This is a genomic window from Pseudoalteromonas sp. OANN1, from assembly GCF_024124685.1.
In the GTDB taxonomy this organism is placed as follows: domain Bacteria; phylum Pseudomonadota; class Gammaproteobacteria; order Enterobacterales; family Alteromonadaceae; genus Pseudoalteromonas; species Pseudoalteromonas piscicida.
Map to the genome: position 1 here is coordinate 1 of NZ_JAMXSE010000013.1, position 115,343 is coordinate 115,343.

General features: G+C 44.9%; 75 protein-coding genes and 1 rRNA gene (1 of these 76 running past the window's edge). 40 read left to right on the forward strand and 36 right to left on the reverse strand.

Features of this window, described 5'->3' with window-relative positions:
• Positions 1 to 103: ribosomal RNA gene (gene rrf, locus NH462_RS12110) — 5S ribosomal RNA — on the forward strand; the annotation flags it as partial.
• 200 nt (positions 104 to 303) lie between these two features.
• On the opposite strand, the gene NH462_RS12115 is transcribed toward rrf, so the two are convergent.
• Positions 304 to 1,116, reverse strand: a complete 813-nt coding sequence (locus tag NH462_RS12115; RefSeq protein ID WP_253105811.1) for a helix-turn-helix transcriptional regulator — start codon at positions 1,114 to 1,116, stop codon at positions 304 to 306.
• Between the two features lie 80 nt (positions 1,117 to 1,196).
• On the opposite strand from NH462_RS12115, the gene NH462_RS12120 reads away from it, so the two are divergent.
• Complete coding sequence (locus tag NH462_RS12120) at positions 1,197 to 2,369, forward strand: MFS transporter (RefSeq protein ID WP_253105812.1); 1,173 nt, start codon at positions 1,197 to 1,199, stop codon at positions 2,367 to 2,369.
• A 34-nt stretch (positions 2,370 to 2,403) separates the two neighbouring features.
• Here the strand turns inward: NH462_RS12120 and NH462_RS12125 are convergent, their stop codons facing one another.
• Entirely contained in the window at positions 2,404 to 3,057 is a 654-nt protein-coding gene (locus NH462_RS12125) for an XRE family transcriptional regulator (RefSeq protein WP_253105813.1), read from the reverse strand.
• A 281-nt stretch (positions 3,058 to 3,338) separates the two neighbouring features.
• On the opposite strand from NH462_RS12125, the gene NH462_RS12130 reads away from it, so the two are divergent.
• Positions 3,339 to 4,751, forward strand: coding sequence for a glycosyl hydrolase family 18 protein (locus NH462_RS12130; RefSeq protein ID WP_010374357.1), 1,413 nt, complete (start codon positions 3,339 to 3,341; stop codon positions 4,749 to 4,751).
• A 125-nt stretch (positions 4,752 to 4,876) separates the two neighbouring features.
• Here NH462_RS12130 and NH462_RS12135 read toward each other — a convergent pair whose 3' ends face one another.
• Together NH462_RS12135 and NH462_RS12140 are read right to left on the reverse strand one after the other, a co-directional pair.
• On the reverse strand, positions 4,877 to 5,077 hold the full coding sequence (locus NH462_RS12135; protein WP_010374359.1) for a hypothetical protein: 201 nt from the start codon (positions 5,075 to 5,077) through the stop codon (positions 4,877 to 4,879).
• Between the two features lie 115 nt (positions 5,078 to 5,192).
• Positions 5,193 to 7,226 carry a glycoside hydrolase family 97 protein gene (locus tag NH462_RS12140; protein WP_253105870.1) on the reverse strand — a complete coding sequence of 678 codons (2,034 nt, stop codon included), beginning with the start codon at positions 7,224 to 7,226 and terminating at the stop codon, positions 5,193 to 5,195.
• 201 nt (positions 7,227 to 7,427) lie between these two features.
• Between NH462_RS12140 and NH462_RS12145 the strand changes: the two genes are divergently transcribed.
• Both NH462_RS12145 and NH462_RS12150 read left to right on the forward strand, forming a co-directional pair.
• On the forward strand, positions 7,428 to 8,075 hold the full coding sequence (locus NH462_RS12145) for a methylamine utilization protein (protein ID WP_253105814.1): 648 nt from the start codon (positions 7,428 to 7,430) through the stop codon (positions 8,073 to 8,075).
• On the forward strand, positions 8,056 to 9,297 hold the full coding sequence (locus NH462_RS12150) for a hypothetical protein (RefSeq protein ID WP_253105815.1): 1,242 nt from the start codon (positions 8,056 to 8,058) through the stop codon (positions 9,295 to 9,297). Before NH462_RS12145 ends, NH462_RS12150 begins: the two co-directional genes overlap by 20 nt.
• Before the next feature lie 50 nt (positions 9,298 to 9,347).
• Here NH462_RS12150 and sthA read toward each other — a convergent pair whose 3' ends face one another.
• Both sthA and NH462_RS12160 read right to left on the reverse strand, forming a co-directional pair.
• Positions 9,348 to 10,784, reverse strand: a complete 1,437-nt coding sequence (sthA, locus tag NH462_RS12155) for a Si-specific NAD(P)(+) transhydrogenase (protein ID WP_017219300.1) — start codon at positions 10,782 to 10,784, stop codon at positions 9,348 to 9,350.
• Between the two features lie 35 nt (positions 10,785 to 10,819).
• Complete coding sequence (locus NH462_RS12160; RefSeq protein WP_010374369.1) at positions 10,820 to 11,947, reverse strand: fatty acid desaturase; 1,128 nt, start codon at positions 11,945 to 11,947, stop codon at positions 10,820 to 10,822.
• Positions 11,948 to 12,072: 125 nt separating this feature from the next.
• On the opposite strand from NH462_RS12160, the gene fabR reads away from it, so the two are divergent.
• From fabR to NH462_RS12190, 6 genes are all read left to right on the forward strand, one after another.
• A complete protein-coding gene (fabR, locus tag NH462_RS12165; protein ID WP_010374371.1) occupies positions 12,073 to 12,696 on the forward strand; it encodes an HTH-type transcriptional repressor FabR in 624 nt (207 codons plus the stop codon).
• Between the two features lie 376 nt (positions 12,697 to 13,072).
• Complete coding sequence (leuA, locus tag NH462_RS12170) at positions 13,073 to 14,620, forward strand: 2-isopropylmalate synthase (RefSeq protein WP_253105816.1); 1,548 nt, start codon at positions 13,073 to 13,075, stop codon at positions 14,618 to 14,620.
• Entirely contained in the window at positions 14,617 to 15,693 is a 1,077-nt protein-coding gene (gene leuB, locus NH462_RS12175) for a 3-isopropylmalate dehydrogenase (RefSeq protein WP_253105817.1), read from the forward strand. Before leuA ends, leuB begins: the two co-directional genes overlap by 4 nt.
• A 15-nt stretch (positions 15,694 to 15,708) precedes the next feature.
• Complete coding sequence (leuC, locus tag NH462_RS12180; protein WP_253105818.1) at positions 15,709 to 17,112, forward strand: 3-isopropylmalate dehydratase large subunit; 1,404 nt, start codon at positions 15,709 to 15,711, stop codon at positions 17,110 to 17,112.
• On the forward strand, positions 17,109 to 17,708 hold the full coding sequence (gene leuD / locus NH462_RS12185) for a 3-isopropylmalate dehydratase small subunit (protein ID WP_010374379.1): 600 nt from the start codon (positions 17,109 to 17,111) through the stop codon (positions 17,706 to 17,708). The genes leuC and leuD overlap by 4 nt, the downstream gene beginning before the upstream one ends.
• A gap of 87 nt (positions 17,709 to 17,795) precedes the next feature.
• Entirely contained in the window at positions 17,796 to 18,389 is a 594-nt protein-coding gene (locus NH462_RS12190; RefSeq protein WP_017219305.1) for a hypothetical protein, read from the forward strand.
• A gap of 211 nt (positions 18,390 to 18,600) precedes the next feature.
• Here NH462_RS12190 and NH462_RS12195 read toward each other — a convergent pair whose 3' ends face one another.
• Positions 18,601 to 18,975, reverse strand: a complete 375-nt coding sequence (locus NH462_RS12195) for a hypothetical protein (RefSeq protein WP_253105819.1) — start codon at positions 18,973 to 18,975, stop codon at positions 18,601 to 18,603.
• 54 nt (positions 18,976 to 19,029) lie between these two features.
• Between NH462_RS12195 and NH462_RS12200 the strand changes: the two genes are divergently transcribed.
• Positions 19,030 to 19,470 (forward strand): TerB family tellurite resistance protein, encoded by a 441-nt coding sequence (locus tag NH462_RS12200; protein ID WP_010374385.1) that lies wholly within the window; start codon positions 19,030 to 19,032, stop codon positions 19,468 to 19,470.
• Positions 19,471 to 19,764: 294 nt separating this feature from the next.
• Here the strand turns inward: NH462_RS12200 and NH462_RS12205 are convergent, their stop codons facing one another.
• Positions 19,765 to 20,277 carry a sigma-70 family RNA polymerase sigma factor gene (locus NH462_RS12205; RefSeq protein WP_253105820.1) on the reverse strand — a complete coding sequence of 171 codons (513 nt, stop codon included), beginning with the start codon at positions 20,275 to 20,277 and terminating at the stop codon, positions 19,765 to 19,767.
• Positions 20,278 to 20,561: 284 nt separating this feature from the next.
• Between NH462_RS12205 and NH462_RS12210 the strand changes: the two genes are divergently transcribed.
• From NH462_RS12210 to NH462_RS12225, 4 genes are all read left to right on the forward strand, one after another.
• Entirely contained in the window at positions 20,562 to 20,765 is a 204-nt protein-coding gene (locus NH462_RS12210) for an MbtH family NRPS accessory protein (RefSeq protein ID WP_253105821.1), read from the forward strand.
• Positions 20,766 to 20,913: 148 nt separating this feature from the next.
• On the forward strand, positions 20,914 to 26,139 hold the full coding sequence (locus tag NH462_RS12215) for a non-ribosomal peptide synthetase (RefSeq protein WP_253105822.1): 5,226 nt from the start codon (positions 20,914 to 20,916) through the stop codon (positions 26,137 to 26,139).
• Positions 26,140 to 26,142: 3 nt separating this feature from the next.
• Positions 26,143 to 30,534 carry a type I polyketide synthase gene (locus NH462_RS12220; RefSeq protein ID WP_253105823.1) on the forward strand — a complete coding sequence of 1,464 codons (4,392 nt, stop codon included), beginning with the start codon at positions 26,143 to 26,145 and terminating at the stop codon, positions 30,532 to 30,534.
• 124 nt (positions 30,535 to 30,658) lie between these two features.
• Positions 30,659 to 33,079 carry a penicillin acylase family protein gene (locus tag NH462_RS12225; protein ID WP_253105824.1) on the forward strand — a complete coding sequence of 807 codons (2,421 nt, stop codon included), beginning with the start codon at positions 30,659 to 30,661 and terminating at the stop codon, positions 33,077 to 33,079.
• A 65-nt stretch (positions 33,080 to 33,144) separates the two neighbouring features.
• On the opposite strand, the gene NH462_RS12230 is transcribed toward NH462_RS12225, so the two are convergent.
• Complete coding sequence (locus NH462_RS12230) at positions 33,145 to 35,310, reverse strand: TonB-dependent siderophore receptor (RefSeq protein WP_010374397.1); 2,166 nt, start codon at positions 35,308 to 35,310, stop codon at positions 33,145 to 33,147.
• A 194-nt stretch (positions 35,311 to 35,504) separates the two neighbouring features.
• Between NH462_RS12230 and NH462_RS12235 the strand changes: the two genes are divergently transcribed.
• From NH462_RS12235 to NH462_RS12265, 7 genes are all read left to right on the forward strand, one after another.
• Positions 35,505 to 40,121 (forward strand): non-ribosomal peptide synthetase, encoded by a 4,617-nt coding sequence (locus tag NH462_RS12235; protein ID WP_253105825.1) that lies wholly within the window; start codon positions 35,505 to 35,507, stop codon positions 40,119 to 40,121.
• 143 nt (positions 40,122 to 40,264) lie between these two features.
• The gene (locus NH462_RS12240; RefSeq protein ID WP_253105826.1) at positions 40,265 to 49,345 is read left to right on the forward strand and encodes a non-ribosomal peptide synthetase; all 9,081 of its coding nucleotides are present in this window, start codon (positions 40,265 to 40,267) and stop codon (positions 49,343 to 49,345) included.
• A 225-nt stretch (positions 49,346 to 49,570) separates the two neighbouring features.
• Positions 49,571 to 50,632, forward strand: a complete 1,062-nt coding sequence (locus tag NH462_RS12245) for a TauD/TfdA family dioxygenase (RefSeq protein ID WP_253105827.1) — start codon at positions 49,571 to 49,573, stop codon at positions 50,630 to 50,632.
• A 15-nt stretch (positions 50,633 to 50,647) separates the two neighbouring features.
• Positions 50,648 to 53,758 carry a non-ribosomal peptide synthetase gene (locus NH462_RS12250; RefSeq protein WP_253105828.1) on the forward strand — a complete coding sequence of 1,037 codons (3,111 nt, stop codon included), beginning with the start codon at positions 50,648 to 50,650 and terminating at the stop codon, positions 53,756 to 53,758.
• 88 nt (positions 53,759 to 53,846) lie between these two features.
• Positions 53,847 to 57,803, forward strand: coding sequence for an amino acid adenylation domain-containing protein (locus NH462_RS12255; protein WP_253105829.1), 3,957 nt, complete (start codon positions 53,847 to 53,849; stop codon positions 57,801 to 57,803).
• Positions 57,804 to 57,905: 102 nt separating this feature from the next.
• Positions 57,906 to 59,966, forward strand: coding sequence for a TonB-dependent receptor (locus NH462_RS12260; protein WP_253105830.1), 2,061 nt, complete (start codon positions 57,906 to 57,908; stop codon positions 59,964 to 59,966).
• 53 nt (positions 59,967 to 60,019) lie between these two features.
• Positions 60,020 to 61,363 (forward strand): PepSY-associated TM helix domain-containing protein, encoded by a 1,344-nt coding sequence (locus NH462_RS12265; RefSeq protein WP_253105831.1) that lies wholly within the window; start codon positions 60,020 to 60,022, stop codon positions 61,361 to 61,363.
• Here NH462_RS12265 and dhbA read toward each other — a convergent pair.
• The 6 genes from dhbA to fhuF form a co-directional block, all read right to left on the reverse strand.
• The gene (gene dhbA / locus NH462_RS12270) at positions 61,338 to 62,102 is read right to left on the reverse strand and encodes a 2,3-dihydro-2,3-dihydroxybenzoate dehydrogenase (protein ID WP_253105832.1); all 765 of its coding nucleotides are present in this window, start codon (positions 62,100 to 62,102) and stop codon (positions 61,338 to 61,340) included. The genes NH462_RS12265 and dhbA overlap by 26 nt on opposite strands.
• Positions 62,089 to 63,396 (reverse strand): condensation domain-containing protein, encoded by a 1,308-nt coding sequence (locus tag NH462_RS12275; protein ID WP_253105833.1) that lies wholly within the window; start codon positions 63,394 to 63,396, stop codon positions 62,089 to 62,091. The genes dhbA and NH462_RS12275 overlap by 14 nt, the downstream gene beginning before the upstream one ends.
• Positions 63,396 to 64,262 carry an isochorismatase family protein gene (locus tag NH462_RS12280; RefSeq protein WP_010374421.1) on the reverse strand — a complete coding sequence of 289 codons (867 nt, stop codon included), beginning with the start codon at positions 64,260 to 64,262 and terminating at the stop codon, positions 63,396 to 63,398. Before NH462_RS12280 ends, NH462_RS12275 begins: the two co-directional genes overlap by 1 nt.
• Positions 64,263 to 64,271: 9 nt before the next feature.
• A complete protein-coding gene (locus NH462_RS12285) occupies positions 64,272 to 65,888 on the reverse strand; it encodes a (2,3-dihydroxybenzoyl)adenylate synthase (RefSeq protein ID WP_253105834.1) in 1,617 nt (538 codons plus the stop codon).
• Entirely contained in the window at positions 65,875 to 67,089 is a 1,215-nt protein-coding gene (locus NH462_RS12290; protein WP_253105835.1) for an isochorismate synthase, read from the reverse strand. The genes NH462_RS12285 and NH462_RS12290 overlap by 14 nt, the downstream gene beginning before the upstream one ends.
• An 85-nt stretch (positions 67,090 to 67,174) precedes the next feature.
• Positions 67,175 to 67,924 carry a siderophore-iron reductase FhuF gene (fhuF, locus tag NH462_RS12295; protein ID WP_253105836.1) on the reverse strand — a complete coding sequence of 250 codons (750 nt, stop codon included), beginning with the start codon at positions 67,922 to 67,924 and terminating at the stop codon, positions 67,175 to 67,177.
• Positions 67,925 to 68,023: 99 nt separating this feature from the next.
• Between fhuF and NH462_RS12300 the strand changes: the two genes are divergently transcribed.
• The 9 genes from NH462_RS12300 to NH462_RS12340 all read left to right on the forward strand — a co-directional run bounded on the left by NH462_RS12300 (position 68,024) and on the right by NH462_RS12340 (position 80,477).
• Complete coding sequence (locus NH462_RS12300; RefSeq protein ID WP_253105837.1) at positions 68,024 to 69,658, forward strand: cyclic peptide export ABC transporter; 1,635 nt, start codon at positions 68,024 to 68,026, stop codon at positions 69,656 to 69,658.
• Positions 69,659 to 69,870: 212 nt separating this feature from the next.
• Positions 69,871 to 70,551, forward strand: coding sequence for a DNA-3-methyladenine glycosylase I (locus NH462_RS12305; RefSeq protein WP_026345583.1), 681 nt, complete (start codon positions 69,871 to 69,873; stop codon positions 70,549 to 70,551).
• An 18-nt stretch (positions 70,552 to 70,569) separates the two neighbouring features.
• Complete coding sequence (locus NH462_RS12310) at positions 70,570 to 71,991, forward strand: protein adenylyltransferase SelO family protein (RefSeq protein WP_253105838.1); 1,422 nt, start codon at positions 70,570 to 70,572, stop codon at positions 71,989 to 71,991.
• The gene (locus NH462_RS12315; RefSeq protein ID WP_017219322.1) at positions 71,992 to 73,770 is read left to right on the forward strand and encodes an ABC transporter ATP-binding protein; all 1,779 of its coding nucleotides are present in this window, start codon (positions 71,992 to 71,994) and stop codon (positions 73,768 to 73,770) included. It abuts the gene before it with no gap.
• A gap of 151 nt (positions 73,771 to 73,921) precedes the next feature.
• On the forward strand, positions 73,922 to 74,971 hold the full coding sequence (locus NH462_RS12320) for an OmpA family protein (RefSeq protein WP_017219323.1): 1,050 nt from the start codon (positions 73,922 to 73,924) through the stop codon (positions 74,969 to 74,971).
• A 310-nt stretch (positions 74,972 to 75,281) separates the two neighbouring features.
• Positions 75,282 to 77,879 (forward strand): bifunctional aconitate hydratase 2/2-methylisocitrate dehydratase, encoded by a 2,598-nt coding sequence (acnB, locus tag NH462_RS12325; RefSeq protein WP_045965778.1) that lies wholly within the window; start codon positions 75,282 to 75,284, stop codon positions 77,877 to 77,879.
• 245 nt (positions 77,880 to 78,124) lie between these two features.
• Positions 78,125 to 78,757 (forward strand): 2OG-Fe dioxygenase family protein, encoded by a 633-nt coding sequence (locus tag NH462_RS12330; protein ID WP_010374441.1) that lies wholly within the window; start codon positions 78,125 to 78,127, stop codon positions 78,755 to 78,757.
• A gap of 9 nt (positions 78,758 to 78,766) precedes the next feature.
• Positions 78,767 to 80,002 (forward strand): cysteine desulfurase-like protein, encoded by a 1,236-nt coding sequence (locus NH462_RS12335; protein WP_017219326.1) that lies wholly within the window; start codon positions 78,767 to 78,769, stop codon positions 80,000 to 80,002.
• 130 nt (positions 80,003 to 80,132) lie between these two features.
• Complete coding sequence (locus NH462_RS12340; protein ID WP_253105839.1) at positions 80,133 to 80,477, forward strand: hypothetical protein; 345 nt, start codon at positions 80,133 to 80,135, stop codon at positions 80,475 to 80,477.
• On the opposite strand, the gene NH462_RS12345 is transcribed toward NH462_RS12340, so the two are convergent.
• The 12 genes from NH462_RS12345 to NH462_RS12400 all read right to left on the reverse strand — a co-directional run bounded on the left by NH462_RS12345 (position 80,455) and on the right by NH462_RS12400 (position 97,004).
• The gene (locus NH462_RS12345; RefSeq protein ID WP_045989409.1) at positions 80,455 to 80,916 is read right to left on the reverse strand and encodes a cyclic nucleotide-binding domain-containing protein; all 462 of its coding nucleotides are present in this window, start codon (positions 80,914 to 80,916) and stop codon (positions 80,455 to 80,457) included. The two genes, NH462_RS12340 and NH462_RS12345, sit on opposite strands and share 23 nt — an antisense overlap.
• 160 nt (positions 80,917 to 81,076) lie before the next feature.
• The gene (locus NH462_RS12350) at positions 81,077 to 81,253 is read right to left on the reverse strand and encodes a hypothetical protein (protein WP_157757218.1); all 177 of its coding nucleotides are present in this window, start codon (positions 81,251 to 81,253) and stop codon (positions 81,077 to 81,079) included.
• A gap of 152 nt (positions 81,254 to 81,405) precedes the next feature.
• Positions 81,406 to 82,803 (reverse strand): nitrogen regulation protein NR(I), encoded by a 1,398-nt coding sequence (gene ntrC / locus NH462_RS12355; RefSeq protein ID WP_088529552.1) that lies wholly within the window; start codon positions 82,801 to 82,803, stop codon positions 81,406 to 81,408.
• Positions 82,800 to 83,882, reverse strand: a complete 1,083-nt coding sequence (glnL, locus tag NH462_RS12360) for a nitrogen regulation protein NR(II) (protein WP_010374448.1) — start codon at positions 83,880 to 83,882, stop codon at positions 82,800 to 82,802. Before glnL ends, ntrC begins: the two co-directional genes overlap by 4 nt.
• A 538-nt stretch (positions 83,883 to 84,420) precedes the next feature.
• Entirely contained in the window at positions 84,421 to 84,927 is a 507-nt protein-coding gene (locus NH462_RS12365) for a DUF4124 domain-containing protein (RefSeq protein ID WP_253105840.1), read from the reverse strand.
• A gap of 266 nt (positions 84,928 to 85,193) precedes the next feature.
• Positions 85,194 to 86,600: a glutamate--ammonia ligase gene (glnA, locus tag NH462_RS12370; RefSeq protein WP_010374454.1), complete on the reverse strand. Its 1,407-nt coding sequence runs from the start codon at positions 86,598 to 86,600 to the stop codon at positions 85,194 to 85,196.
• Positions 86,601 to 87,244: 644 nt separating this feature from the next.
• Entirely contained in the window at positions 87,245 to 89,701 is a 2,457-nt protein-coding gene (locus tag NH462_RS12375; protein ID WP_253105841.1) for an ABC transporter permease, read from the reverse strand.
• 26 nt (positions 89,702 to 89,727) lie between these two features.
• Positions 89,728 to 90,450, reverse strand: a complete 723-nt coding sequence (locus NH462_RS12380) for an ABC transporter ATP-binding protein (RefSeq protein WP_253105842.1) — start codon at positions 90,448 to 90,450, stop codon at positions 89,728 to 89,730.
• A 23-nt stretch (positions 90,451 to 90,473) separates the two neighbouring features.
• On the reverse strand, positions 90,474 to 91,724 hold the full coding sequence (locus tag NH462_RS12385) for an HlyD family efflux transporter periplasmic adaptor subunit (protein ID WP_253105843.1): 1,251 nt from the start codon (positions 91,722 to 91,724) through the stop codon (positions 90,474 to 90,476).
• Positions 91,725 to 91,873: 149 nt separating this feature from the next.
• Positions 91,874 to 93,148, reverse strand: coding sequence for a HAMP domain-containing sensor histidine kinase (locus tag NH462_RS12390; protein ID WP_253105844.1), 1,275 nt, complete (start codon positions 93,146 to 93,148; stop codon positions 91,874 to 91,876).
• 7 nt (positions 93,149 to 93,155) lie between these two features.
• Positions 93,156 to 94,517, reverse strand: coding sequence for a sigma-54 dependent transcriptional regulator (locus tag NH462_RS12395; protein WP_253105845.1), 1,362 nt, complete (start codon positions 94,515 to 94,517; stop codon positions 93,156 to 93,158).
• A 42-nt stretch (positions 94,518 to 94,559) separates the two neighbouring features.
• Complete coding sequence (locus NH462_RS12400) at positions 94,560 to 97,004, reverse strand: ABC transporter permease (protein WP_253105846.1); 2,445 nt, start codon at positions 97,002 to 97,004, stop codon at positions 94,560 to 94,562.
• A gap of 381 nt (positions 97,005 to 97,385) precedes the next feature.
• Here NH462_RS12400 and typA point away from each other — a divergent pair, with 381 nt between their 5' ends.
• Entirely contained in the window at positions 97,386 to 99,206 is a 1,821-nt protein-coding gene (gene typA / locus NH462_RS12405) for a translational GTPase TypA (RefSeq protein WP_010374470.1), read from the forward strand.
• A gap of 106 nt (positions 99,207 to 99,312) precedes the next feature.
• Here typA and NH462_RS12410 read toward each other — a convergent pair whose 3' ends face one another.
• From NH462_RS12410 to NH462_RS12430, 5 genes are all read right to left on the reverse strand, one after another.
• Positions 99,313 to 100,161, reverse strand: a complete 849-nt coding sequence (locus tag NH462_RS12410; RefSeq protein ID WP_253105847.1) for a CZB domain-containing protein — start codon at positions 100,159 to 100,161, stop codon at positions 99,313 to 99,315.
• 44 nt (positions 100,162 to 100,205) lie between these two features.
• A complete protein-coding gene (locus tag NH462_RS12415) occupies positions 100,206 to 101,300 on the reverse strand; it encodes an ABC transporter substrate-binding protein (RefSeq protein ID WP_253105848.1) in 1,095 nt (364 codons plus the stop codon).
• A complete protein-coding gene (locus NH462_RS12420) occupies positions 101,281 to 103,350 on the reverse strand; it encodes a GNAT family N-acetyltransferase (RefSeq protein WP_253105849.1) in 2,070 nt (689 codons plus the stop codon). Before NH462_RS12420 ends, NH462_RS12415 begins: the two co-directional genes overlap by 20 nt.
• Positions 103,328 to 105,493: a DNA helicase II gene (gene uvrD / locus NH462_RS12425; RefSeq protein ID WP_253105850.1), complete on the reverse strand. Its 2,166-nt coding sequence runs from the start codon at positions 105,491 to 105,493 to the stop codon at positions 103,328 to 103,330. Before uvrD ends, NH462_RS12420 begins: the two co-directional genes overlap by 23 nt.
• A 139-nt stretch (positions 105,494 to 105,632) precedes the next feature.
• Positions 105,633 to 106,583, reverse strand: coding sequence for a chemotaxis protein CheV (locus NH462_RS12430; RefSeq protein ID WP_253105851.1), 951 nt, complete (start codon positions 106,581 to 106,583; stop codon positions 105,633 to 105,635).
• Positions 106,584 to 106,705: 122 nt separating this feature from the next.
• On the opposite strand from NH462_RS12430, the gene NH462_RS12435 reads away from it, so the two are divergent.
• Positions 106,706 to 107,785, forward strand: a complete 1,080-nt coding sequence (locus tag NH462_RS12435) for a potassium channel family protein (RefSeq protein ID WP_253105852.1) — start codon at positions 106,706 to 106,708, stop codon at positions 107,783 to 107,785.
• The gene (locus tag NH462_RS12440; RefSeq protein WP_010374482.1) at positions 107,785 to 107,967 is read left to right on the forward strand and encodes a hypothetical protein; all 183 of its coding nucleotides are present in this window, start codon (positions 107,785 to 107,787) and stop codon (positions 107,965 to 107,967) included. Before NH462_RS12435 ends, NH462_RS12440 begins: the two co-directional genes overlap by 1 nt.
• Here NH462_RS12440 and NH462_RS12445 read toward each other — a convergent pair.
• A complete protein-coding gene (locus NH462_RS12445; protein ID WP_253105853.1) occupies positions 107,964 to 108,425 on the reverse strand; it encodes an EVE domain-containing protein in 462 nt (153 codons plus the stop codon). The two genes, NH462_RS12440 and NH462_RS12445, sit on opposite strands and share 4 nt — an antisense overlap.
• A gap of 153 nt (positions 108,426 to 108,578) precedes the next feature.
• Between NH462_RS12445 and tesB the strand changes: the two genes are divergently transcribed.
• The 4 genes from tesB to NH462_RS12465 all read left to right on the forward strand — a co-directional run bounded on the left by tesB (position 108,579) and on the right by NH462_RS12465 (position 111,483).
• On the forward strand, positions 108,579 to 109,436 hold the full coding sequence (gene tesB / locus NH462_RS12450) for an acyl-CoA thioesterase II (protein WP_017219342.1): 858 nt from the start codon (positions 108,579 to 108,581) through the stop codon (positions 109,434 to 109,436).
• Between the two features lie 334 nt (positions 109,437 to 109,770).
• Complete coding sequence (locus NH462_RS12455; protein WP_253105854.1) at positions 109,771 to 110,439, forward strand: CsgG/HfaB family protein; 669 nt, start codon at positions 109,771 to 109,773, stop codon at positions 110,437 to 110,439.
• A gap of 41 nt (positions 110,440 to 110,480) precedes the next feature.
• Entirely contained in the window at positions 110,481 to 110,825 is a 345-nt protein-coding gene (locus NH462_RS12460; protein ID WP_253105855.1) for a DUF4810 domain-containing protein, read from the forward strand.
• A gap of 1 nt (position 110,826) precedes the next feature.
• Positions 110,827 to 111,483, forward strand: a complete 657-nt coding sequence (locus NH462_RS12465; RefSeq protein ID WP_253105856.1) for a DUF799 domain-containing protein — start codon at positions 110,827 to 110,829, stop codon at positions 111,481 to 111,483.
• Positions 111,484 to 111,487: 4 nt separating this feature from the next.
• On the opposite strand, the gene NH462_RS12470 is transcribed toward NH462_RS12465, so the two are convergent.
• Both NH462_RS12470 and NH462_RS12475 read right to left on the reverse strand, forming a co-directional pair.
• Complete coding sequence (locus tag NH462_RS12470) at positions 111,488 to 113,332, reverse strand: DUF4105 domain-containing protein (protein WP_253105857.1); 1,845 nt, start codon at positions 113,330 to 113,332, stop codon at positions 111,488 to 111,490.
• A gap of 9 nt (positions 113,333 to 113,341) precedes the next feature.
• Complete coding sequence (locus NH462_RS12475) at positions 113,342 to 113,812, reverse strand: DUF3015 family protein (RefSeq protein ID WP_069023445.1); 471 nt, start codon at positions 113,810 to 113,812, stop codon at positions 113,342 to 113,344.
• A 180-nt stretch (positions 113,813 to 113,992) separates the two neighbouring features.
• Between NH462_RS12475 and NH462_RS12480 the strand changes: the two genes are divergently transcribed.
• Positions 113,993 to 114,793, forward strand: a complete 801-nt coding sequence (locus tag NH462_RS12480) for a VOC family protein (RefSeq protein WP_253105858.1) — start codon at positions 113,993 to 113,995, stop codon at positions 114,791 to 114,793.
• On the opposite strand, the gene NH462_RS12485 is transcribed toward NH462_RS12480, so the two are convergent.
• Positions 114,790 to 115,343 carry the 3' portion of a transporter substrate-binding domain-containing protein gene (locus tag NH462_RS12485; protein ID WP_253105859.1) on the reverse strand. The gene runs 175 nt beyond the window's last position, so 554 of the gene's 729 nt are visible here — the last part of the coding sequence; the start codon falls outside the window, past its right edge — the gene reads right to left on this strand; the stop codon is at positions 114,790 to 114,792. The two genes, NH462_RS12480 and NH462_RS12485, sit on opposite strands and share 4 nt — an antisense overlap.

A 115,343-nucleotide genomic window follows, 5' to 3' on the forward strand; every position in this document is an offset into this window, starting at 1 on the left:
TAGCGTTTTGGACCCACCTGACCCCATGCCGAACTCAGAAGTGAAACAAAACAGCGTCGATGATAGTGTGGATTACCCATGTGAAAGTAGAACATCGCCAGGGCCAAATAAGAGAAACCCGTTGCAGTAATGCGACGGGTTTTTTGCTGTTTGGGGTATAGAAAACCTCGCAAGCCAATCAACACATCGCGAGGTAAACTCGCTCCTACTACCATATACACTGCATCGTAGGGGGTGCTTTACCCACCGGTTTATGCATTCATAATATTTAGTGGGAAAGCATTTATTGATCCCAAATTACCATTACTTTTTAATGTACTGTCCCGGCGGTTTGCCAAAGACTTTTTTAAACGCATTGCTAAATGCAGCGGTAGATTCAAAACCCAAATATTCAGCTGCTTGTTGCTGAGAATATCCATCTTTCAAAAGCTCAATCGCTTTGATAGCTCTTAGTTTTTGGCGCCAATCACTGAACCCCATCATAAAGCATTTATGAAATAGACGGTTGAGTGTACGGGTTGATGCGCCAACCTGTTCACTCCAGGCCTCCAAGCTTATTTTGCATCCTGGGTTATTGTGCAATTCTGTCACAATGGGCAAAATTCTCGCGTCTTGGGCACTTGGAATAAAAAAATGGCAACTTGTAGCCGACGTTAGCCTATCAATAAAGACCGTAATAAATCGCTCTGTTTTTTCATCTAGGTGATAATCTTCCTGCCAAGTACAGATCTCCAGTATAAATTGCTTCAGTAGTTCATCTACCGCAATTAGCTTCGCTTTATTCCCTAGTAACTCGGTGTATTTATTGTCGATATAGACACTACGAAAATCCCCACCGTAGCGGCAATACGTCTCATGCGGAAGGCCCGGAGGTAGCCACAAAGCTTGGTCTGGCGGGATCACGAAAGTGCCTTCAGGAGTCACAATTGTGATGACTCCATTGCTTGTATATGCAAGCTGCCCCCACTCATGTTGGTGTCTTTGAACATGCTCCCACTCTGCTTTTTTTACCGCTCTTGGCAGAATTGGTCGGCCAAGGTTTGGCTTTAAGAAACGCTTATATTTGGGCTGAATACGCCAAGGAGAAGTTGTCTGTTTTGATAAAGAACTTGGCATAATTATGTATATCAGAAATTAACGTGTGGCCATATTATAGCCATAACTTTTTAATAGTTGTGCTTTATGTGGAGATAATCATGAAGAATGCCTCTCAAGGATGGCAAAGTCCTTTTAATTTCTTAGTGCTCGCTACCGTAGTTATGGCCGTTACGTTCGCAGGTTGGATGGCCATGCTCAATAACTTTGCGATTGAAGCCGCAAACTTCAATGGCGCTAATATGGGAATGTTGCAATCCCTGCGTGAGATCCCCGGGTTTTTAGCGTTTACAGCGGTATTTGTTTTATTGGTGTTAAAGGAGCAGACCTTCGCACTGATCAGTTTATGTTTGTTATCGCTTGGCGTCGCCATTACGGGCTTGTTGCCTACTATTTATGGTTTGTATGTAACTACAGTGTTAATGTCGATAGGTTTTCACTATTTCGAGACGCTGAATCAATCTCTCAGTTTACAATGGTTCAATAAAGATGAGGCACCGGCCAAACTAGGTATCTTGCTCTCTATTAAATCCATCGCTTCTCTGATCACCTATGCGGTAATATGGCTAGGTTTTAGCTACTTTTCTGCGGACTATCAGTGGATGTATCTGCTCATTGGAGGGGTTGGCTTTATCATTGCGCTCTTTATGTTTATCGGCTTTCCAACCTTTGAAATGCATACTACGCAGCATAAAAAGCTCATTTTGAGAAAAGAGTACGGCCTATATTACGCCTTAATTTTCTTCTCGGGTGCGAGACGACAAATATTTATGGTGTTTGCGGGTTTCTTAATGGTGGAAAAGTTTGGTTTTGATGTTGCACAGATCACCGCGCTTTATATGTTGAATCATTTGATAAATATCTTTATCGCCCCCAAGATTGGTCAAATGATTGGGCATATTGGTGAGCGTAAAACACTGACAATCGAATATGTGGGACTCATTTTTGTATTTATTGGTTATGCATTGGTAGAGTCAGCAAGCTTTGCAGCAGCGCTTTATGTCATCGACCATCTGTTTTTTGCGATGGCCATTGCACTTAAAACCTATTTTCAAAAAATTGCTAGGCCAGAAGATATCGCAGCAACAGCTGGGGTTAGCTTTACCATTAACCATATTGCAGCAGTAGTGATCCCTGCAAGCTTTGGCTTAGTATGGTTATACGATCAATCCTTAGTATTTTACTTTGGTGCTGCACTTGCGGTGTGCTCATTGGTGTTGAGCCAGTTTGTGAATACAGCAAATGTGCAGGACAAGCTGGCTAAACCCGTGTGATGCTCCAGCATCACACGAATAGTGACATTGCAGTTTAGATACTGCGACCACACCAAACAACACGCCCTGCAATGCCGTGACTGTCGGCATTATCAGCAGTGATCTCCCAGCTCGGGTAATCAGGGTTATCACTGATCACTTTGAGCTGAGAGTGCTTTTGTTGCACTCGCTTAGCCATTAAACCCTCATCCGTTTGAATGATATAAACCGCATCTTTACTGGGTTGATTCTGTGAAAGGTCAACGAGTACCATATCGCCGTCTAGCAAGGTGGGCTGCATACTATCACCACGGATAGAGACAAAGGCGAGCTTCTCAGAATACACGCCAAGATGGGAGTTTAGCCAACGACGGTTGAGTGCAAACTGCTCGGTGACTTCTTCATGACCAATTACACTACCCATACCTGCACTGGCCTCAATATCAAGTTTAGGTATGAGGGTAAGTTCATCTTTAAACTGACCTTGTGGTTTATCTAAGGGTTGTTCACCGGTAAGTAACCAGTTCAGATCAACGGCAAATAGGCTATAAAGGTGCTCAATATATATCATTGAAGGGCGACTTAAGCCGCGACAAATACGGTAAATATGGGAAGGGGATTTACCTGTTAGCTGGGCAAATTGGCGCTTATTTCCGCCTGCAAATTGCTCGACTAAGGTTACAAATCGTCTTGAAAATGCCGTACTCATCTCTTAATTATTCTCTTTATAGCGCCTAAACCCGCAAGCATACTGAGCTAAGCCTTATCTGTACAGTCTCGCTGCACTAGTTGGACATTTTATAAACGAGCATTATCACCGATGGATAAATGGCGTAAGGAGAAGAAGTATTTTCTATTTTCATTAGACTAAGGTCGTAGTGAGTTGCGTTGTACGAAATTTGTTCATGCTGGTAGGCTAGAGTTGCAAGTTAACATTTATTTAAACTCGGCACGACTTGCTTTAGCCGATATACAACATGGAAAAAGGTAATGAAATATACAAATTTATTAATTGCACTTCCGCTCTTGGGCGCGATGGAAGTTGCACTGGCGGTAGACTGTAGCAACTTAACGCAATGGCAATCACAGCAGGTATATACAGGTGGCGACGCAGTCACTTATCAGTCAGCTAAATACACCGCGAAATGGTGGACACAAAACCAAAACCCAGCGCAAAATTCCAATACTTATGATGTCTGGCAAGCCAATGGCAGTTGTGATCCTGTAACGCCATTGCCTCAAGTTTCGGTCACTTCCCCAAGTAGTAACGCACGAGTGTTAGTGGGCTCATCAGTTAGCCTAGCGGCGGTAGTAAGCCATCCGCAAAACACCGCAATCGACAGTGTTGAATTCTATCTCGATGGCACGCTTGTCGCCTCTGACAACAGTGCACCTTATGAGGTGATGTGGCAAGCGCAGGGACTAGGTAATCGCGCATTAACTGTTTATGCAACTGATGTGTCTGGGGCACGAGGTGAATCGAGTGCGGTGAACTTCAGTGTCGTGTCTGACGAGGTTCCTCCTGGCGATCCTAATTTTAAAATTGTCGGCTATTTCCCAAGTTGGCAGGGAGCCGTGAGTGATATTCAGTTTGATAAACTCACCCATATCAATTACTCATTTTTACTACCCAATGCAGATGGCACACTGAGACCGCTTGAAAATTTAAGCAAAATGACAGCGCTAGTAAATTCGGCGCATGCCAACAATGTAAAAGTGGGGATTGCCATTGGCGGCTGGAACGGAGGCGACGATAGTGCATTTGAGACATTCGCCAGTTCACAGCAAGGCAGAGCCCGTTTCGTGCAAGAGGTCATTGCGTTTGTAGAGCAGCATAATCTAGATGGCGTTGATATGGATTGGGAATACCCAGATCCCGGAGCTTCGGCAAATAACTATGCATTACTGATGAAGGAACTGAGCGTTGAGTTACGCGCCAGAGGTAAATTCTTGACGGCAGCTGTGGTGGCGCTTGGCTATACCGGTGGTGGCGTGTTGGAATCTGTATTCCAAGATATCGACTTTTTAAATTTGATGGCGTACGACGCGAACAATACTGATCATGCCTCTATGCAATACGCCAAAGACTCAATAGCTTACTGGCAAGGTCGTGGGCTCAGTAAAGAAAAAACGGTATTAGGCGTACCATTTTATGCAAGACCTACTTGGAAAGCGTATCGCACCTTACTACAAGAGAACCCTGCCAATGCCTGTCGCGATAGTGATGGTAGCAGCTACTACAATGGTATCCCGACGATCCGCGCAAAAACGCAGTACGCTAAGCTCAATGCCGGTGGCATTATGAATTGGGAGCTATCCCATGACAGTAATGGCCCTGCGTCGCTATTAACGGCGAAATGGGAAGTTGCTAATGGTGTAACACCAAGCTATCAATGTCAGTAAATTATTACTTATAACTCAGCTCGGCGGGGAGTGAGAGCTGGCCGTTGAGCATATAGAGAGTTTGACTGAGAAATAGGCTAACTACATATTTTTATAATATCTAGCCTATATATGGTGGGAAATGTTTATAAACAGCGTTCCATTACGCTGCAGGTAACAGCCGGTGAACTTGGACGTTGACACCAGTAATCGTTATTAGTCGTTTCACACATAACGCCGGTTTCTGGTCCTCTACCACCAGCTGCTTGCGGTGTGAGTTTTACGGCAAGTTGGCTCTGTTGATAGTCTAATTGTTTTAGTTTTTTCTTTGCTAGGGTAAGTTTCATATTATTTTCCTTTGAAATAAGAATGTCTTAATAGACTATTTCACCCTACTGTATAGTTTACTAAATGTACAGATCAAAGCGGTGACTACCCAGCTGCTGGGTAGTCACCTTATGTTTAAAGCGATTTAAAGCGAATAGCAACACCGCCGCCGGCAGCCAGTTTTAATGTGAGTTTGTCGGCACTTGTTACCTTTTTACGGTAAATATTCATTTCATACGGGTTTTGTTTCCATTCGGCTTTATCACCGTCCGCGTAGATTTGCGCTTCAAAGGTTTTACCTGACTCAAGGAAATCTAAAGTAATAGGAATTTCTCTCGCTTCCTCGTCAGTTACTGCGCCCAAGAACCAATCGTTACCACTATATTGTTTATGCTTGCGCTCCTTTCTGGCAAAAACAACATAATCACCCACTTCTCCTGCAAGTGCGATACTGTGTTCCCAGTCGGTGGGTACGTCTTTGATAAATTGGAAGGCGTCTGGCTTAGCGAGGTAATTTTCTGGCAAATCGGCCGCCATTTGAATTGGACTATAAAGCACAACATAAAGCGCTAATTGTTTGGCGAGGGTGGTTTGTGGGCGGTTGGTTTTATCGCCAAGGCCGTTGAAGCCCATGTCAAAAATACCCGGAGTAAAGTCCATTGGGCCTGCTAACATGCGAGTAAAGGCGAGCATTGGCACATGCTCTGGTGGGTTTGGTGGCGTGCCCCATGCGTTGAACTCTTGCCCTCTAGCGCCTTCTCTCGCAATCCAGTTTGGATAGGTACGACGCAGGCCGGTATCTTTGATTGGTTCATGCGTATTGATACTGATCTTGTGTTTGGCCGCGAGTTTGACGTTGTCTAAGTACTCATTTGCCATAAATTGACCATCGTGCCATTCGAATCTGGCATTGCCCTTGGCATCAATGCGTTTGATGTTGCCACCATCGGCTACATAACCGGTTTTAACTTGGCGAACGCCTGCTTTTTCGTAGAGTGCGAAGGCCGCCTCCATTTGATTGCGATAGTTGCTGACGTTACCAGACGTCTCGTGATGACCAATTAGGCGTGCACCTACTTTTTCTCCGTGCTTGGCTATTTCGTCAATATTAAAGTCAGCATAGGCGTCGGTAAAGCTAAAGACATCACCGTTGAAGAACCAGTCGCCATCCCAGCCGATGTTCCAACCTTCAACCAACACGCCATCAAAGCCGTTGTCAGCGGCAAAGCTCAAATATTCTTTAGTGCGCGCCGTAGTGGCTCCATGTTTATCGCCGCTGCCCCAGGTATTTTTGTTGATGTGCATGCCCCACCAAATGCCGATATATTTACCCGGCTCAACCCAAGATACATCACCGAGCTTATTTGGCTCGTTGAGGTTTAAAATAAGGTGAGAGTTCAACAAGTCGGTGGCTTTATCGCCTATTTGCAGGGTGCGCCAAGGTGTATTGAACTTACCATTGGTTTTTACTGCAACGCCATCTGACCAAGGTGTTAGATCAGCAACAAATGTTCCCGGGCGACGCTGGTTTAAGGTCATACCCGCATAGTCAATTAGGGCCGCTTCATGCACACTGATATGAACTCCGTCTTGATTCTTTAAGGTAAACGGGGTGTGCACATGTGGGGCATCGTGCAGTGGTGTGGTGTTGTATACATATTCATAGCGATTCCAGCCACGAGCAGGGATCCACCACGCGGTACTTTTATCACTTTGTGCAAAGGCGAATTCGGTTAATTCTCTGGTGATATAAAGCGCTTGATTTTGAGCAACCTCATAACGAAAGCCGACACCGTCATCAAATACTTTTACACGCACAGTATATTGCGGCGACTTGTCTGTCTGCTTAGCAAAGGTGACTGCAAGCTCATTGTGCTTATCTTGGATCACCCGGGCTTCGCCCCAAGGCTGTTGCCAACTGCTATCGACGCTATTGCGCTGATGTGTGGTGATACTTAAGCCATCGCGCATCGATGCAGCTGTTGCGAAATCAAAACCAAGTTTAGACGGTTGAATAATGGTTTTGTCGTTAAAGCTGACTTGGTAGATCGGCTGGCTATTATCATCACTCAAGGTAAAAGTGATTTTGCCATCTGGCGAACTCACAGCTAAAGATGCGGCAAAGCTCGTAGTCGTAAACAAGCTTAATCCGATCAGGGAAAGTGACATGGGGCGCATAGTTTTTCCTTCTTGTTGTCGGCACGAAAATTCGTGTTCTTTTGCACATAAGCTAAGCTTACTGTTGTATGCTAACGTTCACGTAAAAGTTGCATACGTATTCATGCTGTAAATGCGATGAATGTAATAATTATTCCGCTCGGTCTAGTGTAGACAAGCTAAGAAAAATAATAAGGATAGGTTGAACTGCTTATGCTAAACCTAACAATTTTTGTGCGTATTGCTGTTGTGATGGCAACGCTACAAGCCGGTCTAGTCAATGCCCTTGAAGTGCAAATTGTCGATGCTGATAAACAACCACTCGCGAATGCCGCGGTGTGGTTGCAAGGAGATGGCTTTGATAATAAAAGAACGACGCTAGATTATAAAATGGAGCAAAAGGATAAAGCGTTTGTGCCACATATTTTGATGGTGCAAGCAGGCACACAAGTCTCGTTTCCGAATTTAGATCCCATTCTGCACCACGTCTATTCGTTCTCTGCTGCAAAGCCATTCGAGCTTAAGTTGTATCGCGATGACCCGAAACAAGTATTATTTGATCAAACCGGTGTGGTTGAGCTTGGCTGCAATATTCACGATTGGATGCTGGGCTATATCGTGGTTGTAGATAGCCCATTATTTGCGGTAACGGATAGCAGCGGCAAAGTATCAATTGACTTAGGTGCTCAGCAAGCCAGCGCACTAAAGCTGAATGTATGGCATGAAAGATTCGAAAATATAGACAAAATAGAACAGCATGCGCTCTCTGCTGTGAACAACACTCAAGCGATTACCTATCAAATTAAGCAAACTCTGGTTGCTCCACTTCAGGATTTCTCCGATGGCTTCGATGATTACTAAGCTAAGCGCTGCTCTGGCATTATTCGCCATAGGGCAAGCAGGTGCCGTTGAAATTTCAGGACAAGGACAACTGCAAACGACCTGGCAGCATGATGATAATCGTAAAGCTTGGTATCAGCCAGGGTGGGGCGTTACGCGTTTTGGCAAAGGGGAGTCAGACATTACGCTTAGTCGAGGCGCTATTGATTGGCGTGTAGATTTTGCCAGCGCTTGGTCTTTGCATGGGGTAACGCAGTATGTGCCAGACCCAGATGACAAGCTCGGTTTTACAGAACTGTATTTGCAATATCGAACACTACCCAAAAATGGTCGCCGTTTTATTATGCGAGCAGGTGGCTTTTATCCGAAGTTTTCTATTGAGAACCCAGATATTGGCTGGTCATCACCCTATACCTACCAGTATTCGGCTATCAACGCTTGGATTGGTGAGGAAGTGCGGGTATTTGGAGGTGAAGTCGCGATTGAGCAGCCGCAGACGCGTCGTAGCCGCGGTCAGGGATTCAAAGGTGTGTTTGGTGTTTTTAAGGGTAATGATCCGGCTGGCACTTTACTCGCATGGCGAGGCTTTACCGTGCATGATAGGCAGTCGGTGTTTAACGAAAGTCTCCCCTTTGCTGCGGTAGAGTCGTTGAACACACCGCAGTTACAACATCAAGCACAGCATGTTGAACCGTTTTCTGAAGTTGATGGCCGATTTGGTTATTATGTTGGGTATCATCGCGACTTTTCAAACCGCAGTGAGATCAATGTCTATTGGTACGATAATAATGGCGATCCAAGTAAGATCAACTACCGAACTGGGCAGTATGCGTGGGACACTAAATTTATTAGTGCAGCTTGGCGTTACAAGTTAACACCGCAGACCCATATACTCGCACAAGGCATGCTGGGTAATACCGCAATGGGTGCCAATCGAGGCGTTGATAATGACTTTAATAGCTGGTTTTTGCTACTCACACATCAGCGCGATGAGTGGCGCTTTGCCTTACGGGGGGAGCAGTTCAAAGTCATCGACAAAGATGATTGGCAGTTCGACCCTAATCAAAGTGATGGCCATGCACTGACCGCTACAGTGAAGTATCGAATTAATAGCAATTGGCTTGTGGGCGGAGAGTTTTTGAGTCTGACAACCGCAGTTGCAAACCGCGAGGCCTTTAACGGTAAGCCTAAGCAAAGCGATAATGTGTGGCGACTCAGCGCGGAGTATCGCTTTAATTTATAACAATAAGCGTGACGCTCAAGGTGTCACGCTTATTTATGCCATACGATGCATTAATCCAGTAGACGATTAATGCCGTTTAGTGCTGCAACGCGATAGGCTTCGGCCATTGTTGGATAGTTAAAGGTAGTATTGATAAAGTACTCGATATTATTACCTGTTCCTTTTTGCTCCATAATGGCTTGGCCGATATGGATGATCTCGGATGCACGTTCACCAAAGCAGTGAATACCTAATATTTCTTTGGTTTCTGCATGGAACAAAATTTTCAAGCTGCCAACTTCAGTGCCTGTGATCTGTGCACGAGCCAAATGTTTAAACTGGGCGCGGCCCACTTCATAGGGAATGCGCGCAGCGGTGAGTTCTTGCTCGGTTTTACCAACAGAGCTCATTTCTGGAATGGTGTAAATGCCGGTTGGGATATCGGTTATCAAACGATCATCACAGGCACCATGCACAATCGCATTGGCTGCAATACGCCCTTGATCGAACGCTGCACTGGCTAGGCTTGGATAGCCAATCACATCTCCTACTGCGAAAATATTATCTACTTCAGTTTGATAGTGTTCGTTGACTTTAAGCTGGCCACGGCTATCAGCCTTTAGACCTACACTTGCAAGGTTGAGTGTTTCGGTATTACCGGAGCGGCCATTGGCCCATAAAATGCAGTCAGCACGTACTTTCTTGCCTGACTGTAGATGCACAATAACCCCCTTATCATGGGTCTCTACTTTCGCAAACTCCTCGTTATGGCGAATAACAATACCATTATTCCAAAAATGGTAACTGAGTGCGTCAGAGATCTCGGCATCCATAAAGGCCAATAAGCGGTCGCGGGTGTTGATGAGGTCTACCTTTGCGCCCAGTCCTTTAAAGATTGAGGCATATTCACAGCCTATGACCCCCGCGCCGTATATCAATACGCGCTGAGGATTATGCTCAAGGCTTAAAATAGTGTCGCTGTCGTAGACGCGAGGGTGGTTAAAATCAACGCCTGGTGGGCGGTATGGGCGCGAGCCTGTGGCGATCACAATGGTTTTAGCGGTGAGTAACTCTTGCGAACCATCTTGATGAATGACTTGTACCGTATTTGCGTCAACAAAGCTGGCATCGCCTTGGAATAAGTGAATGCGGTTACGACCATAAAAGCTAGAACGCAATGTTGACTGTTTTGAGATCACATCACTGGCATGGTGCAAAATATCTTGAAAGGTATGGCGCTGCGGGCGCTCGGTAAAACGATAAAGTGGATTTGCTTTATACTCAATTAGACGACTGACAGAATGACGAAGCGCTTTTGAGGGAATGGTGCCCCAGTGCACGCAGCCACCGCCAACCGCATGCTGGCGTTCGATAACCGCGACTTTTTTACCACTTTTAGAGAGGTTCATGGCGGCGCCTTCGCCGCCAGGTCCGGTGCCTATAATAATGGCATCGTATTGATAGGATTGTGGAACAGTTTCGGTTTTTTCTGAAGCTTTTTTGCTCACGGCCTCACCCCTTTAGTTGTTGAGGCCGCTGAACATTATGCCGTTTTCAGTAGCCTCGAATTTAGTGCAATCCAAGCTTGTTTTTGACTTTCCCAAGCTTGTTCTAGCTCTTTATATTGTTGCATCAGTGCGGAATGTTCGCACTGTGCAAGTACTGCTTCTTTCTTCGCTTCGAGTACCTGTTTTTGCACAGTACAGTAGTTTTGAAGCTTTTTAAGAAGTAAATCATACTCTTGTTGTAACAATGTAAGCTTATCTTGCGCCAAAGGCAATTTTGCGAGACTGACTTTAGTCTTATTCAATAAGGTCTCCGCCTTGGCTTTTTCAATGCGTTCAACTGGAGTGCGTTTTAGCTTACTGGCAAGGCCCAGAGCTGCAAAAGTACGGATCAGCCATTTAGTTGGGTCATAGTGATACCAACGAATACCATTACGGTAGTCGCTCGCAAAAATATGATGGAAGTTATGGTAGCCTTCACCGTAAGTGAATAGGGCTAGCAAGCCATTGTCTCGCGCGGTATTTTTTTCGGTGTAAGGACGACTACCCCAAATGTGTGCCAGTGAATTGATAAAGAAGGTAAAGTGTTGACTGAGTACGAGTCTGAGTACGCCTGCAAGTAACAACATACCAAACACATTTCCGAGTAATAATCCTAGCACTAACGGGATGCCTATATTCGTAAGTAACACCAATTTCATATAGTGCTTGTGTTGCCACATCACGATAGGGTTACGTTGTAAGTCTCTGGCGTTATTATAATCACCGTAAGTCTCGCCTTGATAATCTCTCAGCATCCAACCGATATGGCTATACCAGAAGCCTCGTGTTGCGGCGTACGGATCTTTTACTGGGTCGTCGACTTGACCGTGGTGCACACGGTGATCGCTACTCCAATGTAATATACTGTTTTGTAACGCGAATGCGCCACCCAACGCAAAAATAACTTGGATCACAGGATGGGCGTCATAGGCTTTATGCGCCCATAAGCGGTGATACCCAGCGGTGATCGACAGACCGGCGTAAAACATACAGGCAACAAAAGCTACCCAGTGGCTGGTGGTATAACCGTATTCAAAGCCATACCAAGGCACCAAAGTGATCGCAGCTAAAAACGATAAGCTAAAGAACAGCACATTGGTCCATAAAATGGGTGGTTTTTTCATCAATTAATCTCAAAATCTAATTTCAGCGTACAACTGTACGCTAAAATAGTATTTCATTCTTGCTGCGTCAAGGTTTAGACTGCGGTTTATTGTTCTTATTTTTCGAAGCGAATTGGGGAAAGTCCATGGCTGGTGTACGCGCCCAACAAAAACAGAAGACCCGTCAAGCGCTTATCGAAGCGGCATTTAATCAACTAAGTGCTGAGCATAGTTTCTCGAATTTAAGCCTGCGTGAAGTCGCACGAGAGGCGGGTATCGCACCTACTTCTTTTTATCGACATTTTAAGGATATGAACGAGCTCGGGCTGACTATGGTAGATGAAGCGGGTTTAACCTTGCGACAACTAATGCGCCAAGCAAGGCGTCGTATCGCTAAAGGTGGTAGCGTGATCAATACTTCTGTGCACACCTTTATGGAATTTATTGAGCAGTCGAGCAACCAATTTCGTTTATTATTGCGTGAACGTTCGGGCACGTCGCCTGCGTTTCGAGCCGCCGTGGCTAGAGAAATCAAACATTTTATCTTAGAGCTTGCTCATTATCTTGAAACGGAAACGGGAGTAGATACCCATCACGCCCACATGCAGGCTGAAGCAATGGTCACCTTAGTATTTAGCTCTGGTGCTGAGGCTTTGGATCAAGACCCCCCTCAACGGGCTGAACTGACCGAGCGGTTGAAGTGGCAGTTGCGGTATATCGCAAAAGGTGCCTCTGGTTATGCAAAACATCCAGAACCAATAAAAAAATAGCCTAAATTGGCTATTTTTTTATTGGTAATTAAAATTCAAAATTCCCCTGCTCATTTCATATCCTATCTGTGTTCACTTCTGATCTTGAAATATATTTTCTAAAAATGGCGTTACTGTGATTTAAGTTGCCGGTAAAATGAGGTTTAAACTCTGTTTTTGGGATAATTTATGCTTGATTGTCGCTTTTAAAGCATGTTAAAACATAGCCAATTCATCAACAGGAACACTTAGCTCAATGAAAATGACTGCGCGTATTTCACTCCTTCTTAACCTCCTACTGGTAAACCAGAGGGGTGGGGTGTAATTGCGCGAATTGAGCGACATTTACTGTAGACACCCCGCACTTGCGGGGTTTTTTTTGGCTGAGGATAAGGGTATGCAAGATAAAGTCTGGATTTTCGATACAACATTAAGGGACGGTGAGCAGGCGTTAAAAGCCAGCTTAACAGAAGAAGATAAAATACAACTGGCGCATACCATTAGTCGTCTCAATGTGGATGTCATGGAAGTGGGTTTTCCAGTATCAAGTCCAGCTGATTTTCGTGCGGTACAACGCATCGCTGCCGAGGTGAAAGGCCCCGCGATTTGCGGCCTTGCTCGTGCGGTTAGTAAAGATATTGACGCGTGTGGCGAAGCCCTTAAAGGTGCTGAGCAGCGCCGCATTCACACTTTTATTGCAACCAGTCCTCTGCATCTAGAACATAAGTTAAGAATGAGTTTAGATGATGCGACTAACATGGCGATTAAGGCCATAACTCAAGCCAGAAAGTATACTGATGATGTTGAATTTTCATGTGAAGATGCTGGCCGTACGCCACACTCTGATCTATGTCGTATTGTTGAAGCGGCGATTAATGCCGGTGCATCTACGATTAACTTGCCTGATACTGTAGGTTATGTCACGCCAGACGAGTATGCAGCGATGATTTACCATATTCGAAATAATGTGCCTAACATCGACAAAGCCAGACTAAGCGTCCATTGTCACAACGATTTAGGACTTGCGGTGGCAAACTCAATCGCGGCGGTACAAGCCGGTGCAAGACAAATCGAATGTACCATCAATGGTATTGGTGAGCGTGCAGGTAACTGCTCACTAGAAGAAGTGGCGATGATCATGAAGATGCGCCAAGACCACCTAAAAGTACACACCGATATTCGTAGTGAAGAGATTTATCGTGCGTCGCGCCAAGTTGCTAAAATCTGCAATATGCCGGTGCAGCCAAACAAGGCAATTGTGGGTGAAAATGCCTTTGCACATAGCTCGGGTATTCACCAAGACGGCGTCTTAAAAGCACAAAACACCTATGAAATCATGGCACCAGAAACAGTTGGCGTACCGAGTAACCAGTTAAATATGACGTCACGCTCTGGCCGACATGTTATTGAGCATCGTCTTACCGAGCTTGGCTATCAGAAATCGGATTACGATATGGATAGCCTGTATGAAAGCTTCTTGGCGTTGGCCGATCAAAAGGGCACGGTTTACGACTATGACCTTGAAGCGATGATTTATTTCAACCAAATCAAAGATAAAGACGAGCGCTACCAATTACAGTTCGTCAATGCATCTTCTAACTCTCAATCCATCGCGAGCGCGACAGTAGGAATTGCCTTGAATGGTGAGCTTAAGCAAGAAGCGGCAACCGGCAACGGCCCTGTAGAAGCGGCGTTTGTAGCCATCGAGCGTATCACTGGCATGGCGGTGGAAGTGGTGGAATATAACCTTGATGCGACAGGTAAAGGGGCAAGCTCACTAGGCCAAGTCGATATTATTGCCAAGTTTGATGGTAGGCAATATCACGGTGTGGGACTTGCAGCCGACATTGTCGAAGCGTCAGTGAGAGCCATGATCCGAGTATATAACCTAATTGATAGAGCACAAAAAGTGTCTAGCCTAAAACAACAAAGGAAAGCAGGATGAGTCAAACAAACTACAAAATCGCAGTACTAGCTGGAGATGGAATTGGTCCAGAAGTGATGCAAGCCGCTGAGCTGGTATTAGATAAAGTGGCGACTAAGTTCAACTTTGCTTTAGAAAAATCACCACAAGCGATTGGTGGTGCGGCTATAGACCAATTTGGTGAAGCCTTACCCGCGGCGACATTGGCCGCATGTGAAGCCGCTGATGCGATTCTATTTGGCTCTGTGGGTGGGCCTAAATGGGAGCATTTACCGCCAAATGAGCAACCAGAACGGGCATCTTTATTACCGCTTAGAAAGCACTTCCAGCTTTTTTGTAATTTGCGTCCTGCGCAGCTATTGCCCGCATTGAGCGCCGCCTCTCCACTACGCAGTGACATTAGCCAGCAAGGTTTTGATATTTTATGCGTCCGTGAGCTTACTGGCGGGATTTATTTTGGCGAAAAAGGTCGCCAAGGTGAGGGCGAAAGCGAGTCGGCGTTTGATACGCAAACCTATTCGCGCAAAGAAATCGAACGCATCGCCCGTTTTGCTTTTGATGCAGCGAGACTTAGAAGCAATCATGTGACTTCTGTAGATAAAGCCAACGTGCTGGCAACCAGTGTACTGTGGCGTGAAGTGGTCAATGAAGTCGCGAAAGAATACTCAGATGTGGCGCTTGATCACATCTATATCGACAACGCTGCGATGCAGTTGGTAAAGCAACCAAGCCAGTTTGATGTGCTACTGTGCGACAACCTGTTCGGTGACATCCTTTCTGATGAATGTGCAATGATCACGGGTTCCATGGGGTTATTACCATCGGCAAGTCTAAATCAGTCGGGCTTCGGCTTATATGAGCCTGCGGGCGGCTCAGCACCAGATATCGCTGGTAAAGGGGTGGCAAACCCAATCGCACAAATCTTAAGTGCCGCGTTGATGCTACGTTATTCATTGGGGCAGGATGAAGCGGCACGCGCAATTGAAAAGGCAGTAGCTGAGGCGGTGAAAGATGGTGTAGGTACACCGGATATCTATCCTCAAGCAGGGTTTACTACTATGGATGTCGCGCAAGCGATCGTCGACAGGGTTTAATAAAGGTAAGAGCAAGTGGCAAAAACATTATACGATAAAATTTGGCAATCCCATGTGGTTGCTAAATTAAATGAGCAAACCGATCTCTTGTACATTGACCGTCATCTAGTACACGAAGTCACTTCACCGCAGGCATTTGCGGGATTAAGAGAGCAGAACCGTCCGGTAAGATGTCCAGAAAAAACCTTTGCGACAATGGATCATAATGTCTCGACCAAGAGCCGTTCGATTGATGCTGCCAGCGAGGTGAGCAAAAACCAGCTACAGGCGTTGGCACAAAACTGTGAAGAGTTCGGCATTGTACTTTACGATTTGAATTCGATTAATCAAGGCATAGTGCACGTAATGGGACCTGAGCAAGGGATCACTTTGCCGGGTACAACGATTGTATGTGGCGATAGCCATACCTCAACGCATGGTGCATTTGGTGCGCTGGCTCACGGTATTGGTACATCAGAGGTTGAACATGTGCTGGCCACGCAAACATTGCAGCAGAAAAAAGCCAAATCGTTAAAAATTCAAGTGAATGGCGTCTTGCGTCCGACCGTAACTGCAAAAGACTTGATCCTCGCTGTGATTGGGCAATTAGGCACAGCTGGTGGCACTGGCTATGTGGCTGAGTTTTGTGGGACGGGGATCGAAGCGCTGTCGATGGAAGCGCGGATGACGCTCTGTAATATGAGTATTGAAATGGGGGCGAAAGCTGGTTTGATCGCACCTGACGAGAAAACCTTTGCGTATTTACGTGGTCGCCCATTTGCACCTCAAGGCGAAGACTTTGATGCTGCGGTGCACTATTGGCAAACCTTGCATAGCGACCCGGATGCTGAATTTGATCGTGTCGTGGAGCTGGATGCTGACAGTGTACAACCTCAAGTAACCTGGGGGACAAGTCCAGAGCAAGTCATTGGTATTAATGACTTAGTACCGAACCCTGACGATGAACCTAATTTAGTCAAAGCGGATGCGATGCGCAGCGCGCTGAAATATATGGGCCTCACAGCAGGGCAAAGGCTAAGCGATGCCAAAGTCGACACTGTATTTATTGGCTCTTGCACCAATAGCCGTATTGAAGATTTACGTGCAGCGGCACAAGTGGTGGCGGGCAAGCGCGTAGCAACAGGCGTTGAAGCGCTTATCGTCCCGGGATCAGGATTAGTAAAACAGCAAGCCGAACAAGAAGGCTTAGCCGATATTTTCAAAGCTGCGGGGTTTGAGTGGCGTGAACCGGGCTGCTCTATGTGCTTGGCGATGAATGATGATCGTCTTGGCGCAGAAAAACGCTGTGCATCGACCTCAAACCGTAATTTTGAAGGGCGCCAAGGGCGAGGCGGTCGTACGCATTTGGTGAGTCCAGCAATGGCTGCCGCAGCGGCAATTGCAGGTCACTTTACTGATATTCGAGGAGAGGCGTCATGAGCGTGTTTCATCAGGGCCTAGTTGCGCCATTAGACAAAAACAATGTTGATACAGACCAAATTATTCCCAAGCAGTTTTTAACTTCAACCAGCCGCGATGGGTTTGATAAAGCGCTGTTTTATGATTGGCGCTATCTTGAAGATGGCCAGTCAGATCCGAACTTTGTGCTTAACTATCGACAATATCAGGGCGCGTCAATCTTGTTAACCCGTGACAACTTTGGTTGTGGTTCGTCTCGTGAGCATGCTCCATGGGCGCTAAAGCAATATGGTTTTACGGTGATCTTAGCCGAGAGCTTTGCCGATATCTTTTTTAACAATTGTGGTAATAACCAAATGCTTTGCATTGCGTTACCAGCCAGCACGTTAGATGCGCTCTTCGATGCATGCGAGCAACAATCACAAGTACATTTGAGTATTGACCTAGAAGCGCAGCAGATAAGCGGAGCGGGTATTGCACCAATTGACTTTGAGGTGCGAGAAGACATCAAAGCACGCCTCTTGAGTGGCCTTGACTTTATCGGTGAGACCGAATTATTAAATGCTCAAATTGATGCCTTTGAGCAGCAGCTTGCTACGACAAGACCTTGGCAATAATAGCTGTTTACTCAATTTGGTCGAATAATTTTGCCACAAAGCCAGAAGCTGATTAAGCTCTGGCTTTATTTATTTTAGGTGTCTCCAATGAAAAAATTAACTTTAGCGCTACTCGCAACCTTGAGCTGCGCAGCCTTCGCGCGTCCTGCCCCGCTGGTTTCCATCCCAAGCCATGATGCATTTTTTGACGCTATTAAAGCGCATTGTGGTAAAGCCTACGAAGGTAAAGTAACGGTGGATAATCAAGGGCCAAGCAGCTTTAGTGATGCGCGCCTTGTGATGCACGTTCGTAAATGCAGTGACGCTGAGCTTCAAGTTCCATTTCATGTAGGAAAAGATGCTTCAAGAACTTGGATCATCACCAAAACAGGGAGTGGTTTGAGCTTAAAGCACGATCACCGCCATGAAGATGGCAGCGACGACGTTTCTACTATGTATGGTGGTCATACCCTAGATGCGGGATTTAATACCGTGCAGTCGTTCCCAGCTGACGAATATTCAAAACAGTTATTCGTCCAGCAAGGGATCCCACAGTCAGTCGGAAATACATGGCAGATGTATATCTACCCAGAGCAGTTTACCTATCGTTTGGTGCGTGAAGGGCGAGAGTTTCGAGTGGACTTTGATTTAACGAAACCTGTCGCTGCACCAACAGCGCCTTGGGGATATAATACCAATTGAATTAATTCTCTAATCAATTTGAAGGGTGAAATAGCATATTAGCTTCGTTAAAAATTTCTCTTTTAGAACAACTAAATAGCAAAATTTTTGCCTTGCTACTAAAGCTATTTTCCCGCTTCAAGATAGATCATTTACTTAATACAACTGGTATAAAGACTAAACCCAGAGCGGGTTACTGAAAAAGATTTATAGCGCTAACAAAAATGTGTGGCTATTTGGCCACACATTTTACGTCTACCGTTAAGTCATTCTGATAAGGTCGTGGCTCTAATGGCATCTTATCAAAGCCTTGAACGCCACCAAGTAATGTCAACTGTGGGTTACTACCTTGGCATAAGCGTTTGGCATGGCGCAGCAAAAATACGCTTTGTTGCCTAAAATGCGCATAACTATCTGGCTTAATTGCCAGTCGAAAGTGGTCATCGTTATACGTGGTTTGCTCATAATGTACTTTGTGGTCAAAGTCATAGAGCTTTTCAGGTTCGCCTCGTGGAACCGGTGTATATTGGCACGCCGAGAGCAGTGTTACACCTACGACTAGGGATCTTAGCTTTAATGGATTTAGTCTCAATGATAACTTACGCATAACTGTCCTTTTAGTCTGCTACATTTACAGTATATCACATGGGAGATTAGCTACTTGCTTAACCAACTTAAAAAACTATTTCAAAGCTTGCAGGAATCATCACCGAAACAAGAAATCGACTTTAATACCGCGCTTGCTGCATTACTGGTCGAAGTGATGCGAGCGGACGGCAAACTACAACAGTCGGAGTTCGATAAAATTGCGGAGCTGCTAAAAACGCGTTGTGAATTGCCTGAACCGCAAGTCAGTGCACTGATAACACAAGCGCAGCAACTGGTGGAACAGGCAGTAGATATGTATTCTTTTGCCAAGCAAGTGAATAACCACACCAGCGACATTGAGCGCATCGAGGTCATTGAGCTATTGTGGCACGTAGCTTATGCAGATGGCGAACTCGACAGCCATGAAGACCATATCATTCGGAAAATAGCCGGGCTGTTTTATGTTGCCCATGCCGATTTTATCGCTGCAAAGCTTCGCGCACAGCCAGAGTGATCGGTGCGCTGTTTTATACTAGGGCCTGTTGATCTTTCAAGTTTGTTTTTGCAGCAGTTTGACTGGTATTTATACAAGGCAGAGCCTGCGTAGCATAGTTATTCTATGTAAGTCAGGTGATAACACAGTAGAAATGCCAGTCAAGCGCTGCCCTTTGGGTTCACCTGAGTACGCTTTGTTCATTGTTGCTCAACTTTTGCCTAGATTACTAGGCGGCAAGTCGAGCGTCGCTACCAAAACACACTCAGAAGAACAAAAATCAAACAGCAAAGGTCAACAGGCCCTAATCAATCGCTAATGGCTAACTAACTCCGTTTGGCAGCTACTGATAGCTTCTTTGATCATAAAGTTGACTAAGGTAGGAGAGATTTTATAAAGGTTGGCTATTTCTTTCTGTTTAAGTCTCCCATGACGATAAAAAGAAAGAATGTTTTGATGGCGGCGAGATAGCTTTCCAATTGTATCGTTGATCTTTCCACTTAGCTGCTCACTCTCAAATTTAGATTCAACATCTATTTGGTGGTCAGTCAGTTGTTCAAAATGACTGGCCTCAATATCAACTAAATTTTCACGATTGAACTTCCTCAACATATCGATAGCGATATTTCGTGCAACTTGATAACAAAAACTAGTTGCATTTTTGATGGCTTCATTCTGGCTTGTGGACATGCCAGCTAACCGAATATAGGTATCTTGCAAGGCATCTTCAGCTAAATACGGACAGCGTAAAATACTGGATAGGTATACAAGTAATTTTGACTCGTTTTCAGAAATAACACGCGACCACTTAACCGTAAATTGAGACACAGCTACTTACTCCTTAAGCATTTCAAAAATAACAACAACGCAAATGATAATAATTATCAGTTATTCTATTTTTTATAAAGGAGGGCTGTCAAGTGCAAAGTTTACTTTTTGTGTTTTATTTTTTTCTTATGATTAACAAAAGTATTGGTTTTGGGGATTTAACCATCAACGAAACTGCAATGCTGAGCGTCTGGATTTAATTTTGAGTGAAATAAAACTAAATAATTTTGCAGTTGAGGCGTCATTGCTAGCAACTTCGTTTATTTACAGTCTGGGTAAAAGTTATGAGCTTTGATAATGAAAATAGCACATTTAAAGTATTGATTAATCATGAAGAACAATACTCTCTTTGGCTAAGTTATAAATCAATTCCTGGGGGATGGTGTGAAGTAGGCTGTGAAGGAGACAAGCAGACTTGTCTTGATTATATCAATCAACATTGGACTGATATGAGACCACTGAGCTTACGTCAAGCTTTAACAAGCTGATTGCCCTAATTACCTGTTATCCATTTAGTATCGATGATTTTGTAATTTTTATGTTGCAATAGATCGGCCTATTTATCCGATTTTTCGTTAGCAGGCGTTAGAACGTGGCTGGATACCATTCAAACGTCGGTGATTTACGGAGTAAACTATGTCCGCCATTACAATAACTGACCATCTTATACATCATGCTGAAACCCAGCCGAATCAACTTGCGCTGGTCTGTGTTGAACGCAAATTGACTACGCAGTGGACTTATCAAACGCTACTTGAAAAAGTGATGCTTGTTGCCAGTCATTTTCAACAGTATGCAAAACCAGGGGATAGAGCCCTGATTTTGATGGAAACTGGTATTGAGTACGTTGCCAGCTTTTTAGCCTGTCAGTATTGTGGGATCACTGCTATTCCTAGCTTTCCTCCTGAATCGACGAAGCCACAACATCTCGCGAGAACCATAGGGATCGCCAAAGACGCCAGTGCGACTTTAATTCTTACCACTGCCCGTTTCAGTGAGACGGTGCAAGCTCTGACCGAACAAACTTCTGGTGCGTCCATGTTAAGTGTTGATGAGTTGCAGGAGATAAATATACCAGCTCAACGTGCCAATACAGCGCCAAATGACATTGCATTTTTGCAGTACACATCAGGTTCAACAGCAACACCTAAAGGGGTGATGGTTAGTCATGAGAACCTAATTGCGAATGAGCGAGCGATTAGCGAGCGGATGGAGACGACGAGCAGCGATGTTATGGTTAGCTGGTTGCCGCTATTTCATGATATGGGGTTAATTGGAGGCTTACTACAACCTTTATTTATGGGGTTTCCTCTGGTATTGACTTCTCCTCGTTACTTTATGGAAAGGCCTGTAAGGTGGTTGCAACTACTAAGTCAGTACAAGGGGACTATCTCTGGAGGCCCTGACTTTTCATTTCGATTGTGTTTGGAGAGAGTAAAGGAAAAAGTGCTAGAAGAGCTCGATCTGAGTCATTGGCGAGTTGCATACTCTGGGGCTGAACCTATCAGACACGATACACTCATTGACTTTGCTGAGCGCTTCTCCGCTTGTGGTTTAAACAAGCAGGCTATTTACCCATGCTACGGCCTCGCTGAAGGAACATTGATGGTGACTGGCAGTCACGCCAATCAAGGCGCGTATGTGACGGCATTTGATAGCGCTAAATTAGCCGCAGGTATTGCAAAGTCGGTTCCAAGTCAGGACTGGAGAAATACAGAACATTACCGCCATCAAGTCGGCTGCGGTGTCGTCGCCAGTGAGCATTTCTTACGTATTAGCGATCCACAAACCCATCAGCAACTTGCAGATGGTTTGATTGGAGAAATATGGACTGCAGGTCCCAGTATCGCAGTAGGATATTGGCAAAACGAAGAAGCGACACGAGCCACCTTTATCGAGCGAGATGGCAAGCGTTGGTTAAGAACAGGTGATGTTGGCTATATCTTTGATGGTCAACTCTTTATCTCAGGAAGAGAAAAAGATTTGATCATCATGAATGGCCACAATGTTTATCCCCAAGACATCGAAAGAGTGATCGAAGCGGAATTGAGCTTTGTGCGTAAAGGTCGAGTGTCAGCATTTCCAGTTCCAAGCGCGGAAACTGGAGAAGGGATTGGTCTTGCTATCGAGACCACGAACAGCTATCGAAACACTGTTGCGGCGGAGCTCACTGCTGAAGTAGTAAGAAACTTTATCAGCACGCAATTCGGCCACAGTCCCGAACTCGTACTACTGCTTGATCAGGGCACCTTGCCGAAAACATCTAGCGGAAAATTGCAGCGTAGTGCCTGTCTTAAACTATATCAAAGAGCACAGTTGGTGCCATACGGTGCTTTTGATAGCGAAGCGTTGCGCAATCTTGGGCAAGTAGAATGTACGGTAGAGGCATGGTCTGATTTTGAACAAGCGATCGCTAAGTCGTGGCAGCAGGTACTCAACTATCCAGTGACAAATAACCGAGCTAACTTTTTTTCTTTAGGCGGGAATTCACTAAAAGCGGTACGTTTAATTGCGTTGGTTCAAACACAGTTTGATTGTCAGCTGGAGACGACTTGTTTATTTAATGCCCCTGAATTTGGTGATTTTTGCGAGCTTGTTAAACACAGTAAGGCGCAAAACACGAACAGGCTTCAGTTACTCCCAACGCATCAAATAGATCATCCTTTGAGCGCCCAACAGCAAAGGCAACTGTTTTTATGGCAACTGCAGCCTGAAAGCAACGCCTATCATATTGGGGCAAAAACCACTTTATTAGGCTCAGTGTCAATTGAGCATGTAGAGCAGGCTTGCCGTGTGGTGTTTGCCCGCCACCCAATCTTGAGACAGCAATTTATGAAAAGTGGAAGTGGGCAATGGCGACAGACTGCGTCATCTCGTCCATTGAACTGGTGTGTTGAAGATATGTCACATTTATCTCAGGAGCACCAATCCAGTTGGATTGCTAAATGGTATCAAACTCCCTTTGCCCTTATGGAGGGAGACTGTTTCAGGGTTGCACTGGTGGAGGTTGCGCCGCGCCAGTTTACTTTATTGGTAGCGATGCATCACATTGTGGGGGATGCATGGTCCTTCGAGCTGTTGATAAAGCAAATAGCTGATATATATCATGCGCTTGAAAAAGGTACTGAAGTAAATATTGAGCAGAGTTTACTGCAGTACGGTGACTTTGCTCAATGGCAGCAAGATTGGCTCGAGAGTGCGGATGCAAAGCAGCAACAGACTTACTGGCTAGCACAGCTATCAGGTGATGGGGATGAGGAACTTATCACTACGCAGCGTGAAAATACGCAGCAAGGGTTACAGTCTAGATTGTTATGCGAGCAATTAGATTATCGCCAAGTTCAGCAACTCCAAGCCTTTTCACATCAGCAAAGTGCAAGTTTGTACATGTTGTTGTTAGCATCTTTGCAGGTCACGTTTTATCGTTTATATGGTAAGTCAAAGCCACGAGTTGGTGTTCCGGTTGCAAATAGACGCAGTGCCTCGACTCAAGAAATGTTAGGCTTTTTTGTTAATACGCAAGTGCTTAGCGCAGATATTAACCCTGCCATGACGTTCGGTGACGTGATAGCTCAGGTAAAACAGCGGGCGCTAGAGGCGCAACAGTATCAAGATTATCCATTCGAAAAACTAGTCGAGTTGTTAAACCCAGATCGCAAGCTCGGGCACAATCCGTTATTCCAATTTATGCTTAACCATGTTGAGTATCAAGCAAACCCTTGGTGTGAAAGTGCATCTGTGCAAGCAAGTACTGTGGAAGCGCTCAATCAAGAAGTACAGTTTGACTTTAGCTTAGATTCTAGACTATTTAATGAAGGCCATCTTGATTTAGAGCTGCAGTATAACGGTAGTCTGTTCTCAAAAGCGCAGATGCAAAACTTTATGCAAAGCTGGCTCACCCTGCTACAGCAGGCAGTTCGACACCCTAACGAAGCGATTGCAGAGTTAGTGATGGTGACACAAGAAGACGCATTATTAGCGCTTGGGAAGGGCAAAGCGAGCACTGAAGAAAAAATCGACTGGCTTTCGCAAATCGCGCAGCATGCGAATGTAAGCGCTGAAGCAACTGCCATTATTTATCGCAATGAAGATTATAGTTATAGCTGGCTGTGGCAACGCGCATCTAGTGTTGCACAGAAACTTTCCGCTGCGGGCGTTGGAGCGGAAAGCGTGGTGGGGATCCTGTTACCTCGAACGCCTGACATGCTGGCCTGTACCCTAGGATGTCTGCTTGCTGGTGCGGGTTATTTACCATTGGATGCCAATTTCCCTGACGCCAAATTAGCATTCATGCTAAAAGATGCCAACTGTTGCAAACTTATTAGTGAAGATGTTTCAACTAACTTGGTATGGCAGGGCGATGTTTTTACACCTGCAGAGTTATTCAACACCTCAGGACTGGCGGATGAAATAAAGGATATTGGTGATATTAATCATCTTGCTGTGGCGTATCTAAATTATACCTCTGGCTCGACTGGAACACCTAAGGGAATAGCGATAGAGCATGGGGCGTTGGCAAAATACATTACGTCAGCAATCGACTTTATGGCACTAACTGCAAAGGATGTGGTGTTGCAATTTGCGACTGCAAACTTTGATGCTTTTGTGGAGCAAGTGTTCCCAACTTGGGCTGTGGGTGCGACCTTAGTACTTCGAGAAGATGCATTATGGGATGCGCAAACGCTTTATACCCAGGCGCAACGACATCGAATTACCGTCATGGATTTAAGTGCGGCTTATTGGCGTACGATCGCCGCTTCGTGGGCGCAACAAGCTAAACATCATGGTGCGCTGGCGCTTCCTTATCTTCGTCAGGTGCATTCCGGTGGTGAAGCGATGTCGACAACTGGCGTCGCTGATTGGCGAGCTGCAGGGTTAGGTCATGTCAAATTGCTGAATACCTATGGGCCTACAGAGATTGTTGTAGAAGCAAGTGTATTTGATTGCACCGCACTTGAACCATCTGCCAATGTACCGATTGGTAATGCTATCCAAGGGCGACAGCTTTATGTGTTAGATAGTGCATTGCAGTTAGTGCCACAAGGTGAAGTAGGTGAGTTGTACGTTGGTGGTGATATTTTAGCGAGAGGTTATTGGCAGCAACGAGGATTGACAGCATGTAAGTTTATCGCCGATCCATTTAGCCAAGATGGCGCTCGTATGTACGCTACTGGCGACTTGGTGCGTTGGCAGGGAGAACAGCTGGAATACATAGGTCGTCAAGACCACCAGGTGAAAATAAGAGGATTTAGAGTTGAATTATCAGAAGTTGAAGCACAACTTTGCAACCTACCTAAAGTTAAACATGCAGTGGTACAGCTGAGGGATGCGCAAAACTCAGCAAGTTTAGTCGCTTATGTTGAGGCTGATGGTGTAACCGAAGTTGAATTGAAACAAGCGTTACAGCTGCAATTACCTCATTATATGATCCCTGATGCGATTTTGGTGTTAGATAAACTTCCTCTTTCTGAAAGTGGCAAATTAGAGCGTCATAAACTGCCGGATATCAAAGTGATGCAGAGCAGTGAAACGTCCAAATCAAGCGCAAGTGAGTTAGAACAGCAGTTAATCAAAGTATTTTCTCGCCACCTACAACGAGACTCCATTGCTATAGAACAAAACTTTTTCGACTTAGGTGGTCACTCCCTGTTACTGATGGCGATATACGATGAACTCAAGCCTGATCATCCATCATTATCATTAACGGATCTATTCCAGTACCCAAGTATTGCCAGCTTAGCGAGTTATTTGACGACAACTGTCAGTGCGCAAAGCACGTCACTGCCGACGTCAAATAATAAAAAACAAAAGCAAGCTATGAGTGCCTTTGCTGCCAAGAAGCGTAAATCAAGAGAAATGTAACTAATGACAGAGCAAACATTTAATCCTTTAGATATTGCAGTGGTGGGAATGGCTGGGCGCTTTCCTGACGCCGATAACGTTGAAGCATTGTGGCAAAACGTTCGCAATGGTCATTGCGCTATTGAGACTTTGACAGAAGAACAGCTGACGGCTGCGGGGGTAAGTGAAGCACAGCGCAGCCACCCTGACTATGTCAACGCGTCCATCCCATTTGCAAACAAAGCTCAGTTCGATGCGGAGTTTTTTGGCTATACGCCAAAAGAAGCAACACAATTAGATCCTCAACAGCGCCTATTTCTGCAAACGTGTTGGCACGCTTTGGAGCATGCGGGCTTATCAGCGAATGGCCAGTTCACTGGCGTATTTGCCGGTTGTGGTGTGCCAGCATACTTACTTAAACATTTATTGCCGCAGCAGCAAGACAATGACATCACTAGCCTCTTAGCACTCACCAATGGCAATGAGAAAGACGCGCTGGCTACTCGCATTAGTTACGAACTTGATTTAACTGGACCCGCGGTAACGGTGCAAACGGCTTGCTCAACCTCTTTAGTTGCCGTACACATGGCCTGTCGAGCGTTGCAAAACTATGAGTGTGATGCAGCTCTTGCTGGTGGTGTGTGGCTCAACTTACTCGACGAACAAGGATATCTTGCGCCAGCTGGTGGCAGCTTATCAACCAGTGGTAAGTTGAGTGCATTTAGCGAACACGCCGATGGCATCTTAATTGGCAGTGGCACTGCTGCTGTGGTACTAAAACGTGTGGAAGAAGCGATAGAAGATGGCGATCACATCTTAGCGGTGATTAAGGGATCTGCGATTAATAATGATGGCAGAGACAAGGTTGGCTATACCGCGCCAAGCGTCACGGGACAGGCTAATGCGATACGTGCCGCTTTGGAGTTTGCAGATGTGGAGCCGCGCTCCGTAGGCTACATTGAGAGCCATGGTACCGGCACAAAGCTTGGCGACCCAATTGAAGTAGCAGCACTGTCACAGGTTTATCAGCACACTGAAAAGCAATATTGTGCTCTTGGCTCAATTAAAGCAAATATTGGTCATTTAGATTCAGCGGCCGGTGTGACTGGTTTAATTAAAGCTATTCAAGCCTTGCGCCACAAAGAGATCCCGCCGAGCATTCATAGCTCGCCTCAAAATAGTAAAATTGATTTCGAAAATAGTCCGTTTTATTTACCGCAGCATGCGCAAACATGGGATTGTGATGGTCCTCGCCGTGCTGCAGTCAGCTCGCTGGGAATGGGGGGGACCAACGCACATGTTATTTTGGAAGAGTATTTACCTGTAACTGAAAAGGTCGCAAGCGCCCCCGACGCATGGCACATATTACCGATTTCAGCGGCTAATACAGCTAGTTTAGCTAAACAGCGTCAACAACTTGCAAAAGCCATAACGCAGAACCCACAGCAATTGACGCTTATAGCTGCACAGCTACAGCATAAAAAGCGTAGGTTGCCTGCAAATCAGGCTATTGTCGCAAAAGATGAAGCGCAGGCAATCGAGTTGTTAAATCGTGAATATGCCGATGAGATAGTGAAGAAAGCTGAGCAGGTAGGCTTGTTGTTTTCAGGGCAGGGCTCACAGTATGTGACGATGGCACAGCCTTTATATCGTCATGTTACAGAATTTAAGACTCACTTCGATGACGTACTAGCACGTTTCCCAAGTAAATTGCGTGCAGAACTAGAAGCGGTATTTTTCCCCTCCGATGAGCAAATATTGGCGGCCAATCAACTCTTAAATCAAACTAGGGTAACGCAACCTGCATTGTTTGTTGTGGCTTATGCTATGGCTAAATGCTATCAAGCGCATGGAGTACAAGTCTATGCGATGTTAGGTCACAGTATTGGTGAATATGTTGCGGCTTGTTTAGCGGAGGTAATGTCTGTAGATGATGCCATTCATCTCGTTGTTGCAAGGGGGGAAGCGTTACAGCAAATGGCAGAAGGCGCGATGCTTTCTGTTATGGCAGATGCCAATACTATTGTACCTTTCCTCAATGCTGAATTGGATATTGCAGCCTATAACAGCCCGCAAAATACGGTAGTGGCAGGAACCAAAGCGGCGATTAAAATGCTGCAAGGTGAATTAAAAGAGAGGCAAGTCAGTTGTACCCGTTTACACGTCTCACACGCATTCCATAGTCATCTAACTGAACCTGTATTAGCAGTTTTTGCACAGGCGTTTGCAAAGATTGAGCTAAAAGCGCCGAAAATTCCTTTTGTTTCTAATATCACCGGGGAATGGATCACAGATAGCCAAGCAACCTCAGTACAATATTGGCTTGATCATATCCGTCAGCCAGTTGATTTTGCTAAAGGAATTCAAACACTGGCACAAACATGCCAAGTATTAATCGAAGCAGGCCCCGGCGATACCTTACAAAAACTGAGTAGTCAAAATCTCGGTGAGAGAGTACTAGTCCTACACTCAATTGCCCATGTAAGAGACCTAAAGTCCAGCGTACCACCGTTTGCGAAAACCCTTGCTATATTATGGCAGTGCGGTCAGCGTGTTGATTGGCACAAAGTTACGAAATATCCGCATGGGCAAAAGATGCTTGCACCAGAGTATGCATTTGCAACCACAAGTTTCTGGCAAGCGGCACATAGCAATCATGATACTGTGACTGACGCACAAATATCTGAGCCTGAGCTATTAGCTCCAGTGTGGCAACAGGCGATGCAAAACCTTGCGCCAAGCGCACCTTTGAATGGTCAGCGATGGCTGGTCGTTTGTGATGATAGCCCATTATGTGAAGCCTTAATGGAGGCATTGAATGTAGAACAAGTTTCCATACTACAGCTTTGGCATGGTAATACTTTTGTTCAGCAACAAGAGCAGGTTTATCGCGGAGATACTCAGCAAATCGAAACGTTTGAGACCATTATGTCGCAATTTGGTGATATTGTTCGAGTCGTTGATTTAAGGTTACTTGGGGCAGATACCCTAGCGTTTACTAGCCACTTGGCGTTATTGCAATGGGCTTCGGAACATAAAATAGGGGTAAGTTTAGTTGCTACTGGGCTTTTCTCTGTGTTAGGCAATGAAGCGGTATCACCATCAAAAGCGACGATTTTAGGTGCAACTAGAGCCTTGTGTCATGAAGTCCCTGAGTTGTTTGTACAGGTGGTTGAAGTCGCTGAGGTAGAGTCATTAACGAACACTAAAACCTTGGTTTCAGCAATACTGAAAAACTTAGCACAGAAAAGCAGCTTAGAGATTGCCGTGCGTGGTAGAAATGCTTTTAGCTTGTCACAGCAAGTAGTACCTGAGGTGGTAACAACAGTGTCGGGCTCTGATAACCCGGTTACCTTTATTACAGGGGGGCTAGGAGGTGTGGCGCTTATTCTCGCGAATAAACTGGCACAGCAAGGACATAAAATCGCGCTGTTGAGCCGCCGAGTTATACCCACTGCGCAACAATGGCCTGAACTCGCTGTTAATAACGAAAACTCAAAAGAGCAGGCATTATTTACTCAGTTGAACGAGTTAAAAGCACTCGCACCAGATCTGATGGTGTTGCAAGGGGATGTAACAGACTTGGCAGCATTAACCCGTGCCATAGCCCAAGCCGAAGCGCAGCTCGGTCATATCAGTCACGTTGTTCATGCAGCCGGCGTAGCCGGAGGTGGTGTGTTATCTCAGTTAAGCCCGCAGCAAGTATCTGAAACCTTAGCTGCAAAAGTATCTGGTGCCAATAATCTATTACAGGCATTCGCACATCATCAACTAGCGAAGATGATATTTTGCTCGTCGCTCGCCTCTGTGCTTGGCGCCTTTGGGCAAGGTGACTATTGTGCTGCAAATGCGTATCTAGATGCGCTGCCTCATCAATCTTTACCATTCCCAGTATGTACAATCAATTGGGATGGATGGGATAACATAGGTATGGCTGCCGGGCAACAAGTGGCGAGTGGCTTAGGGCTCAATCGTGAACAAGGTGCTACGCTATTTATGCAAGCTATCTCTGCCGACTTGCCACATCTCTACGCTGCAGCAATGAGCTGGGCACAACGAGAAGCTAAGTTGCAAGAGTTACTCTCTACAGCAGTGATTGCCAATCCTAGCACTAACACCGTGCAACAGGGAAAATCTCGTCCTGTTATGGATGTTGAATTTGAAGCGCCAGAAAGTGAGCTCGAACAACGTCTTGCAACACTATGGAGTGAGTCACTTGGCTATAGTGAAGTGGGTATTTTTGACAGCTTCTTTACACTGGGTGGTGATTCGCTTATTGCAATACAAATGATAGCAAAGGCTAAACAGGCTTTCGCTGTTGAGATAGCTCCAGCTGCATTTTTTGAAGACCCAACTATCGATAACCTAGCGTTTCTTATTGAAGAAGCGCTGCTCGCAGAGATAGAAAATCAATAATTAAAACGGGTGGCTATCACCCGTTTTTTGTATTTGCTTCACCTCTTACTTAAGTCCGCCTTACTTACCCTATTCGTCAATGAATGATTTGATTTTTAAACAGCACTTAATAAAAAGGACAATTATGAATTCCAATATACTGCTCATCCCTTTGCTATTATTTGGCCCATTGGCTTGCCAAGCTGATCATTCGGCAGCACAAAGTAATATAAAACACGCTTCGAATCTAAAAGCCAAAATCACCCGAACCGAATTTGGTATTGCCCATGTTAAAGCCAGCAACTTACGTTCATTAGCTTTTGGTACTGGGTATGCTCAAGCGCAAGATCATGGCTGTGTGCTTGCTGATAGCTATCTAAGAGTTCGAGGAGAGCGTGCTAAGTATTTTGGAGCTGATCACTATCAAACTGGTGATAACCGCCATGTAATGTCTGATTATCTATATAAAATTGCTGATATTTATGGGCAGGCTAAGCTCGCTTTTCCGACGTTATCCAAAGATACTCAAGCTGCTGCAGAAGGGTTTGCTGCTGGTTTTAATTTGTATCTCACCGAAGTGCAACAAGGTAAGGCTAGGTTAGAACCAACTTGCCAAGGTGAAAGCTGGGTACAGCCCATAACGGCCGTTGATGTACTTGCTAACATTGCCGCAGCGGGAAGCGGTGCGAGTCTTGGTCAGTTTGCTACCGCAATTTTGCAAGCACACCCTGAGCAAGGTAATGCTTGGCTGCCCAGTGCATCAGAACCTATGAAGCTAACCTCGCCGTTAGCTGCAGTCCCTGACGGCGACAAGCTTATGACACAAGGCTCAAATGCTTGGGCTATCGGTGCTGATTTTAGTGATGATGGTAAAGGGATACTAATGGCGAATCCGCATTTTCCTATGACAGGACAGATGCGTTTTTGGGCCTATCACGCCAATATCCCTGGCGAACTAGATGTGATGGGAGCATCATTGCTGGGCTTTCCTGCGGTAGTGAATATTGGCTTCAATCATAATATTGCGTGGAGCCATACTTACTCAGCATCGACACAAAGTGTGATTTACCGTTTAACATTGGATAACACAACCCCACTTGGTTATGTGCTAGATGGTGAATCTAAACGGATAGTGGAAAAGGACATCGTTGTCGAGGTATTGAGTGCGTCGGGTGAGATGCAATCTTTACATAAGCCTGTATATAAAGCTGAGGGCGGGGTGCTGATTGAAATCCCAGGTGTATTAGATTGGACAGAGCAGCACGCGTATATTTTAAAAAATACGAATTTAGATAATTTTTCTGCTATCGATCATTGGCTTGCGATAAATAAAGCGCAAACTTTGCAGGAATTTCAACAAAGCTTTAAAGATCATAATGGCTTAATGTTCAATAACGCGATTTATACAGATAAAGATGGACACGCATTTTATATTGATGCTGCCAATGTACCGCATTTATCATCAACAGCGCTTCGCTATTTGAGTGAGAATGTGTTGGCAAAACAGTATTTTGAAAAGTTTAGGGTACCAGTGCTTCCCGGTGATGATTCCGCTTATTATTATCAGCAAAGTGTACCATATGCAGAAAAACCTAAGCTTGAACGTAAGGACTATGTGCAAAATGCCAATGATTCATATTGGCTTGCAAATGCTAGTGCCCCTATCGCTGAAGTTTCCCCTCTTTATGGTCAGCACAGTGTTTTACAAAGTCGTAGAACGAGGTATTCTTTGGCGCAAATAAGTCATCCAATTGGTGACGAGCAAAAATTTGATGCTGATGAAGTCACCGCAATTCTGTTAGCCAATACCGCACAAATCTCCCCGATTATTGATACTGTCATTGCAGCGTGCGAGCAAAGCTGGCAAACCAAAGAGGTTACAGTCAATGGTCAAATTTTTGCATTAGCCCCGACATGCCAAGCTCTTAAAAAGTGGGACGGGCGTTTTGAGCAGTCTTCATTGGCTGCACATTTGGTGAGGGAGTTTGTCGCAAGAGTCAATGACCGAGAAGACTTCGAGGTTAGTTTCAACCCGCAGGATCCAGTAAATACCCCACGAAATATCCGCATCAATGAAGCGCTTTTTAAAGAACTAGCCATTGCAGGAGAAATTGTTCGCCATGCAGGCTTTGCGCTGGATGCGCCGCTTGGTGATATACAGTTTTTTGAACAGCACGGGAAGCGCTTTGCTTGGCAGGGAAATATGAATGTTGAAGGTGGACTTAACGTGTTCGCTACGCAAAATCGCCTCGATCAAACGACATTTGCTCCGGTTGCAACGCCGTCAGTGATGACACCGTACAACGATAGACCGCTGTGGAGTGGGTTATCGCAACGAGGCTATGAGTTGCACTTTGGTTCAAGTTGGATGATGGTTGTTGACTTTGATGAGTCAGGGGTGAAGGCGAGAGGCTTGTTAACTTACTCTCAATCACAGCATCCAAACTCGCTCAATGCGAATGACCAAACACAATTCTATAGTGAGCAAAATAAGCTGGTAGCACTGCCTTTTAGCAAAGCTGAAATTGCGGCAAAACGCGTTTCTACGCAAATCATAAAACAGTGATAATACACTGATCATAAAGAGGGGCTTTGCAGCCCCTTTTTATGTTTCAATATATAGCTGTTATATTAGAAACGATACTTCATGCTTAAGTTATATGCACGAGGTTCACTATACTTTTTAGGAACGAATCCATAGGTATCGTAAAACGTTTCATCCGTGAGGTTGCTGACACTCAATTTAAAGCTTAACTGTTTTGAATGATCGTACTTGATATGAGCATTTACTAGCGTTTGACTGTCTTGCTCTGCGCGTACTGCCCCGCGACGACCACCTGCAGGGAGGCCAAGATCAACACCTGGCACATTTAAAATATCTACTTTTCGGTCTGTATCCCATGTTGCATTTAAGCCGAAGCTCCACGCGTCATAAGTATATTTAGTGCTAACGTTAAGCGTTTGTCTTGGTGCGTATAAGTTGATGTCTTCACCGTTTTCATCAACCACATCAAAGTCACTGTAGCCAATATTGACCTGCCAATCTTCTGTAATGTTGGCATCCAGTTCGATTTCAAAGCCATCCGCTTCGGCACCATCTACCGGACGATATCTTGCAGGTCGCTGATCGGCATATTCTGGAATCACAACGCCAAAGTCTTCCTTCAAGCTGTCAAAGTAAGCCATGTTTAAGCGTAAGTGGTTATCAACTAAGTTTGCTTTAAACCCGACTTCGACATTGCGTGCAGTAATAGGAGTAAGTTGCTTTAAGTTGACGTCGACTTTGTCTAGCTGAGGCTCATACGCATCGGTATAGCTCACATACGTACTGACCTGTTCATTGATGTCATAGACGAGGCCTAGGTATAAGCTTTCCCCTGTTTCGTCACCCTTATCGCTAGAGAATCCACTCCAAGCGAAATCTCGCTCATTGGTGCGCTCGTAATCGAAAAACTTGATACCCGCAATGGCATGTAAATCATCGGTTAGCACGAGCTTACTACTAATCGCTAAGCTTTGCTCTTTAGTTGTCTTATCCCAATAACCAATAAATTGCTTGTCCGTAGCGGTTAAATGTGATGCTGGATGAAGGTTATTATTGATGGATTGCAGCGGATAGAAGATAGTTCTGGCATTTTCATCTAACTCTTCATAACGATCATCAGTAGACTCAAAGTCAGCGTTTAGATAAGTTACATTCACTTGATGGGCGCGGTCAAACAGCTCAAATCGGCCAACCAAGCCTAAAATAAAGTTGGTACCATCAACGGTTTCAATCCAGCGGCGATCACCACCTTGCAAACCAAGTCCGGTTTCTTTATCTGGATTGCCACTAAAATAGGTCATAGTAATGTCAGCTTCTGTTTTGCTGTACTGTGCACCAAAGTTAAGTTCCCAGTCTAAGTTGATTTGATGAGAAAGCTTGAAGTGATAACTTTGATGGGTATTACCATTGTAACTATCCGGAGAAGAGAGGTTGGTTTTTTTATCTACCTCAACAGAAGAACCATCAGAATAAAAAATTGGCAGTCCCCATGGTGATAGTTTTAGCTCATTATCTTGATAGTGTACGGTAAATGACGCTTCGGTATCTTCAGAAAAGTAATGATGTAGCTGAGTGTAAGCAACGATTTTATTGCTGTTCTCTTTGTCTACGTAACTATCTTTGTCTTCATACGCGAGAATAATACGGCCTGCGAGCGCTTTATCATCGCTAAGAGCGCCTGTGGCGTCAACGTGTGTGCGAACTTTATTCCAAGAACCAAATTCCGCGCCGACTTCAACGAAGCCATCGCGATCGGGTTGTTTGGTAATAACATTCAATGTCGCTGAGGGTTGTCCTGCTCCCGCCATTAAGCCAGCCGCACCTCTGAGCACTTCAACACGATCATAGACTATGGTATCTAGACGACTTTCCTGCGGGCCTGCGATAGAAGTCGGTAGGCCGTCTTTAACAAGTGCATTAATTAAATAGCCGCGAGAAGTAAACTCGGTATTATCACCGGCTCCAAACTTATAACGAGAGATACCCGTTGTTTGAACCAGCACATCTTCCAAATCGTCTAGTTCAAAGTCATCCATGTACTGGTGACTTAGCACAGTAACCGATTGAGGTGTTTCCTTGATACTAAGATCTAGGCCAGTAGGGCCTGAGTTGCGTTTAATGGGCTGGCCCACAACATCGATCCGCTCAATGTTGTTACTATTTTTTTCAGTGTTGGCCTGAACGTTTGGAGAGAAGTATACCAGTGACAGCATGAGCGTTAATGCTGTTGATTGATGAGCTTTGCTTCGCATGGGTTTTTCCATTCCTGATTTTGTTATTTTGGCAATAATTGAGCGCACTGAGTGCGCTTCCCCAAGGACGAAAAGTCGAAACAAAAATTTAGTAAAAGGAATCATTTTTATTTGCGACTGTTTTTTTCATTTTTTCACTCGTCTACTTGCCAAGTAAAAGTGGCAGTTGCATTGTCCTAAACTGGAGACCGAAAGTGGAAGCACCAACGAGAAAACGCCAACGAAAATCTAGGCTACACTCGACATCAGCCCAACAGCTAAATGACTTGATAAAACAAAGGGCAAATACAACTCAAATGAGTTTACCGAGCCGCTCTGAATTGCAGGCTAAAGCGCCGTTAACAGCCGCACAGCAAAGGCTTTGGTATGCTTGGAGAATTGCACCGAATGATAAAGCTTATAATTTGGCAGGCTCTTTGTATTTCGATGGACAGTTAGACGCTGAGTTGGTGAAACAAAGCTTTGCGGTACTGCAGGCTCGACATGGTGCATTACAAATCCAATTTACTGAAACGCTTGAAGGTGTTTTTCAGCAGCAAAATCCCCAACTGACGTTTGAATTTGTTGCGCTGTCGCAAGCGCAATCAAGCCAAGAATTGATCACTGAGGCGCTTACGCAAGCAATGCGGCCATTTGACTTGTTGTCGGACCCGTTACTACGTGTGGTATTGATCACACAAGGTAAGCGTTGCGAACTGTTAATTGTCATGCATCATATCATTACCGACGGTACTTCAATGCAAATCTTGTTTGATGAGTTTGTAGATGTTTATCAATTGATTGCCCTTAATAAGGGGCCGTCAATTGAGAAAAAAGTCGACTATATTGATTATGCTTTGTGGCAATCCAAGCAAGAAAATAGCGCGAAACTCGAACAGCAAAAACATAACTGGGTAGCACGGTTACCAAAGGGGATAGAAGCAATCACCTTACCGGCAACGGAGTCAGCAAGGCGGTTAGACACCTATACAATGGCGACTCATAGTATCACTTTATCACAAAGCGTGGCTGAGACGGTTAGCACAGCAGCAGAGCGCTTTGGTACGACGCCTTATCTGGTGATGCTTACAGTCTTCCAAATGACACTACAACGTTATAGTGGTCAACAGGATGTGTTAGTCGGCGTACCCGTTGCAAACCGACATTTAGCCGAAACGTTGGGGGTGATCGGTTTTTTTGTCAATACTCAAGTCAGCGCCCTACGAATTCAAGATAGCGATAGCTTTGCGACACTGATAGCGCAAGCAAAAGATCATCATCACTTCGCGCAATCTAATCAAGATTTACCATTTGAACAGCTTATCGACGCGCTAGCTGTCGAGCGAGTCAATGGCACACATCCGCTCTTTCAGGTGATGTTTAACTATTTACGTCGTGATAAACAAAGTGCCAAAAAGCTAAATAATATCGCGTTAACCCATACCCAAGCGCATCGCTTTACTATGCCGTTTGATTTGCATTTAGACATTATTGATATTCAAGGTGAGGGCGTTCAGTGCCACTTTTATTACGCTAAGGAGCTATATCAAGCGTGTTTTATCACGCAATTGCAAACTGCATTTTTGTCTGCGCTTACTCACCTTAGTGCATCAGCTGAGGTGCCCGTGACACAGGCAAGTTTATGGCAAGGTGATGTTGTGAGTCGATTGCCAAGTGGTCCGCGTGTTCAAGCGCCTGATGATTTGCTTATTCAGCTGCAGCGATATGGTAATCGGCAGCCAGAAGCGATAGCGGTTTCAGGTGCATCAGGGGCACTCACCTACAAAGAACTGGTGCAACATAGTGATAAAGTTGCTGCATTACTGCAAGCTCAAGGCCTCAAACCACAAAGCTTAGTGGGGTTGAGAATGTCCCGTGATATCGCATCATTAGTGTGTATTTTTGGTATCTTAAAAGCAGGAATGGCGTACGTCCCCATTGATGCTTCATTGCCTATATCACGACAGCAGTATCTTGTTGAGAATAGTCAACTTGCACTGGTGGTGAGCGACGTTGAAGCCATACCAGAGATAAGCTGTGAGCAATTGAGTTATCGGCAACTAATGACTAAATCGATCACAGAGCTGGTGTTGCCATCACGTGATGGCAAACAACTTGCTTACGTGCTCTATACATCGGGCTCTACGGGATTACCAAAAGGAGTAGCTGTCACCTTATCGGGACTAAACAACTACTTAGCAGATGCAAGCTCGCGTTATATGCATGACTGTCAGCGTGCAGTAGTGAGCTCGACCTTGTCTTTTGATGCAACGATCACAAGCTTACTGGTGCCTATCTACGCGGGTAAAAGCGTGCAGCTGATAAATCAAGATGACGCACTGCTCAATCATGTTGCAGATAGCATTCAACACGCAACTGAAGATACCTTATTTAAACTCACACCTGCGCACCTTGATGGGCTATTAAGCCTTGGCCGTGACATCACTTCTTCATGCCATCATTGTTTTGTTATAGGTGGTGATAAGTTGATGTCTGGTACTGTGAGTAAGCTTCGCCGCCAGCTAATCAATAGCCGATTCATTAATGAGTATGGCCCGACAGAAACGGTGGTAGGATGCTCTGCATATACGGTGACGCCCAAGTCGTGTACAGATTATACCGTTCAGCCTATCTCCAATGCGCTAAACAATACCGAGCTATTTGTGCTGGATAAGTATCTAAATCATTGTCCCGCCAACGCGGTTGGGGAGCTTTACATTGCAGGGGCAGGGCTTGCTCAAGGTTATGTTGGACGTGCTGATCTGACCGCTGAACGCTTTATTGCGAACCCATTTAGTGATGATGGTAGCCGTTTATATCGCACAGGAGATATCGTGCGCTATGAAGCGGATGGGACTTTGTTATATCTTGGACGCAGTGATAATCAGGTAAAAATTCGTGGTTATCGTATAGAGCTTGCAGAAATAGAAGCGCAGCTTTGCGCTTTGCAAAACATCGATGAAGCAACCGTAATAGTTGATGCAAGCGCAAATTCCTCACGTATTATCGGGTATGTTGTGGCCAGTGAAATTGACGAGCAAGCAGTACTTTCTCAATTAGCAAAGCAGCTACCTCAATACATGTTGCCATCCACCATTATCGCTTTAGATCACTTACCACTTACGGTGAATGGCAAAGTAGATAAAGCGGCACTACCTAAAGTGGACATTCAAGCTGACATCAACTTTGTTGCACCACAAGGAGCAGTAGAGCAATTGGTTGCTGGGTTATGGCAAGCCCAGCTTGGTCTTGATCAAGTAAGTCGACACGATAGCTTTTTTAAACTAGGCGGAGATTCCATTATTGCACTGCGCTTTATCGCTGCGCTCAATCAAGCGCTTGGCTATAGCATAGCGCTTAAAACGCTGTTGCTCAGCCCTGTACTGTCACAGTTTGCCGAGGCGATTGAATTGGAACAAGGGACTATTACAGCGCTCGAGAAAAGGCCAAAGGATTTCCCTGTTGTAGTGTCGCCAGGGCAAAGAAGTTTATGGGTTGCGCATCAGCTTGCAGCAAACAAGGGCCAAGCCATGAGTTACAACATGTTTGGCGGTGTTGATTTACGCGGCCACTTGGATATAGACAAATTACAATACGCATTAGATAAGTTAGTTGAGCAACAATCTGCGCTGCGGACGTGGTTTGAAGAAATAGATGGTGAAATTAGGCTAGTGACCGTTGCTCACAATCATATTGTGATTGAACAACAGGATTTAATTGCATTGACTGAGCGTGCAAAAACGCATGCGCTCGCAGAACAACAACAGCAACTGTCCGCGCACCAATTCGACCTTGCAGCACTTCCCCTTATTAAAGTTAAGGCCGTTTGGCTTGCGCCAGACCATCTACGTTTGCTGGTGAATATGCATCATATTATTTCTGACGGTTGGTCCATTGCGATTTTTATTGAATCATTGAGTCAATTTTATGGTGATACTAGTCAAGTGAAGGGGGCTGAAATTCCCTATGACTATGCTGATTTTGCGTATTGGCAACAGCGGCGCTTACTAAGTGAAGAAGCAACAAAGCAACAAAGCTACTGGCGCAATACATTACGTGATGCACCTGCGCTTTCGTTATTTCCTGCGCATAAGCCTTTATCTGAGCAGGCTAGCGATCTGGGAGAAGAAGTACGATTGGTGTTATCTGTTGAGCAAAGTGAGCAGCTTAGGGCGTTTGCCAAAGCACAGAATGTTTCTCTAAACTCGGTAATGATGACCGCGTACTTATTGTTCTTACAGTTTGTGACCAAACAACAAGACTTAGTGATCGGGACTGATCTCGCTGGCAGAGAAATACCAGAGTTGGAAGCTATCATAGGTTATTTTGTGAAAGTTCTCCCTGTTAGAACCCAGCTATCTTCAGCCGCCACCATGGAAGAAGTACTGAAAGAAGTACACCATGCGTTAGCTGTGACGGTGGAACATCAATTGATGAGCTTAGATGAAATAATTAAGCAAGTGAATCCACCCAGAAACCAGTTCAATGCACCGATCCTACAGCAACTATTTGTAATGCAAAATGCGCCAAAACCAAGTTGGCAAGTAAAGGGTGTCTCATTTTCCCCCGCCGATATTGATTTGCCTAAGTACAGCAAGTTTGCCAATGCGTTATTTGTTACCCCTAATGACGAAATTGAATGTACTTGGTTATATCGAAAAGCGCTTTATGATCAACCCGCTATGGCGGCTTGGCTGGAGCAATGGAGTCAGCTTCTATTATCTCTCACAGCAAAGCCAAATACGGTGATTAGTGAGCTCTATCGTTCTATGTCATCTGCTACAAACAATAGGCCAAAGCTCAACAAGTTTGCCAAATTTAAATCGCGGTAAGTGATTACTGAGCGATAACGATAAAAGCCAAGTGGGTAGACTTGGCTTTTAAAATGAAAAGTAAATTTCAATAGCGCTATACCGTCTTACTGATACTTTGGCCGCCTCGCGGTGTCAACTTTGAAGATAGGCATGGTGTAAATATGCAAGATGATTTTTTAGCGGATATTGATAGCGATATATTGAGTTTACTGTTAGAGCAAGATGCCAGCGAAGGGATCTCTCATCTATCCGGTCATACCGCACCCTTATCATATTTACAGCAACAGCTTTGGACGCTGCAAGCATTAGATGAGTCGAATACAAGCTATCTCATGCCTGTCGTCTTTGAAGTCCATGGTCAAGTCGATGCAGTCAGGTTAGAGTTGGCTCTACAAGCTGTGATTGCCAATCATAGTGTATTTAGAACGCAATTTATCGCAAATGGTAATGAGCCAACACAAGTTGAGCTGGACAGTGCTGTTTTTTCGTTAGAGCAAGTTCATAGTGATAAATGTAGAGCTAGCTACCTGGCGAGCGAAGAATTAAACACTTGGTTAATGACAGCTAACGATTTAACACAAGTGCCGCAACTCAAAGCTCAACTCATCAGTTGCGCCGATCAGTTGCAAATTCTTGCATTAAGTTATCATCACTTAGTTTCTGATGGTTGGTCTAATAACCTGATTTTGGCCGATTTAAAACGCGCCTATCAGGGACTTTCCCTGTCTAAGCCTGCACTACGCTATCTTGATTTTGCACATTGGCAGCGCAGTGAATTGTCCGACGCGCATCCTGCTGTCGGTTTTTGGCTGCATTATTTAAATGCCCCGCGACAATCAGTGCGATTACACCAGCAGCGTGTCACGTCTAATAAGTTAAGCTCAGCAGGCGCGCGTCAACAATTTATGCTCAATGCGCCGTTAAGTGTGGAGCTTAATGATTTTTGTAAACGAAATCAGGTCACGCCGTTTGCATCCTTGCTGGCGGTATGGCAGTTATTGTTATCTCGCCACCATGGGAATGATCAATTTGTTGTTGGAGTCCCCAACGCGGGTCGCTCGCAAGAGCAAGTGCAAGACATCGTAGGCTGCTTTATTACCACGCAAGCCTATCGCTGTGAGGCCCATGCAGCCCGATCTTTTATTGATATTGTGAAACGAATACAAGGACATGCACTTACTTGCACGCAATACAGTGATGTACCGTTTGAATATGTGTTGTCGGTGTTACCAGAACATCGCACTGAGCAGTATCAAGGTAGTTTTTTTCAAGTGGGGTTTGATTGCCAACCGCAGTTACAAGGACAACTCAACTTCGCTGATTTCTCGCTAGAACCTGTCGCGGGTGGCAGTACCCAGAGCAAGTTTGCCATTGCACTATCGGTGCAAACTAGCGAGGCCAATATAGCGTGTGAAATTGAGTACGATCTCGCACAGTTTGATCTCCAATATATACAGACACTACAACGAGAGTTCTGTTTACTGCTTACCTTAGCTTTGGGACATGAAAATGAGACCATTGGTAATTGGATTGATGTGGCCTACGAAAACCAGCGCCCGTATTTGCCTGAAAGTAACGCGAATAAGGGTAAAACCTTGGCTCACGTTGAGAAGTTAACGCACACCTTGATTCGTCAACAGGCTCTTGCCACGCCAACAAATACCGCAATGATTTTTCAAGATCATCACTTTGATTATCAATGGTTAGAAGCACATGCCAACTATATTGCTTCGCAACTTCAAACTGTTGGTGTAAAGGCTGGGGAAGTCGTGGGTATTGCATTGCCAAGGTCGCCTTATTTGGTGGCAAGCTTGCTCGCGTGTTTTAAGTCTGGAGTGACCTATTTACCACTGGACGCTAAGCTGCCCGAAGATAAGCTAACTCACATGATAGAAGATAGCGGCTGTGTTTTGGTATTGGGCGAGCAATTGCACTTAACATCGCTTCCTTTGATAGCAGAAGACGCATTAGTTTGCTCGGATACCTCTGATTGGTTTGCACAAGACTTAACTATTGACGTCCATCCTGAGCATATCGCTTATCTTAACTACACTTCTGGCTCGACGGGTCAAGCGAAAGGGGTAGCGGTAGCACATGGGGCGCTTAGCCGTTATATATTTACGGCAGCTGATTTTATCAATCTTTCGCAACAAGATGTGGTTTTACAGTTTGCGACGGCGAACTTTGATGCCTTTGTTGAGCAGGTCTTTCCAACCTTGGTGGTTGGCGCTGCACTGGTTATTCGAGACGATAGCTTGTGGGATGCACAACAATTATTTGAGCAGGCCCTCAAACATCGCATCAGTGTTATGGACTTAAGTGCCGCTTATTGGCGCCAAGTAGCTGAAGATTGGTGTTATTTAATGCCCAAGCACAATTGGCGCTTACCGGCGTTACGACAGGTGCATTCCGGTGGCGAAGCCATGTCAAAACAAGCTATTAGCGCTTGGCGACAAGCAGGCTTGGCAGACGTAAAATTGGTCAATACCTATGGACCCACCGAAATTGTGGTGGAGGCCGCAATCTTTGATTGTACTAAGCTCGATGTTGCGCATATCGACTCCGTTCCGATTGGGACTGCTATTGCAGAGCGTAAACTCTATGTACTAGATGCAGAGCAGAACTTGGTACCACAAGGGCAAGCGGGTGAGCTCTATATTGGAGGCGATATTCTGGCTCAGGGTTACTTTGGCCGAGCCGGTCAAACTGCAGCAAGCTTTGTGGCCGACCCATTTAGTGACTCAGGAAAACGTTTATATCGCACTGGAGATTTAGTGAGATGGAACGAACACGCGCAGCTTGAGTTTATTGGTCGAGTCGATAACCAAGTCAAAATCCGTGGTTTCCGGGTCGAAATTGAAGAGGTTGAGCTTAAATTGCGTGCGATGGCAGGCGTAAGTGATGTGGCTGTTGTTGCTCAGCAGCATGCAGGAACAACTAGGTTACTCGCTTATCTCTGTTCACATAGAACGGCACAAGACATTCAAGCCGATGCCAGAGCGGCGCTACCCGAATACATGGTTCCTGCAGTATTTACACTAATGGATAGTCTGCCGCTGAACGCCAATGGCAAAGTGGATCGTTCAGCTTTACCAGCACCCAAGCACCAAGAGCAAACGCAAATCACGGTCTGTGTTGGTGAGGCTGAACAATCGATCGCTGCAATCTGGTGCAAATTATTTAATCTGGAGCAAATAGGCCGAGATGATAACTTTTTTGCCCTCGGTGGCGACTCGATAATTTGTTTGCAAATGGTGTCTTTGTGTCGTCAAGCTGGCTGGGAAGTATCACCTGGACATGTGTTTGAAGCGCAAACCATAGCAAATATAGCGGCGCTTGCCGTCCAGTTAGCTGAGCCAAATCCGAGCGACGTGGAAGAAGTCAAAGGGCAGGCGCCACTTTTGCCTATTCAGCAGGCCTTTTTTGAGCAGCGAGAGCATGCACCACATCACTACAACCAAGCGGTCATGTTACGCTTGGAGCAAGCGTTAGATTGGCGTGTACTTCAGCAAGTAATAGGTCGACTCATTCAGCATCATGACGCCCTAAGGCTGACATTTAGCAAGGACAGTCAAGGTTATTGGCAACAATCTTTTGGTGATTATCACGAGTCGATGCTGGCGCAGGTTTTCACAATGTATCAAGTGGAGAGTGAGCAGATCACTGCGCTGGCAGAGGAAATACAAGCAAGCTTGAATATTCAAGATGGGCCTTTGATGCGTGCGGCAGTGATGACAGTAGCCGACGGCAGCTATCGTGTCTTGCTGGTGGTTCATCACTTGGTGATTGATGGCGTGTCTTGGCGCATTGTGTTGGATGATTTAGCAACCGGCTATGAGCAGTTGCTGAATTCTGCAGATTGGCAGCTACCAGCCAAGTCGAGCAGTGTGAAAAAGTGGGCCGAAGCGCTACAGCACTATGGTGAAGCGTTTGCTGATGAAGCTAATTTTTGGCATATGCAAACCGCATCTCCTTTACCTTTCCCTTATCAGGATGTGGAGGCAAGTGCAGTTGAAGCCAGAGTAGCAACCGCAGAACAACAATGTTCTGTCGAACTCACAACACAGTTACTGACCCAAGCAAGTCGGCCATATCGCACCCAAGTTAATGACTTATTATTAAGTGCGCTGAGCGAAGCGGTGTATCGCTGGTTAGGAAAAGATGAATATGTGCTCCATTTGGAAGGACATGGTCGAGAACCTTGGCAATCAGAGATTGATTTGAGTCGTACGGTGGGTTGGTTTACCGCTATGTTCCCGCTGAAACTATCGCGCCACGGCAACTGGCTCGACACGATCACTGGCACAAAAGAGGCTTTGCGTAGGATCCCAAATAAAGGAATTGGCTATGGCGCACTTAAGTATGGCAATTCCGCCACACCTACACACTTGCCAGAAATTGCGGATATAGAATTTAACTATTTAGGCCAGTTAGACAATAACTTTACCAGTGATGGTATATGGCAACCCGCCGTTGAGTCTACAGGGGCAAGCCATAATGGCTTGGCAAAGGTGACGAGTGAGCTGGCGATACAAGCACAGGTCTTAGGAGGGCAACTCCAGATCCGCGCAAGTTTTGTTGAGGCTCGACTGAGCGCAGGCGCAGTGAATGATTTTATGAGATTGTTCCAGCAATGCTTGGAGGAGTTGGTAAGCCACTGCGAAACAGCAACCGCAAAACTAAGTCGGTCTGATGTGCCACTAGCGCAACTCTCGGACGACACATTACGGCAGTTAGATGCTGAGAAAATCAGCAAAGTTTATCCTCTTTCAGCGATGCAAGAAGGCATGCTTTTCCACGCTTTGTACAGTGACAATAGTGCTTACATAAATCAAATGCAGTTCGCTGTAACCGGTTTAGATATAGACGCATTTAGCGCTGCTTGGCAACGAGTAACAGATCGCCATGATGCGTTAAGAACGGGCTTGCTCACTCAGGTCACGCCGCCACATCAATATGTTGTTACATCACATCAGGCTGATATCACGGTACTTGACTGGTCTATGAAAAACCGAAATGTACAGGCTGAACTCGGTCAGCTGGCAAAGCAGCAAGTGGCATCAGGCTTTAATTTAGAGAAAGACATTGGCTTTAACCGTGTGGTGATCGTTCGGCTCAATGCCACGCAATACAGAGTTATTTGGACCAATCACCATTTATTCACTGACGGCTGGAGTGCTTCTCGAATGATGGGCGAACTACTGAGTGCCTATCAAGGACAAGCGCTGACAGCTGTAACTGGTCAGTACGACAGTTATATTGCGTTTTTACAAGCACAAGACCAAGTGCAGAATAGCCGTTATTGGCAACAGCAGTTACAACTATTGAGTGAGCCTTGTACGCTGTTCAATCAAGCGGAAAAATCGCATGTAGCAGAAAACCAAGCTGGTCAAACAAGCTGGATAATTGACTCCACACAGACCGAAACCCTCCTGTCTTTTTGTCGTCACCAGCAGATCACGGTAAACACGTTGATCCAAGCCGCATGGTCATTGGTATTGAAAACCGCTCTCGGGCGCAATGCCGTATGTTTTGGCTCGGTGACCTCAGGACGACCACCGCAGCTTCCCCAAAGTGATAGCATGCTCGGTTTGTTTATCAATACGTTACCGACAATAGTAACGCTGGAACCAGAATTGCCCGTTGGAAAATGGTTGCAGCAGCTACAACGCCAAAGCATAGCTGCACGTGAGCATGAATATACTCCCTTAAGTGATGTTCAAAAATGGGCAAGAGAAGGAGGATTGGACTGCCCAAATGGATTATTTGATACATTGGTTGTCTTTGAAAACTACCCGATAGCGGAGGCACTTCAGCAAGCTGATAAGGAATCCACGCAATTCGAGCTTGTGGCTAGCCGCGAAGAGACGGATTACCCACTGACGGTATCGATTTCACAGCAAGAGACCATCGACATTGCTTTTCACTACCAACTCGCAGCATTAAATAAGGTTGAGGCAAAGCACTTACTTGAGCGTTTTGTGCTTATTATTTCGCAGTTGGCGCAAGGAGTGATGCAGCCTCTTGGCAGTATAACCGCATTGAGTGCGGAGCAGGAAAAGGCATTACTTGAACTTGGTGATCCCCGAAGCAGGCAGGAAACACAAAAAGTCGATATTATTGAATGCTTATACCAGCAAGCTGAGATGCATCAGCATAGTGCACGGATCCACTTTGAAGACCAGTCACTAAGTTATCAGGCTCTGTTGTCACATAGCGAAAAGATAGCCGATGGTCTCCAACGCCAAGGGATCCGCCGTGAAGATCGTGTTGCATTATTGATGAGGACAGGACTCGATACGCTTGCGAGTATCTTAGCTATTTGGCAGCTTGGTGCAATATACGTCCCTCTTGATTCCGACTCTCCAGATTCCCGTCTGCATGATATCCTTGCAGTGAGTGAACCGCGATTGGTGCTATATCAAGGGAAAGGGCTTGAGCACTGTGCTGTTGAGCAAATTTCTCTCAGCAGTATCATAAACTTAGCGAGCCACGCTAAGCGAGAAGTATCTATACAGCATCCACAGCAATTGGCATACCTGGTGTTTACCTCTGGCTCTACTGGCAAACCAAAAGGGGTTGCGGTCACACGAGCTGCACTATTGAGCCATTGTTTGGCAATCGCCGATGCTTACCAATATAAGGCTGCCGATCATGCTTTGGCATTTGCTTCATTGGGCTTTGATGCAGGGCTTGAGCAGGTTTTTGTGCCGCTGTTAACGGGTGCCCAACTCACTATGGTGAATGGTAAAACGCTATTACCAGAGCAGTGTAGCGAACTCATCACAGCCAAGCAGATCAATATCGTTGACTTACCGCGCGCCTATTTACAGCACTTGCCGCATCTTGATGCGGTTCGCTTGTGCATTGTGGGTGGTGAGGCTTGGCCAGTGCAAGAACTACTTCAATGGCGCCAGCGTGCACCTCACACACAATTTATCAATGCTTATGGGCCAACAGAAACAGTGATCACGCCAACCATTTGGCAAGACGATAACACTTCATTGCTCGACAGTGTTTATGTGCCGATTGGTTCAGTCGTTGGCGAGCGTCATGCCTACGTGTTGAGTGAAGAGCTTAACCTTACGCCGCAAGGTGGAATTGGTGAGTTGTACATTGCAGGTACGTTGGCACAAGGTTATTTTGCTAGAGCGGATTTAACCGCAGAGCGCTTTATCGCAAACCCATTTAGCGATAAAGGCGAGCGTTTATATCGTACAGGTGATCTGGTGCGTTGGGGCAAGCAAGGCGAACTTGTTTATCACGGGCGTGCGGATCAACAAGTTAAAGTACGCGGTTATCGAATTGAATTGGCTGAAATCGAAAAGCAAATCACGGCAATGCCTAGCGTAAATAGTGCACTGGTCCGTCTGCAAGAAACTCAGCAAGGGGCACAGCTAGTTGCTTATGTGATAGGAGAAGATCTGGATCTCAATGCGCTGCAAACACAAGCTCAACAGAGGTTACCTGATTATATGCAACCGGCTCATTGGTTTGCATTGGCCCAATTTCCGTTGACTATAAACGGAAAAATAGATGTAAAAGCGTTACCTCAGCCCTCACGGCAAGCAAGCCAAACTGAAAGCCATGCAATGAACACTCACGAAAAGCAACTGGCGGCGATTTGGCAGGCGTTATTAGGCGTTGAAGCATCATCCCATAGCCAGTTTTTCCATGCGGGTGGGGATTCTATTCTAGCTATGAGGTTGACCTCGCAAATCAATCAAACATTTGGGTTGAATCTAGGGGTCAGGGAAATCTTTGAACACAGTGAATTTACTGCGTTGGCACAATATATCGCTGAGCAGCATCAAGCGAATAGGGAGGCTGAAGCGATTGTACTACAAGCACTGCCTTTTGAGCAGCAAGTGCCCGTATCGGCGGAGCAGCGTAGTCTCTGGATCACGGACAAATTAAGTGAAGAAAAAGATAAAGCGGCTTATAACATCACTACGAGTGTGAATCTCTTTGGTGAGCTTGATGTGGTAAGCCTGCAGCAAGCATTTACTCAGTTACTGGCGTGGCATCGTACGTTCAGTTATCGCTTTATTGAGCAAGAAGGCGATGTGGTTGCGCTTTACAGTGAGGAAAATGAACTGAATTGGCAGTTCGTGAAACTGACTGATGGCTTAGAGCAAAATACGCAAGAGGCGACCGAGTTGCGTCAACACTTCGAGCGTACACCGTTTGATTTAGCACAAGATGTTTTACTACGAGTGTTGCTGGTCGAAATTGCGGATAAACACTATCAGTTAACCATTAACATGCATCACATCGTCAGTGATGGGTGGTCTATGGGCAACCTGGTGCAGCAGGTTGGTGAGTTTTATTTGGCACAGGTTGAGAAACGCGAAACCGTTTTACCTGCGCTGCAAGTTCAATATAGTGATTATGCTAAGTGGCAGCAGCTGCGCTTGGCAAGTGATGAGGCGCGCGAGGTTGCTCAATATTGGCGAACTCAATTGGCCGATGCACCTATGCAAACCCTGATCCCTCTGCATTCACCGCGTCCTGAAAATAGTGATACAAAAGGTGAAGTTATCGACTTTACCATCGTGGCCGAGGTGCGCCAAGCCATCGAGCAGTTAGCGCAACATCAGCAGTGTTCTGTCTTTAGTGTACTGCTGGCAAGTTATGCTGCATGGTTATATGAAATAACTGGGCAGCAAGATTTAGTGCTAGGCACTGATCTGTCGGGACGAGAACATGCCGACCTAGAACCTTTGATCGGATATTTTATTAGGGTACTTCCATTGCGTATCCGCCTTACTGGCGCTATGGGCTTTGCTGAGCTGTGTGCGCATGTTCAACACACCTTACTCGATGTACAAAGCAATCAGTTGTTTACCTTAGACGGCGTGATTAATGAGGTAGGCGTACAAAGAACTGCGGGGTTGTCGCCATTATTCCAACAGCTTTTTGTAATGCAAAATACGCCAAAGCCGGATTGGCCAATTGAAGGGCTCAATATGGAAGGGCTCTCCTCTACAGATACATCGAGCAAGTTTGACTCAGCAATCTTTATTGATGCTCAAAAGAGCGCTTATCAAGGTCGTTGTTATTACAAGAGCGGACTATATCGACGAGATAAAATGCAAGTTGCACTGGATAGATGGCTAGCGTTGCTTGGGCAGCTAGTGCAACAGCCCGCACTAAGCTTAGCGACGTTCAGACCGCAAATTAGCAAACAAGCGAGTCAGAATAAGTTTAAATCAACGAAGTTTGCAAAGTTAAAGAAGTAGCGAACTCCAGATCATAACCAGTTTAACTATCTGTATAAAAATGAGGTGCGAGATGCACCTCATTTTGATTCAAATCAAGTAAATCTTCTACTTTATAGTAAAGAAAATAATTTGCCTTACGTCATATCGCTAAGCAGACCAACTCAAGGTAGCAGGGCGATGTTCTATTGGAGGTCCGATAGTTCATTACCGAGGATTGGTATGAGTCTATGACAGGAGAAAACGATGACGTCCACTGTGCGAAAAGGTAAATTTTCATCACTTAAAAAAGGGGTAAAACCCGCAGCTAGCGCTACTCAGGCTGCAACTTCTACGACATTTTTCCCAGGAGCTGAAGGGTTTCCTGCGGTGATCCAACCAACCAGTAAAGATTTAGACCCGTACATTTGGGCTGAGGCAAATCGAGATTTTATAGAAACTAACTTGCTGAAATATGCAGGGTTGGTCTTCCGTGGTTTTGGCCTAAAAACACCGCAGGACTTTGAGCAATTTGCCAGTGCGATCCAACCTGGGCTTTATGGTAATTATGGTGATCTGCCTAAAAAAGAGGGCGGCAAGAAGACGTATAAATCGACTCCCTACCCTGAAAACAAAATGATCCTTTATCACAACGAGAGCTCTCACTTAGAGCAGTGGCCTCGTAAACAGTGGTTTTTTTGTGAACTACCTTCACCTGTTGGCGGTACAACCCCGATTGTCGATTGTCGTCGCATGTTATCTGTGTTGCCAAATGAGTTGGTTAAGAAAATTGAAGAAAAAGGCCTGCTCTATCTTCGCAATTTCCACAAAAGTGTGGATGTAAGTTGGCAACACTTCTATAAGACCGATAGCAAAATTGAGGTGGAAGAGCGACTCCGCGCAGCAGGTATTGAATACAGCTGGTTAGAAAACGATGGCTTACAAACCAAAACTAAAACCCATGGGGTAATAGTCCATCCGCTTACGAAAGAAAGGTCGTTCTTTAACCAAGTTCAATTACATCATATCGCCTGTTTGGAGCCAGAGGTTAAAGAAAGTCTAATTGAACTGGTGGGTGAGCAAAGATTACCTAGGCATGTCTACTTTGGCGATGGAAGCGCGATTAGTGAGGAAGAAATGGCGATTATTGGTGCCGCATACGAAATCTGTGCCGTTCGCTTTGACTGGCAGCAAGGAGATGTCGTGATGCTAGATAATATGCTTGCTGCACACGCAAGAGATCCATTCGAGGGTCCACGAAAAATCGTTGTTGCGATGGGGGACATCTATACGCAACAAGAGTTACAACACGCAAATAACGTAAAGTAAAAGGTAGTGTATCTTATGATCCAAGAATATATTTCTGCTTATCCACAAGGTATTTCACTTAGTGCACAGCAGCAAAACCAAGGTAATTCATTAGAGCCACTGGCTTTTAATAGTACGCTCTTACGGCTGGATTTTCAGTATAGCGCTGAGCAGCTACAGGCAAGATTAAACGAAGTAATCGATGACAATATTGTACTAAGTTTTGCATTTACCGAAGTCCCAGGCTTTCGTGGGTTAAGGCAGTTACCTCAAGAGGTCGCCAAACCAGTGGTTGAGTCAGTGACGCTAGAATCGAGCACCAGCATCAACTTAGCAACATTAGATAGTTTATATCCGCTGTCGTTAAACCCGGCATCGGGTCAGAATCTACAAGTAATAAGAGTCGCTCATCAAGACGAGGTTTACCTTTTGGTGCGCACGCATGCGCTATGTGTTGATCTTGTGAGTACTGAAAACATTGCGCAACGATTGCTAGCGCAGAACGTTGAGCGTGAGGAAAGTGTTCAATATCCAGATTTTCTCGCTTGGCTTGAAGAGCTGACCAGCAGTGAAGAATCACTTCAGGGTAAAGCCTATTGGCAGCAATATATTAGTCAACTTAGCACGGCAAAAGATCACTTCGCGTTGCCTTATCATAAGGCCCCTGAGCAAGGTACATTACAAAGTTTGCAATGCGTTGATGATGACTTACCACAAGCGGTTGCTGACGGCATTACAGCGCTGGCACAACAGTTAGAAGTCGAAGCCGAAAGTGTTTATTTGTCACTTTGGTGGTTGTTATTAGCACGTATTTCGGGGCAAAGCTTTATTACTAGTATTGGCTATGATCCTCGCAGAATGAGTGAAGACCTGGCTGATGCGCTCGGGGTTTATACCCAAGCACTACCCGTTCAAGTACCTGCAGCTGCGATGCAAGTACTGAAAGAATGGATAGGTCAGTTTGCTTTCACGCTAGAACAACATAATGAGTGGGCTGAATGTTTTGAAAGTCCTGAGGGCTTAGCAACAAGTAGCATGATGACTCAGTTCGCTTCTACACTTGCGAGTGTTGAAGCCACAGCAGTGACGGCTGATAATGCTGAGTTGAGTTTAACCATTGCTGATGACCGCGTTAGGTTGCAATTTAATAGTGCTGCGTATTCTCATCAAGCTGCTACCTTGTTACTGGAGCAATTTGTGTATTTACTCGCTCAGGCACCGCAAAAGTTGGCGACTCCAGTGAGTGAAATTTCATTAGTTACGCCATTGGAGCAGCAGCGTTTTGTTGAATTGAATGCCGATAAAGGGGTAACAGCCTCTCATATCTTTGAACAGCTCGATTATTTTGCTGATGCTAACAGTGAGCATGTGGCTTTGGTCGATGGCGCGCATGCTCTGAGCTATAACCAGCTCGTGACTTTAGTTAATAAATTGGCTCAAACATTACAAGCTCAAAGTATAAAGCAGGGTGATATTGTGCTGTTATCACTGCCTAGAGGTTGGCAGCAGGTCGTTACGCTGTTGGCCGTGATGCGAGCTGGTGCAGCATATTGCCCTATCGACCCGAGTTGGCCAGAAGCGCGTAAGCAGCGTGTACTAGAAGCTGCCAGTGCCACACTTCATATCCATGAGCAAAATATTGAGCAGTTACTACTTGATGCACAACAACTTGAGCTTGATGCGGGTGTCTTGCCAGAAATAAGCTTGGATAACACCGCCTATGTGCTATTTACGTCGGGTTCGACGGGGGTACCAAAAGGCGTGGCGATTGCACACCGACAACTTGCGCAGTACTGTGCGGCCTCATCCCATGCTTTAGGCTTACAAGAGAATCAACGCTTTGGCTTAACGTCGACCGTAGCGGCTGATATTGGCAATACAACATTGTTTAATGCGTTTTACAACGGTGCAAGTTTAGTTGTAGCGAATGAGCAAGAAATGCTTGATGGTGAGGCATTTGGTCGCTTTGTGGCAGAGCAAGACGTTGATTGCGTAAAAATAGTACCTTCTCACTTGCAAGCGTTACTAGAAGTCGTACCGGCGCGTCTTCCAAGTAAATTGATCCTTGGTGGGGAAGCGGCAAAACCTGCGTTGATCCAAAAAGTGCATAAGCTTGCCCCACAGGCACAGGTATTTAATCACTACGGCCCAACTGAAACGACGGTCGGTGTGATGTCACACCAATACGAAAATAATGCGCGCTTTGATGCTGCGGTACCTAGATTAAGTCATGTTTTCTCTGGTACTCAAATTTTTATCTTAGACTCCCAAGATGCACTGTGTGCTACTGGTGAGCAGGGTGAGCTTTGTATCGCTGGTCAGCAATTGTCTCCCGGCTACATTAACGTGGGGTCCGACGATGCGTTTGTAAATAACAGCCAATGGGCTGAGCGAGTCTATCGAACTGGAGATCTCGCTCGTTATCTACCGGATGGCTCCATTAGCTTATCTGGTCGTAAAGATGACCAAGTTCAGATCCGTGGATTCAGGGTGGAACCTAACGAGGTGGCACAGTCAATTTCTCAGCACTTGGCAAGTATCGATTGCTTTGTTGCTGTACAACATTATGGCAACGAGGCTGTATTGGTTGCCTTTCTTACTCAGTATCTGGACAAACAAACTACCCCGGCAGAGCTGCTTACAGGACAAGACAATTTGGCGCTGCAAACGCAACTACGTGACGTGTTGCCTGATGCAATGGTACCGGCATTCTTTGTCAGCATAGCTGAGCTGCCTTTACTGGCTAATGGTAAAGTGGACCGCCAAGGTCTACCTAAGATTGCTGATCTTACATTGTCTACCTATGTAGCCCCGAATAGTCAGTTGGAAACCTTGCTGGCGTCAACACTGGCGAAGATTTTAGAAGTGGAACGAGTCAGTTGTGATGCGAGCTTCTTTGATTTGGGTGGTCATTCGCTATCAGCCATCAAATTTGCGACGCGGATTAAGAAATTACTATTACTCAACGTTGAGCCTGGTGTGGTCTTTGACAATCCAAGTATTCAATCTTTGGCGCAAGCACTAAATAACTTAAGTGGCGATCCGTCTAGATTGGAGAAATTAGCATTGACGCAAATTAAACTGGCAACGCTGACCCCTGAGCAGCAAGCAGCATTGCGTGAAAAAATGGGTCTGAAAGCCACATAAATATCAAAGTGAAGGCGTAGCTTTCGATGATCTTTAGACTATGAAGTGGGAGCCAGCGGCTCCCACTTTTATTTTTATGAGTATGTGTATGTCAAATAATGAGTTAGCGGATGAATTGGTAGATGGACTTGATTTGGACCTGTTGGCGCAGTTATGGAATGAACCTGAGGTAGAGGATGAAGTGACAGGGGTTGTTGCAACAGAGAGGGTTTCGGGTGTACTTTCATTGCAACAAAAACGCTTATGGCTGCTACAGCAAATAGACCCACAAAGTAATGCTTACGACGTATTACGTACATATCATGCGCCTATTGCATTAGATCTTACTCGGTTGCAATCAGCATTGGACGCACTAGTCGAATGCCATGAGATCTTTCGTACCTTTTATCAGTTCGATGGCACTGCAACTCAGGTCGTTGCCTCTGCATGTAAGGTGCCGCTCACCATTATTGATATAGACTCGATATTAGATAGCCAATCACTCCTTGAACAAGCTGCGGTGAAGTCATGGTGTAATGTGCCGTTTAATTTAAGTCAGGTACCACTTTTAAAAGCCGCTTGGGTGAATACTGCACAGGGTGGGTATTTATTACTACGGAATCACCATATTGTCAGTGATGCTTGGTCAAAAATACTGATATTAAAAGATTTATTAGCCGCATATCAGGGAAAAGCATTGGTCAAACCAAGTTGCCGCTACTTAGATTATGCAACGTGGCAAAGTGAATACCTTGCTCATGACAGTGCAAATGAAACGCTGACTTATTGGCGGGAGTACATTAAACAGCAGCCTCAGCCAATCAACTTGCCGAGCAAGGAATCAACGACAACGCTTTCGTCTTTCCCTGTAATGCTCAGTCACCGGCTATCTGAGCAGCAAGTCCAGCAGGTTAACGCTTTTTGTCAGCGTCATGGCTGTACTTCAGCGGCCGTTTTTATGACTTTATTGCAAGCAACATTAAGCCGTTTTAGCAGCACGCAAGACTTTTTGATTGGTTCGCCAACCGCTGCTCGAAATCTGCCTGAACTCGCTGATGTAGTGGGTTGCTTTATGAATACGCAGCTCTATAAAAATGAAGTTCGTGAGGGAGTGACATTCACCGATGCCGTCAACCAAAACCAGCGCCATACCCTAAGGCTGATAAACGAAGATCAAGTTCCGTTTGAGTGGCTTGCAGAGCAATTAGATTGGCCTGTATTAGCGGATAGGCATCCGCACTTTCAAGTTCTGTTTAATTACTTACAAAGTGACACTGTTCCAAGCAATGACATGGCGCTGGCACTACGCCCAATAAATGTTGAGAGTCAGGTTGCTAAGTTTGAATTATCATTGGACGTGAGCGTGCAAGATGGGAATATCGAGCTTTACTTCGAAGCTGATGGTGCTATGTATCGCGCGGCTTTATTAGATCAGCTCTTAACCTGTTACCTGAACTTACTGGATGCATTGATCAGCAAGCCTGAAACGGCCATTAATGACATAGTTGTCTATCAACCAGACGCTACATTGTGTGCATCACGACAAACTAACGAAGTGGCTACAGTCGTCGAATTGATTAAACAGCAACAGATCCCTTTGGCTGCAATTGCATTGCAAGATGACAGCGGTGCCAAGCTGAATTACGAAACGTTACTGCAACTAAGTGACAACTTTGCAAACTTCCTTATCGAACAAGGCGTGCAATCCGAGGATAGAGTGGCGGTGGTCGTCTCGCGCCAAGTAGATATGGTTGTTGCACTGCTCGGATGTATGCAGGCAGGTGTGGTCTATGTCCCCGTAGATCCCAATATGCCTCATCAGCGGCAACAATTAATCTTTGCATCGAGTGCTGCAAGGGCTATCGTGACCAACTTAGAAGATATATTTAACCCAAGTGGATTACCGGTTTGGTCGATTGCAAAAGTGAATCGAACACGATATCAAGACCATAAGACGTCACCGCCGGTCTGTGCCCAGCAGGTTGCTTATATTTTATACACCTCGGGCTCCACAGGACAGCCGAAGGGGGTCGCAATTACCCACGGCAATCTGGTTAATTTTATCTTAGCAATGAAATCCCAATTTTCGCTCACTCAAGATTCAAAATGGTTGGCTTTAACTGCGCTTGGTTTTGATATTTCGGGCTTAGAGTTATATCTGCCATTGGTTTGCGGTGCACAAGTTAGGATTGCAGATTCTGTATTCAGTTTGAAAGCATGTGACTTGGAGGGAGTTAGTCATATTCAAGCCACTCCTGCGGGATGGCAGGGGCTACTGGCTAAAGCACTGCTTTTACATCCTGTCGTTGGGTTATGCGGTGGAGAAGCATTACCTCCTGTGTTGGCTCAAGCATTAAAAGCCAAGCAAGTTGTGCTTTATAACATGTATGGCCCTACTGAAACCACGGTATGGTCTTCATGCCATCGGGTACAGGATAATATTCATCTTGGTTTCCCAATTCGTAATACACAGTTATATGTTTTAGATAGCTATCTGAATGTGTGCCCAGCGGGAGTTGCCGGAGAGCTTTACATTGGTGGTGCAGGGTTAGCGCGAGGTTACATGGAGCAACCAGCGTTGACTGCACAGCGATTTATTGCAAATCCTTTTTCCAGTGTCGGCGAGCGACTCTATCGCACGGGAGATTTGGTTGAGCGTAACGAACACAACGAGCTGCGCTTTCTGGGGCGGACAGATCATCAAGTGAAGATCCGTGGACACCGTATAGAAACGGGGGAAATTGAAAGCCAGTTGTTAAGGGTGGAAGGAGTCAATCAAGCGGTAGTGGTCGCGCATGGTGATGATAATGATAAACGACTTGTTGCTTATGTTTGCACGCAGACGTTAAGTCGCGGCCAAATAACAGCAGCTGTCAGTGATTTGTTACCCAGTTATATGGTGCCAGAACAAATCATTTTGTTAGAAGCGTTACCGCTTAATCACAGTGGCAAGGTGGATAGAAAAGCGTTACCCAAACCGTTGCAGGAAAGTCGTCAGGGAACGCAACCTCAAGGTCATCTGGAACAAGCGCTAGCTAGAGTATGGCAGCAAGTGCTGCAGGTTAACCAAGTATATCGAGAAGATAACTTCTTTGCGTTGGGTGGAAACTCCATTCATGCGTTACGTATGGTGCATCAATGGCAAAAATTAGCTCGACCAGAGCCTTTACTCGCACAAGCTATTTGGCAAGCAGATAACTTGCGTGATTTGGCTCAGCAAATTGCGCTTTCCAAACAATCTAATATTTGTGACATTTTACCTGAATCTGCATCATCGAAGTCATATCGCGATTTGCTGATATGTCTTCATGACGGTCGCGGCTTTACTATGTCATACAGACCGCTTGCTATGGCGTTGCCTGAATATATTCGCTGTATCGGCATTACCCCTGATCTTGCGTTATCACAACAAGATGATTTTAGTACTTTGGCGCATCGCTATGCGGATCAGCTCGGAGATCTTAGCCAGTATCAGAACATTTATGTACTTGGCTGGTCTTTGGGAGGAGCGATAGCATTACAGTTGGTTGAAGCGCTAACAGGGAGAAATACACGCGTAAACAGTATGCTGTTAATTGATAGTTGGGACCCGTTCGAACCAACCAATGCCCAACCAGAAAGTTGGCGTGATTATATTTTAACAAGGCTCTCGGAGAGCATCGCTGCTCCAAACTCTGAAGCTGAGTTTTATCAAGCGGTTGCTCAGTTTCCTTGGTCTGATGGAGGTTCAGTGGCAGAAAGAGCTGACGATATCACGCGTTTTTTTCTAGAGCATATTGATGTGCTTGAAGAAAGTGTTGCAGCTATGCCTACCACCGAAATAGTGCAAACCTTAGAGCAGACTTATTTATTGCGCTGTGCTGGTCGTCATGCTCTTAACTATCGGCAAGGTGATGGTGTTGACTATTACACTGTGTGGAGTAACGAGCGTGATGTAGGAGTTGCAAAACGATTTTGTCAGCGTCTGGATATTCAACACTCGGATTATGTTGATGCTGATCATATGCAGATTATCTCGCATCCCAGTGTTATTGAAACTGTACAAAAAGTAATGAGTGTTGAATAAAATCAAATTGTAAATGATAACTGTTTTCGTTACTATTGCAGGTAATTAACCCGTGGTTAATATAAAAGGGAGATTATTACCATGCATTTTGTAGGTAAGCGAGTGCTTATACTAGTCAGTTGTATCGCAGCACCAGCTTGGTCTGCTGAGCAATCACTGGCAAATGAAGACATTGAAGTGATAGAAGTGTTGGGGCGGGACTCGGAAAAAAACTTTGCCACCTACACGTATTCAGCGACAAAAACGGCTGCTGATATTTTAGACCTTCCGCAGTCAATTAGCGCCGTGACAAAAGAATTAATCAAGCAACAAGGATTGATGCGGCTAAACGACGTGACGCCTTTTGTCAGCGGAGCGAGCGAATTTTCAGTGTATAACGACATCACCATCCGAGGCTTTCGCAGTCAAGATGATCGCCGCCTCAATGGTATGCGAACTTATAATGACTTTTGGTCACAAACCGCCATTGCACATGTTGAGCGAGTAGAGGTGATTAAAGGCCCTGCCTCAGCTATTTTTGGTGATGCCAGCCCAGGTGGTGTAATCAATACCGTAACCAAAAAGCCATTAGCGACTAGTCGTCATGAATTGAGTGCTCGATTTGGGAGTTACCAAGAGAAGTATGTTGCACTTGACACCACAGGTGCAATCAATTCATCGGAGTCAGTGCTGTATCGACTCAATGTGGGTTATGAAGACTCTGACTCTTTTAGAAACCAAGCATTTAATAAAGGGCTATTAGTGTCACCTAGTGTCACTTTTATTCCCAGTGACACGCTTAAGCTTAACCTCGAACTGGTGTATTCAGACAGTGAAGGGATCTTAGAACGAGGGCAGCCGAATATCCGTGGTAGCCAGCGTTTGGGCACGATACCGATTGAAGTTTCGGCAACACAGCCAGGGGATAAGCTAGATACAGAAAGCTTGATCAGCAGCTTAGCAGTTGACTATCGTTTTAGCGATGCTTGGTGGTTAGCTGTGCAGTATATGCATCAAAATAGTGATCAAGACTTAGTCGAGCACGGTATTGGAAATTATGCTGATAATTCAGACTCTATCGTCAATTTACGCTACATTGAGCGTGCTTCAGAAGCACAATCAGACTCCTTTTCCAGTTATCTAAATGGCAACTTTTACCTCGGTGATATCGAACACAATGTTGTGATTGGCTATGACTATATTGATAGATTTAGAGAATCCAGCCAGCGAGTAGCCAACGATGCGATGCAGTTCGATATTCTAAATCCTGAATACAAGCGCCGCGATACTGATAGCTACAATGCGACTCAGCGCCCCGTGTTTGGTGGTAACCTACAAAGTGAAGGGATCTATATTCAAGACCGTATGGTATTTGGTCAATGGTCGGTACTGGCGAGCTTACGTGAAGAAAGTTTTGATCTAGATAATACCGGCGGTGGTTCCTCGAAAGATAGCCAACTGCTACCGCGATTGGGGGCTGTGTATAAGCTATCAGATACTCAGAGCCTTTATGCGAGTTGGATGCAGGGTTTTGAGCCTCCTCCTCTATACTCAAATAACCCTGAACAAGGTGGCCCATTTAAACCGCAAGATAGTGAATTATATGAGGTCGGCTTTAAAGCGCGTTTATTTAGCGATGATTTACAATTAACCACAGCTATCTATCAAATAACCCGTGAAAATGTCGTGCTATATGATGCTGAAGCATCAGCCCGAATCGATTTTGCCCGATATATGTATCGTCAGCGTGGTGCCGAGCAAGCGCGTGGATTCGAGTTCGATCTTAATGGTCAAATCACGGAACAACTTTCCGTAATTGCCAATTATGCTTATAACTCAGCGAAAGTAACCAAAGATTTGAATGATAGTGAAGTGGGCAAACGCAAAGAGGGCGCAGCTAAACATATGGCCACTGTATGGTCACGTTACCAGTTAGATGATAATTGGGCATTTGGGATCGGGGCAAGCTATGTGGGGGAGCGAGCAACCTCCTCTGCAGGGTTAATATTGCCTAGCTATCTGATCTACAACGCAGGTGTGTACTATCAGGTGGACAGTTGGAAGACCTCCTTGGTGATTGACAATGTGTTCGACAAAGTACATTGGACCGGTGGCTATAGTTATAGTCAGTTGTTTCCAGGCGATCCACGTAGTGCGAGCTTAACGGTCGACTATCGATTTTAAACAGGGAGAGAGCAGTTGGCTTTTTAGCCAACTGCTCTTTTTAGGAGAAAAGAATGACAGCAAAACAATGGTTCAGTTGGCATAGTTTAAGCGGTGTTTGGTTCGGCTTGCTATTGTTCGTGATCTGTTGGACAGGGGCATTTGCGACCATTTCTTACGAATTAGATTGGCTATTCGATGACACAGTGAGAGCGGCAGAAAGTAGTCCACAAGTCAGTTTAGCGAGTGCTTACGAAAAGGTTCAAGAAACCTATCCAGACGCACGAATAGGGATCGCTTTTGCGGGTTCAGAAACGTATTTTGCTCACGATTTTGTGGTTCGCTTGCCAGATAATCCATGGCAGCATATTTACGTTGATCCATACACTGGAAATATACAAGGAAAAACGAGCTTTTTGAATATTCAGCGGTTTTTCCGAGATTTTCATATGCATTTTTTTGGTGTGTTCGACAGCATTGTGTCTTATTACTTGGTTTTGCTATTTGCCATTCCGCTATGCGTATCCACGATTAGTGCTTTGTATTTGTATCGAGGCTGGTGGAAAAAGTTATTTACATTAAAACTTAGCGGCGATACTCGCGCTAAGGTTGCAAGCTCACACAAATTAGCTGGAGTATGGAGTTTGTGGTTAGCAGTGGTGATTGCGATAACCAGTATGTGGTACTTGTTTGAGTTTGTCAGAATGGACTTGGCTGATGGTAAAACTGCGTTTACTGATGTTGGTGATTTTGCTGTGAACCCCTTACCTGAATTGCAACCACAAGATAAGCCTCAGCTCTCTGTTGTGGCGCTTGCTGCAAAAGTCAGAGAAGCGAGACCAGATCTGGAAATTAGAGCGATTAGATATTCCGGAGGGTATTTTTATGTTGAAGGTCAATCCAGTGACGTATTGGTTAGGGACAGAGCAAATAAGGTGTATGTGAATCCTTATACTGGGGAAGTCGTATATAGCCAAACTGCGTCTAGTCAGGGAATATATTGGCGTTTATCTGATACCGCGGATCCTTTGCATTTTGGTAATTTTGCCGGCATATGGGTAAAAATATTGTGGTGCATCTTTGGGGTTGGACTTTCATTTTTGGTGCTTAGCGGCACCTATATGTATGTTAAACGCCAGCTCAAGCTGCGCCGAAAAGAAGATCTACGAGGCGTGAAAGCTTCTTTGGTTTTTAGTTTAAGCCTTTTGTTATGTATTGCTTACTACGCCTACCATACGCTTATGAACTATGGAGTCGCAGGTCAGTTTCCTGTGCTACCAACAGGTTCAGCGCTGTTTTTGTCGATTTGGACGTTAGTCACTTGCTTTATCATTGTTGTATGGGGAGGCGCGCTACTTAACTTATGTCGCGAAGCAACGCTTATTAGTAAACCTAAAGTGTCGCACCACCATCTATAGTGACCACTTGCATAGTGGTATGTGAGCTTAGGGATGAGGCATAAAATAGCACCGAGTGTGCGATCTCTTCAGGTGTTGCAAGTTTTTGCAGTGGGATCCCAAGTTTATATTGACTCGGGAACCCTTTGATCACTTGCTCTGCACCTGAGCTATCTCGCCACATACCAGTTTGCATTGGCGTTAACGTAGAGCCCGGAGCAATCACATTGGCGCGTATGCCATATTCAGCCAATTCTAACCCTGCTGTAAGGGTTAATTGGGTTGAGGCGGATTTCGACGCGCAATAGGCTGCCATGTTTTGGCGGGGCGTATGGCTCGCATTGGAGCTAACTGTCACTATGCTGCCACTACGTTGCTGTTTGAAATGAGCTGCACAAGACTTCAGGAAAACAAATACGGCGCCAGCGTTAACATGCTGACAGTGTTGCCACTGCTCAAGTGATAATGTCTCTAGCGCGCCAAGTTCGAGTACGCCCGCAACATTAATTAAGCTATATGGAGCGAGATCTGGTCGCACTAATGTTGCTAGCGTATGCTCTAATGTTGCGAGGTCTGCTAGATCACAGTGTATGGCTTTAAATAGCGGTTCTGTAGTTGCAAACTGCTTATCGAAACCCACGACACGAGCGCCAAGCTGCGCAAACTGCTTTGCGACACTTAGTCCAATGCCTTGCCCTGCACCAGTCACCCAAACAATTTTGTTGTGATACTCTTGCTTGAGGCTGTCATCGAAGCACATTGTTCATCTCCTCTATGACGGAAAGATAAGGCAAAGACGGTGTGTTCGACCAGACATTAGCAGCATCCTGCATTGCTTCTGCAATAGATACAACCAGCTCTGGGGAATACCTTGCTGGATTGTAATCAATATCAAACTGCACGGGATCATCACCATTGAAATAAATTTGCAGCATAAAGTCGTCCGTCGTTCCAGCACTAAGAATATGGCTGCGACTTTTGACTTCGCCATAGCGTGGGTGGCTAGTGAAGGGCAAAATATTGACTGTCGGGCCGCTAACTTCAATCGCTTTACCTTGTTGTTTGCGATCTCGTTTCAAATGCTCAACACGATAGCATTGCAATGGCTTCACACGTTTTATCTGCCTATTGATGTACTTGGCCACATCTGCCAATCCTCCTGACGTTGGCAAAGTTAGCGGTAGTGGTAAGACGTTGCTTTGTACGGTAGGGCATGAAAATTCCACTGGAGCTTGGCGATTCATCATCACCAATCCTAATGTCACTTTATGGCTGTTGCACTTAGCCGCTAACACTATGGCAACTACACTTAGCAGTATTTCACTGGGGGTGGCTTGAACCTGGTTCGCTGCCGATTGTAACGTTTGCCACTGAGTTCGAGCTAACGCGAAATGGTAGCGTTGATTTGGTTCGGTAATCGCAGCTTTGCTGTCACTAAAGCTTTGCGCCACTGGGTATTCATCAAGCCATTCATTAAGGGAGCTTGCGGCCTCAGATAGTTGCTTTTGGTAGCGCTCACTACCATGCAGATCTAGCAGTTGTTGCTGTGAAGCAAAATGGCAATTTGGCAGAGGTTTCCCTGTGTTTAAAGCCTGATAACTGCGACTTAACGCTTGATGAAATAAACCAAAGCCAAAGCCATCAAGGACAATGTGATGGGCAACAATAAAGCAATAATCTTGGCTAGGGGTGCGCACCAATTTAAATCGCATCAAGCAACCAGAGCTTAAGTCAAAAGATTTGGCCAGCTCATGCGCTACTTGTTGTGGCATAAACTCAGCTAGAGAAGCAATATCATGATCAAGATATTCGGTGATCAGCAGAGGCAGCGATTGTCCAACTACTATACTTGGAATAAAATCATCATTATGGATAAAGTTACTGCGCAGCAAATCACTTTGCCCAAAGACATGCTGGAGTGCGATGGAAAATTGCTCGGCATCTATTTTACCTTGAAACTCTAAGCACTCTGCGACGTTAAATAAGTTGCCTTGACCACTAATCGTGTGTAGTAGCCACATCGCGTGTTGAGAGGCAGTTAATGGCAATGCCATTACTCTGCCATCCGAGATTCAATCAGCTCTACCCAAGCTGCGAGAGTTGGCACTTGTGCTAGCTCAATAAAGTTAGTTTCAATACCTTGTTGTTGCCATAATGAAATCAAGTTCATCACTTGCACTGAATCTAGACCGTAATCAATTAAGCTTTCGTGTTCATCAAACTCATCTGGCTCACAGTCGATCAAAGGCAAAATGAATGCTTTAAGTCCCGCGAGCGTAGTTAGGTCAATACTTGCTTCGCCAACCACTTCTGCTGTCGTGATCACTTTTCCTGCACGTTGACCTATGATGTGTAGAGCCATCATATGCTCGTCTTTGGTGAAGTCTGCAATTGCATCAGCGACAACGAAAGGCTGTATGTCACGCATAAATGCATCAATAGCTGTGGTCATCACACCAATATGGCCGTAAATACCGACAATCAAAAGTTGATCTCGTTGCTGCGCTTTTAGCTGCGCTTCAAAATCGCATTTTTGAAAAGCGCTATATCGCCACTTTGTCAGGACAATATCCTGTTCGGTTGGCGCTAATGCATCAACTATAGGTTGTTGACTCGGATCTTGTAGTCCAGCTCCCCACATGTCTAGCAGTAACCCTCGTTCATTGCGACCTTGTTTGATCGGCTGGGCGGTATAATAGACCGGAATATCATGTTGGTAACAATACGTTTTAATTCGCTGAATGTTTTCTATCATGGCTTGTACTAGCGGATTATCTGCACCATAAAAAGAGACGAAGTAATGTTGCACATCATGGATAAGTAACGCAGTACGTTGCGAGTCAAGTTGCCAATCCACTCGACTTGGCGCAAGTTCAGCTGCGCGAGGTAAAGAATAGTGATTTAATTTAGGTATAGTCATTTTACTTCTCTAAAGTTGAATGGATTTTTGTTGTGCTTCGGTTTCGCTACGGAGCTGTTTTTTATCGACTTTACCCACTGGAGTCAGTGGTAAGTTATCTATAAACTTAAACTTATCCGGTACCTTGTAATCTGCAATTCCCTGTTCACGTAAGTATTTGCGAATAGCTAATGGTTTCAGCGGTATACCGGTCAGGAAAGCGAAACTTTTTTCTCCCAAGGTTGGGTCAGGCATTGCAACAATGGCGGCTTGTTGAATATTTGGGTGGCTGAGTAACAGGTTTTCAACTTCTTCCGCTGCTATTTTTTCCCCGCCTCGATTGATTTGATCTTTGACACGACCTGTAACGATTAAATGTCCTGATGGCAGGCGTTTTACCAAATCTCCAGAGCTATAAAATCCCTGCTCATCAAATGCAGTTTGATTGTGCTTAGGTGAGCGATAGTATCCTCGAATCGTATAGGGTCCTCGTGTTAACAATCGCCCCTCTTCACCATCGGGCACGGGGTTGCCGTGTTCATCCACGACTCTGATTTCATCATCTTCACTAATTGGACATCCTTGAGTATTGAGAATGTGCCATAGGTCGTCATTGTAACGTGTGTAGTTAACTAGCCCCTCAGCCATGCCAAAAACTTGTTGTAATTGGCAGCCAAGAACAGGTTTGACTTGTTGTGCAATCGTTAAACTCAATTTAGCGCCACCCACTTGAATGACATCAAGGCTGTCTAGGCGATATTGGCTTTTTGGGGCATGTTGTAACCATAGCTGCAAAGCTGGAGGAACCAATGCAGAGTGTGTTACTTGATATTTTTCAATCAAACTAAAGCAGCTGCTGGGGCTTGGATCTGGGGCTAAGACAACGGTGCCACCCGCAGCAAAAAAACCCAAGGCGCCCGGAGAGCTAAGCGGGAAGTTATGTGGGGCTGGCAGAGCACAAAGATAAACATGTTGCTCCGTCAATTCACAAATGTCTTTACTTGCCACCACGGAATATAAGTAGTCATTGTGAGTTCTTGGGATCAACTTTGGCGTGCCAGTACTTCCACCTGATAGCTGGAAAAATGCTACCTGAGTCGGGTCTAAATCTGGCGCTGAAAATGGCCGCGATTGCAAGTAAGCTTGTTTAAGCTGGCTATTACCTTTTGGGTGATCTATCAGTGTTGCCCGTATGCTAGGGTAGTCTTTTTGTAACGATAATATGAACTGCTCATCTCGGTACAATTCATGTGCTGAAGAAATGATTAACACCTTGGGCGCTAGCTGTTCACAGTAACTTCTAATTTCAGTCTGTTTATGGCTGAATAGTGCGCACACCGGGGCTGCGCCAAGCTTGAGAAGTGCGAATAAGCTGATATAAAATTCGACCTGATTAGCCAATTGGATAAGTGCTGTGTCTCCTTGTTGAACCCCTTGTGCTGAGAGATAAGCAGCTAAGTGATTGCTATATTGGTCAAGCTGCAAATAAGTTAAGCACCGATGTTCATCAATGACAGCAGGCTTGTTTGCATGCTGTATTAATTGATCGCTAATAACACAAGTTAGCGGTAGGTCTTGCCAATAACCCTTTTCGCGGTAGCGCTCGGCTAATTCAGCTGGCCAAGGAGTAAAATCAATTTGCTTCATGGAATGTATTTCTCATTGCGTAATATGCTTGCTTGGTTTCGAGTGCGTTTAGCATGGTATTGAGTTTTGCTTCTGTTTCTAGCCATTCAGAGCGCGGGTCTGATGCAGCGACAATACCCGCTCCAGCAAATAACTTAGCGGTCTTATCGCGTAATTCTGCGCAGCGGATCACCACTACCCATTCGCCATTGCCATGCTTATCAAACCAGCCAATGATCCCCGAAAACAATCCTCTGCTTTGCTGCTCTAGTTCTGCTATTTTGGGATAAGCATCAGCAGTTGGCTTACCGCAGAGTGCGGGGGTTGGATGTAATTGGTTGGCAATTGCTAAGCTATGGGTTGTTGATACTTTTAAGACCCCTGAAATGACTGTAGATAAATGCCACATAGTGGCGGTGCTCAACAGCTCAGGTTGAGCTGGAATATGTAGTGCACTGCAAAGTGGCGTCAATACTTGCTGAATGTCTTCAATGACAACGGCATGCTCATATCTATCTTTTTTAGAGGCAAACAATACACTGCAGCGGTGCGCTTCTTCCTTTGGGCAAGTATCCCTTGGAATTGAACCTGCCAGCGGGTTAGTGGTTAATTTCTCAGCTTGCTTGCGCAGTAATAGCTCGGGACTGACACCCATTAAAATTGCGTTGTCGGTTGTAGGGAATGAAAAGTGGTAGCCAGATTGGCTTTGTTGTAGCAAATTCCGCAGTACGGCTTGGGAATTAATTGGTTCTGCAAAGCGCAGTTGAGTCTGTTTACTCAAAACAATTTTATTTAGTAGCCCAGTATCAAATAGCTGTTTGGCTTGAGAAACAGCGTTTTCAAATTGAGCTTGAGGCTGTAAATCGGTAATTTCTAATAGCGAGTTTGGTACGCCTTGGCATGACGCTAACTCAGCGTCAAACCAGGCACTGAATGCCGCTTTTTCCCAACGAGAAACTTGCTCTGGAATAATAATTTGCGCGTGCTCTGTTTTGCAAAATGGCAAAGCGGCAAAGGCGATAGTGTTGTCCGGCTCATTATGCATGTGAGAGTCAATTGCAGCGACTAAATCCTTAGTATCACCAATCGGTAAAGTGACGCGTTTCTTGATCCCTTGGCTAACTAAGCAATGCGTACCCGTTGTAAACAGGCAGTTGTTCTCCGGGTTAAATTGCGTGGCTTTTGCATATTGTTCGAGTTGAATAACTTGGCTAAAGTCCATAAGCACACCTAGCTGATATCACAGCAGTGAAAACGAATTAATTGAAATCAAGACGAAGGTAAACAATAAAGATTTAGATTTATATCTAGTTTGTTAAAACAGTCCTGCGCAAAGTTCGTTGTTGTTGATGGGCGTCAAAGTGATGAGGATGCTTTGGACAGTCGCGACAAAGCTTGCCATCGCTTGTTTTATGTAACAGGCAGCATGACTCCCTCAGCTGATAGTGGCCACGCTCGTCACAGAGTTGCAGCTTTGGGGTATAAAAAGGGTTTACATGTCCCCCAATCTTCACTGCCTGAGATAAAGTGTGATAGTCATCGTTTACCTTAGGGCGCTCGCCGACATAATGAATGATGGTTGGAAAAAACTGCCTCAAACGAAAAGCGCAATTACTCGATAAAACGTGTTCAGCAACTCCAAAATGCTGATTTAAAAAGGCATGTAAGGGAGATAAATGCGCGTTAATAAACTCGGCATAGTGCGTAGCCGTATCGTGACACTCCACGGCTTTCCCTTGATTAGGCAGCTGTAGTTGCCAGCTTTCCATGTCGATCACGACTTTATCTAAAGCCAATGGGAGTGCACGGCCCAACACACTGTGTGTAAATAAAATAGCGGGCATGATACGTAGCGTGTAGTGCATGTGCCAAACTGAGGCCAGCGCCTTTTTATTCGTCACTCCCTTTGTTGAACTAAAGCGAGAGATCGCGTCACTTAAAGGGGTTATATTTTTGATTTGCTGAGCAAAAGAGGGTTTATCTCCAGAAATAAGTGCAACACCTCTAGCATAGTTATCAAGCGGTGGTGACAGGTAAGGTTTAAGAATTGGCAACATAGTCAAGGTTGTTGAGTTTTTAATATAAGACGCGATCCAAGTGAATTTTTTTAGTTCAAAGTCGTCCTGTAAGGGATTTGATCATCCTTGGGAGAAATCGTGTTAGTTTTTCTGATAAAAAAGACTTGGCAACGCTTTGTGGCCACTGCGCTGAGCAGCGTTGTATTCGGCATTATTAGTGTTTCACTGGTGGCACTTATTAACGAAATCATAAATGCCAAAGGCGAGCGTCAGACGGAGTTCTTTTGGATTTTTGCGGCGCTGGCAATATCAGGAGTCGTGGTACAGCTAATTTCTAAATTAGTTGCTGAACAGTTGAGTGAGCATAGCCAAGCCGAGTTAAGAAAACTCGTTGCTGATAAAACGATAGAAGCAAAAATCAGTCACATAGAGTTACAGGGAGACGCGAAGATCAAATCTTGCTTAACTGAGCATAGTTTAAAGGTAGCAGGGTTTTTCATGAGTATGCCGGGTATATTGACGAATGCCATGATAGTGCTTGGTGCTTTCGTATATATGGCTTGGTTAGACTGGTTAATATTTCTTTTTGCATTACTGACCTTGGTTTTAGGTTCGGTGAGCTATAGTTTTGCGAACAATGTTGCGTTTAAAAAAATAGCGAATGCTGCTGCGATGCAAGACAGCCTTTTTCAACAGTTTGATGCGATCACTGACGGCATCAAAGAGCTTAAACTGAATCGCAGTAAGCGAGCGTTTTTTAAGTTAGAAGTACTGCATCCGGCGATAAACGCTTTAAGAAAAGAACGTATTGAGGGGGTTTCTATTCTACATATGGCCTCCTCTTGGGGTGGCTTTTTGATTTTTACCTTCATTGGTGGGGCGTTATATTTTTTATCTCAGCAAACTGGTGAAGAGAGTCAGCGCATTATGTCTGGCTTTGCACTGTTATTTCTCTATATGCTAACGCCATTAGAAACCTTACTGGCAAATATACCCAGAGCTTTCGCCGCGCAAGCCTCAGCGAATACCATCAAAACATTAACCGATGAGTTGATGAGTGATGATGGAAATAGTGTGCAAGTTTTTACGCAGTTTAACAGTATCCAATTACACGCACTGTGTCACCGTTACTATCACGAGCAAAGCGACGATATATTTTCACTGAAGCCAATAGATCTTGAGTTTAAACAAGGCGAACTCATTTATCTTGTTGGTGGCAATGGTAGTGGCAAAACAACCTTCGCTAAAGTGCTGTGCGGTTTGTATGAAGCAGACGAAGGAGAGATCGTAGTAGATAACCAGCCGATTAGCGGCGCTGGATTAGATGCTTATCGCCAGCTTTTTAGTACGGTGTTTGGTGATTACTACTTATTCGATCGTTTGTTAAATGTGCCTTGCGATCAGCTGGAGCGAAAAGGAAATGAACTAATTCGTAAGCTTAATTTACACCATAAAGTGAGTATTGAATCGGGCCGCTTCACAACACAACGTCTATCACAAGGCCAGCGAAAACGTCTTGCTTTAGTTGTTGCTTACCTTGAGGATAGGCCATTTTATCTCTTTGATGAGTGGGCAGCGGACCAAGACCCGGTCTTTAAAGATGTATTTTATCGAGAGCTTCTACCTGAGCTAAGAAACAAAGGAAAAACGATTTTGGTGATCTCCCATGATGATAAATACTTCTCATTGGCTGACAGGTTATTAAAAATGGAAAATGGTTGCCTAACCGAAGTCTCCCAACTCCCTGTAACTCAAACTCCTGCATTAGCCTAATTAGATTTTTTTATACATGAAACATCAACCTAGCCGCAGTCAGTAACGCGGCTAGGCCTAGCCCTTCATTAAGATTTCATCAAAACCTCTCACATTAATGGCTGGCTAAGGTCGCAGTAAGGAAAAACTACCGTTAGAGAACAGGTTGTTATTCCGAGCTTAGGCGAGATAAGTTACCCTGTATACAATACCAAGCAAACTCGGTCATGAGCATGAAAGTATTCGAAAAAATTTATCATAGGGCTGCTGAGCGTAAAGGTTCTGAGGTGGCGCTAAAAGCGAAGCTTAGTCAACCATTGAGTACCGCATCGTTATTGGCATTAAGTGATGATCAATGGCTAGAAGAATTTACGCGAAAGATATTCCAAAGCGGGTTTTATTGGGCGGTGGTTGATAATAAATGGGACGGCTTTAGAGAAGTGTTTTGGCAATTCTCAATCGAGAAGCTGTTAATGATGTCTCCTGAAATGTACGAGCAACGTAGTCAGGATGAGCGGATCATTCGTAATGCTAAAAAGGTAAAAAGTATCGCTGACAATTGCCATATGATTTTTGAAGTGCAACAACAGCATGGTCGTTTTAGTGAATTCGTCGCAAACTGGCCGGAAGACAATATTGTTGGTTTGTGGCTGTACTTGAAAAAGCATGGCTCGAGACTCGGCGGGAATACCGGTCCTTACGCGCTTCGTGTGTTAGGTAAAGATACGTTTTTACTGAGTAAAGATGTCGAAACGGTACTGCGTGCCGAGGAGATCATCGACGGTGGCTTGCAAAGTCAGAAGTCACTGCAAGCGACGCAGCAATTTTTCAATGAAATGCGTCAATATAGCGGGCTTAGCTTACAAGAGTTAAGTCAAATTGTGTCAATGAGTGTTGGTGATAATATTCGCTAGTAAAATGGAGGTGACCGCATGGTATTTTTTCAGCCCTATCAAGGCTCTGCTCTGCTCTTTAAGGAGCAACCAGCAAGATTTAATCAGCCCACATTACTACTATCCAATACGCCGTTGCTAGTTAAGCTTGAGCTAGAGAAATACGGCACCACAGCGCTTGCTGAGCTGTTAAGTGGTCAACGCCCTTTAGACAATATTGAGCCTACGAGCTTAGCCTACAGTGGTCATCAGTTTGGGCAATTTAACCCATTACTTGGTGATGGCCGAGCGCATTTAATTGGAGGGGTGAAACTTGATGACGGACGTCAATACGACCTGCACTTGAAAGGCTCTGGAGCGACGCGATTTTCTCGAGGCGGTGATGGCTTTTGTGCGCTAGGACCTGCGGTACGTGAATTCATCATGAGTCAAGCTATGGTTGGCTTGGGTGTTCCAACTACGGAATGCCTTGGTGTTGTAACTACTGGACACCATGTTTATCGTCAAGGTGAAGTACCTGGCGCGGTTGTATGTCGTGTGGCAAAAAGTCATATCCGCATCGGTACCTTACAATATCTGGCTACTCAGCAAAATAAAGATGAGCTATGGAGCCTACTTAACTTGCTGGGCGAGCAATTATTTGAGGGGTTTACAGTTGAGACCGAACAGGATGTGCTCGAATTGTTCCGTGAAGTGTGTGAGCAGTTGGTTGACTTAGTTGTCGAGTGGATGCGGGTTGGCTTTATTCATGGCGTGATGAATACCGACAATATTTTGCTCAGTGGTGAAACGATAGACTTTGGCCCTTGTGCAATGATGGAAAAGTTTGATTTTAACGCCGTGTTTAGCTCTATCGACCGTCAAGGCCGCTATGCGTTTGGTAATCAGCCAAACATCATGAATTGGAACTGTGCGCGACTTGCCGAGGCCTTATTGGTGTTGTGGCAAGATGAGCAAGCGGGAATTGAAGCATTTAGTCAAATTTTGGCGGAGTTTTCTGAATCGTTTAATCGCAAGTACAAAGATATGTGGGCGGCTAAGCTTGGTATTGATGAATGGAGCGACGCAGACGACATGCTCCTTAGTGACTTACTCAAGTTGATGACGGAGCATGAACTAGACTTTACCAATACCTTTGCGGCACTAACCAATAGTTTGCTTGGTCATCCAAACAAAGCTTTATCCGTGCCAACGGAGTTGGAGAGCTGGGGGCGACAATGGGCACAAAGGCGTGCTGCCGATGACGTTGCGGCTAACCTGATGAGTCAAGCTAACCCGATACTAATCCCCCGTAATGCGTTGGTGGAGGCTGAGATTGCGCTATTTAATCAGCAAGGCATGAGTCAAACGCTAGAAAGTTGGCTAACCGCGTTGACGTCGCCCTATGATTACAAAGATTATCCTGAATCGTGGACCAGCGCGTCTACACCGGCCCACTATCAAACTTTTTGTGGAACCTAAATGGCAGAACAGCAGCTTTCTTGGCAAGAAATTAAACGTAAAGTCCTTGAGCACAAACGGCCACTTATTAATGCGCATATCATCGCCTTATTTGCCGCGTTGGTGAGTGTACCTATTCCTTTGATGATGCCGTTGCTGGTCGATGAAGTCTTACTAGATACACCAGGCAGAGCAGTGGCTTGGATGAACTCAGTATTGCCCGAGCAATGGCATGGCCCCAGTGGCTATATCGTGGTTATTTTGTTGGCTGTAATAACCATGCGCTTGGCCAGTTTGGTGCTAGGGGTGATGCAGTCACGCCAGTTTACTATTATTGGCAAAGACATTAGTTATCAAATCCGTGAGCGCTTACTTACGCATTTACCTAAAGTTCAACTTAAGGAGTACGAAAGCCAAGGTGGTGCTGCAATTAGCTCTCGTTGTATTACCGATGTAGAAACCTTGGATAAATTTATCAGCCAAACCTTGTCACGCTTTTTAATCGGTTTACTCACAATCATTGGCACTGCGGCGATTTTGCTTTGGATTGATTGGATGTTGGGGCTGGTGATCCTGTTGCTCAATCCGGCGGTCATCTATTTTTCTCGGCAGTTTGGCAAACATGTTAAAGAGCTGAAAAAGGAAGAGAATGCTGCATTTGAAGCACTGCAAACTTCACTAGTCGAGACGCTAGATGCTATTTCTCAGTTAAAAGCTGTTCGTCGAGAGGGTAACTACTTTGCACAGGTTAAAGTAGCCGCCAAAGATCTCAAACATTACGCGGTGCAGTCACAATGGAAAACGGACGCGGTTAACCGCTTAAGCTTTACCGTGTTTTTGGTGGGGTTCGAGTTTTTCCGTGCTGTCGCTATGTTTATGGTGGTGTTTTCTGATTTAACGGTCGGCCAGATATTTGCGGTATTTGGTTACCTTTGGTTCATGATGGGGCCGGTGCAGGAAATTCTTGGTATTCAATATGCGTACTATGGTGCCTCGGCGGCGCTTAGTAGGTTAAATCAGGTTTTTAATTTTGCGACAGAAGCACAATATCCCGCTACGAAAACCGTCTTTGATTCATCTCAGGTTGATATCAAATTTGCCAATATAGACTTCGCTTACGTTGCAGAGCAACCCGTGCTCAAGCAGGTATCTTTGCATATTCCAGCAGGGAAGAAAGTAGCGTTAGTAGCGGTGTCTGGAGGTGGTAAATCCACTTTGGTGCAATTGCTTTTGGGATTGTATGAAAAGCAAAGTGGCGAGATTCATATAAATGACACGCCAGTAGAGCAAATTGGTTACGAAGCAGTGCGAGATAATATAGTAACCGTATTGCAGCAGCCGATACTCTTTAATACCAGCATCCGTGAAAATCTAGCAATGGGACGAGAGGTATCTGACCAAGTACTGTGGCAGTCACTCCGAGTTGCAGAGCTAGCTGATACCGTACTTGCTCTGGCCGACAAATTAGATGCGCAAGTTGGTCGCAACGGAATTAAATTGTCCGGAGGACAGAAGCAAAGGTTAGCCATTGCTAGAATGGTTGTTGCCGACCCTAAAGTGGTGGTGCTGGATGAAGCAACCTCGGCACTTGATATTGAGACTGAGGCAAAAATTCATCGCAATTTGCAAGCGTTTTTGGCTGATAGAACGACTTTGATTATTGCACATCGATTGAGCGCAATAAAACAAGCCGACTTAATTTATGTTTTAGATGATGGTGAAGTGTCCCAGTATGGAGAACACAAGGATTTGTTAAAGGAACAAGGTCTGTATCAAATCCTATTTGGTCATCAAAATTAATTCATAAATAGCAAAAATTCCTTATGTAACGTTAAGTAAACATTAATAGACGAGCTAATATTATCTATGCAACGTAATCGGTAGACGCATTTTCTGATAGACTATCCGAGTCGATACTCAATGCGCAAACTAACAGAGATGGGAAGGAATGATGAAAATTAAAACTTTGAGCTTACTAGTTGCGATGGCAGTGACAGCCAATGCAAATGCAAATACTACTGAGCCTACAGAAGGTGTATATCTTGGTGTATTTGGTGATTACTATGATGCTGACTGGCAAAATCACCGCGATATGGCCGGTCTAGACGTAGAAGACTCTACAGGTTGGGGTGCTGAAATCGGCTACCGTTTTGACAAATTCTGGAGTGGTCGTATCGAATATGCAGATATGGACTTTGACCTTGGCGGTATCAGCAATGGTTCACTAGATGCAGAGCGTTACGGTATCGACGGTTTGTACCATTTTGATGGTGGTCCTTTCTATGGTCTAGTGGGTATCAAGAAGATGAACCTAGATGTAATTTCAGATAACACTTTTGCTAACGTAGGTGCTGGTGTTCGTCATTACTTCACCGATCACTTGTTCGTGAATGCAGAAGCGGCGGTTTACCAAGGCCTCGAAGCAGGTTTTACTGATGTTGGTGGTAAAATCGGTATTAACTACTCGTTCGGTAGCGCTGGTAAGTCGGAAGAGGTTGCCCCAGCTCCGGCTCCTGTAGTTGCAGAAGCACCGCAAGACAGTGATAAAGATGGTGTTGTGGATAGCGAAGACAAGTGTGCTAACACACCAATGACGGATGCTGTTGATGCGTCTGGTTGTACTTTGTACGAAACTAAAGAAGACAAAGTAAGTCTGCTAGTCCGCTTCCCGCATGACGATGCTTCTTTCTCACAGCAATATGTTGATGATATCAACGCGGTTGCTAAGTTCTTGAAAGAGCATAAAAATGCAGATGTAGTGATTGAAGGTCACGCGTCAGCTGTGGGTGATGCTGATTACAACCAAAAGCTTTCTGAGCGCCGCGCAAAAAACGTTGCTGAGAAACTCGTTGATATGGGTGTAGATTCAATGCGTATTACCACGGTTGGTTACGGTGAAGAGCGTTTGAAAAACCCAGCAAACACGCTAAAAGCACATGCGGAAAACCGTCGTGTAGAAGCGCACGTTTCTTCTAAAGAGAAAGTAAAAGTTAAGCGTTAATTTTCACTTAGCTTATGCAAAAAGGCTCCTTCAGGAGCCTTTTTTGATCCCACCAAGCATACCTTTTCGCAAAATTAAAATGATTCTCGTTTGACTAATATTCATCAAAATATACTTGTTTCGGTATGCTTATTCATTGTATTTATAGTGACTATAAGGCGAGGTATCGCATGCAAGATTTTCATCTATACTCAAAGACCTTATAATTGTTCATTATATTTTATGGTCAAGGGAATGGTTCAGGCGATTGCATCAATAATCGCAGCCAGATCATTTACTTGTCTGTCCACGTCACCAAGAGGGCAATATTGTGCTTCAAGAATATCGTAAACACGTAGAAGAGCGTGCCGCGCAAGGTATCGTGCCTAAGCCGTTAGACGCGCAGCAAACTGCTGACCTTATCGAATTACTAAAAACTCCACCTGCAGGTGAAGAAGAGTTCATCGTTGATCTATTTATCAACCGTGTACCGCCAGGTGTAGATGATGCCGCTTATGTAAAAGCAGGCTTTTTGGCTGCAGTAGCGAAAGGCGAAGCGGAATCACCGCTCATTTCAAGAGAGTATGCAGCTGAACTACTTGGCACTATGCTTGGTGGTTACAACATCGCGCCTATGATAGACCTTCTAGACGATGCTGCTATCGCGCCAATCGTTGCTAAAGGTTTGTCTCACACGCTACTGATGTTTGACGCATTCTACGATGTAGAAGAAAAAGCAAAAGCGGGCAATGAGTTTGCTAAGCAAGTGATTGAGTCATGGGCAAATGCAGAATGGTTCCTTGAGAAGCCTGCCGTTGCAGACAAGATTTCAGTGACTGTATTTAAAGTAACTGGCGAAACAAATACAGACGACTTGTCTCCAGCACCAGATGCTTGGTCTCGTCCTGATATCCCATTACACGCGCTGGCTATGCTTAAAAACGAGCGTGATGGTATCAACCCTGATAAGCCAGGTGAGGTAGGTCCAATTGCACAACTTGAAGCGCTTAATGGTAAAGGTTTACCGCTAGCGTATGTAGGTGACGTTGTTGGTACAGGCTCATCTCGTAAATCTGCAACTAACTCTGTACTTTGGTTCATGGGTGATGACATTCCATTCGTACCAAACAAGCGTGTTGGCGGTGTGTGTCTAGGTGGCAAGATTGCGCCAATCTTTTTCAACACCATGGAAGATTCTGGTGCACTACCAATTGAGCTTCCAGTTGACGAACTAAACATGGGCGACCAAATCGACATCTTCCCTTACGAAGGTGTGGTTAAGCGTCACGGTACTGACGAAGTTATTTCAACGTTCTCATTGAAATCAGACGTAATTCTTGATGAAGTGCGTGCAGGCGGCCGTATTCCACTGATCATCGGTCGTGGTCTTACAGACAAAGCACGTACGTCTCTTGGTCTTGAAGCAGAAGATATCTTCCGTAAGCCTAAGTTAGTGGCTGATTCTGGTAAAGGCTTTACGCTTGCACAGAAGATGGTTGGTAAAGCATGTAATATGGCAGGTGTACGCCCAGGCCAATACTGTGAGCCAACAATGACAACGGTAGGTTCTCAGGATACTACGGGTCCAATGACGCGTGATGAGCTTAAAGACCTTGCTTGTCTTGGCTTCTCTGCTGACCTTACGATGCAGTCATTCTGTCATACCTCAGCTTATCCTAAGCCAATCGATGTAAACACACATCACACACTTCCTGATTTCATCATGAACCGTGGCGGTGTATCGCTACGCCCTGGTGACGGTGTTATCCACTCGTGGCTAAACCGTATGCTACTTCCTGATACGGTAGGTACAGGTGGTGACTCGCATACTCGTTTCCCACTAGGTATTTCATTCCCAGCAGGTTCAGGTGCAGTAGCATTCGCAGCCGCAACAGGTGTAATGCCGTTGGATATGCCTGAGTCAATCCTTGTTCGTTTTAAAGGTGAAATGCAGCCGGGTATCACATTACGTGACCTAGTACACGCTATCCCTTACTATGCAATCCAGCAAGGTCTATTGACGGTTGAGAAAAAAGGTAAGATCAACGAATTCTCCGGTCGTATCCTTGAAATCGAGGGTGTTGAGCACCTGACGGTTGAGCAAGCGTTCGAACTATCTGACGCATCTGCAGAGCGTAGCGCAGCAGGTTGTACTGTTAAGCTTTCACAAGCGTCTATCGAAGAGTACCTAAACTCTAACATCGTTATGCTTAAGTGGATGATCTCTGAAGGCTATGGTGATGTACGTACCATTGAGCGTCGTATCACTAAGATGGAAGAGTGGCTAGCGAATCCTGAGCTAATGACTGCTGACGCGGATGCAGAATACGCGCACACCATTGAGATTGATCTTGCCGATATCAAAGAGCCAATCCTTTGTGCACCAAATGACCCTGATGACGCACGTCTACTTTCAGCGGTAACAGGTGAGAAGATCGACGAAGTATTCATCGGTTCTTGTATGACTAACATCGGTCACTTCCGTGCAGCGGGTAAACTACTGGATAATTTCGGTGGTCGTCTACCAACGCAACTATGGGTTGCTCCACCAACGAAGATGGACCGCGATCAGTTAACTGACGAAGGTTACTACGGTATTTACGGTCGTGTAGGTGCTCGTATCGAAACTCCTGGATGTTCACTATGTATGGGTAACCAGGCACGTGTTGCTGATAAAGCAACGGTTGTTTCTACCTCGACTCGTAACTTCCCTAACCGTTTAGGTACAGGTGCAAACGTATTCCTTGCATCAGCAGAGCTTGCAGCGGTAGCTGCTATTCTTGGTAAACTACCAACGCCTGCTGAATATCAAGAGTATGCAGAGAAGATCAATGCAACGGCTGCGGACACGTACCGTTACTTGAACTTCCACAAGATGCCTCAGTACACTAAAAAGGCAGACTCAGTGATCATTCAACAAGCGGTTTAATTACTCGCTCTAGAATACATTGAAAGAAAAAAGCCAGCGCATGTTGGCTTTTTTTATGCACATAAAACGCTCAAGTTAAATGTTGTTATCAAGCATTATTTTAAACCTAGATAAGTAATCTACTAAAATGGTAATAATTGGGTTTTTATTGCGTATTGGTAATTAAAATCCCGTTTTTTTAAACAGTAATTTTCTCTGGTTTTATTAGAATTGTCGGCAAATTCTCATCAATGGGCGAGAGGATCATGACAACAGTAAACAACCAGAATTTATTACAACTACGCTTTTTACCGCAGTCACATATCGACGCAGTTAAGCCTTTTTTCAATCAACTTCCAGATAACCCTTATGCCGATGGTGCATTCAGAAAGCGCCGCTATTCTGTGGTTAAATTCACTGGCGGTGAAGTGACATTGCAGCCGACTAAGGCTTTCGTTCAAGACGATTCAATTAATACTTTCCAAGGTAATATTGAGCGTGTTTACGAAAACCTTGAGCTGGACATGTTAAACACTGATGGCTTTAAGCATATGCTTGCTGAATTTAAAGCCATGACAGGAATTGCAGACGATACCAGCATAGAAGTGCATCAGTTTCGCATGTTAGCGATTGAAAGCGATACCCCTCCAGCGCCAGAAGGTGTGCACCAAGATGGTTTTGACCATGTGTGTGTTTGCGGTGTTTCTCACGAAAATATCGCCGGTGGTGAGCTATTGGTATATGAGCACAAAGAAGCCGAACCTTGCTTCAAAATGGAAATCAAAGACGGTTTATTTGCACTCGTGAATGACCGTGAAGTGTGGCATAACGCAACACCGATGAACAAGCTAGATGCCGAGCAAGTTGGTTATCTAGACTGCTTCGTATTTACAGCCTAAGAGGGTAGTATGGATTTAAATCAAGTGCGTCGTCAGTTCCCTGCGCTTATGCAAAGTATTGGCGGAACCGCGCCAATTTTCCTTGATGGCCCAGGTGGCTCTCAAGTCCCGCAGTCCGTGTTGAGCGCGATGTCTGCTTACCTTGGTTATTTTAACTCTAACTTAGGTGGTGCATTTTTCTCAAGCGATAAGACCGTCAGTTTGATGAGTGAAGCGCGCCAAGCAGTTGCTGACTTACTCAATGCGCCAAGTGCAGATCAAATTGTATTTGGTGCCAACATGACCAGCTTAACCTTTAGCTTTAGCCGTGCGCTATCTCGCGAATGGCAAGCGGGTGATGAAGTCATTGTGACCAATGCCGATCACTATTCAAACGTTTCTTCATGGCGTCAAGCTGCCGAAGATAAAGGTGCGACGGTACATGCAGTGCGCATTAATGAAGCCGATTGCACGCTTGATTTAGCGCATTTTGAATCACTACTAAACGGCAAGACTAAGTTGGTTGCGGTGACGTATGCATCAAATACAACGGGCTCAATCAACGATATCAAACGTATTGTGGAGCTTGCGCACCAAGTTGGTGCATTGGTATATGTTGATGCTGTGCATTATGCTCCTCATGAGCTAATCGATGTACAGGCATTGGATTGCGACTTCCTTGCGTGCTCTGCCTATAAGTTCTTTGGTCCGCATGTCGGCATTGTGTATGGTAAGCGTGAGCATTTAGAAGGTTTTACTCCGTATAAGGTGGAGCCGGCAAAAGACATTATTCCAGGTCGTTGGGAAACTGGTACGCAGAGTTTCGAAGGGCTAGCGGGTGTTGTTGCGGCGATTGACTACATTGCTTCACTAAGCGAGATGAGTGCGGATACACCACGCCGAGAGAAGCTGGTTGAGGCGTTTGCACGCACAAAAGCGCATGAGATGCAGCTTAGCCAACACTTCTTAACGCGTTTAGCCGAGTTTAAACAGGTTAAACTTTTTGGTATTGAATCACGCGAGCGACTCGCTGAGCGCACACCAACGTTTGCTTTGACATTTGAGGGCATCGAGCCACGTACCGTGTCTGAATTCTTAGGTAAAAAGCACATGTGCGTATGGGATGGCAATTTCTACGCCCAAGGGCTTTGCGAGCAGCTAGGGGTGATGGATAAAGGTGGGGTGGTGCGTATTGGTTGTATGCACTACAACACCATTGAAGAGCTAGATAGCTTGTTTGATGCATTCAGTGAGTTATTAGCATAATAAAAATTGGGAGCTACGGCTCCCATTTCTTCTCGCAACAATCGAGTTCTCTAGTAGCTTCACTTCTATTTCGATACCGCTTTTTAATAGTATACTTTAATTATATGTATTACATTAACTGGAGGAAATTATGGAAAGGACTGCTGATGGCGTGATAAGAATTACTATTATTCCTCTGTTTTGTTGGCTTCTATCACTGATATTTATTTATGTATATCAGTTTCCTGTCCCCATGGTTGGTATGGTGAATGAAACGGACTTAACGAGTCCACACTTCTGGTGGACGGCAACACTAAGTTATCTCTTTTATGGATTTATCTGCTTTACTATCCCGCTCATGATGCTTATTCAGTATGTCATTTCAAAGTCAAAGTGGATTACAAATCACAGTGGGCAAGATAAGCTGCTTTGCTGTAGTGCCATTCTTTTATGTTTTGCTTGGGCTACTTTACTTAGTCAGTTACACCTTCAATAAATGCATTGAGCTTAGCAATGCGATGGCTCATACCTTCAATAAGCTTGTCTTTGATTTTTTCCCGGATCACATTGGGCAAGCGTGTCAGTGCATCTGGGGTTATTGCCAATATAATGCTGTCTTTTAACGCTTGTGCGCTGGTGCTGCGTTCTCGGTTAGTGATAAATGCGCCTTCACCTAAAAATTCACCAGGACCAACCTTGCCTAAATCATGGGCCGCATCTTGTTTAAAAATCAAAAACTCACCGCTTAACACAATATACAGGCGATTGTCTTTTTCAAAGCGTTTGAAGGCGTGACGCTCTTGCTGCACCAGATATAAGTGACCAAAAGACTCGAGTAACACCTGGCGCTCGGCAAGTGTAAACTCTTTAAAAAACGCTAAGCGATTGATGATCTCTAGTTGTTTAAACAGTGGGACATTTTCAAGCAGTTTCACAGGCTTACATAAGTTAGTACATTGTCTTTATTAAATAGTGGCGACTTTTTTTGATTAGAGCAATGATTTTTTATTGTCGCTTACACCAATCTACTTGATTATGTCGCCAACTATTTATGTGGATTGGTATATAACGATAAGCGACATGAGTTAGATCATTCTAGCAAGCAGGGTCGTACGGCGAAGTAGGGCATGTCATCCCCTGATAGCTGATACAGCCTTTATTGTGTGGTGAGGTAACATCATAACCACCAGCTGCTTGCGGTGTAAGCTCATTTGCTAGCTTCTTGCTGTTAGATAGATGTTTTAGTGGTTTTTTATTCAATGTAATTTTCATAGCGATTCCTTTACAAAATGTAAGTTATGCCGAGTAACAAGATACGGCATAGTCTAAGCTACTGTTTGTTTGTGTGATTTTCAATCAGATATTATTCATTTTGGGAACTGGAGTGGTGGGGGAAAGCTGAGTCATAATACTCAGCTTGTCGTCTAATCTTGAATATTTCTCTCTTTTAACTTTCTGGTCAATGTATTGCGCCCCCAACCTATCTTTAACGCCGCATCTTGCTTATGACCATGACAGGCATTGAGTGCGGATTTGATCAGCCGTGTTTCTAATTGTGCTTGCACATCGGGCCAAATATGGTCTTTTCCTGTACGTAACTCTGAGTCTAACCAAGTTTGGAATGCGTCCAGCCAATTACCATGTTCTAAGGCGTCAATCTGTTGTGGTTTTTCTAGCTCTTCGGGCAGATCCGCTGGGGTGACAAGTTCGCCCGGCGCCATTACCGTTAACCAGCGGCAGGTGTTTTCCAGCTGTCTAACGTTGCCTGGCCAATGATAGGCTTGCATTTTTTGCAGGGCATGTTTGGAGATGATTTTTGGCTCGGCTTTTAGCTCTTTGGCGCTTTTTGCAAGAAAGTGATCGCACAGGGCAGCGATATCTTCAGGGCGCTCACGTAAGGCTGGTAGTTTTAACCTGACGACATTTAGACGGTGAAACAAGTCTTCACGGAATTTACCTTGCTTTACCAGTGTCTCTAAGTCTTGATGGGTAGCCGCGACGATACGGACATCGACCTTCACGCTGTTGTGACCACCAACCCGATAAAACTCACCATCGGCGAGTACGCGCAATAGCCGAGTTTGTACGTCCAGTGGCATATCACCGATTTCATCTAAAAATAAGGTGCCACCGTCGGCTTGCTCAAAGCGGCCACGGCGCATGCTGTCAGCGCCAGTAAAAGCGCCTTTTTCATGGCCGAACAATTCAGACTCGACGAGATCTTTGGGGATGGCAGCCATATTGAGCGCGATAAAAGAAGCGTCTTTTCGCGGGCTGTGATTGTGCAGCGCGCCTGCCACAAGCTCTTTACCCGTGCCTGATTCGCCGTTAATCAATACACTCATGCTTGAAGCGGAAAGTTTACCGATGGCGCGGAACACTTCCTGCATCGCTGGGGCTTCACCAATAATGTCGGGGCTATTGGCTTTTTCACTGTGGCGCTTTTGCTTTTTAGTTTGCTGGCCTGCGCGAAATGCACGTTGCACAAGGGAAACGGCCTCGTTTAAGTCGAAAGGTTTGGCGAGGTATTCAAATGCTCCTTTCTTAAATGCGTTGACCGCAGAGTCCAAGTCCGAGTGCGCGGTCATAATGATCACCGGCAAGTTTGGGTAGAGTCCTGCAATTTTATCTAACAAGGCCATGCCATCGATACCTGGCATACGTACATCTGAGATCAGCACTGCGGGTTGCTCATATTCAAGCGCGGTCAATACATCTTGACCGCTGGCGAAGCTCTCGGTTTCAAACTCAGCTCGCTTTAACGCCTTTTCTAAAACAAATCGGATTGAAGCATCATCATCGACTAACCAAACTGATTTCATTGCACGTTTCCTGTTTCGGTGTTGTCAAAGGGAAGGTAGATACTGAACTCAGTGTGTCCTGGCCAACTATCGCATTCGATAAACCCTTGGTGTTGCTCTACCAAAGTTTGTGCGATAGAGAGTCCAAGTCCAGATCCTCCTTCTTTATTCGTGATCATCGGAAAGAACAATGTCTCTTTTACCTCATCGGCGATCCCCGGACCGTTGTCGCTGATACGGATGAGTAATGCTTTTTTCAATAGCCGCTCACCATGATGAAGACGGTGTTTAATGCGCGTTGTTATGGTGATCGTACCGTCATGCTGTAGCGCTTGTTGAGCATTGCGTAGCATATTCAGCAGAACTTGCTGAATTTTGGCTTGATCTATCACAATGGCCGGAATACTGGGATCATAATCTTTTACCAAGGTGATATCGGCATCGCGCTCCAAGGTGGTTAACTTTATCACCGACTCTAACGCCTGATGGATATTACACGGCTCTTTTTGTGGTAACTGATTGGGTCCAAGTAATCTATCTACCAACTCGCGCAATCTATCTGCTTGCTCAATAATGAGCGTGGCACATTCTTCCCGTTCTTGTTGATCAGTTTCGTACTGCAATAATTGCGCCGCACCGCGGATCCCACCAAGTGGATTTTTTATTTCATGGGCAAGACCGCGAATGAGGTTTCGAGCTGCCTGAAATTGGTGCATTTGATTGGATGCTTGGTCATAACGCAGGGCATCATCAACACGGCGACATTCCACTAAAATATACGCCTTTTCTGCAAGGTAAACTCGTCTGGCATGCAGACTTAGTGTCGCAACACGATTATCTACGAATACCACGTCTACCCTGTGTTGCTGGCAGTCTACGCCATCTTGTAGCACGTATTTAGAGAGCCGTGGCAGGTCTATATGATGATGATTAAACACACTATCAATTGCCAGTCCAACAAGCCGTTTAGTGCTGAGTCCCAGTAGTTCACTACTGCTGTAATTGGCATAGTGGATCATTAAATTTTGATCGAGCACTAAAATCGCGGTTGAGAGAGATTGCCAAACTTTATCCAAGTCAATCGAGTTATGTTGATCCATATATGTTCACCGTGCACCAATGTGGTGCAATGAGAATAGCATAGCTTTGCATCCATTGAAGTAAATTATTACCTAAGCTCAGAAACTAGGGGTTTTCGAACTCGTATCCTAAACTTGTTATTAATAAAGCATGCCAACTTTAAGGTCTTAGTGCTTTGTGTCAAAAAATACATCTAGCTCGTGTCTGTGGGGGGAGCCTTTTTGTCACGTTCTGCATGAGCGGGTGTGACTTTCAAAGCGCTAAGTATGTTACCGAACAGGGTGACTGCTTTCCTCCTCAAGCTGCGAGTGTACATCGAGCTACGAATGGCGAGAAAGCCACCCTTACAGGTGTGATGCGGGTCGTCCAACCTAACTGGCGAGATAAATATTTATTGCGAACAAAGGCCGAGGTCTACTATCAAGTTCAGGTTGGTGAGCAAAGGTTGTGGATTGAACACAATGACATGTCGAATTTGGCTTCCTCAATACCAGAGGAAATGAGCATAGTATGTTTGCAACTACTGGTTGAAAGTCAGTGTAGGTAAGCAATATCGCTTTAATTATTCACGGTATTGCGGTGCAAAAAGAACTTATGAGCATCGCTTTGGGCGACTAACATACCTTTTTGATTAAACACTTTCATAACCACAGAATGCTCGCCGCGATCAATGCCACGCAAAGCAAACTGAGTATTAGTTTGCTTTGGCCCTGTGGCTGTTCCATTGAGAAAGAGTTGCACGCTTAAACCTTGGGTAAATCTAGGCTCAATGGTGCCTGTTACGTATACGCTGCCACTATTATCGCGGATTGTTTGCTCATGCTCTGGGGAAGTGATTTTAGCTGTATATTGAATCGTTGGTGATGTATCCGTTTGCTCGAGAATTTTAGTATCAACACTTGGCATGGTTAAGGCGCTGGCATTGAGTTTGACTTCTTTCGAGCCAGGTTGCGGTACATCCGAATAGACCCAATGGCCGTTTTTGTCTTTCCAGCGATAGATTTTTGGATTGGACTCTGCTGCAGCATCAATGCTTGTTAGGGCTAGCGTCATGCTAACCGACATTATAAGAAACCACTGACGCACCACAAATCTCCAGAGCAAACTACTGTTCATACTGTAGTATAGCGCAGTTGGAATTGCGAGTTGCAAATGAATAATTCCCATAATGACAACATAAAGGCAACTTTCTTTAAGCTTTTGAATTGCATCAAAAAAGCCCGTAACAACGGGCTTGAGAACACATATGATTAAGAGTGCCAGAAACGCATAATGAGTTTTGGCTCTACAAGCTCAATACGGCAGTATTGAGCGTAGTAGTCGGTTAGCGATTAAACGCTGTAGTACATTTCGAACTCAACTGGGTGAGTTGTCATGTTTAATTTTTCAACTTCTTTCGACTTAAGTGTGATATATGCATCGATTAGGTCGTCAGTGAATACGCCACCTTGAGTTAAGAACTCACGGTCAGCATCTAGAGAAGCAAGCGCTTCATCAAGTGATGCTGCAACAGTTGGGATTTCTGCTGCTTCTTCCGCTGGTAGGTCGTATAAATCTTTATCCATTGCATCGCCAGGGTGGATCTTGTTGCGGATACCGTCAAGACCAGCCATCAGCTGGGCTGCGAAAGCTAGGTATGGGTTAGCCGCAGGATCTGGGAAGCGTACTTCGATACGACGACCCTTCTCTGATGGGATCACAGGGATACGGATTGATGCTGAACGGTTACGTGCTGAGTATGCAAGCATAACTGGCGCTTCAAACCCTGGTACTAGACGCTTGTAAGAGTTTGTTGCTGGGTTAGTGAATGCATTGATTGCTTTAGCATGCTTAATGATACCACCAATGTAGTAAAGCGCTTCTTCAGATAGACCGCCGTACTTGTCGCCTGCGAAGATGTTCTTGCCGTCTTTAGCAAGTGATTGGTGGCAGTGCATGCCTGAACCGTTATCACCAACGATTGGCTTAGGCATAAAGGTTGCTGTCTTACCGTATAGGTGAGCCATGTTGTGGATAACGTACTTCATCTCTTGGATTTCGTCTGCTTTAGTCACCATCGTATTAAAGCGAGTCGCAATCTCATTTTGACCAGCAGTTGCTACTTCGTGGTGGTGCGCTTCAACAACGTGGCCCATTTCTTCAAGTACTAAACAAGTAGCTGCACGCCAATCATTAGACGAGTCTACCGGTGCTACTGGGAAGTAACCACCTTTTACGCCAGGGCGGTGACCTGTGTTGCCGCCTTCGTAGTGCTTGTCTGAGTTCCAAGCTGCTTCTTCAGCATCGATTTTGTACATAGAGCCAGACATGTCAGTTTTAAATTTAACATCGTCAAACAAGAAGAACTCTGGCTCTGGACCAAATAATACGGTGTCTGCAATACCTGTTGAACGCATGAACTCTTCAGCGCGTTTAGCTACTGAACGTGGGTCACGCTCGTAACCTTGGTGTGTGTTTGGTTCAACCACGTCACAACGAACGATAAGCGTTGTTTCTTCTGCGAATGGGTCTAGCTTTGCACTTTCTGCATCAGGCATAAGTACCATGTCAGATTCGTTGATGCCTTTCCAACCAGCGATAGATGAGCCATCAAACATTTTGCCGTCTTCAAAGAAGTCTTCATCGGCTTGATGATGTGGGATCGATACGTGTTGTTCTTTACCTTTTGTATCTGTGAAACGTAAATCAACAAATTTTACGTCGTGCTCTTTAATAAAATCTAAAACCGATTGTGACATGTGTCCTCCGACTCGTTGGGTTATTTTTTGCTGCAATGTACTGCAATTGCACACAGATAAGCTTGATCTGTGCCATGTTTTTAAGTTTTTGATAAGTATTGATTTTTAACTTTTGGGAAATTTAGGGATTAGCTTGTTGCACTAACTTGGTGCGTAAATGTTTCATTATGGTGCGCAATGTTGGTGCAAGCGATTCCCTGTGATAGTCACTTTATCTTCGAGTAAGTGTTTGGAGTATTGGTATAGATTATGAAGTGCAACAAAGCAAAAATTAATTTAATGCGATAGCTGGGATCAGGGGTCGTGTTTTAATAAAAAAAGCAAGGCGCCTTGAGGGAGACGCCATGCCTTCAGGGAGTTGACTTTATCGAAGCTCAGGCTAGGGCCTGTTGATCTTTGCTGTTTGATTTTTGTTCTCCTGAGTGTGTTTTGGTCGCGACGCTCGACTTGCCGCCTAGTAATCTAGGCAAAAGTTGAGCAACAATGAACAAAGCGCACTCAGGTGAACCCAAAGGGCAGCGCTTGATTAGCATTTCTACTGTGTTATCGCCTGACTCACATAGAATAACTATGCTACGCAGGCTCTGCCTTGTACAAATACCAATCAAACTGCTGCAAAAACAAACTTGAAAGGTAAACAGGCCCTAGTTACTTCTCAGCGAGTATAACGCGGGCTTAGTAATAACCCCGCTGGCGGCTAATACAGTTGTTGCAGCGGTAATTCCGATGATAAGCGACAGTGGTAATACGAATCCAAGCAGGGAGACACTAAACATGACCTCCGAGTTTGCCAGCCATGCCATCGCTGCAACGGTTGCAAATGTCGCACATCCAAGAGCCGTAAAGATAACTTTAGTATTTTCTCCTAGTAATCCAAGTACAATACTTTTTGGCGACGCACCAATTGCCATACGCACTCCGAGTTCATAGCGACGCATAGAAACACCGTAATTGAGTACGCCATATATGCCAATTAGTGCGATAAGTAAGGTGATGGTTGCCAGAGATAGCGCAGCCCAACCTGCAACTTGGTGAATTGCGAGCGAGTTAGATAGCTGTTGAGACAAAGGTTGAATTTCAGCAACGCGCCAGCGTTTAGATATTTGCGCCATGGTCTGGTTTATGGATTGGGGAAGTATCTGCTGCCCTGTGTGCGTTTGAATAATAAACGCTGGTGTATAGGCTGACAGTCTGTCCACAGCCCACATGCGAGCGGTATCAGGCTTATCTGGAATGGCTAAATTTTCACTAATACCTATGATTTCATACTGAACATGACGACGGCCATTGAGCCAATAAAAGCGTTTACCTATAGCGTCTCCTTGTGGCGCAAGTTGTTCTGCAAAGGCTTGATTAACAATAAGCACAGCTGATTGGCTATTCACTTCTTCAGTGGTGAAATTGCGGCCTTGTAGCAGACTAACCTCCATCAGTGGCAGGTAAGATTCATCAACGATGTTACCAGACACTGAATACTGCGTCTGGAATCCTGAATCAGTTGCAAGAAAGGTACTGAGTCCAAATTCAATCGGTGTGCCAGTAGTTAAGCTGACCGCTTTGAATTGTGGGTTTTGTTTGAGCGCAGCGGTAACATCTAGTAATTGTTGTCTGCGCTCGGCATAAAATGCATCTCTTTGTTCACGGGCTGGACGTTGCTCTACAAGTTGGTTGAGTTCAACCTCATAGCGTTCAGAGGTTGAGAAATTAGGAGATTGGTTGAGTAATCCCCATGCATTGATAAAAGTTTGCGAGCAAGCGAGTAACAATAGGCTGGCTAGAAATAGTTGGCTAAAAATTAAGGCTTTTCGGGTTTCTGTTTTGATTTGGATCCCAGTGCCTTTTCCGCTGCTTTGGAGTTGGCTATTGAGCTGCTTAAAGTTAATGCGTTTGCTCACAAGCCATGCACCGAGCGATGCCAATAACACGGCAAGAATTAAGCACAAGGCAACCGTGATGAAATTTGTGCTGAGGTTGAGTACGCCAGGTAGGCTATCAGCAGCTACCAGCCTAAGTAAGTAGTAGCATAATTCACTCACCGCGAAGGAAAGCATCGCGGCGCTGCTTGTGAGGATTAAGAGTTCGATAAATATGCCCCGAGATAAGTGGCCGCGTCCAGCGCCAAGTGCAGCCTTGATTGCCATATCACGTTGCTGATTTACCGCTCTGGCTAGAATAAGGTTAGCAATGTTGGCACAAGCAATGAGTAGCAGGCAAAGTGCGCCTAAAAGTAGCCAAATAGTTTTGCTGGCACTATCACCGTGGATTTTTTCTCGCAGCGGTAACAGCTCCAACGTAATGGTCATATCATCAAAGAAAGAAGAGCTGGCTGTTTGGGTTTTAAAACGGCTGTTGTAATGCGTGGATAGCTGGTGGTTGATAGTGGGAATGTCTACCGCCCCCGCTTTTTTAATCAACACGTGTCGATTAGGACCGGTGATCCCCCAGTGCTGCGCATCGCGGCGTTGGAATGAATAATAATCCCAAGGCAACCATACGTCAGTCAGACGACCCGGAGTAAGCATTTCAGGTTCGCGATTTTGCTCCGATAGCACACCAATGATTTTAAAATTTACTTGGTCTATTTGAATCGATTGACCGACGATATCGGCTGCTTGACCATAATATTTTTGCCAAGCTTGATAGGACAATACCGCGATTGGCTGCATTGAATTAAGGCCTTCGTCTGCGCTCGGTCTACGACCTAAGTGAAAAGTAAATCCAAGCATCGGCATAAATTCAGGGGTGGTGTAAGTGGTATTGACTTGCGGCGTTTCAACTTTACTTCTAATCACCTCTTCGGAATAGCCAAATAGGGCGGTTTGCGACTCCGGCGTTTTTTCATTTTCATAGATCTCAAGCAGCATAGGTATCGGAGTGAAATCATCAAACTCCACTCTATCCTTGATATAGTGCACTGCTTTTGAAACGTAAAGCTGCTCTGCATTGGGGTAAGGCAACGGCGCAGAGAGAATAGTAAAGTTTAAATTAAACATCGCCACGAGCGTACCTAGTGTGAGCGCAAGCGTAGAGATAATCGTGATGGTAAATACTTTTACTTTACTCAGAGAGTACAGACTGGCACTCATGTCTTTGACAAGCATATTACTTTCCTCGCTTCCATCATGAACTAAAACGTGTCAACGACTGTGTTGGCGTTAGTGTGTGTTTGGGGGGCCAGTATTTTGCCATCTAGAAGGTGTAGTTTGCGTGTCGCCATATCGGCATATCTAGGGTCGTGCGTCACCATACATAATGTTGTCCCTTCTAGGTTTAGCGTTTTCAACATGTCCATAACGGCATCACCATTTTTTGAGTCAAGGTTACCTGTAGGTTCGTCAACAAGCAGTAATGCGGGGTTGCCGACGAGTGCGCGGGCAATAGCAATCCTTTGCTGTTGCCCACCTGAAAGCTGGTTTGGGCGATGTTTTGCGCGGTGTGCCATATCTACTTTTGTTAGGCAGCTCATTACAACGTGATCAATATCGGCATTGCTCATCGGAGTTTTACGATAACGCAATGGCAGCGCGATATTATCGTAGACTGTCAGTTCATCAATTAAGTTGAATGACTGAAAGATAAAGCCAATTTTTTCGTTTCGAATATGTGCCGCAGCCGCCAAAGTTAATTGGCTAACCTCAAGATTTTCAATTTTATAGCTACCATCTGTTGGCATGTCTAACAGACCAAGAATTGACAGCAGGGTAGATTTACCACATCCAGAAGGGCCACAAATAGACACGAAATCACCCTTATATATTTCCAAGTCAATCCCACGCAATGCATGAGTTTCCATTTCTTCGGTACTAAAAACTTTGGTGATCCCTGACATGGTTAAAATAGTTTCTTTCATAATCGTATCCTAATGATGATTTATTATTGAATGATCCGTACTTGTTTAGCGTTTTTATAAGTACTCGTATCAGAGAGTATAATTTGCTGATTTGGGGTGACACCGCTTTCAATTTGCAAGAATTTGCCTGCATCAATACCAAATGACACTATCTGAGGGGTTGCGATGTCATTGTCTAACACAAAGAGCGTTTGCTGGCTGTGTGATTGAGTGTTACTTGGACGCTCAACATACAGTGCGTTCTTCAGCTGATGTGTACTAATTTGCGCATCTACGTTAAGTTCTGGACGCGCAGAATCAGGAACGCCATTGACAAAAGTGAGCTCAACTTCAATGGTGCCCTCTTGTACTTGCGGGCTGATCCTTGTGACTTTTGCTGGCACTTGTTCGCGGCGTGTATTGACCATAGCAAATTGACCTACCTGAATTTGTTCTGCTTTAGACTGAGATACTCTGACCAGCGCTTGAAGGTCGTTGGTACTGCCAACTTGAGCAAGTTCTTGGCCGGCCACAACACTTTGTCCAAGTTCAACTGCGAGCCGTTGCAACACGCCTTCTGTACCTGCTCGGACTGTTAGTTTCGCTTCTCTTTCTTTTAACCGGGCGAAAAGAGACTGAGCTTGGTTGATCAGTTCTTGCGAGATGGTTAAATCTTCCGAATGTAATAGCTTTAGCTGCTCTATACGTTGTTGTTGGAGCTGTACTCTTTCTGACAGCTGCTGCTCTTCAAGCTCTGCGGTTTTTACATCAATGGCGGGAACAACTCCTTGGTCTCTGAGGGTTTGCTGAGCTTCTCGGCGCATGACTAGCGATTGATGCTCACTGGTAAGTTCGGCAAGGGTGGCGACTTCCATTAATAACTCGCGCTGGTTTGCGAGCTTTTGTCTGCGAAAGTTTGCTTGTTGACGGTTCAGCTCCATTTCAGCACTTTCTAATTGCTGTAAGAGGTCCGGGTCTTGCATCTTCAAAATGATGGTATCAGGCTGAACTTTACCACCGGGGCGTACTAAGATTTCATAGACGGTGGCAGGGTCTTGGGTGGTGATCAGTTTTTGTTTATTAGAACGAAGCACACCATAGCCGTCAACGCTAACATCTAAATCACCTTGTTTAACTTGTCCAACAATGATGGTTTGTCTTGGTAATTTGAACTCGTCCGATGTTGAGAATAGCTTAAGGCTAAGCCAAGCGAATATCAGCACTAGGGGAATTGCGATAACAAGCCCTAGCTTTTGTAGCGGCTTTGCTTGTTTTTGTTTTATTACGTCCATCATCAGTTACCTTGCTTTAATCGGTTAACCAATGAGAGCAAACGATATGCCAAACTTTATCCTATTGTTTTTATTGATCTTTGATGTTTTTGTTTTACCGAAAGGTCCGATTGTGGACGTGAGAATTCAAAAACTGGACTGAGTATATTGGGTCAGTTTAGTGGCACAGGAAAGGTGAGTTGACAAACCGCCCCCTGTTTATCCTGACGGTTGCTTAGGCTAATGGAACCAGACATTTGCTCGACAAAATAGCGGCTAAGGTAAAGGCCAATACCTTCCCCCGTTTGTTTGGTGGAGTAAAATGGCACAAATAAGTTATCGTGGTTGGCAACGCCGGTACCTTCATCAAGCACCTCCAAGATAGCAATATTGTCTTTGGTATATAGCTTCAGTGTAAGCACAGAGCCCGCGGGGCTCGCTTCTATGGCGTTCTTGATGATATTGATTAGCACTTGATTAAATAAGGTTGGGTCAACATGAAAGTAGACCGGAGAAAGTTCAATTTGCCACGCTACATCGGTGAAAAGGCCTTGAACGGTTTTGCTCACCTCTAACCCCGATAGACGTTTTATCTCTACTTTTATTGGTTGGTTGAGCTGGCTGTACTTATGGATAAAATCCTGCAAATGGAAGCACCGCTCAAGTACGATATTAAATGCTTCGTGATCCCTTGGGTCTTTTGCGCGAGTTTGTAGGCGTTCCAGTATGGCGGACACTGGGGTGAGGGAATTTCTTATTTCATGGCTAATCACTCGGATCAAGCGTTGCCAAGCTTGAAGCTCCTGATCGCGCAGTGCTTGCTGAATATCGATACAGACGACAAGATGATATGACTGACTCTGCTGAGTAAAGGTGCTGTGTCTAACTTGCCAGCGCTTGTTGTTCTGTATATCGATAAAATGCCACTGTGGAGAAGGAGTTAACCCTATCGCCTCTGGGTGGCTATATCGTAGGGTTTGCCATGGCCTTTGAAATAGTTGAAAGCAGGCGTCATTGCCAAAGCACAGTTGCATACGTTGGTCGAAAATAAGCATCGGGGTATTTAACACACTGATCAGTTCAGCAACGAGGAAAGATTGCATATCTTCATCGGTTTTTTCACTTTGTAGCATATCGGAGAGCGCATTCAGCTGATTGTGCAGCTGGGCGACAACGCCCGAAGAAAATGTCGATTTGGCTTTTAGGCTAAAGTCGCGCTTAAGCCACGCTTCGGCTTGGTAACCACAGCGTTCAAACGATAGCTTACAGCGATTGTAAAGCTGTTTTAGTAATAATCCTTGGCAGGCAATCAGGCCAACGATTAAGAGTAAGGTAGGTAGAGGCATGGAAATAGGTATGCGAATCCCCATTTGCCAACTGACGACACACACTCCCGCAATTTCAATAGCGATGAGTAGCAGAAATTTAACTACAAAATAGCGTGCCAAAGGTTCCTTAAATAAGTGCATATTTTTCAAGGCGTCGGTAGAGTGATTGCTTAGTGATCCCCAGTAATTCAGCAGCTTGTTGTTTGTTTCCTGCCGTATTAGTCAAAGCTTGAGTAATCAGTTGTTGTTCTGCTTGCTCCAATGTGATGAGTGGCAGCGACATGGAATTATTCGCACTTGCTTGTGAAGGCGTGCTCATATGTAATTGTTCGGGGCCGATTTCACCCGTTTGTGTTAGTAGCACGGCGCGTTCGAGCAAGTGACCAAGCTCTCTTGTATTACCTGGCCAATTGTACTGTTTTAGCTGATTTAGTGCCGTGGGTGTGAGCCAGCATTGCGTTTTTCCATATCGCTGACCATGGGTTTTGATAAAGTGTTCCGCTAACAATTCAATGTCTTCAGGGCGTGTTCGCAAGGGCGGGATTTCGATTGTGAAGGTATTGATCCGATAAAAAAGATCTTGGCGAAACTCAGCTTGAGCGATTAACTGCTCTAATTTTGCATTCGTTGCACTGATGAGCCTCACGTCAGCGACTTCAGTGACGCTTGAACCTACTGCTTCATATTCTCGAGACTCTAGCACTCGCAGCAACTTACTTTGTTGTGCAAGCGGGAGAGTGCCGATTTCATCCAAAAATAAGGTACCAAGATCCGCTAATTTAAACCGTCCTGCACGGTCTGATTTGGCGTCAGTAAATGCGCCTTTGGTATGACCAAAAAGCTCACTCTCAAACAGTTGCTCAGGGATGGTTGCCATGTTAACGGAAATAAATGGCTGCGCTGCACGCAGCGAGTGTTGATGTATCCACTGGGCTATTAAGCTTTTGCCAACTCCATTCTCTCCGGTTAACAGAATATTGGCATCCGTGGGAGCCATGACTTCTAATTGCGTCATCAGGTGTTGCATGGCTTTGCTGCGCCATAACACAGGTTTAGCATCTCCAGCGAGCGCATGCTGAAAAGCTTGGCTTTTATTTCTTAGTTTATTGAGTTGTAACTGGCCTCTAATAACTTGTTCAAAGCGCTGGTTTTTCCAGGGCTTTTCGAGAAAATCTGCCGCGCCCAGTTGCATGGCTTGAACTACAAGCTCAGTATGTGACCATGCCGTCATAGCGACAATAGGGGTGGTATTGCCAAGTTGCTGTTGCTGTCGTAGAAACCTGAGTCCCTCTTGCCCCGATGTAGAGTCTAACTCAAAGTTCATATCGAGTAGGATCAAGCTAGGCTGGTGCTGTTCAAGAAAGCTGAGTGCTTGCACTGGATTTTCGACTTCTTCGACGGCTAGACCTAAATCTTCCAATACAAATCGCGCAGCTAATCTTACTTCTCTGTTGTCTTCTATTAGCAATATTTGTGGTTTAGCACTCACAGTAAGCTTCCTTGATTTATTATTATCATCCCAGTCACTACATTACTCTCCGCGAAGTGCATGTAATGCGGGGCGGGCAATAATATTTCTTGAAGATAGTAGCGTAACACCTGTGACTAAGGTGATAACAGTGGCTAGTGAAATTAACCAGTGGATAGCGCTATCTATTGTAATAGGTACAAGCGTATCTTGAAGTATCGCAATACTCAATAACACCAAGATAGAAGCGCATGCTGCTGCAATAACGGGGCGCAAATTATCTTGTAATACCAGTTTAAATACGGCAACTGGTGTTGCACCAACTGACATTCTCACGCCCAACTCAAACCGACGTAACGCCACGCTGTACTTACATACACCGTAAATACCAAGTGCCGCAAGCGCAAGAGCAAATATCGATAGCATCAAAGTGAACATGCTAATGACACGAGCTTGCTGTAAGTGCGTAGCTAAAAGCATAGTCGTGGACTGAAAGTTATAGACGCGCATTTGCGGATGGATACTTTTGAGTGTCTGATTTATTTCCGCTCGACTAATTGTGGCATGTGCTTGAGTTTCAATTAACACAAAGGGGTAACCAGTTGGCACTGAGGGGATGAAAATCCTTGCAATATTAGGTTGTTTAGGAAGATAAATATCCTCGACAACACCAATCACTTCAACGCTTTGTTGGCCGTTTCTAGGATATAGTTTAGCGCCCAATACTTGCCCTTGCTGGCGTAATTGCGTAGCTAGGGTCTGATTGACAATGACAACGGGCTCATTATTAATAGCTTCCTCATGAGTAAAAGCCCTACCGTCGATAAGGGTTGCGCCAAAGGTGGCAAAGTATGGCCAAGTACCAGCCGTACTTTGATATTCAAATGAGTTTTTTTCTATACCAGGTTCAAATTGCATTTGACGATTTGAAAAGCCCGGCAGCCAATAGGAAAAAGGGGGATAGCCGCCAATGCCTACTTTGGTTACCTGCGGTAACTTTGCTAACGAGTCAACGGCAGATAAAAGCAGTTGTGAACGCTCCTCGCGGCTCATCTGCTGTAGCAAAGTACCTAAGTTTAGTGCTACTTGATAGGTATTGTGTTCTCGTATCCCTGTATCACGCTGCAAGTTTTGCCAGCTTGTTTGGAATATCCCAAGACAAATAGTGAGCAGTGACAGGCAAACAAATAATTGGAATGATATTAATAAAGTGCGGGTCATCGCGGAAATCTGAACGCCAGTGCCTTTACCACTGCTTTGCAGCTGTTGAATAATATGACGGTAGTTAAGTTGACGGCTTACTATCCAAGAAAGTAATAAACATAATAAGGTACTGACGGTAAAGGCGAAAGCAATAGTATGCGCTTCGAGTTGTAGCTCTTGTAACCGAGCGAGCGGGCCGACAATCCCTGATTTTAGTAGCCCTATGATCCCCTCTGCAATGAGTAGTGATAATACAGCTGCGCTGATGAATAACAGCCCTAATTCTATCGCAATGTGGAAAAATAGATGATTAGGCTTGGCACCTAAAGCGGCCTGAACGGAAAAGCTTTTTTGTTGTTCGGCGGCACGTGAAAGCACTAAATTACAAATATTACTTAATGCGATTAACAGTAATATTGCGCTTCCGAGTAGCATCATCATACTCACTTGTGATGCTTCACCAATAATACGAGTTTTTATCGGTATAAATTCAAGCTGTACTTTACTATTAGCAAATGTTTGCTCACCAGCAGTTTGTTGTTGTAGTTCTTCATTAAGCCAGTTTTCAAGAGAAAGCTTTGCGCGACGAGCATGTTGCACATCATGTAACTTTAGCAGTTGATATGTCTGGATATTATTTCTTTGCCATGTTGGTGTTGGAGAATCATTATAGTCATAACTGATCCATACATCGGTGTGCCAGTTAGGTGTGGATAATATCGGTTCAATGAATCGCTCGTCGGTGACGCCAACAATTTTGAAACTCACCCCCTTAAATACCAATGTTTGGTCTAAAACGTTTGTATTTCCGCCGAAATAACGTTGCCACACTTGGTACGAAACGATCGCGACAGGTTGTTGGCTATCCATCCCTTCATCTACTGAAAAGTACCGTCCCAGTGCCAGTGGTACATTGAGTATCGACATAAACTCAGGGGTGATCGCGCCAGTATTAAATGTTGGGCTGCTCGGTAAACTTTGTTCAACATCAATACTGATATTCTGAATGGCCATCACTTCGATATCGGAAAATTGTGCTTGCTTGTCATACGCCTCTATACTGCCTGCATGAGGAATAAAATTGCGTTGCTTCACTTCATTATTGTCATCTACTAACGCGCCACGCATTAATACCAAGCGTTCTGCATCTGGGTATGGGAGCGGAGCTGCGAGCAATTGGTAGTTTAGGTTATACATTGCCACTAGCGCACCGAGTGTCAGCGCTAGGGTAATTGTTATTGTTAGGGTGTAACTGACATGGCAGCGAAGTTTTTGCCAGGCCATTTTAAGTGAATGCGTTACCATATTTACTCCAAATCCGCTCACCTTGTGTATCGGTATGTTGTGATAGTTATTCTCCTCTATAGGGAAATAGCAACGCCTATGCCAAGCTTACCTTATTGATATTAATAATATTTGTATTTTATTTACAAGTGTTCAGTCCATAATCGGACGATAAAAGACCATAAATGGACTCTAGCTGCATAAGACCGTGCAGAAGCCACACTGGGTGTTGATTTATGCGCGCACCGCTCAGGATTATTGAAAAAAATGTTGGATAAACTTTCATCTGTCACATTAATAGTAGATAATACGCGACCTTTAATTCTCAATCGGGCAATCTCAACGCGCATTTTTGCGTAGATCGACTAGGATCACTGAGGGCCAACTTCACTGAGTAATAATATGAGCATCGAAAAGTTAAGAAATATCGCGATTATCGCGCACGTAGACCACGGTAAAACAACGCTTGTAGACAAGCTACTTGAGCAATCAGGTACACTACAGCAGCGCGGTGGTAATGAAGAGCGTGTGATGGACTCAAACGATCTTGAAAGAGAGCGTGGTATCACCATCCTTGCAAAAAATACCGCAATCAAGTGGAACGACTACCGTATCAATATCGTAGATACTCCGGGACACGCCGATTTCGGTGGTGAAGTAGAACGTGTTCTTTCGATGGCTGACTCAGTATTACTGCTAGTTGATGCACAAGAAGGTCCGATGCCACAAACGCGTTTCGTAACGCAAAAGGCGTTTGCTCAGGGTCTTAAGCCAATTGTTGTAATCAACAAAATCGACAAGCCGGGCGCTCGTCCTGATTGGGTAATGGACCAAGTTTTCGATCTATTTGATAACTTAGGTGCAACTGACGAACAGCTAGACTTTAAAGTGATCTACGCATCAGCAATCAACGGCTGGGCAACACTTGACCTAGATGAGCCGTCTGACAACATGGAACCAATGTTCCAAGCTATCGTAGACGAAGTTGAAGCGCCTAACGCGGATCCTGAAGGTCCGTTCCAGATGCAAATTTCTCAGCTTGATTACAACTCATATGTTGGTGTTATCGGTGTTGGCCGTGTCACGCGTGGTTCAGTTAAACCTAACCAACAAGTGACTATCGTGGGTGCTGATGGTAAGACACGTAACGGTAAAGTTGGCCAAGTACTTGGTTACTTAGGTCTTGACCGTCACGAAGTTGAACTAGCAACGGCGGGTGATATCATCGCAATCACAGGTCTTGGTGAGCTGAAGATCTCTGACACTATCTGTTGTCAGAATAATGTTGAAGCACTACCACCACTATCTGTTGATGAACCAACAGTAACAATGACTTTCTCTGTAAACACGTCACCATTCTCAGGCCAAGAAGGTAAATACGTAACTTCTCGTAATATCCTTGAGCGTCTAGAAGCAGAGCTTGTGCACAACGTTGCATTACGCGTTGAAGAAACAGATAACCCAGATAGCTTCCGTGTATCTGGTCGTGGTGAACTTCACTTAGGTATTCTTATCGAGAACATGCGTCGTGAAGGCTACGAGATTGCAGTATCTCGTCCAGAAGTAATCTTGCGCCATGTTGATGGTCAGCTAGAAGAACCGTACGAAACAGTGACAATTGACTGTCAAGACGAGCACCAAGGTTCTATCATGGAACAGCTTGGTCTGCGTAAAGCAGAAATGACTGACATGTCTCCAGACGGCAAAGGCCGTGTGCGTATGGACTTCATGATGCCTGCACGTGGTCTAATTGGTTTCCAAACTGAATTTATGACGTTAACGTCTGGTTCTGGTTTGATGTACCACACGTTCTCACATTACGGTCCACACAAAGGCGGTAACATCGGTCAGCGTAAGAACGGTGTACTAATCGCTAACGCAGCAGGTAAAGCGCTAACAAACGCACTATTTAACCTACAAGAGCGTGGTCGCCTATTCATCGGTCACGGTGTTGAAGTGTACGAAGGTATGGTTATTGGTATTCACAGCCGTGATAACGACCTAACGGTAAACGCGCTTAAAGGTAAGCAGTTAACCAACGTACGTGCATCTGGTACTGATGAAGCACAAAACCTTGTGCCACCTGTTGTTATGTCTTTAGAGCAAGCACTTGAGTTCATCGATGACGACGAGCTTGTAGAAGTAACGCCTGAAAGCATCCGTATTCGTAAGAAATTATTGACTGAAAGCGAGCGTAAACGCGCTAGCCGCCAAGCTAAATAATAATTGACCTGGACTTGAGATAACAACTTATCTCGAAGGCAGGTTACTTAGAATACAAAAAACGCCGCAATTTTTGCGGCGTTTTTTTGTGCTCCATTTGCTAACTCTAAAACAAGCCGTACTCTTCCGTTTCTTCTGGCTCATAATTTTGTAGATGTTCAGGGCGGAAAATGGCGCTAGGATCAATCAATACGCTGTGGCGTTTTCCCATCTTGACCAAGCCTTTCATCAATTTTTTGGTTTGCGCATCTATTTCAAAACCAATACTGGTCATTTCCTGCAGTGATTTAATATCGCTTTCATCACAGTGAACGTTATCTTCTACCTTATCGACAAGCAAACCGATATGCGGACTTTGGCCATCTTGAGTGGTAAAGACGATGATAGGTTTATGGTCGAGCATGATCTGATCACGAGCGGATTCAAATAATCGCATGAGTTTATTAAAAGTGGTGCTCTTTTCGCGAGCGAGCGTATCTATAGCCTCTTGTTTGTGTCCCTGTGCACACATCACTAATAGTTTATCTGCTAATGAATGTAGTTTTGCATGCGGTTCTTCGAAGCGTTTTAGAAGCGCCTTGAGGTCGTCATTGTCAGTTTTGAAGCCGTAATACCACTGCCCGAAAGCACATTGTTTTGGATCTTTGGCTTTAGTGAAGGGGACATCGTTAAAAATGCTTGCTTCGAGTGCGACAAGCCATTCTTTATGATCTTGCTCTCGCTGCTTTAGCATGCTGACCAATTCTTGATTGGTTTCGTAAGACGAGCACTTGTTCAATATGATCCCTAAATCAAAAATAGGGGTAGGTGCGCCCATGTAATCTTTAACACCCAAAAAGCTGGGGTTGTCATTGGGTAAATCGGTTAAATTTTCTTCGTAGCGTTCAGTTAATAGAATATCGAGGATTTGCAGTGATATTGTTTTTTTCCCGACGCGAAAGTTAATTAAATCCATGTCAGCCTCGCATATGGTCAGTATCAACTAAGCATAGAACATTATTAGAAAAAGGAGCGGTAAACTGGCAATTTCTTTTGCGCTGGTTGGAGCATAAATACCTCTCGAATAACGGTGTTATACTCCAACTCCTGTTGTAATGCGTTTAGCAGACAATCGCTATCAATGGGCAGCTCACATTGCTGGATAGCAGTCGTCAATAAGTAGGCATTGAGATAGCCCTCAAAAACCTGTTCGTTATGGGAAAGTGTGGTATTGCGAACTGCCTCGCGAAAGGTATCACAAAGCTTGCCCTTGCAAATCGCAGGATCGGGTACAACTTCGGTGACTAAAACTTTGGGTTTGCCTTTGAGTCTAGCAAATAGCTCATTTGAGGAAGCAAATGAAACCGTTGCGTATTGTGTTTCAAGGCCAACCTCCATGGCACGATTAATAAACTTAGACAGTGGCGTGTAGGTGCCTACCATCGCGAAGCCTTCTATTTTATGCTGCTGTGCTTGTTCAAGGGCTCGTTCAATATCATCGGTATTACGTCTAAAACGCGTTATCACAACGGGTTTTAATCCATGTTCCGCAAGCGCTCTAGTAAGGCTTTTTTCTACGGTTAGACCAAATTCATCGGCTTGAATGAGTAAACCCACCCGCTTTAGCTTTTGTTCATCAATAAAGTAGCGGATGATATCTTGTGCTTCTTTATTGTAGCTAGTGCGGAGGTTGAAGACATTAAATGTATGTGGCTCTTGAAGAAACTCAGCGCCAGTATATGGCATAAGAAAGGGAACCTTAGAGTGCTCTAAAATCGGCTTTATGGCATAAGATGTGGGGGTGCCCATTACGCCAAACAATGCATCGACCTTATTTTCGTAAACGAGCTTACGCGCATTGGTTACGGTTTTGTGTGGCTCATAACCATCATCCAATACCTGCAACTCAATCGCAGCTGCACCATTCGCTTTGTGCTGATTATAAAAGTTAAAGTGTAGTTCGGCACCCGCTTTCAGTTGTTGACCGATCTCTTTTGCGGGCCCTGAAAGGGCAGTAGACATGCCAATTTTCACCACAGATTGAGCGGATACTGTAAAATTCAGTACAGCAGAAGCAAAAACGAATAGTAAAAACTTAACACCGAAAATACTCATATACTTGCTGCACTGTCTCTCTTAGCGTTGTGGTGAGGGCCTTTTTACCAGATAACCCAAGCAAATTAAGTACGACTTGGGTCGAATGTTGCTGTAATATTAGACGAATTACTAATGCTTTGGAAACTTTAGTTAAGTTTTTAAGTAATCGAGGATCGGTTGTGATCAGCTGCCATATAAAAGGACATACTTGTTGCTCAACCGGATTGCTGTTACGTAAATAGTGCAAATAATCCAGCTGCTCATTAGTTATATGTTCAAAGGGTAAGGTCGCTAATAGTGCGCTCACCACCTCAGTATCTAGTTGTTGATAGTGCGAGCGTAACTGATAGAAAAAAGCTTGTTTAAATATTCGAGTATAGGTGTTGCCTATGTCGCCTCTGACTTTTTTGAACATCAAAAGCGCATACTCACCACTGGCCTTATCTTGCTTAAAACCCAGTTTCATTGGCTGATAGTGACGTTGTGACCAAAACGAAAGCAATGGCGCTGTAAGGCCAAAACTGGTTCCTATGTAACTGATATCTTCTGGTAATGTGGTTTCAAAGAACGCCAGTAGGCGGCGGCCAATCCCTTGCTGTTGTACATCCGGGTGCACGGCTATTCTAACGATCCTTACGCTTTTTTCGGTGACAAACTGGCTATCACCAAAGCTTGTTGTTAGCTGCTGCGCCATGAGATGGCCTGCGGGTCTTCGCTTTCCCGCTAGAATATCTTCTGCGAGATCTGAAGCGAGTCCGCCTTCGATAACAGCAAGGCAAATTCCTATTAGCTCGTTATTGCAAAATGCACCTCGTAAATGCAGATCGGGTGCATCTAATAATTGCCTTAAATCATCCACGCTGGTTTGATAATGGGCTAATACGAGCAGTGAAAAAACTTGCTCAAGTAACGAGCTATTTTCTATCAACTCACTCTGGGAAATAGCACGCATTGTGGTTGAGGAAGTGAGTATGGGTGATGTCGCTTTACACTCGAGTACAAATAAATCCCTGATCTGCTGCTCCAGTGGATCATTCGATGCGTAACGAATAGGAGTCGATAAGGTGAAATCAAGATAACTTGGGTAATGTGATTCTAAGTAGCGTTTAAACCGTAAGGTGTAGCCTCTACCATTACCCTCATAACCAACTAAGGTGCTGGAAAAAATGCAGCGAAAGCCAAGTTGAGCGACTTGTATTAAAAATGGAACTGGCAGGGCGGCTGCCTCATCTACCAAAATAACCGTATTGCTATCAAGTGCAGAGGCTTGTTGTAGTAACGCATCTGGTGCCACATAGCTGAGATTAGCCAGCTTCTTCGTTTTTACATCAACCTCGGTATTGAGTGCTTGAGCAAGCATGCTAAAGCAACTATGCAGAGCATGAAGGTGACGGCTACAAATAACAAATTGTTGCGTAGGATGCTTTGATGCCAAGAGGCCTAATAGCGCACTCTTTCCCCTGCCTCTGTCAGCGCTTAGTAATACAGGTGTTTGCTGGTTTTCCAATGCTGTGGAGAGTTGTGTCAGTACGTTTTGTTGCTCCTCAATACCACAAACCGCCGAACTTGCAGCAAGATACGCTAAGGGCAGTTGAACCCCAAAGTGCTCACTGATATGCCAAGCTGGTTGTTGCTGCCAGAGTTGTTGCCACCTTTTTAAAAAGTAGCTACGTATGGGCGTTTGCCCCTCTGAGCACCAGCGGGTAATTGCAGGGTCTAGCCAGTGGTCGAGTTCATCTAACTCGGGAAGTAACAGTAGGAGTAAGCCGCCTGCCTTTACCGTGCCCGCGGCCGCTGCGATTTTGTTAGGCACAATCCCACTAAAGCCGTCGTAGACTAGGTTGCTAAATTCTTGTCCGAGTATTTGGTGTAAATGCTCGGGCCAAACGGCATTTTCTAATGTCTTACTGCTACTTAGGATTAGATTATCGTTTGAGTTTGCTAATAGCTGCTGGCACTGCGTGTAACACCAAGTTTGGCTGCCGGTGATAAGCAAGAGTTGCCGATGGCGGGCATCGGCAAGCTGAGAACGTAATAGTTGCAGATTAGAGTGCTTGAAGTCTTGCATAGGCGGTAACTAACCACTTACTACCAACATCATCAAAGCTAACTTGGATGCGTGACTGAGCACCCGCACCTTCATAGTTAAGCACTGTGCCTGCACCAAATTTGGCATGGAGGACACGCTGGCCTAAATTAAAACCGCTATCTTCAAAGGTCGCGTGACTGATTGATGGACTGAATCGGCCCGAGTTAGCCGGACGAGATATTTGCGTTTTAATCCGGATTTCTTCCATGCAGTCTTCAGGAATTTCACGTAAGAACCTTGAAGGGCTGTGATGTTTTTCTTGACCATACAAGCGGCGACTTTCTGCGTGGCTAATGTATAGCTTATCCATGGCACGCGTCATACCGACGTAGCACAAACGGCGCTCTTCTTCCAAGCGGCCCGACTCTTCATTACTTTGCTGCGATGGGAACATGCCCTCTTCGACCCCAACCATAAAGACCAATGGAAACTCGAGACCTTTGGCCGAGTGCAGCGTCATCATTTGTACCGCGTCTTCGTGCTCGTCAGCCTGGCCTTCGCCTGCCTCCAAAGAGGTATAGGCTAAAAAGCCTTGTAATGGTGAAGTAAAATCTTCATCGATAGGCAGCTCATACTGACCACAAGCACTGATCAATTCTTCCAAGTTTTCCACTCGAGCGCGGCCTTTTTCGCCTTTTTCGGCTTGATACATTGCCATGAGACCTGACTGCTCAATGGCTGTCTGCGCTTGTTGTGCCAGTTCAAGCACGGCAATTTTATCGTCGAGCTGCTCGACTAATTCAATAAATTTTGTCACCGCCGTAGCAGCTCTTCCAGCTAAATGCTTTTGCGCAAGCACAGCTTTGGCTGCATCCCAAAGTGAGAGTGATTCGTGACGTGCACAATCGCGAATATGACTTAATGTTTTATCACCAATACCACGGGTAGGCGTGTTTATCACACGCTCAAATGCCGCATCGTCATTACGATTACTAATAATGCGCAGGTAAGACAGGGCATCTTTAATCTCTTGGCGCTCGAAAAAGCGCATACCGCCATAAATACGGTATTTTAGCCCTTCTTGAAGTAAGGCTTCTTCTAACACCCGGGACTGTGCGTTGTTTCTGTAGAGTACGGCGCTGTCGCTGAGCGCATTGCCAGCCTGTAACCAAGATTTAATTTTGCCAACCACAAAGCGTGCTTCATCAAGTTCATTAAAAGCGGCGTAAATTGAGATCGGCTCGCCTTGGTTACCGTCAGTCCAGAGACTTTTACCCATTCGTTCCGCGTTGTTTTCAATGAGCGCGTTGGATGCTTTTAGAATGGTTGCGGTAGAACGATAATTTTGTTCAAGGCGAATGGTTTCGGCGTTAAAGTCGTCCAGAAAACGTTTGATGTTTTCTATTTTTGCACCACGCCAGCCGTAAATACTCTGGTCGTCATCCCCTACGATCATGATATTGTTGTCACTACCTGCAAGCAGGCGCAACCACAAATATTGAATGCTGTTGGTATCTTGGAACTCGTCCACTAGCATATGGCGGAAGCGTTGTTGATAGTGACGTAGCAAGGTAGGTTGTTGCTGTAATAGCTCGTAGCAGCGCAATAGGATCTCGGCAAAATCAACAAGACCGGCTCTATCACAGGCATCTTGGTAAGCACTATATACATTCAACATCAGCTGTTCATTGACATCGTATGCTTGAATATCTTTTGGTCTTAATCCTTCGTCTTTACGCGCGCTGATGTACCAGCTTAACTGCTTAGGTGGCCACTTTTTCTCATCGATATTCATGGCTTTGAGCAAACGGCGGATCATCCGTTGCTGATCATCGCTGTCTAGAATTTGAAATGATTCTGGTAATTTGGCTTCACGGTGATGGGCGCGTAACATGCGGTGGGCAAGGCCGTGGAAAGTACCTATCCACATGCCACCAACAGGGCCATTGAGTGTTGCCTCAACACGAGCACGCATTTCTTTGGCTGCCTTATTAGTAAAGGTTACCGCGAAAATACTAAATGCAGAGGCGTGCTCAACTTGCATAAGCCAAGCAATACGATGAACGAGTACTCGTGTTTTACCTGACCCCGCACCTGCGAGCACTAACATGTTTTGCAGAGGTGCGGCGACTGCATCGCGCTGTTTGTCGTTGAGGCCGTCGAGTAATTCTGATACGTCCATTGCTTTGCCTATTTGCTCAAATGATGGCAAGTATACCGAGTCGCTGCCGTAAATCCCAGCATATCGCAAAGCAAACCTAACTGAATAAAGGTAACATTATGATTTATAAAGAAACATAAACTGGTTTTTTATACAGTGTTTATGTTTGTTTTTGCAAAACGTCCTTTAACCGATTTTGTACCTCTGTCACCAATAAATCGGGCTGGAATTTTGATAGAAACGCATTACAACCCACTTTTTCGACCATGGCATTATTAAAGCTGCCACTGAGAGAGGTATTGAGAATGACATAAAGGTCTTTCAGGCGACTGTCATTGCGAATTTCATAGGTGAGTCGATAACCATCCATAACGGGCATTTCGGCATCGGTGATCACCGCAAGTAATTCTTTTTGTACGTCGATACCTTCGTCGGCCCAGTGCTTTAACACATTGAGCGCCTCTTGGCCGTCAGTTGCAGGGATGATTTCTATGCCCAATTGTGCCAAGGTATCGGCAACTTGACGACGAGCGGTCGGCGAGTCATCGGCATGTAGAATTTTGCGGCCATGAAACTCGTTGATGATATCTTTATCTAGAATGTCCTGCGGGATCTCAACTTTGTACTCAACGATTTCGGCAAGTACTTTTTCTACATCGATAATTTCAACGATGTGTTCAACGCCGTCACGTTTGATTTTAGTCAGTGCGGTGAGGTAGTGATTGCGGCCAACAGACTTAGGGGTTGGCATAATATCGGACCACGTAGTATTGACGATTTGGTCAACTTTACCAACTAAGAAGGCCTGCACTGAGCGGTTGTATTCTGTGATCACAAGGTTGCAGTCTTTGTCTCGGTCGCATGGGGGCATGCATATCGCTTGTCGTAAATCGATAACCGGAATAGACTCGCCACGAATATTGGTTACGCCACATACTTTAGGGTGTGCATTGGGCATTTTATTGAGATGAGGGAGCTTAACAACTTCTTTTACCTTGAAGACGTTGAGCGCAAAAAAGTGGCGGCTATGAAGATGAAACAATAGCAACTCAAGGCGGTTTTCACCCACCAGTTGTGTGCGTTGATCTACTGAGGCCAATACGCCAGCCATGTTAACCCCTCATTACTTCTTGTAACCTTTTCTAAGACTATATCAAAGAAGTCGATATGTCGTGTTGTTTTTTGGCTAAAATCTGCAGTAAGGTAGCAGTATGTATTTGATAGGGAAGCAATATGCCTATAATTTTTAAGCGTTTAGTTGTTTTGATGCGGGCTCATGTGGATAAGGCCAGCTGGCAACTGTTATTTATGGCAACGCTCATTCATATGTCGGTGACTTGGGGGTTGTTATGGCTCAGCAATGAATCGGCATTATTGCCACTGAGCACGTTCTTTTATTACTACGTAGTGACGACTTCAACAGTTGGCTACGGAGACTTTAGTGCAACAACGGATTTTGGCCGTTTAGTCGTTGCCATTATACAGATCCCATTTGGCCTTGCGCTATTTGGTGTGTTATTGGGAAAAGCTGGACAATTTGTGACGTATTGGGTGAGAAGAGGCATGACAGGGGAAAAAGACTTTGCACATTTGCAAAACCACATCGTAATTTTTGGTTGGCATGATGTGAGAACGAAAAAAATGGTGGACTACATTTTAGGTGACAATAAACGCGAAGATAGAAAAATCGTATTGGCCGTCACTGAGGCCATGGAGCATCCGCTGTTGAGTTATCCGGAAGTCGCATTTGCGCGTTTAACCAGCTTTACTGATGACGAACAGTTAAGTCGGATTAACATCGAGCGGGCTGACAAAATCATCATTGATGGCGATGATGATAACCAGACATTTACCACCGCGCTAAAGCTTAGCCGGGTAGTAAAACCCAAAGCGCATATTAGCGCGCATTTCTTGGACGATAGTAAAGCGCTTCTTTTAAGAGAACATTGTAAAAATGTAGAATGCTCCGCATCTATGTCTGCGGAAATCTTAGTGCGAGCCATGCAAGACCCAGGCTCAAGCCGAGTACAAGAGGAATTACTGTCGACGCTGCACGGCGATACGCAATTCAGCTTAGCCTTACCTGCAGAGGTAAGCTGTTTAACCTTTGGCGATATTTTTGGTTATTTTAAACAGCATCATGATGCGACGTTGCTCGGTGTTGCGCACGATATAAATGCGTTAAATATGGATCTAAACCCACCTTTGGATTACAACATCACTGGGGGAGATATTTTGCACTATATTGCACCGCAACGGGTGCTAGCATCAGAGGTTGACTGGTCATCACTATGTTCGAAGAACTCTTCTTGATGATTGCCGTTGTGTGCGCTTACTTACTTCCTGTAGCTTTAGTTGCAGGAAGCAAGCGCAGCAAAGGGCATGAAAAAAACGGCTGGCTGATAGGAACGCTACTATTTTCTTGGGTTGCTTTGCTGCTATATATCAGCATTGTGCCTAAACACGGGCGACAAAAAGGCAAAGCAAAACGTTAGCTTTGCCCCGACATCTCTAAAATAACCTGCCATTCAGGTTCGATGATGGGCATGATGGATAATCGCCCCCCTTTTTTTAGAGCCAGTTCGGTGAGCGCAGTGTTGGCTTTTATCGCTTGCAGGGTTACCGGGCGTAGGTGCTGCTCGTATGCTAGCGTGACGCCTACCCAGCGAGGGTTATCGGTGCTTGATTTGGCATCATAATAATCACTGTTTAAGTCAAATTGATGTGGATCTGGCTCTGCTGCTTTCACCACTTTGGCAATACCGACAACCGCAGGCACTTTACAGCTTGAGTGGTAAATAAACACTGAGTCACCCACCTTAACCTCGTCGCGCAGGAAGTTTCTTGCCTGATAATTACGAATTCCCTCCCAAAAAGTTTGCTGCTCAGGCGCGTTTTTTAAGTCATCAATGGAAAATGCATCGGGTTCTGTTTTAAACAGCCAATAAGCCATATGGGTTAGTCCAATAGTTTGAGTTATGATGTATTATACTCATTTGAGCAATGTACTTGGTTTGCTACCAGTCCGAGTCTTACTTGGATTTGATAAAAGTATTATCTCATTATAACGACTATCGCCAGTTCTACTAGACGTTCGGAGTGCAACATGAGTCAAGTGTTACAAAATCTGTTGGATTTACTCAGCCTTGAAGAAATTGAGCAAGGGATATATCGAGGTCAAAGCCAAGACCTTGGTTTTCCTCAAGTGTTTGGAGGTCAGGTGATGGGGCAGGCGTTGTCCGCAGCAAAATACACCTTACCAGAAGGGCGCTTTGTCAACTCGCTGCACTCTTACTTTTTACGTCCTGGTGATGCAAGCAAGCCGATTGTCTACGATGTCGAAAACATTCGTGATGGTCGTAGTTTTAGCACTCGCAGGATCAGTGCCATTCAATATGGTAAGCCGATATTTTACATGACTGCCTCTTTCCAAGGGGATGAGCCGGGCGTTTCTCATCAATCTTTGATGCCGGATGTGCCAGAGCCTGAAACATTAAAGTCATCACTCCATTTTTATCAAGAACATGCGGACCTCATTCCAGAATCACTTCGAGCTAAATTTACGCAAGAAATGCCGCTGGACATGCGCCCTGTAAACTTTCAAAATCCATTCAAACCCAAAAAACAGGATCCGGTGAGAAACGTTTGGTTTAAAGCCAATGGTGACATGCCGGACGACAGAAGGATCCACAACTATTTGCTAGCTTATGCCTCTGATTTTGAATTTTTACCAACAGCACTACAACCACATGGTTTGTCGTTTATGCAGTCGAATATGCAAGTCGCGACAATAGACCACGCGATGTGGTTCCATCGTCCGTTTAGAATGGATGAATGGATTTTATATAGCGTTGATAGTCCGAGCGCGTCTAATGGCCGAGGCCTAGTACGTGGCCAATTTTTTAACCGCCAAGGTGAGTTAGTTGCGTCGACTATTCAAGAAGGCGTGATGCGCCAACGCTAATTTGTTGGAAAGTGTATGGTGCGTTTTAACAGTAATTTTGCTTGGTGCTTTGTGCAGCACTAAGCAAATCACAAACTTATAAATTCATAACTGTTTGTTGCTAAAAGGATTCTAGGTTTGTTGATGGCCTTTCCAAAAGTCGTCTGCACTACTTTTTTCAGTGCTGTATTCGGTTTGATTTTGCACTATCTTTAAAATTCTCACTAGATGTAGCGTTATTGCATTTTTCCCAAACAAAAATTAACACTAAAGTCAGCTAAATTTATCTACATTGTTATTAACAAAACGAATCGTCGCGTCACAGACAGACGCATATGACTCTAGGAGAATGATAATGAATAAACCGCTCGCCACAGTAATTGCATTGACGTTTGTCGGATTAACCGCGGGTTGCGCAACGGAAGCATCAAGAACGGTAGAAACACCAAAAGTGGCCTCATATAATCAAGCTTACAATGGCCCAAAAAGCCAGTTAGCGGTTGGTAAATTGCAAAACCGTTCAGCTTTTCACAATGGTGTGTTTAGTTCAGGACCGGACCGCTTGGGCTCTCAGGCTAAAACTATTCTGACCACCCATTTACAGCAGAGTAATCGCTTTATTGTTTTAGATAGAGAAAACATGACAGAGATCGCCCAAGAAGCTGGATTTGCTGGCGCAAAACAAAGTATTAAGGGTGCTAACTTTGTGATCACGGGAGATGTTTCTGAGTTTGGCCGAAAAGAAGTAGGTGATAAACAATTATTCGGCATTTTAGGTAAAGGAAAATCGCAAATTGCTTACGCTAAGGTAAATCTGAATATCGTTGATGTGACTAGTTCAGAAGTCGTCTACTCAGTGCAAGGTGCTGGAGAATACAGTTTATCTAATCGCGAAGTAGTTGGTTTTGGTGGCACTGCGGGGTATGACTCAACGCTAAACGGCAAGGTACTGGATTTAGCTATTCGCGAGGCCGTTAATAACTTGGTTAGCGGCATTGAGAAAGGCGATTGGAAGCCTTTATAGGCAATCCCCCACAGACAGCTAATCTAAACCTCAGGTAAATTATGAAGCAAACGATATTTGTGGCGACTTTACTATTAATATTGTCTGGGTGTCAGAGTACGACACCCCAATATTATTACGGTTCTTACGAACGTAACCTTTATGAGTTCTTTCGAGGTGACGGACAGTCCCTTGAGGAGCAGGTCAGTCAATTAGAGTCAAGCATAACGCGCGCCGAAGCAACTCAGGTCAGCCCAGCACCAGGCATGTATGCGCATCTCGGCTACTTATACTTGATGCAAGGGGATGACAGCAAAGGGTTTGCCTATTTTGAAAAGGAAAAACAACTGTATCCTGAGTCCAAGCAATATATCGACTTTTTACAAAAAAATGCGCAGGGAGAATAACATGAAATGGATTAAAGCGAGCTTGGTGCTTTTGACTTTTGCCTTATTGAATGGCTGTGCGACGGCACCTAAACAGGATTACAGCGCTTTTATTCAAAGCGATCCTAAGTCGATACTGGTGCTACCGCCTGTCAATAATACCAATGAAGTTGTAGCCCCTTTTGGAGTAATGGCGACGGTGGTGAAGCCACTTGCTGACTCTGGCTATTATGTTTTTCCAGTATCTTTGGTAAACGAGACTTTTAAAAATAACGGCTTAACTGTGGCTCATGATGTTCACAGTGTCGCGATAGACAAGCTCTATGAAATATTTGCTGCCGATGCTGCGTTATACATAGAGATTCAAGATTATGGTACGTCATACGTTGTATTAGATAGTGACACTACAGTCGCGTTATCGGCAAGGTTGGTTGATTTAAAAACTGGCCAAGTAATTTGGCGTGGTAAGTCAAAAGCGTCAAGTAGTGAAGACAGAGATGACCGTGATAACAGTTTGGCTGGCGCATTGATTGGCGCGGTACTTAATCAGGTGATTGAAAGCACTTCAGATAAAGGATTCGAAGTTTCACAGAAAGCATCACAGAGATTATTATCAGCGGACTCAAGCAATGGTTTGCTTTATGGCGTGCGCTCACCTAAGTATGGGCAGTCGAAGTGAGCCACTAATCCCAATAATAATTGAACTGTAATGAAAGTCGGGATGTTTCTGCATAGTCCCAACCAATCCTTACATCGGATTGAGGCGAAAGCTGGTTTGCGAGCTCAAGTTTGATATGTGTTGCGTGATGGGTATTTTTCGCGATGGATGTTCTTAATGCAAAAGAATTATTTAGCCTTGAAAGTAAGCCAACTTCAATGCCAGGGCTGAGATAGTAATTGTTATTTATAGAAAAAGTTTCTATTGTTGCGAGAGCAAATGTGATGCTGCTAGCATTTAGCAGGTGGGCGTAGCCTGCAGCAGTATTTAATCCAAAAAAAGCGCAATCATTACAATAAGCCTGCTGCTTTTCATAGCCTAAGCGTAGGCGCCAAGCCCAGTTTTGGTTATCAAACCCTTTTGCATAGCTTGGATTAAAAGACTCTAAATCCAGCACGTCAAACTTGTAAATATCAATGTCGTTATCAGCTAGTGCAAGTTCTACATCCAGCATTTCTAAGTTTGAAAATTTAACTCTAGCGGTGTCTGGAGAAAGCGAATCAAAATACGTCAATCTAAAGCCAAACCTCACGGTATACTCGGAATCGGGCTGTGATTGAACGGCTAGGCTTACTTTCGACGGTTTTGTTGCCAAGTGTGGTGCTTTGTCACTTGGTGTTATAGCCAAGTGAGATTTCGCCTTACTGATGCCTGCTGGAAGCTTTATTCGCTCTTTTAGCAGTACACGTTTAAATTCACTGTTACGCGTCTCATCTCTTTCTAAGGTAAGTTGCAGCTGTATAAAGCTCATCAATACCTCAAGTAATGTTACTTTTTGCTCAGTTGGAAGCTGTTGATACTTTTCATTATTGAAGTCTTTTTGATGGTGATAAAGATGGATTGCCAACGATCTGAGCTCAGGACTTAATTTTTCATATAGGTTGTAGAACTTACTGCTTGTTGAAGGAATATAATGAATCGCTGACACTAAAGAATTATCTTGGTGCTTAGCTTGATTCAATCTATCAAAAATAGTGACAGGGATCACCCAAGGCGGTAGGTCAGCCGTTAATGGCTTATCAAGCACAAGTTCAATAAGTTGTGCGATATGAAATGCGCAATTTTCGTCAGCAAAGTAATAATCAAATTGAGCGTTTAGTAACTCCCAAAGGTGTTTTGTAATCAATTCGACTTCATCTGGTGTTAAGTTTAATTTGTACTCCCAAAGGTCACGTAGCTCGTCCGCACTGTAGTTGTGGTGGTGATGAAAAAATCGCTGATCTGAAAAGCCAGCCTGGTAGCCGCCAAACAACCCTTTAGCTATATAAACTAACCCATTTTCGTCCTCTGGAACGATTGCGCCATAATTGACACTCCGGTCTAACAGGATATTGTGATCTGATTGAGAGCCGATTTTAAGTAACATATGCCCATACAACGAGGCTGGGTTGCTCATGTATCCGGAGGCAAACACTAAGCTGATAGAACTCCAGTTACCTTCATTTTTCCAATCATCAAAAGCCACGCAAGCTGGCGGGTTTGGCAAGGGAACGCCTTGGGATCTTAGCCACTTGGCTCGAGCCGGAAATTGGCACTGTGAACTAGGCTCACGTTGAAAAGCTGCAATAGTTGCATTAAGTTCGTTCGCTGGTGAAAATTGGGTGTGATCAGATAGAAAAAAAGAAGCTGATTTTATTAAACTGTGGCCATCTTTCTTTAGATGGAGAAGTTTTTGCCACGTTGTGTTTTGGGCCAGCTCGTTGGTATCAAAGCTTAATGTGGCTGTACTATAAAACAGTAAGCTGTAAGCTGAATATTTGAGAACGGTCTTCATCAAAAAAGTGAGCACAGCGCTACTAGGTGTGCTCACCTATACTATTTAGCTTGCGTTACACTGAGCTGAATAGCTAGTCGAAACGCGAGTTTCTACGATGTTGTATAGTGCTTCAGCGTTATTCGCAGGCTGCGCTGCGTAGTCATTTCTGATAGCGGTTACAATGTCAGCTGTTGCTGCTGCGTCACAGCCACGTACTGCTAACATCGCAGATACGTATTCACCTTGACCTTCCGCAATTTCTTGCTCAAGTGTAGGGAATGTTTGCTGAATAAACATTGCAGTTTTAACTTCACGACCAGCACAAGATTCTACAGATGAAATTTTTGTAGAAACAGCAGTCGTACCAAGGTCCCAAATGATATTCGAAATTGCAGCGGCAGCACCATTATCTGGGAAGATGATTGCACCGATACCACATTCTTGCCAAGGATTTACAGAATCAGAAGCGTGTGCAGCTAGAGGGGCAGTCATTGCGCCAACGACGATTGCTGCAGCTAGAGTTGTTTTAAACATTTTACATCCTATAGTTGTTTTTATTTCGCCTAGTCTTCAAAGGCGGAACGGAATTCTATAGGTTAATTTTTAATTCCACAACAATAAACCTCCCACACTTGTAAATTTGTGTAAATGCCTCAGGCGGCTTTAGGCTACTGCTGCTATATTCAATACACTTGAATGAGTTTGGTGCTTATCATGGCAATAATTAGTGAATTTAGACCCGGTTATTTTTGTTGGATTGAATTGTGTTCAAGCGACTGGCAGTCAGCAAAACCCTTCTATAGCCAACTATTTGATTGGCAAATTCTTGACCAACCCATTGGTGAAGATTGTTATTACACCATGTTGCAAAAAGAAGCCGATGATGTCGCAGCGATGTATCAGATGACCGCTGAGCAACAACAAGGAGGCATACCTAGTCACTGGCTTGTTTATGTGGCGGTAGACAATGTCGATGAATGTCTAAACAAAGCCAACGAACTCGGTGCTGAAGTGCTTGCAGGCCCTCATGATGTCCCAGGGGCCGGGCGAATGGTGATGTTAAAGGAGCCAGGTGGAGCGGTTTTTGCGTTATGGCAAGAGGGTGGCCATATTGGGACGCAACGTCATCTTGAAGCGAACACTCCATATTGGTTCGAGCTAGTGAGTAAAAACAGCGCCAAAAGTCGTGACTTTTATTCAGCATTATTTGGATGGCAAGTCGAAGTCAAAGACATGGGAAATATGGACTACACCTTATTCAAAGTAAATGAGCAACCCGTCGCTGGCATGTTAGAAATGACGACAGAGTGGGGTGAAGACATTCCTCCGCACTGGATGATTTACATTGCGGTATTGGACTGTGATAGTAAAGCTGAATATGCCCAAAAGCTTGGCGGAGAAATTTGTGTACCGCCGACAGATATACCAGAAGTGGGTCGCTTTAGCGTGATAACCGACCCTCAAGGGGCGGTATTCTCTATCATAGAATCTGCTATGGATGATATTTCAACTTAATGCATTTCTAATTCAATCACTTTGCCATGGCAAGTGGCAAAGTGACCTGAGAGTTTACTAAAGATAATGTCGCGCTCGCCACTGCTATTTAGCTGCTTGATAGACGCAGTTAATTTCGGCAGTAGGTCTTGGTGTTTGCGATTGATATAGTGATAAATAGGATAACTCGCATCTCGTAGCCTACGCACATAAACCGCGGCGAGTCCTGACTGACATAGCGCACCAAGCGCAAATAAGTCATCAGCTAAAATTTGTTCTACATGACCTTTTTCAAGCGCTTGAAACGCAGAAACGTCGTTAGAAACCGCATTACAGGTCAACTTCTTACGCTGACAAACTTGCTCCGTTATTAAACTGCCTTGTATGACCACATAGTCTTGCTGGGTCGACAAAGTACAATGTTCCTTCTTGAGACAAAACACCGCCATTTGCACGGTTACAAGTGGTTCGGGTATTTGCAGTAAGTTAGGATAGGCATTTGCAATAGCGCTAGTGCGTCCTGCTTCCGCATCATAAAACCCTTGATCTACATATTCTAATCCGCGCTCAC

Coding starts and splice junctions, on each gene's coding strand:
- NH462_RS12275 (WP_253105833.1), bottom strand. CDS start 63,396: ATGGCATTGCCATTAACTGCCTCTCAACACGCGATGTGGCTACTACAC.
- NH462_RS12465 (WP_253105856.1), top strand. CDS start 110,827: ATGAAATGGATTAAAGCGAGCTTGGTGCTTTTGACTTTTGCCTTATTG.
- NH462_RS12150 (WP_253105815.1), top strand. CDS start 8,056: ATGGCTTCGATGATTACTAAGCTAAGCGCTGCTCTGGCATTATTCGCC.
- NH462_RS12140 (WP_253105870.1), bottom strand. CDS start 7,226: ATGTCACTTTCCCTGATCGGATTAAGCTTGTTTACGACTACGAGCTTT.
- NH462_RS12190 (WP_017219305.1), top strand. CDS start 17,796: ATGAAAAAATTAACTTTAGCGCTACTCGCAACCTTGAGCTGCGCAGCC.
- NH462_RS12420 (WP_253105849.1), bottom strand. CDS start 103,350: ATGCAAGACTTCAAGCACTCTAATCTGCAACTATTACGTTCTCAGCTT.
- NH462_RS12210 (WP_253105821.1), top strand. CDS start 20,562: ATGAGCTTTGATAATGAAAATAGCACATTTAAAGTATTGATTAATCAT.
- NH462_RS12250 (WP_253105828.1), top strand. CDS start 50,648: ATGATCCAAGAATATATTTCTGCTTATCCACAAGGTATTTCACTTAGT.
- NH462_RS12340 (WP_253105839.1), top strand. CDS start 80,133: ATGGAAAGGACTGCTGATGGCGTGATAAGAATTACTATTATTCCTCTG.
- NH462_RS12215 (WP_253105822.1), top strand. CDS start 20,914: ATGTCCGCCATTACAATAACTGACCATCTTATACATCATGCTGAAACC.
- NH462_RS12280 (WP_010374421.1), bottom strand. CDS start 64,262: ATGACTATACCTAAATTAAATCACTATTCTTTACCTCGCGCAGCTGAA.
- NH462_RS12350 (WP_157757218.1), bottom strand. CDS start 81,253: ATGAAAATTACATTGAATAAAAAACCACTAAAACATCTATCTAACAGC.
- glnL (WP_010374448.1), bottom strand. CDS start 83,882: ATGGATCAACATAACTCGATTGACTTGGATAAAGTTTGGCAATCTCTC.
- NH462_RS12130 (WP_010374357.1), top strand. CDS start 3,339: ATGAAATATACAAATTTATTAATTGCACTTCCGCTCTTGGGCGCGATG.
- NH462_RS12245 (WP_253105827.1), top strand. CDS start 49,571: ATGACGTCCACTGTGCGAAAAGGTAAATTTTCATCACTTAAAAAAGGG.
- NH462_RS12365 (WP_253105840.1), bottom strand. CDS start 84,927: ATGTCGGTTAGCATGACGCTAGCCCTAACAAGCATTGATGCTGCAGCA.
- NH462_RS12385 (WP_253105843.1), bottom strand. CDS start 91,724: ATGATGGACGTAATAAAACAAAAACAAGCAAAGCCGCTACAAAAGCTA.
- NH462_RS12415 (WP_253105848.1), bottom strand. CDS start 101,300: ATGAGTATTTTCGGTGTTAAGTTTTTACTATTCGTTTTTGCTTCTGCT.
- NH462_RS12240 (WP_253105826.1), top strand. CDS start 40,265: ATGCAAGATGATTTTTTAGCGGATATTGATAGCGATATATTGAGTTTA.
- NH462_RS12125 (WP_253105813.1), bottom strand. CDS start 3,057: ATGAGTACGGCATTTTCAAGACGATTTGTAACCTTAGTCGAGCAATTT.
- NH462_RS12315 (WP_017219322.1), top strand. CDS start 71,992: ATGGCAGAACAGCAGCTTTCTTGGCAAGAAATTAAACGTAAAGTCCTT.
- NH462_RS12290 (WP_253105835.1), bottom strand. CDS start 67,089: ATGGACTTTAGCCAAGTTATTCAACTCGAACAATATGCAAAAGCCACG.
- NH462_RS12115 (WP_253105811.1), bottom strand. CDS start 1,116: ATGCCAAGTTCTTTATCAAAACAGACAACTTCTCCTTGGCGTATTCAG.
- NH462_RS12410 (WP_253105847.1), bottom strand. CDS start 100,161: ATGGATTTAATTAACTTTCGCGTCGGGAAAAAAACAATATCACTGCAA.
- NH462_RS12460 (WP_253105855.1), top strand. CDS start 110,481: ATGAAGCAAACGATATTTGTGGCGACTTTACTATTAATATTGTCTGGG.
- NH462_RS12195 (WP_253105819.1), bottom strand. CDS start 18,975: ATGCGTAAGTTATCATTGAGACTAAATCCATTAAAGCTAAGATCCCTA.
- NH462_RS12445 (WP_253105853.1), bottom strand. CDS start 108,425: ATGGCTTATTGGCTGTTTAAAACAGAACCCGATGCATTTTCCATTGAT.
- NH462_RS12120 (WP_253105812.1), top strand. CDS start 1,197: ATGAAGAATGCCTCTCAAGGATGGCAAAGTCCTTTTAATTTCTTAGTG.
- dhbA (WP_253105832.1), bottom strand. CDS start 62,102: ATGTGCTTCGATGACAGCCTCAAGCAAGAGTATCACAACAAAATTGTT.
- leuB (WP_253105817.1), top strand. CDS start 14,617: ATGAGTCAAACAAACTACAAAATCGCAGTACTAGCTGGAGATGGAATT.
- NH462_RS12475 (WP_069023445.1), bottom strand. CDS start 113,812: ATGTTTAAAACAACTCTAGCTGCAGCAATCGTCGTTGGCGCAATGACT.
- fabR (WP_010374371.1), top strand. CDS start 12,073: ATGGCTGGTGTACGCGCCCAACAAAAACAGAAGACCCGTCAAGCGCTT.
- leuD (WP_010374379.1), top strand. CDS start 17,109: ATGAGCGTGTTTCATCAGGGCCTAGTTGCGCCATTAGACAAAAACAAT.
- NH462_RS12455 (WP_253105854.1), top strand. CDS start 109,771: ATGAATAAACCGCTCGCCACAGTAATTGCATTGACGTTTGTCGGATTA.
- NH462_RS12480 (WP_253105858.1), top strand. CDS start 113,993: ATGGCAATAATTAGTGAATTTAGACCCGGTTATTTTTGTTGGATTGAA.
- fhuF (WP_253105836.1), bottom strand. CDS start 67,924: ATGTTGCCAATTCTTAAACCTTACCTGTCACCACCGCTTGATAACTAT.
- NH462_RS12135 (WP_010374359.1), bottom strand. CDS start 5,077: ATGAAACTTACCCTAGCAAAGAAAAAACTAAAACAATTAGACTATCAA.
- NH462_RS12160 (WP_010374369.1), bottom strand. CDS start 11,947: ATGAAAAAACCACCCATTTTATGGACCAATGTGCTGTTCTTTAGCTTA.
- NH462_RS12400 (WP_253105846.1), bottom strand. CDS start 97,004: ATGGTAACGCATTCACTTAAAATGGCCTGGCAAAAACTTCGCTGCCAT.
- NH462_RS12305 (WP_026345583.1), top strand. CDS start 69,871: ATGAAAGTATTCGAAAAAATTTATCATAGGGCTGCTGAGCGTAAAGGT.
- NH462_RS12320 (WP_017219323.1), top strand. CDS start 73,922: ATGAAAATTAAAACTTTGAGCTTACTAGTTGCGATGGCAGTGACAGCC.
- uvrD (WP_253105850.1), bottom strand. CDS start 105,493: ATGGACGTATCAGAATTACTCGACGGCCTCAACGACAAACAGCGCGAT.
- leuA (WP_253105816.1), top strand. CDS start 13,073: ATGCAAGATAAAGTCTGGATTTTCGATACAACATTAAGGGACGGTGAG.
- NH462_RS12220 (WP_253105823.1), top strand. CDS start 26,143: ATGACAGAGCAAACATTTAATCCTTTAGATATTGCAGTGGTGGGAATG.
- NH462_RS12335 (WP_017219326.1), top strand. CDS start 78,767: ATGGATTTAAATCAAGTGCGTCGTCAGTTCCCTGCGCTTATGCAAAGT.
- NH462_RS12435 (WP_253105852.1), top strand. CDS start 106,706: ATGCCTATAATTTTTAAGCGTTTAGTTGTTTTGATGCGGGCTCATGTG.
- NH462_RS12430 (WP_253105851.1), bottom strand. CDS start 106,583: ATGGCTGGCGTATTGGCCTCAGTAGATCAACGCACACAACTGGTGGGT.
- NH462_RS12440 (WP_010374482.1), top strand. CDS start 107,785: ATGATTGCCGTTGTGTGCGCTTACTTACTTCCTGTAGCTTTAGTTGCA.
- NH462_RS12145 (WP_253105814.1), top strand. CDS start 7,428: ATGCTAAACCTAACAATTTTTGTGCGTATTGCTGTTGTGATGGCAACG.
- NH462_RS12265 (WP_253105831.1), top strand. CDS start 60,020: ATGACAGCAAAACAATGGTTCAGTTGGCATAGTTTAAGCGGTGTTTGG.
- tesB (WP_017219342.1), top strand. CDS start 108,579: ATGAGTCAAGTGTTACAAAATCTGTTGGATTTACTCAGCCTTGAAGAA.
- NH462_RS12255 (WP_253105829.1), top strand. CDS start 53,847: ATGTCAAATAATGAGTTAGCGGATGAATTGGTAGATGGACTTGATTTG.
- NH462_RS12225 (WP_253105824.1), top strand. CDS start 30,659: ATGAATTCCAATATACTGCTCATCCCTTTGCTATTATTTGGCCCATTG.
- NH462_RS12230 (WP_010374397.1), bottom strand. CDS start 35,310: ATGCGAAGCAAAGCTCATCAATCAACAGCATTAACGCTCATGCTGTCA.
- NH462_RS12285 (WP_253105834.1), bottom strand. CDS start 65,888: ATGAAGCAAATTGATTTTACTCCTTGGCCAGCTGAATTAGCCGAGCGC.
- NH462_RS12330 (WP_010374441.1), top strand. CDS start 78,125: ATGACAACAGTAAACAACCAGAATTTATTACAACTACGCTTTTTACCG.
- NH462_RS12310 (WP_253105838.1), top strand. CDS start 70,570: ATGGTATTTTTTCAGCCCTATCAAGGCTCTGCTCTGCTCTTTAAGGAG.
- NH462_RS12375 (WP_253105841.1), bottom strand. CDS start 89,701: ATGCTTGTCAAAGACATGAGTGCCAGTCTGTACTCTCTGAGTAAAGTA.
- NH462_RS12380 (WP_253105842.1), bottom strand. CDS start 90,450: ATGAAAGAAACTATTTTAACCATGTCAGGGATCACCAAAGTTTTTAGT.
- glnA (WP_010374454.1), bottom strand. CDS start 86,600: ATGTCACAATCGGTTTTAGATTTTATTAAAGAGCACGACGTAAAATTT.
- ntrC (WP_088529552.1), bottom strand. CDS start 82,803: ATGAAATCAGTTTGGTTAGTCGATGATGATGCTTCAATCCGATTTGTT.
- typA (WP_010374470.1), top strand. CDS start 97,386: ATGAGCATCGAAAAGTTAAGAAATATCGCGATTATCGCGCACGTAGAC.